104 protein-coding genes, 1 tRNA gene, 1 other RNA gene and 1 riboswitch (2 of these 107 running past the window's edge) are annotated in these 111151 nt (G+C 65.9%); of the genes, 61 read left to right on the plus strand and 45 right to left on the minus strand.

What is annotated here, in order from left to right; translation table 11 throughout:
- Together ileS and AC1DQ3_RS06280 are read right to left on the minus strand one after the other, a co-directional pair.
- Nucleotides 1–1290 carry the start of an isoleucine--tRNA ligase gene (ileS, locus tag AC1DQ3_RS06275; protein ID WP_477119317.1) on the minus strand. 1590 nt of this gene lie to the left of the window's left edge, so only the first 1290 of its 2880 coding nucleotides appear in the window; its start codon is at nucleotides 1288–1290; the stop codon falls past the left edge of the window.
- A gap of 137 nt (nucleotides 1291–1427) precedes the next feature.
- On the minus strand, nucleotides 1428–2426 hold the full coding sequence (locus tag AC1DQ3_RS06280) for a bifunctional riboflavin kinase/FAD synthetase (RefSeq protein ID WP_477119318.1): 999 nt from the start codon (nucleotides 2424–2426) through the stop codon (nucleotides 1428–1430).
- A gap of 148 nt (nucleotides 2427–2574) precedes the next feature.
- Between AC1DQ3_RS06280 and AC1DQ3_RS06285 the strand changes: the two genes are divergently transcribed.
- Nucleotides 2575–4404 carry a hybrid sensor histidine kinase/response regulator gene (locus AC1DQ3_RS06285; protein ID WP_477119319.1) on the plus strand — a complete coding sequence of 610 codons (1830 nt, stop codon included), beginning with the start codon at nucleotides 2575–2577 and terminating at the stop codon, nucleotides 4402–4404.
- A gap of 58 nt (nucleotides 4405–4462) precedes the next feature.
- Here the strand turns inward: AC1DQ3_RS06285 and AC1DQ3_RS06290 are convergent, their stop codons facing one another.
- The gene (locus AC1DQ3_RS06290) at nucleotides 4463–5122 is read right to left on the minus strand and encodes a response regulator (RefSeq protein WP_477119320.1); all 660 of its coding nucleotides are present in this window, start codon (nucleotides 5120–5122) and stop codon (nucleotides 4463–4465) included.
- Between the two features lie 251 nt (nucleotides 5123–5373).
- On the opposite strand from AC1DQ3_RS06290, the gene purN reads away from it, so the two are divergent.
- From purN to nadC, 6 genes are all read left to right on the plus strand, one after another.
- Nucleotides 5374–6030 carry a phosphoribosylglycinamide formyltransferase gene (gene purN, locus AC1DQ3_RS06295; RefSeq protein ID WP_477119321.1) on the plus strand — a complete coding sequence of 219 codons (657 nt, stop codon included), beginning with the start codon at nucleotides 5374–5376 and terminating at the stop codon, nucleotides 6028–6030.
- On the plus strand, nucleotides 6027–7427 hold the full coding sequence (locus AC1DQ3_RS06300; protein ID WP_477119322.1) for an RsmB/NOP family class I SAM-dependent RNA methyltransferase: 1401 nt from the start codon (nucleotides 6027–6029) through the stop codon (nucleotides 7425–7427). The genes purN and AC1DQ3_RS06300 overlap by 4 nt, the downstream gene beginning before the upstream one ends.
- Before the next feature lie 213 nt (nucleotides 7428–7640).
- Nucleotides 7641–9044 carry a mechanosensitive ion channel family protein gene (locus AC1DQ3_RS06305; protein ID WP_477119323.1) on the plus strand — a complete coding sequence of 468 codons (1404 nt, stop codon included), beginning with the start codon at nucleotides 7641–7643 and terminating at the stop codon, nucleotides 9042–9044.
- A gap of 393 nt (nucleotides 9045–9437) precedes the next feature.
- Nucleotides 9438–10628, plus strand: coding sequence for a DesA family fatty acid desaturase (locus tag AC1DQ3_RS06310; RefSeq protein WP_477119324.1), 1191 nt, complete (start codon nucleotides 9438–9440; stop codon nucleotides 10626–10628).
- Nucleotides 10629–10777: 149 nt separating this feature from the next.
- Nucleotides 10778–11929, plus strand: a complete 1152-nt coding sequence (gene nadA, locus AC1DQ3_RS06315; RefSeq protein ID WP_477119325.1) for a quinolinate synthase NadA — start codon at nucleotides 10778–10780, stop codon at nucleotides 11927–11929.
- Nucleotides 11926–12813, plus strand: coding sequence for a carboxylating nicotinate-nucleotide diphosphorylase (gene nadC, locus AC1DQ3_RS06320; protein ID WP_477119326.1), 888 nt, complete (start codon nucleotides 11926–11928; stop codon nucleotides 12811–12813). Before nadA ends, nadC begins: the two co-directional genes overlap by 4 nt.
- A gap of 103 nt (nucleotides 12814–12916) precedes the next feature.
- Here the strand turns inward: nadC and nadB are convergent, their stop codons facing one another.
- The 4 genes from nadB to radC form a co-directional block, all read right to left on the minus strand.
- Entirely contained in the window at nucleotides 12917–14515 is a 1599-nt protein-coding gene (gene nadB, locus AC1DQ3_RS06325; protein WP_477119327.1) for an L-aspartate oxidase, read from the minus strand.
- A 208-nt stretch (nucleotides 14516–14723) separates the two neighbouring features.
- Nucleotides 14724–14894: a 50S ribosomal protein L33 gene (gene rpmG / locus AC1DQ3_RS06330; protein WP_017227115.1), complete on the minus strand. Its 171-nt coding sequence runs from the start codon at nucleotides 14892–14894 to the stop codon at nucleotides 14724–14726.
- A 13-nt stretch (nucleotides 14895–14907) separates the two neighbouring features.
- Nucleotides 14908–15141, minus strand: coding sequence for a 50S ribosomal protein L28 (gene rpmB / locus AC1DQ3_RS06335; RefSeq protein WP_006157507.1), 234 nt, complete (start codon nucleotides 15139–15141; stop codon nucleotides 14908–14910).
- A 188-nt stretch (nucleotides 15142–15329) separates the two neighbouring features.
- A complete protein-coding gene (gene radC, locus AC1DQ3_RS06340) occupies nucleotides 15330–16004 on the minus strand; it encodes a RadC family protein (RefSeq protein WP_477119328.1) in 675 nt (224 codons plus the stop codon).
- A gap of 90 nt (nucleotides 16005–16094) precedes the next feature.
- Between radC and AC1DQ3_RS06345 the strand changes: the two genes are divergently transcribed.
- From AC1DQ3_RS06345 to AC1DQ3_RS06375, 7 genes are all read left to right on the plus strand, one after another.
- A complete protein-coding gene (locus AC1DQ3_RS06345) occupies nucleotides 16095–16586 on the plus strand; it encodes an FKBP-type peptidyl-prolyl cis-trans isomerase (protein ID WP_477119329.1) in 492 nt (163 codons plus the stop codon).
- Nucleotides 16587–16632: 46 nt separating this feature from the next.
- A complete protein-coding gene (ispH, locus tag AC1DQ3_RS06350; protein WP_477119330.1) occupies nucleotides 16633–17595 on the plus strand; it encodes a 4-hydroxy-3-methylbut-2-enyl diphosphate reductase in 963 nt (320 codons plus the stop codon).
- A gap of 781 nt (nucleotides 17596–18376) precedes the next feature.
- Nucleotides 18377–19579 carry a branched-chain amino acid ABC transporter substrate-binding protein gene (locus tag AC1DQ3_RS06355; RefSeq protein WP_477119331.1) on the plus strand — a complete coding sequence of 401 codons (1203 nt, stop codon included), beginning with the start codon at nucleotides 18377–18379 and terminating at the stop codon, nucleotides 19577–19579.
- Nucleotides 19580–19787: 208 nt separating this feature from the next.
- Entirely contained in the window at nucleotides 19788–20723 is a 936-nt protein-coding gene (locus AC1DQ3_RS06360) for a branched-chain amino acid ABC transporter permease (RefSeq protein ID WP_477119332.1), read from the plus strand.
- Between the two features lie 13 nt (nucleotides 20724–20736).
- Entirely contained in the window at nucleotides 20737–21897 is a 1161-nt protein-coding gene (locus AC1DQ3_RS06365; RefSeq protein ID WP_477119333.1) for an ABC transporter permease subunit, read from the plus strand.
- Nucleotides 21898–21910: 13 nt separating this feature from the next.
- Complete coding sequence (locus AC1DQ3_RS06370) at nucleotides 21911–22687, plus strand: ABC transporter ATP-binding protein (RefSeq protein ID WP_477119334.1); 777 nt, start codon at nucleotides 21911–21913, stop codon at nucleotides 22685–22687.
- A 15-nt stretch (nucleotides 22688–22702) separates the two neighbouring features.
- Nucleotides 22703–23419: an ABC transporter ATP-binding protein gene (locus AC1DQ3_RS06375; protein ID WP_477119335.1), complete on the plus strand. Its 717-nt coding sequence runs from the start codon at nucleotides 22703–22705 to the stop codon at nucleotides 23417–23419.
- Between the two features lie 122 nt (nucleotides 23420–23541).
- On the opposite strand, the gene AC1DQ3_RS06380 is transcribed toward AC1DQ3_RS06375, so the two are convergent.
- Together AC1DQ3_RS06380 and AC1DQ3_RS06385 are read right to left on the minus strand one after the other, a co-directional pair.
- Nucleotides 23542–24729 (minus strand): acetylornithine transaminase, encoded by a 1188-nt coding sequence (locus tag AC1DQ3_RS06380; RefSeq protein ID WP_477119336.1) that lies wholly within the window; start codon nucleotides 24727–24729, stop codon nucleotides 23542–23544.
- Between the two features lie 263 nt (nucleotides 24730–24992).
- Nucleotides 24993–26054: a CDP-6-deoxy-delta-3,4-glucoseen reductase gene (locus AC1DQ3_RS06385; RefSeq protein WP_477119337.1), complete on the minus strand. Its 1062-nt coding sequence runs from the start codon at nucleotides 26052–26054 to the stop codon at nucleotides 24993–24995.
- 9 nt (nucleotides 26055–26063) lie between these two features.
- On the opposite strand from AC1DQ3_RS06385, the gene AC1DQ3_RS06390 reads away from it, so the two are divergent.
- The 11 genes from AC1DQ3_RS06390 (at nucleotide 26064) to hutG (ending at nucleotide 38423) form a co-directional block, all read left to right on the plus strand.
- Complete coding sequence (locus AC1DQ3_RS06390) at nucleotides 26064–27044, plus strand: NAD-dependent epimerase/dehydratase family protein (protein WP_477119338.1); 981 nt, start codon at nucleotides 26064–26066, stop codon at nucleotides 27042–27044.
- 315 nt (nucleotides 27045–27359) lie between these two features.
- On the plus strand, nucleotides 27360–28331 hold the full coding sequence (locus AC1DQ3_RS06395; RefSeq protein ID WP_477119339.1) for an ABC transporter substrate-binding protein: 972 nt from the start codon (nucleotides 27360–27362) through the stop codon (nucleotides 28329–28331).
- A 40-nt stretch (nucleotides 28332–28371) separates the two neighbouring features.
- Nucleotides 28372–29244 carry an ABC transporter permease gene (locus AC1DQ3_RS06400; protein ID WP_477119340.1) on the plus strand — a complete coding sequence of 291 codons (873 nt, stop codon included), beginning with the start codon at nucleotides 28372–28374 and terminating at the stop codon, nucleotides 29242–29244.
- Nucleotides 29241–30020, plus strand: a complete 780-nt coding sequence (locus AC1DQ3_RS06405) for an ABC transporter ATP-binding protein (protein ID WP_477119341.1) — start codon at nucleotides 29241–29243, stop codon at nucleotides 30018–30020. Before AC1DQ3_RS06400 ends, AC1DQ3_RS06405 begins: the two co-directional genes overlap by 4 nt.
- Before the next feature lie 3 nt (nucleotides 30021–30023).
- A complete protein-coding gene (gene hutC, locus AC1DQ3_RS06410) occupies nucleotides 30024–30788 on the plus strand; it encodes a histidine utilization repressor (protein WP_477119342.1) in 765 nt (254 codons plus the stop codon).
- Nucleotides 30789–30864: 76 nt separating this feature from the next.
- Complete coding sequence (gene hutH / locus AC1DQ3_RS06415; RefSeq protein ID WP_477119343.1) at nucleotides 30865–32445, plus strand: histidine ammonia-lyase; 1581 nt, start codon at nucleotides 30865–30867, stop codon at nucleotides 32443–32445.
- Nucleotides 32446–32526: 81 nt separating this feature from the next.
- Nucleotides 32527–34248 (plus strand): urocanate hydratase, encoded by a 1722-nt coding sequence (gene hutU, locus AC1DQ3_RS06420; protein ID WP_477119344.1) that lies wholly within the window; start codon nucleotides 32527–32529, stop codon nucleotides 34246–34248.
- A complete protein-coding gene (locus tag AC1DQ3_RS06425) occupies nucleotides 34245–34850 on the plus strand; it encodes a HutD/Ves family protein (protein WP_477119345.1) in 606 nt (201 codons plus the stop codon). The genes hutU and AC1DQ3_RS06425 overlap by 4 nt, the downstream gene beginning before the upstream one ends.
- Nucleotides 34847–36118: an imidazolonepropionase gene (gene hutI / locus AC1DQ3_RS06430; protein ID WP_477119346.1), complete on the plus strand. Its 1272-nt coding sequence runs from the start codon at nucleotides 34847–34849 to the stop codon at nucleotides 36116–36118. Before AC1DQ3_RS06425 ends, hutI begins: the two co-directional genes overlap by 4 nt.
- Nucleotides 36115–37515 carry a formimidoylglutamate deiminase gene (locus tag AC1DQ3_RS06435; RefSeq protein ID WP_477119347.1) on the plus strand — a complete coding sequence of 467 codons (1401 nt, stop codon included), beginning with the start codon at nucleotides 36115–36117 and terminating at the stop codon, nucleotides 37513–37515. Before hutI ends, AC1DQ3_RS06435 begins: the two co-directional genes overlap by 4 nt.
- A 92-nt stretch (nucleotides 37516–37607) precedes the next feature.
- Nucleotides 37608–38423 (plus strand): N-formylglutamate deformylase, encoded by an 816-nt coding sequence (gene hutG / locus AC1DQ3_RS06440; protein WP_477119348.1) that lies wholly within the window; start codon nucleotides 37608–37610, stop codon nucleotides 38421–38423.
- Nucleotides 38424–38624: 201 nt separating this feature from the next.
- Here hutG and AC1DQ3_RS06445 read toward each other — a convergent pair whose 3' ends face one another.
- Nucleotides 38625–39140 (minus strand): hypothetical protein, encoded by a 516-nt coding sequence (locus AC1DQ3_RS06445; RefSeq protein ID WP_477119349.1) that lies wholly within the window; start codon nucleotides 39138–39140, stop codon nucleotides 38625–38627.
- Between the two features lie 279 nt (nucleotides 39141–39419).
- Here AC1DQ3_RS06445 and AC1DQ3_RS06450 point away from each other — a divergent pair, with 279 nt between their 5' ends.
- Nucleotides 39420–39761: a cupin domain-containing protein gene (locus tag AC1DQ3_RS06450; RefSeq protein WP_477119350.1), complete on the plus strand. Its 342-nt coding sequence runs from the start codon at nucleotides 39420–39422 to the stop codon at nucleotides 39759–39761.
- A 51-nt stretch (nucleotides 39762–39812) separates the two neighbouring features.
- Here AC1DQ3_RS06450 and AC1DQ3_RS06455 read toward each other — a convergent pair.
- Nucleotides 39813–39897 (minus strand) — tRNA-Leu (locus tag AC1DQ3_RS06455).
- Between the two features lie 267 nt (nucleotides 39898–40164).
- Between AC1DQ3_RS06455 and AC1DQ3_RS06460 the strand changes: the two genes are divergently transcribed.
- Nucleotides 40165–41097: an alpha/beta hydrolase gene (locus AC1DQ3_RS06460; RefSeq protein WP_477119351.1), complete on the plus strand. Its 933-nt coding sequence runs from the start codon at nucleotides 40165–40167 to the stop codon at nucleotides 41095–41097.
- A gap of 13 nt (nucleotides 41098–41110) precedes the next feature.
- Here the strand turns inward: AC1DQ3_RS06460 and AC1DQ3_RS06465 are convergent, their stop codons facing one another.
- The 13 genes from AC1DQ3_RS06465 to AC1DQ3_RS06525 form a co-directional block, all read right to left on the minus strand.
- A complete protein-coding gene (locus tag AC1DQ3_RS06465; protein WP_477119352.1) occupies nucleotides 41111–42010 on the minus strand; it encodes an NAD(P)-dependent oxidoreductase in 900 nt (299 codons plus the stop codon).
- Nucleotides 42011–42022: 12 nt separating this feature from the next.
- The gene (locus tag AC1DQ3_RS06470) at nucleotides 42023–43189 is read right to left on the minus strand and encodes an ABC transporter substrate-binding protein (protein ID WP_477119353.1); all 1167 of its coding nucleotides are present in this window, start codon (nucleotides 43187–43189) and stop codon (nucleotides 42023–42025) included.
- Between the two features lie 252 nt (nucleotides 43190–43441).
- Entirely contained in the window at nucleotides 43442–44434 is a 993-nt protein-coding gene (locus tag AC1DQ3_RS06475) for a lysylphosphatidylglycerol synthase domain-containing protein (RefSeq protein WP_477119537.1), read from the minus strand.
- Between the two features lie 36 nt (nucleotides 44435–44470).
- Nucleotides 44471–45295, minus strand: coding sequence for a hopanoid biosynthesis-associated protein HpnK (gene hpnK, locus AC1DQ3_RS06480; protein ID WP_477119538.1), 825 nt, complete (start codon nucleotides 45293–45295; stop codon nucleotides 44471–44473).
- A gap of 35 nt (nucleotides 45296–45330) precedes the next feature.
- Entirely contained in the window at nucleotides 45331–46752 is a 1422-nt protein-coding gene (gene hpnJ, locus AC1DQ3_RS06485; protein ID WP_477119354.1) for a hopanoid biosynthesis associated radical SAM protein HpnJ, read from the minus strand.
- A 16-nt stretch (nucleotides 46753–46768) separates the two neighbouring features.
- Complete coding sequence (gene hpnI / locus AC1DQ3_RS06490; protein WP_477119355.1) at nucleotides 46769–48043, minus strand: bacteriohopanetetrol glucosamine biosynthesis glycosyltransferase HpnI; 1275 nt, start codon at nucleotides 48041–48043, stop codon at nucleotides 46769–46771.
- 531 nt (nucleotides 48044–48574) lie between these two features.
- Nucleotides 48575–49717: a zinc-binding dehydrogenase gene (locus AC1DQ3_RS06495; RefSeq protein WP_477119356.1), complete on the minus strand. Its 1143-nt coding sequence runs from the start codon at nucleotides 49715–49717 to the stop codon at nucleotides 48575–48577.
- A gap of 106 nt (nucleotides 49718–49823) precedes the next feature.
- Nucleotides 49824–50639, minus strand: coding sequence for a LytR/AlgR family response regulator transcription factor (locus tag AC1DQ3_RS06500; RefSeq protein ID WP_477119357.1), 816 nt, complete (start codon nucleotides 50637–50639; stop codon nucleotides 49824–49826).
- 12 nt (nucleotides 50640–50651) lie between these two features.
- Entirely contained in the window at nucleotides 50652–51728 is a 1077-nt protein-coding gene (locus AC1DQ3_RS06505; RefSeq protein ID WP_477119358.1) for a sensor histidine kinase, read from the minus strand.
- Nucleotides 51729–51747: 19 nt separating this feature from the next.
- Entirely contained in the window at nucleotides 51748–52656 is a 909-nt protein-coding gene (locus AC1DQ3_RS06510; RefSeq protein WP_477119359.1) for a sterol desaturase family protein, read from the minus strand.
- A 37-nt stretch (nucleotides 52657–52693) separates the two neighbouring features.
- A complete protein-coding gene (locus AC1DQ3_RS06515; protein ID WP_477119360.1) occupies nucleotides 52694–52921 on the minus strand; it encodes a DUF6622 family protein in 228 nt (75 codons plus the stop codon).
- A gap of 237 nt (nucleotides 52922–53158) precedes the next feature.
- A complete protein-coding gene (locus AC1DQ3_RS06520) occupies nucleotides 53159–53509 on the minus strand; it encodes a DUF1428 domain-containing protein (protein ID WP_477119361.1) in 351 nt (116 codons plus the stop codon).
- 327 nt (nucleotides 53510–53836) lie between these two features.
- Nucleotides 53837–54811: a crotonase/enoyl-CoA hydratase family protein gene (locus AC1DQ3_RS06525; protein WP_477119362.1), complete on the minus strand. Its 975-nt coding sequence runs from the start codon at nucleotides 54809–54811 to the stop codon at nucleotides 53837–53839.
- Nucleotides 54812–54968: 157 nt separating this feature from the next.
- Between AC1DQ3_RS06525 and AC1DQ3_RS06530 the strand changes: the two genes are divergently transcribed.
- Entirely contained in the window at nucleotides 54969–55406 is a 438-nt protein-coding gene (locus tag AC1DQ3_RS06530) for a YciI family protein (protein WP_477119363.1), read from the plus strand.
- A gap of 102 nt (nucleotides 55407–55508) precedes the next feature.
- Here the strand turns inward: AC1DQ3_RS06530 and AC1DQ3_RS06535 are convergent, their stop codons facing one another.
- The 5 genes from AC1DQ3_RS06535 to AC1DQ3_RS06555 form a co-directional block, all read right to left on the minus strand.
- A complete protein-coding gene (locus AC1DQ3_RS06535) occupies nucleotides 55509–56198 on the minus strand; it encodes a DUF2076 domain-containing protein (protein ID WP_477119364.1) in 690 nt (229 codons plus the stop codon).
- A gap of 146 nt (nucleotides 56199–56344) precedes the next feature.
- Nucleotides 56345–57421 carry a mechanosensitive ion channel family protein gene (locus AC1DQ3_RS06540; protein ID WP_477119365.1) on the minus strand — a complete coding sequence of 359 codons (1077 nt, stop codon included), beginning with the start codon at nucleotides 57419–57421 and terminating at the stop codon, nucleotides 56345–56347.
- 161 nt (nucleotides 57422–57582) lie between these two features.
- Nucleotides 57583–57978 (minus strand): SgcJ/EcaC family oxidoreductase, encoded by a 396-nt coding sequence (locus tag AC1DQ3_RS06545; protein WP_477119366.1) that lies wholly within the window; start codon nucleotides 57976–57978, stop codon nucleotides 57583–57585.
- Nucleotides 57979–58275: 297 nt separating this feature from the next.
- The gene (locus AC1DQ3_RS06550; protein ID WP_477119367.1) at nucleotides 58276–59427 is read right to left on the minus strand and encodes a 50S ribosomal protein L11 methyltransferase; all 1152 of its coding nucleotides are present in this window, start codon (nucleotides 59425–59427) and stop codon (nucleotides 58276–58278) included.
- 206 nt (nucleotides 59428–59633) lie between these two features.
- Nucleotides 59634–60575, minus strand: a complete 942-nt coding sequence (locus AC1DQ3_RS06555) for a CysB family HTH-type transcriptional regulator (protein ID WP_477119368.1) — start codon at nucleotides 60573–60575, stop codon at nucleotides 59634–59636.
- A 155-nt stretch (nucleotides 60576–60730) separates the two neighbouring features.
- Between AC1DQ3_RS06555 and AC1DQ3_RS06560 the strand changes: the two genes are divergently transcribed.
- From AC1DQ3_RS06560 to cobA, 7 genes are all read left to right on the plus strand, one after another.
- On the plus strand, nucleotides 60731–61504 hold the full coding sequence (locus tag AC1DQ3_RS06560) for a sulfite exporter TauE/SafE family protein (protein WP_477119369.1): 774 nt from the start codon (nucleotides 60731–60733) through the stop codon (nucleotides 61502–61504).
- A 29-nt stretch (nucleotides 61505–61533) separates the two neighbouring features.
- On the plus strand, nucleotides 61534–63225 hold the full coding sequence (locus AC1DQ3_RS06565) for a nitrite/sulfite reductase (protein WP_477119370.1): 1692 nt from the start codon (nucleotides 61534–61536) through the stop codon (nucleotides 63223–63225).
- 17 nt (nucleotides 63226–63242) lie between these two features.
- On the plus strand, nucleotides 63243–63824 hold the full coding sequence (locus AC1DQ3_RS06570) for a DUF934 domain-containing protein (protein WP_477119371.1): 582 nt from the start codon (nucleotides 63243–63245) through the stop codon (nucleotides 63822–63824).
- Nucleotides 63821–64609 carry a phosphoadenylyl-sulfate reductase gene (locus tag AC1DQ3_RS06575; protein WP_477119372.1) on the plus strand — a complete coding sequence of 263 codons (789 nt, stop codon included), beginning with the start codon at nucleotides 63821–63823 and terminating at the stop codon, nucleotides 64607–64609. Before AC1DQ3_RS06570 ends, AC1DQ3_RS06575 begins: the two co-directional genes overlap by 4 nt.
- An 11-nt stretch (nucleotides 64610–64620) precedes the next feature.
- On the plus strand, nucleotides 64621–65583 hold the full coding sequence (gene cysD, locus AC1DQ3_RS06580; RefSeq protein ID WP_477119373.1) for a sulfate adenylyltransferase subunit CysD: 963 nt from the start codon (nucleotides 64621–64623) through the stop codon (nucleotides 65581–65583).
- A 139-nt stretch (nucleotides 65584–65722) separates the two neighbouring features.
- The gene (locus AC1DQ3_RS06585; RefSeq protein WP_477119374.1) at nucleotides 65723–67027 is read left to right on the plus strand and encodes a sulfate adenylyltransferase subunit 1; all 1305 of its coding nucleotides are present in this window, start codon (nucleotides 65723–65725) and stop codon (nucleotides 67025–67027) included.
- Nucleotides 67028–67066: 39 nt separating this feature from the next.
- Nucleotides 67067–67837, plus strand: coding sequence for a uroporphyrinogen-III C-methyltransferase (cobA, locus tag AC1DQ3_RS06590; RefSeq protein WP_477119375.1), 771 nt, complete (start codon nucleotides 67067–67069; stop codon nucleotides 67835–67837).
- 103 nt (nucleotides 67838–67940) lie between these two features.
- Here cobA and AC1DQ3_RS06595 read toward each other — a convergent pair whose 3' ends face one another.
- The 3 genes from AC1DQ3_RS06595 to lptF are packed head-to-tail and all read right to left on the minus strand — an operon-like array spanning nucleotide 67941 to nucleotide 70631.
- Nucleotides 67941–68345: a sirohydrochlorin chelatase gene (locus AC1DQ3_RS06595; RefSeq protein ID WP_477119376.1), complete on the minus strand. Its 405-nt coding sequence runs from the start codon at nucleotides 68343–68345 to the stop codon at nucleotides 67941–67943.
- A 10-nt stretch (nucleotides 68346–68355) separates the two neighbouring features.
- Complete coding sequence (gene lptG / locus AC1DQ3_RS06600) at nucleotides 68356–69510, minus strand: LPS export ABC transporter permease LptG (protein ID WP_477119377.1); 1155 nt, start codon at nucleotides 69508–69510, stop codon at nucleotides 68356–68358.
- Nucleotides 69507–70631, minus strand: a complete 1125-nt coding sequence (gene lptF / locus AC1DQ3_RS06605) for an LPS export ABC transporter permease LptF (protein WP_477119378.1) — start codon at nucleotides 70629–70631, stop codon at nucleotides 69507–69509. Before lptF ends, lptG begins: the two co-directional genes overlap by 4 nt.
- A gap of 140 nt (nucleotides 70632–70771) precedes the next feature.
- On the opposite strand from lptF, the gene AC1DQ3_RS06610 reads away from it, so the two are divergent.
- The 3 genes from AC1DQ3_RS06610 to AC1DQ3_RS06620 all read left to right on the plus strand — a co-directional run bounded on the left by AC1DQ3_RS06610 (nucleotide 70772) and on the right by AC1DQ3_RS06620 (nucleotide 73407).
- Nucleotides 70772–72328: a leucyl aminopeptidase gene (locus tag AC1DQ3_RS06610; protein WP_477119379.1), complete on the plus strand. Its 1557-nt coding sequence runs from the start codon at nucleotides 70772–70774 to the stop codon at nucleotides 72326–72328.
- 69 nt (nucleotides 72329–72397) lie between these two features.
- Nucleotides 72398–72841: a DNA polymerase III subunit chi gene (locus AC1DQ3_RS06615; RefSeq protein WP_477119380.1), complete on the plus strand. Its 444-nt coding sequence runs from the start codon at nucleotides 72398–72400 to the stop codon at nucleotides 72839–72841.
- A complete protein-coding gene (locus tag AC1DQ3_RS06620) occupies nucleotides 72838–73407 on the plus strand; it encodes a hypothetical protein (RefSeq protein ID WP_477119381.1) in 570 nt (189 codons plus the stop codon). The genes AC1DQ3_RS06615 and AC1DQ3_RS06620 overlap by 4 nt, the downstream gene beginning before the upstream one ends.
- Nucleotides 73408–73556: 149 nt before the next feature.
- On the opposite strand, the gene ilvD is transcribed toward AC1DQ3_RS06620, so the two are convergent.
- A complete protein-coding gene (gene ilvD / locus AC1DQ3_RS06625) occupies nucleotides 73557–75230 on the minus strand; it encodes a dihydroxy-acid dehydratase (RefSeq protein ID WP_477119382.1) in 1674 nt (557 codons plus the stop codon).
- A 163-nt stretch (nucleotides 75231–75393) separates the two neighbouring features.
- On the opposite strand from ilvD, the gene AC1DQ3_RS06630 reads away from it, so the two are divergent.
- From AC1DQ3_RS06630 to AC1DQ3_RS06640, 3 genes are all read left to right on the plus strand, one after another.
- Nucleotides 75394–76386: a LysR family transcriptional regulator gene (locus AC1DQ3_RS06630; protein ID WP_477119383.1), complete on the plus strand. Its 993-nt coding sequence runs from the start codon at nucleotides 75394–75396 to the stop codon at nucleotides 76384–76386.
- A 57-nt stretch (nucleotides 76387–76443) separates the two neighbouring features.
- Nucleotides 76444–77256, plus strand: coding sequence for a prolipoprotein diacylglyceryl transferase (gene lgt / locus AC1DQ3_RS06635; RefSeq protein WP_477119384.1), 813 nt, complete (start codon nucleotides 76444–76446; stop codon nucleotides 77254–77256).
- A 378-nt stretch (nucleotides 77257–77634) separates the two neighbouring features.
- Nucleotides 77635–79008, plus strand: a complete 1374-nt coding sequence (locus AC1DQ3_RS06640; RefSeq protein WP_477119385.1) for a Fic family protein — start codon at nucleotides 77635–77637, stop codon at nucleotides 79006–79008.
- A 222-nt stretch (nucleotides 79009–79230) separates the two neighbouring features.
- Here AC1DQ3_RS06640 and AC1DQ3_RS06645 read toward each other — a convergent pair whose 3' ends face one another.
- Nucleotides 79231–79821, minus strand: coding sequence for a lipid-binding SYLF domain-containing protein (locus tag AC1DQ3_RS06645; RefSeq protein WP_477119386.1), 591 nt, complete (start codon nucleotides 79819–79821; stop codon nucleotides 79231–79233).
- A 540-nt stretch (nucleotides 79822–80361) separates the two neighbouring features.
- On the opposite strand from AC1DQ3_RS06645, the gene AC1DQ3_RS06650 reads away from it, so the two are divergent.
- The 10 genes from AC1DQ3_RS06650 to AC1DQ3_RS06695 all read left to right on the plus strand — a co-directional run bounded on the left by AC1DQ3_RS06650 (nucleotide 80362) and on the right by AC1DQ3_RS06695 (nucleotide 93016).
- On the plus strand, nucleotides 80362–81045 hold the full coding sequence (locus tag AC1DQ3_RS06650) for a response regulator (protein WP_477119539.1): 684 nt from the start codon (nucleotides 80362–80364) through the stop codon (nucleotides 81043–81045).
- Complete coding sequence (locus AC1DQ3_RS06655) at nucleotides 81045–83393, plus strand: ATP-binding protein (RefSeq protein WP_477119387.1); 2349 nt, start codon at nucleotides 81045–81047, stop codon at nucleotides 83391–83393. The genes AC1DQ3_RS06650 and AC1DQ3_RS06655 overlap by 1 nt, the downstream gene beginning before the upstream one ends.
- A 289-nt stretch (nucleotides 83394–83682) precedes the next feature.
- Complete coding sequence (locus tag AC1DQ3_RS06660) at nucleotides 83683–85479, plus strand: cytochrome P450 (protein ID WP_477119388.1); 1797 nt, start codon at nucleotides 83683–83685, stop codon at nucleotides 85477–85479.
- A gap of 832 nt (nucleotides 85480–86311) precedes the next feature.
- Nucleotides 86312–86533 carry a DUF2188 domain-containing protein gene (locus AC1DQ3_RS06665; RefSeq protein ID WP_477119389.1) on the plus strand — a complete coding sequence of 74 codons (222 nt, stop codon included), beginning with the start codon at nucleotides 86312–86314 and terminating at the stop codon, nucleotides 86531–86533.
- Between the two features lie 202 nt (nucleotides 86534–86735).
- Complete coding sequence (locus tag AC1DQ3_RS06670; RefSeq protein ID WP_477119390.1) at nucleotides 86736–87089, plus strand: hypothetical protein; 354 nt, start codon at nucleotides 86736–86738, stop codon at nucleotides 87087–87089.
- Between the two features lie 203 nt (nucleotides 87090–87292).
- Nucleotides 87293–87997: a GntR family transcriptional regulator gene (locus AC1DQ3_RS06675; protein WP_477119391.1), complete on the plus strand. Its 705-nt coding sequence runs from the start codon at nucleotides 87293–87295 to the stop codon at nucleotides 87995–87997.
- Between the two features lie 10 nt (nucleotides 87998–88007).
- The gene (locus tag AC1DQ3_RS06680; RefSeq protein WP_477119392.1) at nucleotides 88008–89465 is read left to right on the plus strand and encodes a malonyl-CoA decarboxylase domain-containing protein; all 1458 of its coding nucleotides are present in this window, start codon (nucleotides 88008–88010) and stop codon (nucleotides 89463–89465) included.
- 92 nt (nucleotides 89466–89557) lie between these two features.
- Nucleotides 89558–90541 (plus strand): Bug family tripartite tricarboxylate transporter substrate binding protein, encoded by a 984-nt coding sequence (locus tag AC1DQ3_RS06685; RefSeq protein ID WP_477119393.1) that lies wholly within the window; start codon nucleotides 89558–89560, stop codon nucleotides 90539–90541.
- Nucleotides 90542–90584: 43 nt separating this feature from the next.
- Nucleotides 90585–91367 carry an enoyl-CoA hydratase/isomerase family protein gene (locus tag AC1DQ3_RS06690; protein ID WP_477119394.1) on the plus strand — a complete coding sequence of 261 codons (783 nt, stop codon included), beginning with the start codon at nucleotides 90585–90587 and terminating at the stop codon, nucleotides 91365–91367.
- Nucleotides 91368–91444: 77 nt separating this feature from the next.
- Nucleotides 91445–93016 carry a malonate--CoA ligase gene (locus AC1DQ3_RS06695; protein ID WP_477119395.1) on the plus strand — a complete coding sequence of 524 codons (1572 nt, stop codon included), beginning with the start codon at nucleotides 91445–91447 and terminating at the stop codon, nucleotides 93014–93016.
- A gap of 19 nt (nucleotides 93017–93035) precedes the next feature.
- On the opposite strand, the gene AC1DQ3_RS06700 is transcribed toward AC1DQ3_RS06695, so the two are convergent.
- From AC1DQ3_RS06700 to AC1DQ3_RS06730, 7 genes are all read right to left on the minus strand, one after another.
- On the minus strand, nucleotides 93036–93737 hold the full coding sequence (locus AC1DQ3_RS06700; protein ID WP_477119396.1) for an SIMPL domain-containing protein: 702 nt from the start codon (nucleotides 93735–93737) through the stop codon (nucleotides 93036–93038).
- A gap of 112 nt (nucleotides 93738–93849) precedes the next feature.
- Nucleotides 93850–94662 (minus strand): sulfite exporter TauE/SafE family protein, encoded by an 813-nt coding sequence (locus AC1DQ3_RS06705; protein WP_477119397.1) that lies wholly within the window; start codon nucleotides 94660–94662, stop codon nucleotides 93850–93852.
- A gap of 126 nt (nucleotides 94663–94788) precedes the next feature.
- Nucleotides 94789–95283: an EVE domain-containing protein gene (locus AC1DQ3_RS06710; protein ID WP_477119398.1), complete on the minus strand. Its 495-nt coding sequence runs from the start codon at nucleotides 95281–95283 to the stop codon at nucleotides 94789–94791.
- Complete coding sequence (locus AC1DQ3_RS06715) at nucleotides 95258–95527, minus strand: hypothetical protein (protein ID WP_477119399.1); 270 nt, start codon at nucleotides 95525–95527, stop codon at nucleotides 95258–95260. Before AC1DQ3_RS06715 ends, AC1DQ3_RS06710 begins: the two co-directional genes overlap by 26 nt.
- A 1-nt stretch (nucleotide 95528) precedes the next feature.
- A non-coding RNA gene (gene ssrS, locus AC1DQ3_RS06720) (6S RNA) lies at nucleotides 95529–95739 on the minus strand.
- 290 nt (nucleotides 95740–96029) lie between these two features.
- Complete coding sequence (locus AC1DQ3_RS06725; RefSeq protein ID WP_477119400.1) at nucleotides 96030–96371, minus strand: cell division protein ZapA; 342 nt, start codon at nucleotides 96369–96371, stop codon at nucleotides 96030–96032.
- Entirely contained in the window at nucleotides 96368–96685 is a 318-nt protein-coding gene (locus AC1DQ3_RS06730; RefSeq protein WP_477119401.1) for a hypothetical protein, read from the minus strand. Before AC1DQ3_RS06730 ends, AC1DQ3_RS06725 begins: the two co-directional genes overlap by 4 nt.
- Nucleotides 96686–96893: 208 nt before the next feature.
- Nucleotides 96894–97138: riboswitch (cobalamin riboswitch) on the plus strand.
- Nucleotides 97139–97233: 95 nt separating this feature from the next.
- Here AC1DQ3_RS06730 and AC1DQ3_RS06735 point away from each other — a divergent pair.
- From AC1DQ3_RS06735 to cobC, 7 genes are read left to right on the plus strand one after another with little or no spacing between them, the layout of a single operon-like run.
- Nucleotides 97234–99183, plus strand: coding sequence for a TonB-dependent receptor plug domain-containing protein (locus tag AC1DQ3_RS06735; RefSeq protein WP_477119402.1), 1950 nt, complete (start codon nucleotides 97234–97236; stop codon nucleotides 99181–99183).
- A gap of 13 nt (nucleotides 99184–99196) precedes the next feature.
- Nucleotides 99197–100204 carry a FecCD family ABC transporter permease gene (locus tag AC1DQ3_RS06740; protein ID WP_477119403.1) on the plus strand — a complete coding sequence of 336 codons (1008 nt, stop codon included), beginning with the start codon at nucleotides 99197–99199 and terminating at the stop codon, nucleotides 100202–100204.
- Between the two features lie 5 nt (nucleotides 100205–100209).
- Complete coding sequence (locus AC1DQ3_RS06745; RefSeq protein ID WP_477119404.1) at nucleotides 100210–101046, plus strand: ABC transporter ATP-binding protein; 837 nt, start codon at nucleotides 100210–100212, stop codon at nucleotides 101044–101046.
- The gene (cobO, locus tag AC1DQ3_RS06750) at nucleotides 101039–101680 is read left to right on the plus strand and encodes a cob(I)yrinic acid a,c-diamide adenosyltransferase (RefSeq protein WP_477119405.1); all 642 of its coding nucleotides are present in this window, start codon (nucleotides 101039–101041) and stop codon (nucleotides 101678–101680) included. Before AC1DQ3_RS06745 ends, cobO begins: the two co-directional genes overlap by 8 nt.
- Before the next feature lie 44 nt (nucleotides 101681–101724).
- Nucleotides 101725–102765, plus strand: a complete 1041-nt coding sequence (gene cobT, locus AC1DQ3_RS06755) for a nicotinate-nucleotide--dimethylbenzimidazole phosphoribosyltransferase (RefSeq protein WP_477119406.1) — start codon at nucleotides 101725–101727, stop codon at nucleotides 102763–102765.
- Nucleotides 102766–102793: 28 nt separating this feature from the next.
- Nucleotides 102794–103558, plus strand: coding sequence for an adenosylcobinamide-GDP ribazoletransferase (locus tag AC1DQ3_RS06760; protein ID WP_477119407.1), 765 nt, complete (start codon nucleotides 102794–102796; stop codon nucleotides 103556–103558).
- Nucleotides 103543–104118, plus strand: a complete 576-nt coding sequence (gene cobC / locus AC1DQ3_RS06765; protein WP_477119408.1) for an alpha-ribazole phosphatase — start codon at nucleotides 103543–103545, stop codon at nucleotides 104116–104118. Before AC1DQ3_RS06760 ends, cobC begins: the two co-directional genes overlap by 16 nt.
- Before the next feature lie 11 nt (nucleotides 104119–104129).
- On the opposite strand, the gene AC1DQ3_RS06770 is transcribed toward cobC, so the two are convergent.
- The 4 genes from AC1DQ3_RS06770 to cobU are packed head-to-tail and all read right to left on the minus strand — an operon-like array spanning nucleotide 104130 to nucleotide 107816.
- The gene (locus AC1DQ3_RS06770; protein ID WP_477119540.1) at nucleotides 104130–105038 is read right to left on the minus strand and encodes a cobalamin-binding protein; all 909 of its coding nucleotides are present in this window, start codon (nucleotides 105036–105038) and stop codon (nucleotides 104130–104132) included.
- Between the two features lie 11 nt (nucleotides 105039–105049).
- On the minus strand, nucleotides 105050–106117 hold the full coding sequence (gene cobD / locus AC1DQ3_RS06775) for a threonine-phosphate decarboxylase CobD (RefSeq protein ID WP_477119409.1): 1068 nt from the start codon (nucleotides 106115–106117) through the stop codon (nucleotides 105050–105052).
- Entirely contained in the window at nucleotides 106114–107103 is a 990-nt protein-coding gene (gene cbiB, locus AC1DQ3_RS06780; RefSeq protein ID WP_477119410.1) for an adenosylcobinamide-phosphate synthase CbiB, read from the minus strand. The genes cobD and cbiB overlap by 4 nt, the downstream gene beginning before the upstream one ends.
- Complete coding sequence (cobU, locus tag AC1DQ3_RS06785) at nucleotides 107103–107816, minus strand: bifunctional adenosylcobinamide kinase/adenosylcobinamide-phosphate guanylyltransferase (protein WP_477119411.1); 714 nt, start codon at nucleotides 107814–107816, stop codon at nucleotides 107103–107105. Before cobU ends, cbiB begins: the two co-directional genes overlap by 1 nt.
- Before the next feature lie 91 nt (nucleotides 107817–107907).
- Here cobU and AC1DQ3_RS06790 point away from each other — a divergent pair, with 91 nt between their 5' ends.
- The 3 genes from AC1DQ3_RS06790 to AC1DQ3_RS06800 form a co-directional block, all read left to right on the plus strand.
- Nucleotides 107908–109419, plus strand: a complete 1512-nt coding sequence (locus AC1DQ3_RS06790; RefSeq protein ID WP_477119412.1) for a cobyric acid synthase — start codon at nucleotides 107908–107910, stop codon at nucleotides 109417–109419.
- A 145-nt stretch (nucleotides 109420–109564) separates the two neighbouring features.
- On the plus strand, nucleotides 109565–110215 hold the full coding sequence (locus AC1DQ3_RS06795; protein ID WP_477119413.1) for a nucleotide-binding protein: 651 nt from the start codon (nucleotides 109565–109567) through the stop codon (nucleotides 110213–110215).
- A 274-nt stretch (nucleotides 110216–110489) separates the two neighbouring features.
- On the plus strand, nucleotides 110490–111151 hold the 5' portion of the coding sequence (locus tag AC1DQ3_RS06800) for a PepSY-associated TM helix domain-containing protein (protein ID WP_477119414.1). It continues 571 nt past the right edge of the window; the window shows 662 of its 1233 coding nt (coding positions 1–662); it begins with the start codon at nucleotides 110490–110492; its stop codon lies off the right edge, out of view.

Genomic DNA, 111151 nt, shown 5'->3' on the forward strand with positions numbered 1-111151 from the left:
GTAGATGATCGGCGTCTTGTGACGCCAGCAGTGCATATAGCTGTGGGTGTACTTGTGCGAATTGAACAGGTTGCCCGAAGCCTTCAGCACCTCGACGATCCTGGGGTTGGCGTCCCAGATCTTCTGGCCGCCGAACAGCGGCAGCGTGCTGGCATAGACGCCGTCGCCCATCACCGGGCTGATGATGTCGTGGTCGCGCATGCCGTGCGCCTTGCACGACTGGAAATCCTCCACGCCGTAGGCCGGCGCCGAGTGCACGATGCCGGTGCCGGTATCGGTGGTGACGTATTCGCCCAGGTAGACCGGCGACAGGCGGTCGTAGCCCGCGTCCATCTTGGACAGCGGGTGGTGGAAGCGGATTTCCGACAGCGCCGCGCCGGTGGCGGTGGCCAGCACCGTGCCTTCGAGTTCGTAGACCTTGAGCTGTTCCTCCACGCGCCCGGTGGCCAGCAGCAGGAAGCCGCGCGGGGTATCGACCAGCGCGTACTCGACCTCGGGATGCACGTTGAGCGCCTGGTTGGACGGGATGGTCCACGGCGTGGTGGTCCAGATCACGATCCAGCCGGGTTTGGCGGCGAGTTGCTCCAGCGGCACCTTGAAGGCGTGAGCCAGCTTGTCGGTATCGGCGAAGGGAAAGCCCACGTCGATGGACAGGTCGGTCTTGTCCTTGTACTCGACCTCGGCCTCAGCCAGTGCCGAGCCGCAGTCGAAGCACCAGTTCACCGGCTTCAGGCCACGGAACACATAGCCCTTTTCCATGATCTTGCCCAGCGCGCGCAGCTCATCGGCTTCGTTGCTGTAGTTCATGGTCAGGTAGGGATGTTCCCAGTCGCCCAGCACGCCCAGTCGCTCGAAGTCCAGCTTCTGCCGGGCGATCTGCTCGGTGGCGTAGGCGCGGGCGCGCGATTGCACTTCCTGCACCGGCAGGCCTTTGCCGAACTGCTTCTCGATCTGGATCTCGATCGGCATGCCGTGACAGTCCCAGCCAGGTACGTAGACGGCGTCGAGGCCGGTCAGGCCGCGGGCCTTGACGATCATGTCCTTGAGGACCTTGTTGACCGCGTGGCCGATGTGGATGTCGCCATTGGCGTACGGGGGGCCGTCATGCAGGACGAACTTCCTGGCGCCCTTGCGCGCTGCCCGGATCTTCTTGTAGAGCTGCTTGTCCTGCCATTGCTTGACCCACAGCGGTTCGCGCTTGGGCAGGTCGCCGCGCATCGGGAAGGGGGTCTCCAGCAGGTTGACCGGATATTTGCTTTTTTCGGGCTTGGCGCGTTTGTCGTTGGACATGTCGATTCTCGGGGCGATTCGGTTGGCGCGCGGCACTAGCTCGGCTGGATGCGGGCGCGCGGTATGGCGTGGACTGGCAGCGGGGAGCCGCGGGTTTTGGGGTTGCGACCCGGGTCCCGCCGCGCGGGAACGGGGCGCTAGCTAATTCGGTCGGTGGCGGAGGTGGCAAAGTCGCGGCTGCCCGCGGCCGGGGGCGTGCCCCCCGGCTCGGTCAGGCCGAAGAAGGCACGGGCCTCCGCACTGTCCTTGGCAATGGCCGCGGTCAGTTCTTCCAGGCTGTCGAAGCGGGCCTCGTCGCGCAGCTTCTTCATGAATTCGACCCGCACCACCTTGCCGTAGATGCTCTGATCGAAGTCGAACAGGTGGACTTCCAGCAGCACCCGGCCGGCATCCTCGATGGTCGGGCGCACGCCGATGCTGGCCACGCCCGGCAGCGCGTGTTCGGCGAGCCCGTGCACCTGCACCACGAAGATGCCGTTGACGGCCGGCCGCTTGTGCGAGATGCGCAGGTTGATGGTGGGAAAGCCCAGGTCGCGCCCGAGCTTGCGGCCATGGACCACATGGCCGCTGATGGCATAGCCATGGCCAAGCAGGCGGCGCGCATGTTCGAGGTCGCCCTCGGTCAGTGCCTGCCGCACGGCGGAACTGGAAATGCGCACGCCGCCTTCGGACACCGAGCCCATCTGCTCCACGGCGAAGCCGAACTGGTGGCCGGCCTGCTGCAGATAGGCAAAATCGCCGGCGCGCCTGGCGCCGAAACGAAAGTCGTCGCCAACCAGCAGCCAGCGCGTATGCAGGCCGTGCCACAGCACGTTTTCGACGAAGGCCTGGGGAGACTGCGCGGCGAAGTGCGCGTTGAAATGCTCGACGACCACGCGGTCGACGCCGTTGCGGCGCAGGCTCTCCAGCTTGTCGCGCAGCAGCGCGATACGCGTGGGAGCCTTGTCGGGCGTGAAGAATTCGCGCGGATGCGGCTCGAACGTCATCACGCACAGCGGCAGGCCGCGTGCGTCCGCCGCCGCGCGGGCACGCGCGAGCAGCGACTGGTGGCCGCGGTGCACACCGTCGAAATTGCCGATGGTGAGGGCGCAGGGCGCCCGGCTTTCGGCATTGGGCAGGCCACGGAAGACTTTCACGAGGACGGCAACAAGCGTTTGGGTAAAGCGGGCATTATAAGGCGAATGGGGGGCAAATTTGGCCCGGCGGCACGATGACGGACGCCGGGGTTGGCTTTTTTGTGCACGGATCGACTCTTTGCCGTGGCGCCGCGCGGCAAAAGGCGGCATGATATGGCGGATCGCTCTCGTTGCCCCCAGCCCACCCTTGAACGCGCTGCTAAACCGAATCCTGCCGCCGCCGGGGCCTGCGCTTGACACTGAAACGCGGGCCAAGCTGCTGGCGACCATCCATCGCGTCTCCCCGACCGCCATCGTCGCCTCCCTGGTGCTCCCGGCGCTGACTGCGATCGCCTTCTGGTCAGCCGCCGACCACGGTGCGCTGATCGGCTGGTGCGGTGTCATGCTGGTGTTGACCGCCGCCAGCTGCTGGTTCTATTTCGGCTACCTGCGCGATGGCACCACCATGAGCCGCTCGGCCCACACGCGCAAATGGTGGGCCAATATGCGCGCAATGGCTTTCCTGACCGGGCTGACCTGGGGCAGCTCCGCRCTGCTGCACCTGTATACCGGCTCCACCGTGTTCTCCAGCGTGCTGTACCTGCTGGCGCTCGGAGTGCTGGCGGGCGGCGTCACCGCGCAGTCGCCGGTGCCGTCCAACCTGGTCTACGCCGGCATACCGATCCTGGTACCCAATATCCTGCTGGCCGAGTACGCGTTCCCGGGTCATGGCACCTATGTGCAACTGCTGCTGGTGGTCTACGCCATCATGCTCACGCGCCACGCGCTGAACCTGCAGCGCACGCTGGTGCGGGCCATCCAGCTCGAAAGCGACAGCCGGCGGCTGGCCAAACGGTTCCAGGAAGAGAAGGAGAGGGCGCTGCACGCCAGCGAGGAAAAATCGCGCTTCCTGGCCGCCGCCAGCCACGACCTGCGCCAGCCGGTCCACGCACTGGTGATGCTGGTGGAGGCACTGCGCGCCCGCAACAAGTCGTCCTCGCTCCATCCGCTGGTGGAGCAGGTGGCCGCCGGCACCCAGACCATCGACCTGCTGTTCCGCTCGCTGCTGGACCTGTCCAAGCTCGAGGGACGCAAGGTGCTGCCGACACTGGAGCCATGCGAGCTCAGCCACCTGATCGGCGAAGTCATGAGCCAGTTCGCCGCCGATGCGCGCGAAAGCGGCCTGACCCTGACCCCGCGCGTGCCCGAGGAACTGTACGCGATGGCCGAGCCGGTGCTGTTGCGCCGCGCCCTGTTCAACCTGGTGCAGAACGCCCTGCGCTATACCCGGCGCGGGGGCGTGCTGGTAACGGCGCGGGAGCGCCGCAAGCATATTCGCGTGGAAGTGTGGGACACCGGGGCCGGGATCACGCCCGAGCACCTGCCGGACATCTTCTCGCCCTATTACCAGGTGCATAACCCGCAGCGGGACCCGTCCCAGGGCTTGGGGCTCGGGCTGGCTATCTTCAAGGAGTGCGTGCGCCTGATGCGCGGCACCTACGGCGTGCGCTCCGTGCCCGGACGGGGTTCGGTATTCTGGTTCTCGCTGGCGCCGGTGGCGGACGAGACCGTGGCCACCATCCGCGCCGTGCGGGCTACCGCGCTGGCCGAGGACGCCAGGCCGGACCGCCTGCGCGGCACCGTGCTGGTGGTCGACGACGATACCCAGATCCGCAAGGCCTGGATTGCACTGATGGAAGCCTGGGGCATCCAGGTTGCCTGCGCGGCGCATGGCGCGGATGCCGACCGGCTGTTCAGCCAGGGACTCAAGCCGGACATCATCTTCTGCGACTTGCGCCTGCCCGGCAGCGAGAATGGCCTGGACCTGCTGGAGCGCTGGCAGAACACGCAACCGCAGGCACGTAGCGCGCTATTGTCGGGCGATCTGAAATCCGCCGCGCTGGCGGCGGCCGAGGAGGCGGGCTACGTCGTGTTGCCCAAGCCGGTCGATCCGGCCGCGCTGCGGCTGCTGCTCAGGCGCTGGCTGCACCCCGCCTGAATGACAACGCGCCGGCCCGTTGTGGGATCGGCAATGGGCGAGGTGCCCGCGGCGCGGCTCATTGCCGCAGGCGGAAGCGCTCCATGCGCGACATGACTTGCATGCGGGTGCGCACGCCGAGGCGTTGCAGGATCGCCGAGACGTGTTCCTTGACGGTGTTTTCCGTCAGGCCGAGACGCCGCGCGATCACCTTGTTGGGCAAGCCTTCCAGCACCAGCGCCAGCACCGAGCCCTGGCGCGGGGTCAGGCCCAGTTCGGCCGGGGTGACCGGAATGCCGTGCGCCGGCCCGAAGGACTGGGCACGGCCGTTGAGCGCTTCGTCGGAAGGAAAGGATGTGTCGCCTGCCAGCACCTTGCGCACGGCGGCCGTGAACGCGTTGGCGTCCAGATGCTTGCCGACGAAACCGCAGGCCGCCAGTGCGCGCGCGCGGCCCACGATCTCCGGCGTGGCCTCGGCCGACATGAAAATAAAGCGGGCGGAAGGTACGAGGGTCTGGAGCGCCTGCATGGCGTCGAAGCCTGTGCCGTCGGTCAGCCAGATATCCAGCAGCACGATGTCAGGCCTGAGCCCTTGCTGCAAGGCACCGAGCGCCTCCTTGGCGCTACCGGCGGCATGGACGGCGACATCCGGCATCACCTCCGCCAGGAAGGCGGTGGTGCCGGACAATGCCATGGGGTGATCATCGACCACCAGCAAGGTCGGTGCAGCGTTCGACATGCGATTTCCCGTCTAATTTCCCAGTTCGTCCTTATTGTCACTAGAAGCCGCGTGAGCGGTCTGCGCGTGGACGATGGCAGCCACTCTAGCAGAGCGGGCGAGGGGTCACAATCCATCGGAGGAGTCTTACGTAGGGCTTACGCAGCGCATGGTTCATGCTAAATGGCTCCGGGACGGGGAATTCACGTGTTTTAAGCGCCTAATACGCTCGCTTTGACCGTGTACGGCCTCTGGCTTGGTAGAATTGCGCGATGAAAAATATCGTTATCCTGATTTCCGGGCGAGGCTCCAATATGGAAGCCATCGTCAGCGCCTGCACAGCCGAAGGCTGGCCGGCGCGCGTAGCGGCGGTGCTGTCGAACCGGCCGGACGCCGAAGGCCTGAAATTTGCCGCGGAACATGGTGTGACCACTGGCGTGGTGGATCACACGAAATATGCCGATCGCACTACTTTTGACGCGGCGCTGGCCGAAGCCATCGACGCATTCACGCCGGACCTGGTGGTGCTGGCCGGCTTCATGCGCATCCTGACACCGGGCTTTGTCGACAAGTACGCGGGGCGCATGCTGAATATCCATCCGTCGCTGCTGCCCTGCTTTCCGGGGCTGCATACGCACCGGCAGGCCATCGAGGCGGGCGTCAAGGTCCACGGCGCCAGCGTGCACTTCGTCACGCCCGAGCTCGATCACGGCCCCGTCATCGTCCAGGCCGCGCTCGACGTGCTGCCCGAGGACACGCCCGAGAGCCTGGCCACGCGCCTGCTGCCAAGCGAACATGTGATCTACCCGCGCGCGGTGCGCTGGTTCGTCGAAGACCGGCTGCGCGTGCAGGCCGGCACAGTCCGGGTCGAACCGCCCGAATCCCAATTGTTTACGGCCTTTGCTGCCGCTACCGAGATGCAGTCATGAGCCGGAATACCGCAGGGGCGCGCCAGCCCGTTCGCAACAAGCACAAGGGCACCCCGATCCGCCAGGCCGCCCGGCCGCGCGACGCCAGTGACAGCCAGGCACCGCAGCAAGGGCGCGGGCCGCATGGTGGCCTGCACGCCGTGCATATCCAGCACATCGACCGCCTGCTGGGCAAGGTGCTGATGTTCACGCGCCCCTCCGACGTGGTGGTGAGCTACTACTTCCGCGAAAACCCCAAGCTGGGCCACCGCGAGCGCGGCATCATCGCCGAAGCCGTGTTTGCCGTGCTGCGCCGGCGCGTCGAGTTCTCCCAGTTCGCCGCCAGCGGCACGGGCGCCTCGCAGCGCCGCCTGGCCCTGCTGGGCCTGGCCGCCACGCTGGGCCGCGACGTGCTGACGCCTTTCCTGTTGCCGGAAGAAGGCGAATGGCTCGATCGCCTGACCACGATCGAACGCTCCAGCCTGGCGCCGCGCGTGCGCGCCAACCTGCCCGAGTGGCTGTTCGACCAGCTGGCTGCCCGCCACGACGAAGCCTTTGTCGAAGCGCTGGGCGACGCGTGGCTGCGTCCGGCGCCGCTGGATCTGCGCGCCAACCTGGTCAAGACTTCCCAGGAAGCCGCGCTGGCCGAGCTGACCGCCGCCGGCCTGAAGGCCGAGCCCACGCCGATGGCGCCCGCCGGCATCCGCCTGGCCGGCAAGCCGGCGCTCAACCAGCTGCCGCTGTTCGTCAACGGCCTGGTCGAAGTGCAGGACGAAGGCAGCCAGTTGCTGTGCAACCTGGTCGCGCCCAAGCGCGGCGAAATGGTGGTGGATTTCTGCGCGGGTGCCGGCGGCAAGACACTCGCGCTGGGCGCGCTGATGCGCTCCACCGGCCGCCTCTACGCGTTCGACGTGTCGGAGAAACGCCTGGCCAATCTCAAGCCGCGCCTGGCGCGCAGCGGGCTATCGAACGTGCATCCGGTGCAGATCGATTCCGAGCACGATGCCAAGATCAAGCGCCTGGCCGGCAAGATCGACCGCGTGCTGGTGGATGCGCCATGCAGCGGGCTGGGTACGCTGCGGCGCAACCCGGACCTGAAATGGCGCCAGTCGCCGCAGTCGGTGCTGGAGCTGACCGCCAAGCAGGCGTCGATCCTCGACTCCGCGGCGCGTCTGGTCAAGGTGGGAGGCCGCGTGATCTATGCCACTTGCAGCGTGCTGGAAGCCGAGAACGAAGGCATCGTGCGGGGCTTCCTTGCGGCGCACCCGGCCTTCCGCCTGGTGCCTGCCGCGCAGGCGCTGGCCGAGCAGAAGATCACGGTGCCCGGCTTGGCGGAGGATGCCGAGATGCTGGCGCTTTACCCGCATCTGCACCAGACCGATGGTTTCTTCGCCGCCGTGCTGGAGCGCGTCAGCTGAAGTTCTAGTCGCCAGTCGCCAGCATCGGCACTGGCGCTTCCTGCGCCGCGGGCCGCCCGGTCCCGGCTGCATTTCCGGCGCGGGTCCGGTATCTGAGGGACCGGCTCGCCGCTGACTGCGCGTTGCCTTGTCCGTTGTGCTCCCACAACCCGTTTCGGGCAATCGCCCGGCGCCTCGATTGCCCCGCGGCGGCGCGCCCAGTTATTCCAGAGCATGAATTCCAATCCCCTGACCGAACTTCACGCAGCGCATCCTGCCTTTGGCAAGATGTTCGATGACCTGATCCGCGACGCGGGCGGCCCCGGCTTTATCTGGCAACTGGTGGTACTTGCCGCTTGCCTCGCAGTGGCCTGGCCATTGGCAAGGCTGGTCGTCAGGCGGCTCGAAGCCGGCTATGCCGGATCCAGCTTCGCGCTGCGCTTTGCCGTTGCCAGCCTGGAACGCGCCATGTTCCCGCTGTTTGGCTGGCTACTGGTGATGGCCGCGCGCTACGGACTGGAGCTGGTCATGTCGGCCAGCGTGCTGCGCCTGGCGCTGGTGCCTTTGTTCGGCATCACTTTTCTTTATTTCGCCTTCTATATCCTGCGCCGCGTGCTATCCGGCAGTGGCCAGTTGCACGGCATGCTGCTGCTGGTGGAGAAGGTGCTGACCACGCTGGTCTGGGCGGCCATGGCACTTTACGTGCTGGGGTTGCTGTGGGATGTGATGAACTGGATGGAGTCCATCGGCTTTTCGCTCGGCGGCAAGCAGAAGATCAGCCTGGCCGACACCCTGGTGGCAGCCGTCTGGATACTGCTTACCGTGTTGGTGGCCATGTGGTTCGGTTCGTGGCTGGAAGAGCGCCTGATGCGGTCGACTGGCCTGGACAGCAACCTGAAGGTGGTGCTGACCAGACTTTCCAAGGCTTTGCTGCTGCTGGTCTCGCTCTTGCTGAGCTTGTCGCTGGTGGGCATCGATCTCACGGTACTGTCCGTCTTCGGCGGTGCGCTGGGCGTCGGCCTGGGCCTGGGCTTGCAAAAGATTGCCAGCAACTATATTTCTGGCTTCATCATCCTGCTCGACCGCTCGGTCAAGCTGGGCGACCAGATCACCGTGGACAAGTACACCGGGATCGTTTCACAGATCCGCACGCGTTATACCGTGGTCCGCAATGGCGACGGTGAAACCCTTGTGCCGAATGAGCAACTGGTGGCGCAGGCGGTGCAGAACCACTCGTTCTCCAATACCAATGTGCGCGTTGCCACGCGTGTCCAGGCCGATTACGCGGCCGATCCGGAAATGGTGCTGGCCTTGCTGGTCGAGGCTGCCAAAGACATTCCGCGCCTGTTGGCGGAACCCGCGCCATCGTCTTTTCTGGTGCTGTTCGGCGACAATGGCATCGAATATGAGCTTGCCGGCTATATCGCCGATCCGCAGAATGGGAAGCTTGGCGTGCAATCGGCGCTGAACCGGGCGATCTGGCGGAAGTTCAGGGAGCATGGCATCTCGATCCCGTATCCCCAGCGAGAGGTGCGGGTACTGGGCCGGGTGAAGCTGGAGGAGCAGGATGGGGCCAAAAAAGAGACTCATGAGGCGCTTACTGTGCCGCCGGCCAATATCGCTGGCATCGGTTCCTGATATTTCGTGCGGCGACTGGTGCACCTTGCGGAACGATCCATGTAGCTTAACGTCGAAATCGGGGTAAAAGCGGATGCCCGCTTGGTCTGGGTACGGTAGAATCCAAGGTAGTTGCGGGTTCGTCCGGAAGCGGATTCTGTCCGGGTGATTTTTTCGGCTCCCGCCCCCACCATACAGCCGCCAGATTGCAGCGGCTCGTGTCCAGTCCCGCCGGCAGGCAGCAGTTGCCCAAGGCGCCAGACGGTCATGCCTGGGGGCTCCGGCGAGTGCCGGGGTTTCAGGCAGGCGCCATATGACGCAATCATTGAATTTGCAGTCCTTTTTCTGCACATTGTTTGTGGCCCGCCATGTCGTGCCGCACTGAATACCCCTGTTTAATCGACGGAGAACAGTTTGTTCGACTCTATTCTTGACTGGGCCGCCAACGGCCTTGCCAACTGGTCCTGGTGGGAAATCGTGATCTACACGCTGGTGGTGACGCACATCACCATCGCGGGCGTCACCATTTACCTGCACCGCTGCATGGCGCACCGGTCGCTGGACCTGCACCCTGTCGCTGCACATTTCTTCCGTGGCTGGCTATGGCTGACCACCGGCATGGTCACCAAGGAGTGGACCGCCATCCACCGCAAGCACCACGCCAAGTGCGAGACCGAGGACGATCCCCACAGCCCGCAGACCCGCGGCATCCGCAAGGTGCTGCTGGAAGGCGCGGAACTGTATCGCGCCGAGTCCAGGAACAAGGAAACCATGGCCAAGTTTGGCCACGGCACGCCTAACGACTGGGTCGAGCGCAATGTCTATTCGCGCTTCGGCTGGCAGGGCGTCGGCGTGATGCTGATCCTCGACGTTGCCTTGTTCGGCGTGATCGGCCTGACCGTGTGGGCCGTGCAGATGCTGTGGATCCCGATCCACGCCGCCGGCATCATCAATGGCCTGGGCCACTGGTGGGGTTATCGCAACTACGATTGCGAGGACGCTTCGACCAATGTCTCGCCGTGGGGCATCATCATCGGCGGCGAAGAGCTCCATAACAACCACCACACCTACCCGACGTCGGCCAAGTTCTCGATCAAGTGGTACGAGTTCGACATCGGCTGGGGCTATATCCGGGCCATGCAGGCCGTCGGCCTGGCCAAGGTCAAGAAGATCCCGCCGAAGGCTCGCCTGGTGGAGGCCCGTCCGGTCGACCACAACACGCTGGAAGCCATCATCGCCAACCGCTACGACGTGATGGCGCGCTATGCCAAGGCGGTCAAGAGCGCCTACAAGCAGGAACTGGAAAAGCTGAAGGAAGCCCGCATGGCCGAGTACAGCAGCTTCAAGCCCGCCCGCAAGTGGTTCCACCGCGAGGAAACCAAGCTGGCCGATCCGCAGCGCCAGCAACTGGCCACGATCGTGGAGCAGAACAAGTCGCTGCATACCTTCGTGGAAATGCGCCGCGAGCTGGCCGCGATCTGGGGCCGTTCCAACCTGACGAGCGAACAACTGCTGCTGCAGCTGCAGGCCTGGTGCCATCGCGCCGAGGCCAGCGGCATCGAGGCGCTGCACGATTTCTCGCTGCGCCTGCGCCGTTATGCCTGACGCGGCCTGATACCTGACCCGGCGTGGCCTGATACAATTTAGCTCGCCCGWAAGCCCCGCCCCTGGCGGGGTTTTTGTTTTCGCTAAACTCCCCCAATGTCAGGGCTGGTCGCGAAATTCAGGCGCGCAGTCCAAGAGGAGTATCGGAGATGACCCCCCAAACCATAAAGACCGTCGAGTTCGAGAAACCGAACCTCTCGGCGGAGTCCCCCGAGGGCGGCAGCTGTGTCGCCCATGCCTGGGCCAAGGTGCCCCCGGTGCTGTCAGCACAGGAGCGCATGGCGCTCAAGGCGCGCATCAAGGCCTTGCTCAAGCAGCGCAATGCGGTGCTGGTAGCGCACTATTACGTCGATTCGGACCTGCAAGACCTGGCGGAGGAAACCGGCGGCTGCGTGTCGGATTCGCTCGAAATGGCGCGCTTCGGCCGCGATCACCCGGCCAACACGCTGGTGGTGGCTGGCGTGCGCTTCATGGGCGAGACCGCCAAGATCCTCAGCCCGGAAAAGACCGTGCTGATGCCCGACCTCGACGCCACCTGCTCGCTCGACCTGGGCTGCCCGGCCGACGAGTTCGCCGCGTTCTGCGATGCGCATCCTGACCGCACCGTGGTGGTCTATGCCAATACCAGCGCCGCCGTGAAGGCCCGTGCGGACTGGATGGTCACCTCCAGCATCGGCCTGAAGATCGTCGAGCACCTGCATGCGCGTGGCGAGAAGATCCTGTGGGCACCGGACAAGCACCTGGGCGGCTATATCCAGAAGCAGACCGGCGCCGACATGCTGCTGTGGCAGGGTTCCTGCCTGGTGCACGACGAGTTCAAGGGCATCGAGCTGGACCTGCTGCGCCGCGAGTTCCCCAGGGCCAAGATCCTGGTGCATCCGGAATCGCCGGCCAATGTGGTGGAGCAGGCCGATGTGGTTGGCTCGACCTCGCAACTGATCGCCGCGGTCCGGGAGCTGGACGCCAAAGAGTTCATTGTGGCGACCGACAACGGCATCCTGCACAAGATGCGCCTGGCTGCACCCGACAAGCGTTTCATCGAAGCCCCCACCGCCGGCAACAGCGCGACCTGCAAGAGCTGCGCGCATTGCCCGTGGATGGCGATGAATGCACTGAGCAACCTCGCCGACGTGCTTGAGCACGGTCATAACGAAATTCATGTCGATGCCACTATCGGCCGCCAGGCCGTGACCTGCATTGACCGCATGCTCGATTTCGCCGCGCTGCAAAAGGCCAATGTGCGGCCCAAGGCCGATCTGGCCAGCGAGCAGGCACTGTTCAAGGGGATCGGTCCGGCATGAGTGGTAATGCAAACGTGAATTCGAATAGCAATCCTGTTTTCGACAGCTACGGCCCGGCCCTGGCCCAGGCGCTGGAAGCCAATGTGCGCGCGGCCATTGCCGAGGATGTCGGCAGCGGCGACCTGACCGGCTTGCTGGTGCCCGCAGGCAAGCCGGCACGGGCGCGCGTGATTGTGCGCGAGCCAGCCGTGCTGTGCGGCCAGCCGTGGTTCGAGGCCTGCATGCGCGCGGTCGATCCCGCGCTGCAGGTGCGCTGGCAGCAAGCCGAAGGGGCCCGCATGGTGCCGGACTCGGTGGTGTGCGAGATCACGGGCCCGGCCCGCTCGCTGCTGACCGCGGAACGGCCGTCGCTGAATTTCCTGCAGTTGCTGTCCGGCGTGGCTACGGCTACGCGCCGCTATGCCGACCTGGTGGAAGGTACGCGCGCGCGCGTGCTGGACACCCGCAAAACCCTGCCGGGCTTGCGCCTGGCACAGAAGTACGCGGTCAGGATCGGTGGCGGCGACAACCAGCGCCTGGCCCTGTACGACGGTATTCTGGTCAAGGAGAACCACATCGCGGCGGCAGGCAGTATTACCGCTGCCATGCAGGCCGCGGCCGCGCTCGATGCCGGCGTGTCGGTGCAGGTGGAAGTGGAGAACCTGGCCGAACTGGACGAGGCGTTGGCAGCTGGCGCGAAATCGATCCTGATCGATAATTTTACGGAGGCAATGATGCGCGATGCGGTGCGTATCAACGCCGGGCGTGCCTTGCTGGAAGTCTCCGGCGGGGTCAACGCCGACACCATTCGCGCTTTTGCGGAGACCGGCGTTGACCGGATCTCGGTGGGTGCGCTGACCAAGGACGTGCGCGCAACGGACTATTCGCTGCGGATCATCGAGTGAGTTAGTGCGGCGATCGCGTAGGCAGGCTACGCGAAGCGGGCTGGAAACGAAAAAGCGCGCCGTGAAGCGCGCTTTTTTGCTATGTGCGTGCCTTGCACCAGGGCTACTTCGCCCGCTCGCGCTCGAACACGGGCTGCATCACAGTCGGCAGCGCCTTCGGCAGTGTCTCGGGATAGTCGCGGCTGAAGTGCAAACCGCGGCTTTCGTGGCGCGAATACGCGCTATCGACGATCAACGAGGCGACTTCCACCAGGTTGCGCAACTCCAGCAAGTCGCGCGTCACGCGGAAGTGGGCATAGTACTCGGCGATCTCTTCCCGCAGCAGGCTGATGCGGTGCTGCGCGCGCTCGAGTCGCTTGCTGGTGCGCACGATGCCAACATAGTTCCACATCATCCGGCGCAGTTCGTCCCAGTTGTGCGCGACGACCACTTCTTCGTCGGCATCCGACACCCGGCTTTCATCCCAACCCGGCAGGGCGATATCCGGCTGTCCGGCCTTGTCCTGCCCGGCAATGTCGAGGGCCGCCGCGCGCCCGATCACCATGCATTCGAGCAACGAATTCGAGGCCAGGCGGTTGGCACCGTGCAATCCGGTGCAGCCGGTCTCGCCCACGGCGTACAGATTGGCCAGATCGGTGCGTCCCGCCGTGTCGGTCACCACGCCGCCGCAAGTGTAATGTGCCGCTGGCACCACCGGGATTGGCTCGCGGGCGATGTCGATGCCTAGCTCCAGGCAGCGTGCATGGATGGTCGGGAAGTGCTCGCGCAGGAAGGATTCAGGCTGGTGGCTGATGTCGAGATGCACGTGATCCAGGCCGCGCTTCTTCATTTCGAAGTCGATCGCGCGTGCCACCACGTCGCGCGGAGCCAGTTCGGCGCGCTCATCATGTTCGGGCATGAAGCGCGTGCCGTCGGGCAGCTTCAGCAGGCCGCCTTCGCCGCGCACCGCTTCGGAGATCAGGAAGGACTTGGCGTAGGGGTGGTACAGGCAGGTCGGGTGGAACTGGATGAATTCCATGTTCGATACCCGGCAACCCGCGCGCCAGGCCATGGCAATGCCGTCGCCGGTGGCCGTGTCGGGGTTGGTCGTGTAGAGGTAGACCTTGCCCGCGCCACCCGTAGCCAGCACGGTATGCGTGGCGGTAATGGTCTGCACTTCGCCGCTGGCATCGTCGAGCACATAGAGGCCGTAGCAGCGATTGCCCGGCAGGCCGAGCTTGCGCGAGGTAATCAGGTCCACCGCGAAGTGGTCCTCGATGATCACGATGTTGGGATGCTGGCGCGCCTGCTCGGTGAGCGTGGACACGACAGCATGGCCGGTGGCGTCGGCGGCGTGGATGATGCGCCGGCGGCTGTGGCCGCCTTCCCGCGTCAGGTGGTATCCCAGTTCGGCCTGGTCGTCGCGCGTGAACGGCACGCCGCGGTCGATCAGCCACTGGATGGCTTCGCGCCCATGCTCGACGATATAGCGCGTGGCGCTCTCGTCGCACAGGCCCGCGCCCGCCACCAAGGTATCCTGGTGGTGCTCGTCATGGCTGTCGCCCGAGTCCAGCACCGCCGCGATGCCGCCCTGTGCCCAATCGCTGGCACCTGTCGTCATGGCGCGTTTGCAGATGATGACAACCCGATGGGTGTCGGCCAGTTGCAGCGCGACCGTCAGACCGGCCAGTCCGCTGCCGACAATGGCGACATCGAAGTTCATGATGCGAGAGACGCGCGCGTGACGCGGTCGGGAGGCAGGAAAGCTGGAAAGTGTAACACCGGGAGGGCGCTTGCGTGTGGACAGCGCTGCGGCGTTGCGCCAGTCATGCGCCGTTTGCACCGCACAAGCCGCGCAAAAGCAAAAACCCCGCCTAGGCGGGGTTTCTACCGGCATGCCGCGCGATCGGCATGCGGAAAATCAGGATCAATTACTTGATCTTGGTTTCCTTGTACGACACGTGCTTGCGGACGACGGGATCGAACTTCATGATCTCCATCTTTTCCGGCATCGTGCGCTTGTTTTTGGTGGTCGTGTAGAAGTGACCCGTACCTGCAGTCGACTCCAACTTGATTTTATCGCGTCCGCCTTTGCTGGCCATGATGTGCTCCTAATTAGACTTCGCCACGTGCGCGCAGATCCACGAGCACGGTGTCGATGCCTTTCTTGTCGATCAGGCGCAGGCCGGCGTTCGAGACGCGCAGGCTCACCCAGCGGTTTTCCGATTCAACAAAGAAACGACGATTCTGCAGGTTCGGCAGAAAACGACGCTTGGTCTTGTTGTTTGCGTGGGAAACGTTGTTGCCGACCATCGGCGCTTTCCCGGTCACTTGACAGACGCGTGCCATGAAGCACTCCTAACTCTTCTACGTGGACAATGTTCGCAACAGATCAACAAAAGGCGCGCTGGCCCGGACTGCAGCGGTTGAGACTTCAGCAAACGAACATTATAGACTGGAAAGCACTGGTGAATCAATGCTTTCTGCGGTTTGCCGTTCAGGGGTGTGCATCCGTGCCGTGGACATCACGAGGTGCGTCATAGCTGGCCATGTTCGGAGAACGAGTGGATGCTGCTGCCCGCCACGACGAAATGGTCAAGTACCTGGACGTCGATCAAGGCCAGGGAGCGTGACAGCGCGCGGGTCATGATGAGATCGGCGGAGCTGGGCATGGCGTTGCCAGAGGGGTGGTTATGGGCGACGATGACGGCCGCGGCATTGTGCGCCAGCGCCTTTCGCGCAACTTCGCGGGGATAGACGCTGGTTTGGGTCAAGGTGCCGCGGAACAGTTCCTCGCTGGCCAGGAGCCCGTTGCGGGCATCGAGGAACAGGCAAAGAAAGACCTCATGCGTGAGTCCCGCCAGCGTCAGGCGCAGGTAATCGCGCACAGCCGTGGGCGAATTCAGGACGCCGGACAACGCCAGCTGCTCGGCCAGCGCGCGCCGGGTGAGCTCCTGTGCCGCCTGCAGCTGCACGTACTTGGCACTGCCGACGCCCTTGACGCCGGCCAGTTGTCCGACGTCGGCGGAAAACAGGCTGCTCAGCGTGCCAAAACGATTCAGCAGCTCGCGAGCGAGGTCCACCGCACTTTTTCCGGCCACACCCACGCGCAGGAACACGGCGAGCAGTTCGGCGTCCGATAGCGCCGCGGCGCCGTTACAGAGAAGCTTCTCGCGTGGCCGCTCGCTGCTGGGCCAATCGGTAATGCGCATGACACGATCCCCCCGGAACAATGGCACCGCGGACAAGGCGGCGCTCGGTCGAGTCGCTTACAATACGAGTTGTTGATAGGTTGAGCACTCATGAATTTGCAAACTTTTGCTTCCGGCCAGACGGACGGCACTGCGGACGGTCGCAAGACCGTGCAGGCGGACTCCTTCCTGACCCTTCACTACAGCATCTCCCTCGAGAATGGCACTGAGATCATCAGTACCTTCGAGGAGAAGCCTGCCACGTTGCTGCTGGGCCAAGGCCAGTTCGCGCCCACCCTGGAGCAGGCCCTGCTGGGCATGCCGGAGGGCGAGCGCATGACTTACCGGCTGGCGGCGGAGCACGCGTTCGGTCCGCGCAACCCTGAGCTGCTGCAACGGGTTTCGTTGGCGACGCTGCACGAGAACAGTTCGTTCGAAGAGGATTACGCCCCGGGCGACCTGGTGGAGTTCAATGCGCCCGGAGGCGGGAAATACGCTGGTGTGCTCAAGGAAATCGGCGCGACGTCGGCGCTGTTCGATTTCAACCACCCGCTGGCCGGACAGACCATCCTGTTCGATGTCCAGCTGATCGGCATTCTCTAAGCACCACCGGCCGGCAACCACCGGCACCCTTGAATCGAATCCTTGCATGTCTGAGCTCACCACAGCCCCCGATGCCGAGATCCTGATGGCGCAGCCGCGCGGCTTCTGCGCCGGCGTGGATCGCGCCATCGAGATCGTCGAGCGCGCCCTCGAACGCTACGGCGCGCCTATCTATGTGCGCCACGAAATCGTGCACAACGCCTATGTGGTGGAAGACCTGCGCCGCAAGGGCGCCATCTTCGTGCAGGAGCTGGAGGAGGTTCCCCCGGGCTCCACGGTGATCTTCAGTGCGCATGGCGTTTCCAGGGAAGTGCGCGCCGACGCCACGGTACGCGGACTCAATGTCTTCGATGCCACCTGTCCGCTGGTGACCAAGGTGCACGTGGAAGTCGGCAAGATGCGCGCCGAGGGCTGCGAGATCATCATGATCGGCCACAAGGGCCATCCCGAGGTCGAGGGCACCATGGGGCAGGCCGAAGGCGGCATGCTGCTGGTCGAGTCTGCCGAAGACGTGGCCAGGCTGCAGGTGTCCGATCCCGAACGGCTTGCCTTCGTGACCCAGACCACGCTCTCGGTCGACGAGACGCTGGAGATCGTCGCCGCGCTCAAGGCGCGCTTCCCGCTGATCCGCGAGCCCAAGAAGCAGGACATCTGCTACGCCACCCAGAACCGCCAGGATGCCGTCAAGTTCATGGCGCCGCAGGTGGAGGTGGTGATCGTGGTGGGCAGTCCCAACAGTTCGAACTCCAACCGCTTGCGCGAGCTCGCGGAACGCCTTGGTGTGCCGGCCTACATGATCGATTCGCCGGATCAGCTGCGTCCGGAGTGGGTGGCGGGCAAGCGCCGCATCGGGCTGACGGCCGGCGCATCGGCTCCCGAGGCGCTGGCACAGTCCATCGTCGAGCGCCTGCATTTACTGGGAGTGCGCAACGTGCGTGCGCTGCAAGGCATCGAGGAGAAGATGTCGTTCCCCTTGCCGCGCGGCCTGCAGCAAGTCGCTCCCGCCTGACTGCCAGGCAACGGCCAGGGCGCCGGCAGCCGTCGCAGGACGGCCCCGGGTCCGGCCGATACCATCCCGCCTCTCCAAACTGGTGCGCCTCCTCGTGCCCCATCTGGCCGGCGCGGCAGTGTGCCCGACAGGGCTCGCTCGCCTCGTTTCCCTCTTTCCCGTCCCCGCCCATCCATGCGCGCCGTTCACCGCGATGCCCGCCTGCGTGTGCGCAGGCCGGAGCAACTGGTTGCTACCGCCTTCACGCACCATTTCATTGCGACGGTTGCACCAATATATGGCATCGGTATATCGTCCGGTAATCCTTGATTAATACACGTGCCGGCTACGGTGGACCCCTACACCTGTCTGTCCTAAAAGGCAAATAAGGGAAATCCCTGTAATTGGGGATTTCCCTATTATGGTGCCGCCGTGCTCGCGCGCTGTATTCGAATGCGGCGACCCATATAAAATGAAGCGCCTATTTAATACGTCCCCTGCGGGAGCGGCGCAAACGCAGCAAATACCACAAAAGTGGCGCATGGCCTGCGACGGGCACGAATCTTGTTAGTATCAACGGTTAGCCTTCGTGTGGGCGGGAATTGCCCCAATGTGTGCATTGGGGAAATTCCCTAGCTCATTTGGTGGGTTAATCCTTCAGGTTGTTGCGTCGCATATTGCATCCGGATAGAAAGGGAATACAATTCGCGCGTTTCAAATTGAAATTAAACTATGGCGGTACAGGGGAAACGTCCGGGGGGCGTTGGTTTACCCTGATCATGTGAATCCTAGGAGATCACTCATGCAAATCACGTTTGCCAAGATTTTGCCGATCGCAGCCGCAGTGGCGCTGGTTACTGCTTGCGGCAAGAAAGAAGAAAAGCCGGCTGATACGGCGGCATCGGCGCCTGCGGCGGCGATGGCCCCTGCAGCCGGTGGCGAAACTGTAGTCAAGATCGGCCATGCGGCACCGCTCACCGGCGGTATCGCCCACCTTGGCAAGGACAACGAAAACGGCGCTCGCCTGGCCGTGGAAGAAGTCAACAAAGCCGGCCTGGAGATCAACGGCAAGAAGATCAAGCTCGAACTGGTCGGCGAGGACGACGCGGGCGACCCGAAGACCGGCACCGCTGTCGCGCAGAAGCTGGTGGACGAGAAGGTCGTGGCGGTGGTCGGTCACCTGAACTCGGGCGTTTCGATTCCGGCCTCCAAGATCTATAGCGATGCTGGCATCGTGCAGATCTCGCCGTCGTCGACCAACCCCGACTACACCAAGCAGGGCTTCAAGACCACCTTCCGCGTGGTCGCCACCGACGCCCAGCAGGGCCCGGCACTGGCCAACTATGCCACCAAGAGCCTGCACGCCAAGACCGTGGCCATCGTCGACGATGCCACCGCCTACGGCAAGGGCCTGGCCGACGAGTTCGAGAAGACCGCCAAGGCTTCCGGCGTGAACGTGGTCGCGCGTGAAGCCACCAACGACAAGGCCACCGACTTCAAGGCCATCCTGACCAAGATCAAGGGCAAGAAGCCCGACGTGATCATGTACGGCGGCATGGACGCCACCGGCGGCCCGTTCGCCAAGCAGGCCATGGAACTGGGCATCAGCTCCAAGATCGTTGGCGGCGACGGCGTATGTACCGACAAGGTGGCCGAGCTGGCCGGCGATGCCGTGCAGAACATCATCTGCTCGGAAGCCGGTCTGGCGCTGTCCAAGATGGATCAGGGCGCGGATTTCGACAAGCGCTACCAGGCTCGCTTCCATGCGCCGGTGCAGATCTATGCACCGTTCACCTATGACGCCGTGATGGTCATCGTTGACGCCATGAAGCGCGCCAATTCGACCGAACCGGCGGCCATCCTGGCCGAAATGCCCAAGACCAACTACAAGGGCCTGATCGGCAACATCGCCTTCGATGAAAAGGGCGACATGAAGGAAGGCACCATCACGCTGTACGAGTACAAGGACAAGAAGAAGACCGTCCTTGACGTCGTGAAGATGTAATCCGGGCTTACCGGCCCATCCGAACGGCACCGCGGGTATGTTGCGGTGCCGTTTTTTTAGCCTTGCCTTACATGCAGCATCCTTACCATGGGTGGAGTAGGCAGGCCGCTCACCAGCAAACAACCGCACTACCAAACCACCCACATATCAACGTCCCCCCGGCATCCACACCATGTCGAGGGAATTTGGACGGAAGCAAGGAGTTTTCATGGATATCCTTATCCAGCAGATCGTGAACGGTCTGGTGCTCGGCAGCATCTACGCGCTGATTGCACTTGGCTATACCATGGTCTACGGCATTCTCGGGATCATCAACTTCGCCCACGGCGACGTGCTGATGATCGGCGCGCTGACCGCCCTGTCAGCCATACTTGGCTTGCAGAAATTCGCCCCCGGGCTGCCCGAATGGCTCACGCTGGTGATCGCCACGCTGATCGCCATGCCGGTCTGCGCCGTGCTGGCCTACACCATCGAGCGGGTGGCCTACCGGCCGTTGCGCAACGCGCCGCGGCTGGCCCCGCTGATCACCGCCATCGGCGTGTCCATCATCCTCCAGACGATGGGCATGCTGATCTGGTCGCGCAACCCGCTGACCTTCCCGCAGTTGCTGCCCTCGTCGCCGATCGATATCGGCTCGACCGGCGCCACCATCACGGGCAAGGAAATCGTCATCATCGGCATGGCGCTGATGGTGATGGCGGGCCTGCTGACCCTGGTCAACCGCACCAAGCTCGGCCGCGCGATGCGCGCCACCGCCGAAAACCAGAAGGTGGCGGGGCTGATGGGCGTGAACCCGAACTTCGTGATCTCGGCCACCTTCATGATCGGCGCCGCGCTGGCAGCGCTGGCCGGCGTGATGATGGCCACCAACTACGGCAATGCCCACTTCTACATGGGCTTCATCCCGGGCCTGAAGGCGTTTACCGCCGCGGTGCTGGGCGGCATCGGCAACCTGGCGGGCGCCATGGTCGGCGGCATGCTGCTGGGCCTGATCGAAGCGCTGGGTGCCGGCTATATCGGCGATCTCACCGGCGGCGTATTCGGCTCCAACTACCAGGACGTGTTCGCCTTTATCGTGCTGATCACCGTCCTTGTCTTCCGTCCGTCCGGCATCATGGGCGAGCGGGTGTCCGAACGCGCTTAAGGAGAGAGAATCCATGAATACCCCGATTCCATCCCCGGCGGCGCAGGCAGCGCCGCTGACCAAGACGCCGGCCAAGACCATGGCGGCGTTGCTTGGCTTCCTGGTGATCGCCCTGTGCGCGCCGTTCATCGTGCAGACGCTGGGCGGCAACTACTGGGTGCGCGTGCTCGACTTCGCGCTGATCTACATCATGCTTGCGCTCGGCCTGAACATCGTGGTGGGCTTCGCCGGCCTGCTCGACCTTGGCTACATCGCTTTCTATGCCGTAGGGGCGTACATGATGGCCTTGCTGGGCTCGCCCCACCTGGCCAACCAGTTCGAGTGGATCCACCAGCTTTTCCCGCATGGCCTTCACCTCTCCATGTGGTTCGTGCTACCGCTGGCCGTGATGGTGGCGGCAACCTTCGGTGTGCTGCTCGGCGCGCCAACGCTCAAGCTGCGCGGCGATTACCTCGCCATCGTGACCCTGGGCTTCGGCGAGATCATCCGCATCTTCCTGAACAACCTCGACCGCCCGCTGAACATCACCAACGGGCCCAAGGGGATCACCGCGGTGGACCCGGTCCACATCTTCGGCTTCGACTTCTCCAAGTCGCACGAGATCTTCGGCCTGAAGTTTTCGCCGGTGTTCATGTACTACTACCTGCTGGTCGTGCTGGTGATAGCCATCGTGTTCATCTGCCTGCGGCTGCAGAACTCGCGGATCGGCCGCGCCTTCGTGGCCATCCGCGAAGACGAGATCGCCGCCAAGGCGATGGGCATCAATACCCGCAACATCAAGCTGCTGGCCTTCGCCATGGGCGCCTCGTTCGGTGGCGCGTCGGGCGCGGTATTCGGCGCCTTCCAGGGTTTTGTGTCGCCTGAGTCGTTCGTGCTGTGGGAGTCGATCTACATCCTGGCCATCGTGGTGCTGGGCGGCATGGGCCATATCCCCGGCGTGATCCTTGGCGGCATCCTGCTGGTGGGTTTCCAGGAACTGCTGCGCGCCGTGGCCGAGCCGATGCAGAACATGCTTTTCGGCCATACCATCGTCGACGCCGAAGTGCTGCGCCAGCTGCTGTTCGGCCTGGCGCTGGTGGGCGTGATGCTGTATCGCCCGGCCGGCCTGTGGCCGTCGCCGCGCAGGGAAGACCGGCCGGTGATCCGCCGCCCGGGCAGCGTTGGCCGTTTCTGATCGGGAGGACACCATGAGCAACGAAAATCTCCTCCTGTCAGTACAGGGGGTCAACAAGCGATTCGGCGGCCTGCAGGCATTGTCCGATGTGGGCCTGCAGATCAAGCCCGGCGAGATCTACGGCCTGATCGGTCCCAACGGGGCCGGCAAGACTACCTTCTTCAACGTGATTACCGGGCTGTACACGCCGGATTCCGGGGAGTTTGTGCTTGGCGGCACGCCCTACCGGCCGACCGCCGTGCATGAGGTGGCAAAGGCCGGTATTGCCCGCACCTTCCAGAACATCCGACTGTTCGGTGACATGACCGCGCTCGAGAACGTGATGGTGGGACGCCATGTGCGGACCAAGGCGGGCCTGCTCGGCGCGGTATTCCGTCCGCCCTCGGTGCGGCGCGAAGAAGAGTCGGTGGAAGACTGGGCGCACGACCTGCTTGAGTACGTAGGCATCGGCAAGTACGCGCACTTCACCTCGCGCAATCTTTCCTACGGCCACCAGCGCCGCCTGGAGATCGCGCGGGCGCTGGCCACCGAGCCCAAGCTGCTGGCGCTGGACGAACCCGCTGCCGGTATGAATGCCACCGAGAAAGTGGAGCTGCGCGGCCTCCTCGACAAGATCCGCAGCGATGGCAAGACCATCCTGCTGATCGAGCACGACGTGAAGCTGGTGATGGGCCTGTGCAACCGCATGACCGTGCTCGACTATGGCAAGGTCATCGCGCAGGGCCTGCCGCACGAAGTCCAGAGCAATCCAGCGGTGATCGAGGCTTACCTCGGTACCCCCGCACACTGACGGGGGAAAGACATAATGAAAGACACACTACTGAAGATATCCGGCCTGAAGGTCGCCTACGGCGGCATCCAGGCGGTCAAGGGCATCGACCTCGAGATCAGGGAAGGCGAGCTGGTGACACTGATCGGCGCCAACGGCGCCGGCAAGACCACCACCATGAAGGCCATCACTGGCCTGCAGGGCTGGGCTGGCGGCGACGTGGAGTATATGGGCAAGTCCATCAAGGGCGTGCCCAGCTACGCGCTGCTCAAGCAGGGCCTGGCGATGGTGCCGGAAGGGCGGGGCGTGTTCGCGCGCATGACCATCACCGAAAACCTGCAGATGGGCGCGTACACGCGCGTCGACGAGGCCGGCATCAAGTCCGACATCGACCGCATGTTCGGCATCTTCCCGCGCCTGAAGGAGCGCGCCAACCAGCTGGCGGGCACCATGTCGGGCGGCGAACAGCAGATGCTGGCGATGGCGCGCGCGCTGATGAGCCAGCCCAAGCTGCTGCTGCTCGACGAGCCGTCGATGGGTCTGTCGCCGATCATGGTCGCGAAGATCTTCGAAGTGGTGCGCGACGTCTCCGCGCTGGGCGTGACCGTGCTGCTGGTGGAGCAGAACGCGCGGCTGGCGCTGCAGGCCGCGCACCGCGGCTATGTGATGGAGTCGGGCCTGGTCACCATGAGCGGCGACGCCAAGGAGATGCTGGACGATCCGAAGGTGAGGGCGGCGTATCTGGGCGAGTGAGATTGCCTGGCTGACGTCGCGGGGGAGCAAGCCCGCGGCGGGGTCGCTCACACCGAAGTTTCGACGCGGAAAAAAGCCCGGTGCGTTTGCACCGGGCTTTTTTCATGACAATCGCTCACCTGTCAGGCCAGCTTCTTCAGCAGCGTGCGCAGCATGCCGATCATCAGGTCGATCTCTTCCGTGGTTACGTTCAGCGCGGGCATGAAGCGCAGCAGGTTCGGCCGCGGCGAGTTCAGCAGCAGGCCTTCGGGCTGCATGTCGCGCGCTTCTTCCACCAGTTGCGGGCCGATGTCCTTGTTGAGCACCAGCGCGCGCAGCAGGCCTTCGCCGCGTTCGCCGCCCAGGCCGAACTCGGACGACAGCGCCAGCAACTGCTCGCGCAGGTAGGCCGCTTTTTCCACCACGCTTTGCAGGAAGCCGGGCGCCGTCAGTTGCGCGATCACGGCGCTGCCGACTGCCGTCATCACCGGGTTGCCGTTGTAGGTGCCGCCCTGGTCGCCGGCTTCGAAGCTGGCCACCTCGGCCTTGCACATCAGGGCCGCCAGCGGCACGCCGCCGCCGATGCCCTTGCCGAGCGTCATGATGTCCGGCTCCACGCCCGACAGTTCGTACGCGAACATCGTGCCGCAGCGCCCGCACCCGGTCTGCACTTCATCGACGATGAAGAGCAGCCTGTGCTGGTCGGCCAGCTTGCGCAGGCCTTGCATGAATTCGCGCGAGGCGGGGATCACGCCGCCTTCGCCTTGCACCGGCTCCAGCATGATCGCCACGGTCTTGTCATTGATCAGCTTTTCCACCGAGGCCAGGTCGTTCATGTCCGCCTTGGGGAAGCCCGGCACCTGCGGCGCGAAGATGGTGTCCCAGCCGGCCTTGCCCGATGCGCTCATGGTGGCGAGCGTGCGGCCATGGAAGCTGTGGTCCATGGTGATGATCTCGTACGCGCCGCTCTTGTGCTTGCGGCCCCATTTGCGCGCCAGCTTGATCGCGCCTTCGTTGGCCTCGGCGCCACTGTTGGCGAAGAAGACCTTGTCGAAACAGCTGGCGTCGGTGAGCTGCCTGGCCAGCTTGAGCATGGGCTCGTTGTAGAACGCCGGGCTGGGGTTGAACAGCTTTTGCGACTGCGCCACCAGCGCGTCGATCATGCCCTGGTTGGAATGCCCCAGGCAGTTGACCGCCCAGCCTTGCACGAAGTCCAGGTATCGCTTGCCGTTGTGATCCGTGAGCCACGAGCCCTTGCCTTCGGTAAAGACGAGCTCGGGCCGGTTGGTGATGTACATCAGGGATTGGACGGGATACTCAGCAAATGCCATGGCGGACTCCAGGGGTCGGCGTGAAACAGGGGAGAGGAGAGCGGAAAAACAAAAAGCCACGGGGGATGCCCGTGGCTTGTCGACCTGAACAGATGCTATGGACGGTCAGCCGCGAGGCACCCCGGTGGGGAGCAACGTACGGAAGCTGCGTCGGTTCATAGCGTAGTTCATGGCGGCCAATATAAGGCGCATGCGCCCGGCTGTCAAAACGAATTTTGGCGGAGCCGGGCATTGTTGTAGCGTAGGGACGGACCCGGTGGCCCTCAGGCCGCCGGCGCCGGGGCCGGGTGCATATCGGCCTCGGAGGTGAACGAGTCGGCGAAGAACGCGTCCTCGTGCAGGTCGCAGCGCAGTGAAAAGTCCTTGCGCGCGGCGTTGATCATCACCGGCGCGCCGCAGGCATAGACCTCGAAGCCGGCCAGGTCGGGATGGTCTTCCATCACAGCCTCGTGGACGAAGCCCGTGCGGCCGTCCCAGTCGTCGCTGGCCTGTGCGTCGGAGATTACCGGCACGTAGCGGAAGTTGGGCAGCTCGCGCGCCCATTGTTCGCACAGTTCGTGCATATAGAGGTCGCGCGGGCGGCGGCCGCCCCAGTACAGCGTCATCGGGCGGGTGATGCCGGTGTAGACCGCATGCTCCACGATGGCCTTGATCGGCGCGAAGCCGGTGCCGGAGGCCAGCAGGATGATGGGCTTGTCGGAATCCTCGCGCAGGAAGAAGCTGCCCAGCGGGCCTTCGAAGCGCAGGATGTCGCGCTCCTTCATGGCCGGCTGGCCTTCCTTGGCACCGAACACGTAGTCGGTGAAGGTGCCGCCCGGCATATGGCGGATATGCAGCTCGATCGGGCCTTCCTGGTGCGGCGGCGTGGCGATCGAGTAGCTGCGGCGCTTGCCGTCGCGCAGCAGGAATTCCACGTACTGGCCGGCCAGGTACTGCATGCGCTCGGTGGCGGGCAGTTGCAGGCGCGTTACGACCACGTCGTCGGCCACGCGTTCCAGCGTGGCGACGCGGCACGGGATCTTCTTGATGGGAATATCGCCGGCACCCTGCACCTCGCGGCACTCGATGGTGATGTCCGAGGCAGCCGTGGCGCAGCAGAACAGCGCGCGGCCCTCGGTTTTCTCCTGCGCGGAAAGCGCGGATGCGGCATGATCGCCCTGGACGATGTCGCCGGCGACGACGCGGCCCTTGCAGGACCCGCACGCGCCGTTCTTGCAGCCATAGGGCAGGCCGACGCTGTGGCGCAGGGCCGCGCCGAGGATGGTTTCGTCCGCGGCCGCTTCGAACGTGCGGCCGCTGGGCATGACGGTAACTTGATAAGCCATGATCACTCTATGAGCAACAATCTGTCGCGACGCCGCCTGGGTCGCCCGCGCCTTCTGATCGTTGGCTGTGGGGACGTGGGCACACGTTGCCTGCGTATTCTGTCGACGCGCTGGCGCGTCTTTGCCGTCACTTCGCAGCCGTCCCGCCGCACTGTGCTGCGGGACAACGGCGCGGTGCCGCTGGTAGCCGACCTGGACCGGCCCGCCACGCTGCCGCGCCTTGCCGGCCTGGCCGACAAGGTGCTTCACCTGGCGCCGCCACCCGCGCGCGGCGAGGGCGATCCCCGCACGCTTGCGCTGTTGCGCGTATTGCGGCGGGGTGCCTGGCGGCGGTCTCCCGCACGGGCTGGCGGATGGTCTGCCAAACCCGTCATTCTACCCGAGCGGGGTGACCGGGGGGGTGGCGCCAGCCCCGCGCGGCGCGCATTCGTCTATGCCAGCACCTCCGGCGTGTACGGCGATCGCGGCGGGGCCCGGCTGGCGGAATCGCACCCGGTGCGCCCGCAGACCGCGCGTGCCCGGCGCCGCGTGGCGGCCGAGCGCGCGGTGCGGGACTTCGGCCGCGATGCCGGCTGGCGTGCCTCGATCGTGCGCATCCCCGGCATCTATGCCGAGGACAGGCTGCCGCTGGCCCGCCTGACCAAAGGCACGCCGGCGCTGGCGCCGCAGGAGGACGTCTATACCAACCACATCCACGCCTTCGACCTGGCCCGCACCATGGTGGCGGCACTGTTTCGCGGGCGGGCCCAGCGGGTGGTGCATGCCAGCGACGATTCCGAGATGCGCATGGCCGATTATTTCGATCTGGTGGCCGACCGCCGCGGCCTGCCGCGCCCGCCGCGGCTGACGCGGGCGCAGTTGCGCGAAGCCGTGGAGCCCACCTTGCTCAGCTTCATGAGCGAATCCCGGCGGCTGGAAAACGCCCGTCTCAAGCGCGAGCTGCGCCTGCGCTTGCGCTATCCCACCGTGGCGTCTTTCTTCGACGCTTGATTCGAGCGGGGGGTGGCACGTCGTTTGCATGGATGTCACCACCCGATCCTGTATAGACAGCAAGTGACATCCCGGTGACTTCCCGGTGGCAGCCGGGCACCGCTTCGGTGCACCCAGCTTGCCGGGCACAAGCATGGCTGCCCCCAAAGTGCCTGCCGCCTCCGGTTAACTACTGCATTGACTTGTATATACAGGGTTGCTAAATTGCCTGGCAAATGACCGGTGCCGCAAGTACGGCGCTGCCCGAGCCGGGCGATCCGGCCGCCGCCAATGTCGCTGCGGCCCCGTTCGCATCACACCAAAGGAGCCAGGAAGATGGGATTTCGTATCCGTAGCGGTAAGTCGCCAGCTGTCGCCATTGCCGTAGCCGTCGCCACGCTGGGTGCTGCCGGCGCCGCTCACGCGCAAGCCACGCAAGTCACGCTGGGCATGAGCGGGTGGACCGGTTTCGCGCCGCTGACGCTGGCCGACAAGGCGGGCATCTTCAAGAAGCACGGTGTCGACGTCGACATCAAGATGATTCCGCAGAAGGACCGCCACCTGGCGCTCGCTGCCGGTGCGATCCAGTGCGCGGCCACCACGGTCGAGACCCACGTGGCATGGAACGCCAACGGCGTGCCCATCACCCAGATCGTGCAGCTCGACAAGTCCTACGGCGCCGACGGCCTGGCCGTGCGTGGCGACGTCAAGGGCTTCGCCGACCTCAAGGGCAAGTCCGTCGGCGTGGATGCGCCGGGCACCGCGCCGTATTTCGGCCTGGCCTGGATGCTCAAGAAGAACGGCATGACCCTGAAGGACGTCAAGACCACCACGCTGTCGCCGCAGGCGGCGGCGCAGGCCTTCATCTCCGGCCAGAACGATGCCGCCATGACGTACGAGCCGTACCTGTCGTCCGTGCGCCAGAACCCGGACAAGGGCAAGATTCTCGCCACCACGCTCGACTACCCGATGGTGATGGACACGCTGGGCTGCGCACCCAAATGGCTCAAGGACAACCCCAAGGCCGCGCAAGCGCTGGTGGACAGCTATTTCGAGGCGCTTGACATGATCAGGCAGGACCCGGCCAAGGCCAACGACATCATGGGCGCGGCGGTCAAGCAAAGCGGCGAGCAGTTCGCCAAGTCGTCCGCCTACCTGCGCTGGCAGGACCGCGACGCCAACCGCAAGTTCTTCGGCGGCGAGTTGGCCAGCTTCAGCAAGGAAGCGGCGCAGGTGCTGCTGGAAATCGGCGTGATCCGCCAGGTGCCGGATGTCACGGCCCTGTATGACGCGCGCTTCATCAAGTAACTCAAGTAACTCAAGTAACTCAAGTAACGAGGTTGGTGCCATGACGCAGGTTCACATTGGTTCGCCCTCCGCGAATCCGGTGGCAAAGCCCGCCGCCGCCCCGGCCAGGCCCACAGCGGCCCGCCGCCATCCCTGGCTGGCGCCGCTGACGCCGGTCTCGCGGCAAGCGCGCTGGGTGCTGGGTTTGTCGTTCTTCGTGCTGTTCTTCGGCGTGTGGGCGGCGGTGACCCTGGGTGGCATGGTGCCGCGCACCTTCCTGGCTGACCCGATGACCATGGCGCGCGAAGGCGTGCTGCTGTTCACCGAGTACAACTTCATCGGCGACATCGGCATGACCGTTTGGCGCGTGCTGGGCGGCTTCGTGCTGGCCGCCGCGCTTGCCGTGCCGCTGGGCATCTTCATGGGCGCGTACAAGGCGGCCGAAGCGTTCTTCGAGCCCTTCGTCTCGTTCTGCCGCTACCTGCCGGCCTCGGCCTTCATCCCGCTGCTGATCCTGTGGGCCGGCATCGGCGAGGCGCAGAAGGTGCTGGTGATCTTCATCGGCTCGTTCTTCCAGATCGTGCTGATGGTCGCGGTGACGGTGGGCGGCGCGCGGCGCGACCTGGTGGAGGCGGCCTATACGCTGGGCGCCAACAGCCGCGGCATCGTGCGGCGCGTGCTGATTCCCGGCGCCGCCCCCGAGATCGCCGAGATCCTGCGCCTGGTGCTGGGCTGGGCCTGGACCTACGTCATCGTGGCTGAGCTGATCGGCTCGTCCTCCGGCATCGGCCACATGATCACCGACAGCCAGGCGTTGCTCAACACCGGGCAGATCATCTTCGGCATCATCGTGATCGGCTGTATCGGCCTGGTGTCCGACCTGGCGTTCAAGCTGGCCAACCAGCGCCTGTTCCCGTGGAGTTCGATCAAATGAGCGCGCTGTCCATCCAGCAGGTCTCCCGTACCTTCGTCAATCCGCGCGGCGGCCAGACCCTGGCCTTGCAGCCCACCGATTTCGAAGTGGCGGATAACGACTTCGTCACCATCCTCGGCCCCTCGGGCTGCGGCAAGTCCACGCTGCTGCGCATCGTCGCCGGGCTGGATACGCCCACCACCGGGCGCGTGCTGCTCGACGGCCAGGAAGTCACCGGCCCGGGCGCCGAGCGCGGCATGGTGTTCCAGTCGTACACGCTGTTCCCGTGGCTGACCATCGAGCAGAACGTGCGTTTCGGCCTGCGCGAGCGCGGCATGAGCGAGGCCGACCAGCGCGAGCGCAGCGACTTCTTCATCCAGCGCGTGGGCCTGCGTGGTTTCGAGCATCATTTCCCCAAGCAGCTCTCGGGCGGCATGCAGCAGCGCACGGCGATTGCCCGGGCGCTGGCCAACGATCCCAAGATCCTGCTGCTGGACGAGCCCTTCGGCGCGCTGGACAACCAGACCCGCGTGCTGATGCAGGAGCTGCTGCTCGGCATCTGGGAAGCCTCGCGCAAGACGGTGCTGTTCGTCACGCACGATATCGACGAGGCCATCTTCATGGCCAACCGCGTCGCCGTGTTCTCGGCGCGGCCGGGCCGCATCAAGCGTACTATCGATGTTGGCTTCCCGCACCCGCGCCACTACACCATCAAGACCTCGCCTGAGTTCTCCGGGCTGAAGGCGCTGCTGACCGAGGAAATCCGCGCCGAGGCCATGGCCAGCGCCGAGTACTAAGCCATGAAAGCTGCCACCGCCAACCGCCGGGGTGTTCCCGATGCCGCTCCCGCCGCGCTTTACCGGCAGGTGAAGGAGTACATCGCGCGCAATATCCAGAGCCGCGCGTGGCAGCCGGGCGACCGCGTGCCGTCCGAGCAAGAGCTGGTCACCCGTTTTGGCGTGTCGCGCATGACGGTGAACCGCGCGCTGCGCGAATTGGCCGAGCAGGGCAGGGTGGTGCGCGTGGCCGGTGTGGGCACGTTTGTTGCCGAGCACAAGCCGCAATCGACGCTGCTCAGCGTGGTCAACCTGCAGGACGAGATCCGCATGCGTGGCCACGACTATGCTTGCGACGTGATGGTGGTGGAGCGCGTGGCGGCATCGATCGAAGTGGCCGCCGCGCTCGACCTGCGCACCGGCGAATCGGTGTTCCACTCGGTGTGCGTGCACCGCGAGGACGGCGTGCCGGTGCAACTCGAAGACCGCTATGTGAATCCGCGCGTGGCGCCAGACTTTATCAACCAGGATTTCGTCGCAGTGAAGCCCGGCGAATACCTGCTGCGCAACGTGCCCTACGACCAGATCGAGCACGTGGTCGATGCCATCTCCGCCACGCCGGAGCAGGCCGTGCAACTGGAAATGCCCGGCAGCCAGCCGTGCCTGCTGCTGACCCGCCGCACCTGGACCGGCGGCACCCCCGTTACTTTTGTACGTTGCCTGCACCCAGGCAACCGATACCGCCTCGGCAGCCGCTTCCGCGCCGATGGCAACCCGGCCTTCGGCTGAACCCAGCCGTGCGCCGTCAATTTTTCAGATCCACCAGCCAACTCACGAAACCGGCTGTATAGACAGGGACATACAAATGAGCGCCACCCAAGCCACCCAAGCCACCCGCCCGCTGCTGACCTTGCAGCCCGGCTCCGTCACCCTGGCCGAACTGCGCCGCATCCATCGCGGCGAAGTGCGCCTGGCGATGGCTGAATCCGCCTGGGCCGGCGTGCGCGCGTCCCAGGCCACCGTGCAGGACATCATCGACGCCGATGCCGTGGTCTACGGCATCAACACCGGCTTCGGCAAGCTGGCCCAGACGCGCATTCCGCACGACAAGCTGGCCGAGTTGCAGCGCAACCTGGTGCTGTCGCACAGCGTGGGCACCGGCGCCGACCTGGCCGCCGACACCGTGCGGCTGATCCTGGCGATCAAGGCCGTGAGCCTGGCGCGCGGCCACTCGGGCATCCGCCCGGAGATCATCGAGGCGCTGCTGGCGCTGGCCAACCATGGCGTCACGCCGTGCATTCCGGCCAAGGGCTCGGTGGGCGCATCGGGCGACCTGGCGCCGCTGGCGCATATGTCGTGCACGCTGATCGGCGTGGGCGAGGTGATGATCGACGGCGTGCGCCGTCCGGCCGCCGAGGGCCTGGCTCACGCGGGTCTCGAGCCGTTCACGCTGGGCCCCAAGGAAGGGTTGGCGCTGCTCAACGGCACGCAGGTTTCCACTGCATTGGCGCTGGCCGGCCTGTTCGCGACCGAGGACGTGTTCGCCGCCGGGCTGGTGGCGGGCGCGCTGTCGCTGGAGGCCATCAAGGGTTCGGTCAAGCCGTTCGACGCCCGCATCCACGCCGCGCGCGGCCAGGCCGGGCAGATCGCCGTAGCCGGCGCGGTGCGCGCGCTGCTGGACGGCAGCGCCATCGTCGACTCGCACAAGACCTGCGGCCATGTGCAGGACCCGTACTCCATCCGCTGCCAGCCGCAGGTGATGGGCGCTTGCCTGGACAACCTGCAACACGCCGCGCGCGTGCTGCAGATCGAAGCCAATGCGGCCTCGGACAATCCGCTGGTGTTCCCCGAGCAAGGCGATGTGATCTCGGGCGGCAACTTCCACGCCGAGCCGGTGGCCTTCGCCGCCGACATCATCGCGCTGGCCATTGCCGAGATCGGCGCCATTTCCGAGCGCCGCCTGGCGCTGATGCTCGATACCGGGCTGTCCGGCCTGCCGCCGTTCCTGGTGCGCGATGGCGGCCTGCACTCGGGCTTCATGATCGCGCAGGTCACCGCCGCCGCGCTGGCCTCCGAAAACAAATCGCTGGCGCACCCCGCCAGCGTGGACAGCTTGCCTACCTCGGCCAACCAGGAGGACCATGTGTCGATGGCCACCTTCGGTGCGCGCCGCCTGGGCGATATGGCGGAGAACACCGCGGTGGTGGTCGGCATCGAAGCCATGGCCGCCGCGCAGGGCATCGAGTTCCATCGTCCGTTGCAGTCCTCGCCGCTGATCGAAAGCGAGATCGCGCGCATCCGCGAGCGCGTGGCCTTCGTGGAAGGCGACCGCTACTTCGCGCCGGATATCGAGGCGATGAAGCAGTGGGTGCAACAGGGCGATGCCGGCGCGGGCTGGCCGGAGGCGGTGCGGCAGGTGCTGCCGTCGCAGGCGGGCGTGGTTTAAGCCAGTCGTCGTCATCGCAAACGGTGTTGCACGACAAACCACCGCAGCGCAGGCTGAACCCAACACGCAGGAGAACCAGACATGAACGCCAACGAACACCAATTCACCAAAGCCGCAGCCCTGCGCGGGCCGCGCGAAATCCGCGCCCCGCATGGCACCGAGCTGCACTGCAAGAACTGGCTGATCGAAGCCGCCTACCGCATGATCCAGAACAACCTCGATCCCGACGTGGCCGAGCGCCCGCAGGATCTGGTGGTGTACGGCGGCATCGGCAAGGCGGCGCGCAACTGGGAGTGCTTCGATGCCATCCTCGACAGCCTGCGCAACCTGGGGGAAGAAGAATCGCTGCTGGTGCAGTCGGGCAAGCCGGTGGGCGTGTTCCGCACCCACGCCGACGCGCCGCGCGTGCTGATTGCCAATTCCAACCTGGTGCCGCACTGGGCCACCTGGGACAAGTTCAACGAACTGGACCGCGCCGGCCTGATGATGTACGGCCAGATGACGGCCGGCTCGTGGATCTACATCGGTACGCAGGGCATCGTGCAGGGCACCTTTGAAACCTTCGTCGAGGCCGGCCGCCAGCACTACAACGGCGACCTGTCGGGCAAGTGGATCCTCACCGCAGGCCTCGGCGGCATGGGCGGCGCGCAGACGCTCGCCGGCGTGCTGGCGGGCGCTTGCGTGCTGGCGATCGAGTGCCAGGAATCGCGTATCGACTTCCGCCTGCGCACGCGCTACGTCGACAAGAAGGCCACCACCATCGATGAAGCGCTTGCCATGATCGAGGAAGCCACGCGGAACAAGCAGGCCATCTCGGTCGGCCTGCTCGGCAATGCCGCGCAGATCATGCCGGAACTGGTCAGGCGCGCGCAGGCCGGCGGCATGCGCCCGGACATCGTTACCGACCAGACCTCGGCGCACGACCTGGTCAACGGCTACCTGCCGGCGGGCTGGACCGTGGCGCAGTGGGAAGCCGCGCGCACGGCCGATCCGAAGTCGGTCGAGGCAGCCGCCAGGACCTCCATCGTCAAGCACGTGCAGGCGATGCTGGCCTTCCAGCAGATGGGCGTGCCCACGCTGGACTACGGCAACAATATCCGCCAGGTCGCCTTTGACGAAGGCGTGGCCAATGCCTTCGATTTCCCGGGGTTTGTGCCCGCGTATATCCGACCGCTGTTCTGCCGCGGCAAGGGGCCGTTCCGCTGGGTCGCGCTATCGGGCGACCCCGAGGACATCTACAAGACCGATGCCAAGATGAAGGAGCTGTTCCCCGAGGACGCGCACCTGCATCGCTGGCTCGACATGGCGCGCGACCGCATCGCCTTCCAGGGCCTGCCCGCGCGCATCTGCTGGGTGGGACTGGACGAGCGCCACCGCGCCGGCCTGGCCTTCAACGAGATGGTGAAGAACGGCGAGCTGAAGGCGCCGATCGTCATCGGCCGCGACCATCTTGATTGCGGCTCCGTCGCCAGCCCCAATCGCGAGACCGAAGCCATGCGCGACGGCTCCGATGCCGTATCCGACTGGCCGCTGCTCAACGCGCTGCTCAATACCGCGGGCGGCGCCACGTGGGTCAGCCTGCATCACGGCGGCGGCGTGGGCATGGGCTTCTCGCAGCATTCCGGTGTGGTGATTGTCTGCGACGGCACCGATGCCGCGGCCAAGCGCATCGAGCGCGTGCTGTGGAACGACCCCGCCACCGGCGTGATGCGCCATGCAGATGCCGGCTATGAAAGCGCCATCGAGTGCGCGCACGAGAAGGGCCTGAACCTGCCGATGGTACCGAAGGGGGCTGGCGCATGAACGGCGTGCAACGCTTCTCGCTCGGCGCGCTGGCGGCGCAGCCCTGGAAGAACGGCGGCGGCGTCACGCGCGAGATCGCGGCCTGGCCGCCGGGCGCCGGCATGGACGCGTTCCAGTGGCGCGTGAGCATAGCCGACATCGCCGCCGATGGCCCGTTCTCCGCCTTCCCCGGCATCGATCGCCAGATCGTGCTGCTGGAAGGCGCGGGCGTGCGCTTGCTGGCGGACGATGGCAGCTTCGATCATCGCCTCGATACCGTTGGCGAACCGTTCGCCTTTGCCGGCGAGCGCGGCGTTCAGGCGACGCTGCTGGACGGCGCCACGCGCGACTTCAACGTGATGACGCGCCGTGGCGCCTGCCGCGCGCGCATCGTTGCGGCGCGCAGCGAATTCATGATTCCCCCCAGTGCGCATGTCGTGCTGCTGTTTGTCATCGAGGGTGCATGGCGCCACGGCACCGCCGGCCAAGGCGGGCAGGCCGTGCTGGCCAGCGACGACGGCTTGTTGTTCGCCGAAGGCGTAGCAGCGCCGTATCGCGTGCAGGCGATGTCCGAGCCCGCGCTTTGCCTGTGCGTCACCCTGGAACTGGAGAACGCGCAATGAACCAGAATCCGGCGCAGGCCGCCGTTACCCCTTCGTCCGCCGACGGCGTCTGGCACCACTGCCACCTGCTGCCCGACGCGGATCCCGCCAAGGCAATCCGCGACGCGGCGCTGGTGGTGCAGCAAGGCCGCATCGCCTGGCTTGGCCCGCTGGCCGAACTGCCGCGGGACTACGCCGCGCTGCCGCGCCACGACGCCGGCAACGCGTGGATCACGCCGGGCCTGGTCGATTGCCACACCCACCTGGTTTATGGCGGCCAGCGCGCGGATGAGTTCGCCATGCGCCTGGCCGGCGCCGGCTACGAGGAAATCGCGCGCGCCGGCGGCGGCATCGTGTCGACCGTGCGCGCTACCCGCGCCGCCGACGAAGACACGCTGTTCGCGCTGGCCGCCGCACGCCTCGCGCCGCTGCTGGCCGAGGGCGTGACCACGCTGGAGATCAAGTCCGGCTACGGTCTGGACATCGCCAGCGAACGCAAGCAACTACGTGTGGCGCGCCGCCTGGGCGAAGCCTTCGGCGTGACGGTGCACACCACTTTCCTCGGCGCGCACGCGCTGCCGCCGGAATTCGCGGGCCGCGCCGACGACTACATCACGCTGGTGTGCGACACCATGATGCCCGCGCTGGCCGAAGAAGGCCTGGTCGATGCCGTGGATGCCTTCTGCGAATCCGTCGGCTTCAGCCTGGCGCAGACCGAGCGCGTGTTCCAGGCCGCCCAACGCCATGGCCTGCGCGTCAAGCTGCACGCCGAGCAGCTCAGCAACCTGGGCGGCAGTGCCTTGGCAGCGCGCTACCACGCGCTTTCGGCCGATCACCTGGAGCATCTCGACGAAGCCGGCGTCATGGCGATGGCCGAATCCGGCACGGTGGCGGTCCTGTTGCCGGGCGCCTTTTATTTCCTGCGCGACACCAACCTGCCGCCGATCGAACTGCTGCGCAGGCATGGCGTGCCGATGGCGATCTCCACCGACCACAATCCCGGCACCTCGCCCGCCACGTCGCTGCTGCTGATGATGAATATGGCGTGCACCCTGTTCAGGCTGACCGTGCCCGAAGTCCTGGCGGGCGTGACCACGCACGCTGCGCGCGCGCTGGGCGCGGCGGACCGCCATGGCTTGCTGGCTGCCGGACGTGCCGCCGATTTCGTCCTGTGGCAGGTCGACTCGCCGGCGGAACTGGCCTACTGGTTCGGCCGCAACCCGGCTGCCGCCGTGGTGCGGCAGGGCAAGCGCTATCCCGCCACGCAACTGCAAGGAGTGCGTCCATGAGCGCCGGAATCCTGTTCGCCACGCAAGCCTTGCTGCCCACGGGCTGGGCCAGCGACGTCCTGCTGGCCTGGGACGATGCCGGTGACTTCACCACGGTGCAGGCCGGCGCGGTGCCGGCAGCGGATGTGCCTCGCGCCGCCGGGCCGCTGCTGCCGGGCATGCCCAACCTGCACTCCCACGCCTTCCAGCGCGGCTTCGCTGGGCTGACCGAATACCGCAGCGAAACGCTGGCCGACGGCCAGGAGAGCGACTCCTTCTGGAGCTGGCGCAAGCTGATGTACCGCTTCGCGCTGCGGCTCTCGCCCGATACGCTTGAAGCCATCGCCACCCAGCTCTATATCGAGATGCTGCGCGCCGGCTATACCAGCGTGTGCGAGTTCCATTACGTGCATCACGACCCGGACGGCAAGCCCTACGCCGATCCCGCCGAGATGTCGCTGCGCCTGCTGCGCGCCGCGCAGCAGACCGGAATCGGCATCACGCTGCTGCCGGTGCTGTACCAGACCGCCGGCTTCGGCGGCCAGCCCGCGCTGGCCGAGCAGCGCCGCTTCCTGCATGGCACCGATGCCATGCTCGCCTTGCTCGGCCGCCTGGCCCCGCAATGCCACGGCCAGGCACGCCTGGGGCTGGCGCCGCACTCCTTGCGCGCGGTGCCGCCGCAGAGCCTCACCGATGCGGTGGCGGGCCTGCACGCGTTGGACCCGCGGGCGCCGGTGCATATCCATATCGCCGAGCAGCAGCGCGAAGTGGACGAGTGCATCACGCTCACGGGCACGCGCCCGGTGGCGTGGCTGCTCGACCATGCCGGGGTGGACGCGCGCTGGTGCCTGGTGCACGCCACCCACCTGGACTGGGACGAGCGGCGGCGCCTGGCGCATAGCGGCGCGGTGGCCGGCATTTGCCCCACCACCGAGGCCAACCTGGGCGACGGCGTGTTCGATGCCGCGCCCTATCTGGGGCAGGGCGGCGTCTGGGGCATCGGCTCGGACAGCCATGCCAGCGTCAGCGTGGCGGAGGAGCTGCGGCTGTTCGAGTACGGCCAGCGCCTCGCGCTGCAAAAGCGCAATGTGCTGGCGTCCGACGCGCACAAGCAGGTGGCCGATCGCCTTTACCTCGATGCCGCTTTTGGCGGCGCGCGCGCCTCGGGCCGGTCCATCGGCGCGCTGGCGGTCGGGCAGCAGGCGGATTTCCTGGTACTCGACGGCGCGCACCCGGCGCTCGCGGGCTTGTCCGGCGGCCAGGCGCTGGCGGTCCATGTATTCGCCAATCACGGGCATGAGACACTAGCGGAAGTCCGCACGGCGGGCCGCACGCGCGTGCAGCATGGTGCGCACGCCTTGCAGGCCGACGCGGGCAAGCGCTTCGCCGCCGCGCGCGCAAGCCTGCTGACTGACTGAAATCCTGCGCTGCTTGCGGCCGGATGCCTGATGCCTGATACAACAGGCGTCTGGCGCGCAAGCTTCAGCACCTTACGTTGCAAACCGAAAACATGTCCTTCTCGACCGATATCCCCGCTTTCACCCTGCATCGCGGCACGCGCCCGATGCTGGTGTCGATGCCGCATGTGGGCACCCACCTGCCGGCCTCCGTGTCCGAGCGGCTGACCGCCGAGGCGCGCACCGTGCCCGACACCGACTGGCACCTGGAACGCCTCTACGATTTCGCGCGCGAACTCGGCGCCTCCATCCTGGTAGCCACGCATTCGCGCTATGTGGTGGACCTGAACCGTCCGCCGGACAACGCCAACCTGTATCCCGGCCAGGACACCACCGGCCTGTGCCCGGTCGATACCTTCGACAAGACGCCGATCTACGCCGATGGCAGCAGCCTGCCCGGCGACGACGAGATCGCCGCGCGCCGCGAAGCGATCTGGCGTCCGTACCACACCGCACTTGCCGATGAACTGGCCCGCCTGCGCGCCGCGCACGGCACCGTGGCGCTGTGGGACGCGCATTCGATCCGCTCGGTGCTGCCGCGTTTCTTCGAAGGCAAGCTGACCGATTTCAACCTCGGCACCGCCAACGGCGCGAGCTGCGACGCCGTGCTGGCCAAGCAGCTGCTGGATATCGCCGGCGCCTTGCCGGGCTATACCAGCGTGCTCAACGGGCGCTTCAAGGGCGGCTATATCACGCGCCAGTACGGCGCGCCGGCACAGGGCGTGCAGGCCGTGCAGCTCGAGCTGACGCAGTCGGCCTACATGAGCGAGAGCTTTCCCTTTGCCTACGATGAAGCCCGGGCCACGCGCATCCAGCCCACGCTGAAGACGATGCTGGAAACGGTGCTGGGCTACGTGGAAGCACGTTAAGAGTTAAGCCGGCAGCGGGAAGCGCTTGGGGCGGAAAAGCCCGATGAACCAACCCGGGTGGTCCGTGCGCGGATCAGGGAACTGGTGGCGGAGCCGTAAGCCGATGCCGCGGATTGCGGCAAGCGCGATCCGGACCCGGGCTGCCTTGCCGCGAGGGCTTGCGCGCCGCCTCGCTTCCGGATTGGCGCCGGTCGCGCCCGCTCACCTGCCCCTGCCATGGCTGCCGCCGCCCAGCGGATCGACGATGATCATCGTCTGTTGCAGCACGCCGTTGTCGTCGAAGTAGCAGCTGAAGTGGGCCGGCAGGTTGCCGTCCTTGTAGAGGCGATAGGACCAGGCCTCCCGCTTCATCAGCGGGTAGTACTGAATCGGGTCCCGGGTCTTGCCGAAACGCTCTTCGATGTCGTGTTTGGTCCAGACGCCGACCTGTGCCGTGTAAATCTCTTTTTCCGTCAGCATCTGGCGGAAGCTCCTGAGCGTTCCAGCGGCATCGAAATCTGCGGCGTAGACAAAGAAGCCGAGGGGCTGCTTGGAATAGATCCAGCGCGTGGTGCCGTCAGTCAGGCGGTAGACCTCGTCCGGCTTGCCAAAGGTATCGCGCACGGCGCTTTCCGGGCCACCGATCATCTTCTGGGCAGTCGCCTCCGGCTCCAGGGTCGCACACGCGCAGACCGCGAAGAGGGCGGCGCACACCAAACCGGCTAACCGATATTGCATGACGATTCTCCCGCATCAACGCACCGGTGGCCCCAGCCATTTGGGTTGATCGCGGGGAGCGTTGGGAGCACAGTGCTCAAAACCAGAATAGGCGAGGGACTTGCCCACCGGGATGGCGGCGGCCGTTTTCCCGCGAATTTCGACATGCCGCGCCAGCGTTCACGCGCATCGTGATTGGGACAATGCCGGCGCGCGTACTACCATCAGTGCTGAGCGCCACGCGAACGGATGGATCGAAGCGCCGTCACGCCGCGCACCGCACACAACGAGGAGCCACCGATGTCCCTACCACATCTATCCTCCGGCCAGGTCGCCAGCGTACTGCCGCTCGGCCCACGCCTCGAGCAGACGCCCACCGCGGCACTCTTCAAGGAAAGCCGCCTCGAAGTCATGCGCCTGGTGCTGGCCACCGGCAAGCGCTTTCCGGCGCATGCGGTAGCCGGGCCGATCACCTTGCAATGCCTGGAAGGCGAGGTAGAAGTCGGCATGGACGGTAGTCGCCGGCTGCTGCGCCAGGGCGATCTCGTCTACCTGGCTTCCGGCGTGACGCATGACGTGACGGCGATCAGTAATGCCTCTTTGCTGGTGACCATCGTACTGGTGGATCGCGCCGGGGCGTGAGGCTACCCGCTTCGTTTGTTGGTTGGACAGTCAAAGGTTTCTGCTGGGATTTGGTGCCCGGGGTCGGACTCGAACCGACACGCCTTGCGGCGGGGGATTTTGAGTCCCCTGCGTCTACCTGTTTCACCACCCGGGCGGAATGGATGCTGGCCGATTTGCCGGGAACCGGCGTGCCAGCATGGTGCTGAGCCGGCAATTATGCCGCAAATCCCGCTGGCTCACAACTAGCCCCGACCTGTGGCCCACTACCGTTCTCGCCGGTCTTGCGTGGCGCGGTGATAGGTATTGGCCAGGATAGGGGCGATATCCGGGATCTTGTCGATATCTGGCTGCGTGCAAACTCGGATAGCATTATTGCCGCCGCGGCGATCGCACCCTCAGGCCGCCAATTCGCCGGAGCACCATGCCAGCCCTGCCGTCCCTCGCCAGCCTTGCACAACTGCCGTCGCAGGACCCTGCCTACTTCGACGTCCAGTACAACAACCGGGCCCGGGTGCCCGACAACGCCATCCATATGGCGCGCTGGGCGGCATTGTCGCGCCAGGTGCGCGAGCGGGACGGCTGGCAGGAAGACCTGAGCTATGCCGATGCCGAATCCGGCCCGCACGCCGGGGACGAGCGGCTCGATTACTTCCCCGCCGAACCCGGCGCCGTTGCCGGTCAGACGCCGCCGCTGCTGGTGTTCCTGCACGGCGGCTACTGGCGTGCGCTGGACAAGCGCGACCACAGCCTGGTGGCCAACGCGCTGCCGCAGTGCGGCGTCTCGGTGGCAGTGGTCAATTACTCGCTGTGCCCGGCGGTGACGGTGGCAACCATCCTGCTGCAGGCGGTGCGCAGCGTGGCGTGGCTGTACCGCGAGGCGGACCGGCTTGGCCATGACAGGTCGCGCATCTTCGTGGCCGGGCATTCCGTCGGCGGCAACATGGCGGCGATGATGCTCACCACGCTTTGGCCGCGCGTGGGCAGCGATCTGCCGGCGGACCTGGTCAAGGGCGTGGTATCGGTCAGCGGCCTGCACGATCTGGAGCCGCTGCGCCGCGCCCCCTTCCTGCAGGTCGACCTGAAACTCTCGGAAGGGGACGTGGCCCGGCTGTCGCCGGCCTTCCTGCCGCCCGCCACGGATGCGCCGCTGGTGACCGCGGTGGGCGGCCTGGAACCCGACGAATACCAGCGGCAGACGGATCTGCTGCGCGCCGGCTGGCGCGCCAACGCGGCGGCACCAGGCGCGGCGCATGTGCCGATGCCCGACCGGCACCACTTCAACGTGATGGACGATTTCGCCGACAGGGACAGCCCGTTGCTGCGTGCTGTCCTCAGGTTGATGGGCGGGGTTTAGCGCCGGGAGGCGTTCAACCCTCGAGCACCCGCAGCAGGGACGACGTATCGTCCTTCCCCCAGCCCTTGTCCATCAGGGTCCCAAGTTGGCGCTGGGTGGCCTGCATGGCCGGGAGCGCCAGCCCGAGCTGCCGCGCGATCTCTGCCGCCAGCCCGAAATCCTTGTCGTGCAGCCGCGCCTCGATGCCGGCGGCAAAATCATGCGCCACCATCTTCGGGCCCATCAGGTCCAGCATGCGGCTGCCCGCCATGCCGGTGGCCATGGCCTGCAGCACGCGCCCGCTGTCCACCTGCTGCGCCTGCGCAAACCGCATCGCTTCCGCAATCCCTTCGATATTGACCACCTGCGCGATCTGGTTGCACAGCTTGGCAACCTGGCCGGCACCGTGGTCGCCGATATGCGTGATGGTCTTGCCCAGCAGGGCGAGCAGGGGCCGCACGCGCTCCAGCATCTCGGCCTTGCCGCCCACCATGATGGTCAGGCTGGCCGCCTCGGCGCCCATGGTGCCGCCCGACACCGGGCAGTCCAGCGCCTCGATGCCGCGCGCGGCCAGCCCCGCGGCAATCTCGCGCGTGACGATGGGCGAGATGGTGCTATGGTCGATACAGATGGTGCCCGCCGCCGCGCCCCCGATCACGCCGTGCTCGCCCAGCAGCACTGCGCGCACGTCCTCCGACGAGGTGACATTGGTGAACACCACCGCCGCGCCGCGCGCCGCTTCGGCGGGCGTGGCGCAGGGCACCGCGCCAAGCGCGCGGGCCGCGTCGGCCGCCTCGGGCCGGCGCACGCAGGCGCGCACGCCGTGCCCGGCTGCCAGCAGGTGGCGCACCATCGGCGTGCCCATGGCGCCCAGTCCGATAAAGCCGATCGTCAAGGATTGGGAGGTCGTCGTCGTCGTCGTCGTATTGCTCATGTCAGGACATCCTTATTTGTCGGCCGCGTAGGCAAACCTGCCGTCGCGGATCACACCCATCACGCGTGAGCGCTGGTCGAAGCCCTGGTGGTCTTTCGTACTCAGGTTCATCACGCCGTTGGGAATGGTCAGGTTGGTGGTGGCCTCCAGCGCGTCGCGCATGGCATGGCGGAATTCCCGGGTGCCCGGCTGCGCGCCGCCCTTGGCGGCACGGCGGGCGGCATCGTCCAGCAGCATCCAGGCACCCCAGGCATCGCCTGCGAACTGCGTAATGCTGTCGGCGCCATACTTCGTTTCATAGCGCGTCACAAATTCCAGTGCCACCTTCTTCACCGGATGGCTGTCCGGCAACTGCCGCGCCACCACCACCGGCCCGGTGGGAAACAGCGTGCCCTCCACATCCTTGCCGCCCACCCGCAGGAAGTCCCAGGTGGCGATGCCATGCGTCTGGTACACCTTGCCTTTATACCCTCGCTCGGCCAGCGTCTTCTGCGGCAGTACCGAAGGCGTGCCCGCGCCGGCAACCAGGATCGCGTCCGGGTTGGCCGCCATCAGCTTGAGCACCTGCCCGGTCACCGACGTATCGTTGCGCGAGAAGCGCTCGTTGGCCACCACCTTGAGTTTGCGCAACGCCGCCAGCTTCGAGAACTCCCGCCACCAGCTCTCGCCGTAGGCATCGTTGAAGCCGATGAAGCCGACAGTCTTGATACCGTGGTTGCTCATGTACTCGGTCAGCACCGTCGCCATAAGCGAGTCGTTCTGCGGCATCTTGAACGCCCAGCGGCGCTTCGGGTCCGCCTGCGGCTCGATGATGGCGGCCGACGCCGCCAGCGCCACCATCGGCGTCTCGCCCTCCGCCACCGCGTCGAGCGCGGCGATGGCCGTGGGCGTGATATTGGGGCCCACCACCACGTCCACCTTCTCCTCGGAGATCAGCTTGCGCACATTGCGCACCGCGGCGGCGGGGTCGGAGCCATCGTCCAGGATCACGTACTGCGCGCGTTGCCCGCCCAGGGTGGGCGGCCACATCAGGATGGTGTTCTTGGAAGGGATGCCGATGGAGGCGGCGGGGCCGGTGGTGGAGACGTCGATGCCAACGCGGATGTCGGCGCGGGCGGGCAGGGCGCTGAGCAGCACGGCGGAGGCCAGCAGGGTGACGCGGATGAGCGGGTGGGGCATAAGTGGTCTCCTCGTTGATTCCATTCCACCGCCAAGGCCGGCATCGTCGGCATGATGCAGATGCCTGGTGGCCCGGCTGGCCAGCGCGGCCCGCGGGTCGCTCGCCGCGATCGAGACCTTGCGCAGTGGTCTGCCGGAACGCGGCCTGCACGCGCATGGCGAGCTGGAACAGGCGATGCCTGTGCCCGGGCAGGGAGTGCTGATGCGCACGAAGGTCGTATGTGCTCTTCCTGAGAAGCGGCCGCCGCGCCTTTACCTCAGCGCCGCCTTGCGCCGCCAGCGGCGCAGTTCCAACCACTGCCATGACAGCAGCGCGGGCACGCCGAACAGCACCTCGCGTGCGCGCTTGACCAGCGCCAGCGATAGCGACACCTGCGGGTCCACCCCGAGCAGATGGCCCAGCAGCATCACCACGGCCTCCTGCACCCCCAGTCCGGCCGGCACGAAGAACGCGACATGGCGCACCGCCTGGGTCAGCGATTCGATCGCGATGGCTTGCCAGAACGGCACCGGATGGCCAAGCAGCATCAGCGCGAACCAGATCTCCAGCGTGCCCAGGAGGAAGCCGGCGAACTGCCAGGCCAGCGCCGCCGCGAGTTCACCGTGGCGCGCATTGAGGGCGCGGATGGCGGCGTCGAGGCGGACGCCGTCGATCAGCGCCACCAGGCGGTGGTCGGCGCCAAACAGGCGCTTCGCGGCACCCTCCAGGCGCTCGAAGATCGCGCTGTGCCGCAGCGAGAGCGCGAACAGCACCGGCACGGGTAGCGACAGCGCCAGTCCGAGCAGGATCACCCAAGCCTGGCCGCCGCCGTGCATCGCGATCAGCAGCAGCATCACGCCCAGCGCCGAGAACAGGTATTGCGCGAACAGCGTCACCATGACTTCCACCACGATGCTGGCGGTGACGGCCGTGGTGTCGTGGATGCGAAGGCGGGTCAGGTGGATGCCGACCAGCTCGCCGCCCACGCTGACGGTGGGCAAAAGCCGGTTGACGGCTTCGCGCACGGTGGCTACCCACCACAGGAAGCCCAGGCCGGCGCGTTCCTCGGGATCGGCCGAGGTCAGCAGCACGCGCCAGCCCTGCGCGTCAAGCAGCAGCGGCAGCCCGTGGAAGGGCACCAGCAGCAGCAGCAGCCAGCCGCCCTCGGCGACGATGCGCGCCACGTCGCTCGCGCCCTCGTGACTGACCAGCAAGGTCAGGCTGAGCAGGCCAAGCAGGCCGAACAGGTAAATCAGGCGTTTCATCATTCGCTTCGCTTGCCGCCAGTGTTGTCATGCCCCTCATGCGGGGGCCAAGGCGCGGGGCGCGGCCAGCACGTCGGCGAAGCCGCCGCGGCGCGGCCCGGCCTGGTCCAGCGCGGCGCGCACGCGCGGCGACAGCAGCGCGGCCAGTTCGTCGGCATGGCGATAGCCGCGCATGGTGGCGGTGACCTCGGCGCCAGACACCACGCCGGGATGGAAGTAGATCTCTCCCACGCCTGCCGGCAGCCGCGCCAGCGCGGCCAGCAGCGTGGCTTCGTCCATGGCGCCGCTGTTGGCGATGCCCACGACGTAGTCGTTGCAGGCCACGCCGGCGGCATCCAGGCGGCGCCGCAGCAGCGCCAGCCAGGGCCGCAGCAGCAGCGGCGCGCCGTGCTCGCGCGGCAGGCGCACAGCGCGCAGGCCGAACTCGCGGCCGATCGTCAGCATCAGCGACAGCACCGTGGGGTGCAGGTGGAAATGCTTGTGCGCATTGACGTGGTCCAGTGCCAGCCCGGTGGCGGCAAAGGCTTCGAACTGCGCGCGGATCTCGGCGCCGAGCTGCCGCCGCACTTCGGGCAGGAAGAAGAAGCGGCAGCCGTCGCGCGCCATGGCGGAGCCGAAGCGGCCGTGCGCATCGACCAGCGCCGGGATCCGGGCGGGCGGCAGCACCGCCGGCCCGTCGGCCAGCACCAGGTGCAGTCCCACGCGCAGGCCGGGCAGGCGGCGCGCGCGCGCCACCGCGTCGGCGGCGGCAGGCGCGCCCACCATCAGGCTGGCAGCGTTGAGCACGCCGTCGCGGTGGGCCAGTTCAACAGCCTCGTTGACGCCGGGATGCAACCCGAAATCGTCGGCGGTGAGGATCAGCGCGCGCTGCACCGCCGGCAGGTCTTGCTCAGGGGTCACGCTTCGTGCGATCGCAGGAAACGGAAGAACTCCACGCCTTCGCGCAGGCGCCGCTTCATCATCTCCCAGCTGCTCAGCATCTCGCGCACGATCTCCCAGATCTTGCCGGGGCGGAAGTAGAAGCGCTTGTAGAAGGTCTCCACGCCGTGATAGATCTCTTCCCGGGACAGGTGCGGGTAGCTGATCGCGGCAAGCTGCACGCCCTTGTCGTTGACCAGGTTGATGACCTTGTTCTCTTCCAGCCAGCCGTTGTCCACCGCCTGGCGATACAGCGTGGTGCCTGGATAGGGCGCCGCCAGCGATACCTGGATGGTGTGCGGGTTGATGTCCTTGGCGTACGCGATGGTCTTCTCGATGGTCTCGCGGGTCTCGCCCGGCAGCCCCAGGATGAAGGTGCCGTGGATGATGATGCCCAGCTTGCGGCAGTCTTCGGTGAAGCGGCGCGCGATGTCGGTGCGCAGGCCTTTCTTGATATTCAGCAGGATCTGGTCGTCGCCGGATTCGTAGCCCACCAGCAGCAGGCGCAGCCCGTTCTCCTTCATGATCTTGAGCGTGCTGTATGGCACGTTGGCCTTGGCGTTGCACGACCAAGTCACGCCCAGCTTGCCCAGGCCGCGGGCAATCTCTTCCACGCGCGGCTTGAAATCGGTGAAGGTGTCGTCGTCGAACATGATCTCCTTCACCTCGGGCATGTTCTCCTTGATCCATTTCACCTCGTCGATCACGCTCTGCGGCGAGCGGGTGCGGTAGCGGTGCCCGCCCACGGTCTGCGGCCACAGGCAGAAGGTGCACTTCGAGCGGCAGCCCCGGCCGGTGTAGATCGACACATAAGGATGCTTCAGGTAGCCGATGAAGTAGTTCTCGATCTTCAGGTCGCGCTTGTACACGGGCGCCACGAAGGGCAGTTCGTCCATGTTCTCGATCATCGGGCGCGGACCGTTGTGTTCCAGCGAGCCGTCCGGCTGGCGGTAGCTCAAGCCCGGAATGTCCTTGAGCGGCTTGCCCGCGGCCACGTCCTGGCAGGTGTAGTCGAACTCCTCGCGGCACACGAAATCGATGGCGGCGCTGGCGCCCAGCGTGCCGCCCGGGTCCACGGCCGGCTTGGCGCCGACCATGCCGATCATCACGTGTGGCTTGCGCTTCTTCAACTCCTCGGCGAACTTGGCGTCGGTGGGGAAGGACGGCGTGCTGGTGTGGATGATGACGAGGTCGAAGCCGACGGCGATATCCAGCGTGGCCTGCACGTCCAGGCCGTCTGCCGGCGCATCCAGCACGCGGCTGTCAGGCACCAGCGCGGCGGGCTGGGCCAGCCAGGTGGGATACCAGAAAGATTTGATCTCGCGCTTGGCCTGGTAGCGCGAACCCGCGCCGCCGTCGAAGCCATCGAAGGAAGGAGCCTGCAGGAAGAGCGTTCTCATAGCGGTTTCTGTGGAGTCATGTGCCGTTTGCTGAAAGGGCGGGAGCGCGGTCGCGTTCGTCATTGTCCGCGTCCCCGACCGGCAAGGAAAGGGGTTGCGCCTTCAAGGCAGTGGCAACGCCTGTGGTGGTTTGCGCGCGGGTGCCTTGCCGCGGTCCGGCGCCTGGCTGCGCGGACGCGGGCGCCTGGGCGGGTAGCGGACGATCGCGTACCGACATTACCTGCTCGCGCCAGCGTACCTCCTCGCCGACCAGCGCGGCCGCCCATTCGGCAAGCAGCAGCGCATCGCGCAGCGGTGCCCGCAGCGCGGCTGCCGCGCTACCCGCCAGCACGCTGCGCGCCAGGACGCCGGCCAGCGCCACGGCCAGCACCGCCGGCCGAGGCGACATCCAGGCGGCCAGCGCCAGCATGGGCCAGGTAAAGGTGATGAAGGTAAAGGCAAAACCGAGCGGGTTGATGGATCGGATGGTGCGCAGCCAGCGCAGTTCGTGAGCCCATAGCGCGGAAAGATGTGTTTCTGTCACATCCGTACTCACGACGACGTCCGACAGCACGGTACGCAGTCCGTTGCCGCGGGTCAGCTCGCCAAGCCAGAAATCGTCGGCGAGCCGGTTGGACAGGGTGGCGAATCCACCGATTGAGTCGAGTACGTCACGCCGCAACGCGATGGTCGCACCGAAAGAAAAGCGGCGTGAGCCGCACCCGTGGGCAACGCGCACGGAAGGCGCGAACCAGTCGTCGATGAATTGCGTGCCGATCCGCGACCACAGGCCGCCGGCGGGCCGGCCTCGGTACAGGCAGGTCACCACGCCGACCCCGGTGTCGGCCAGCGGCGCGCTGACACGGGCCAGGTAATCCGACGGCGCTGCGATATCGCTGTCGGCAATCAGCAGCCAGCGATGGCGCGCCCGCGGCAGCATGTTGATCAGATTGCTGACCTTGAGGTTGCTGCCGTGCACGCGGGAGTCGATCACCAGGGCAATGTCGCACGCCGGGAATTCCGCGCGCAGCCGTTCCACGACCGCGATGGCGGGATCGTCCGCTGCATGGACGCCGAACACCAGCTGGAACGCCGGATGCCGTTGACGACACAGGCCGGCGAGATTTTCGTAGAGCTGGGGAGCGAGGCCGCACAGCGGCTTTAGCACGCTCACTGGCCGCAGGCCGGCGTATTCCGGGCCGACGGGGGTGGCGGCCAGCGCCGGTGCGCGCCAGCTGGCCCATACGGCAGCGATCGCGTAGCCTGCGGCCACGCACGACAGTGCGATAGCAGCTAGCGTGCCCCAGTTCATCTTGGGCAACCGTCGCTAGAGACATAGGCAAGCCGCATCGGGCCGGCCGCACCTTCGGTTAGCGGCCTGCCGAGGCCGGCGCGAATGGCCTTGCTCACCCTGGCACCGACGCAATGTGCTTCCATCCGAAGCGCAGCGGGAAGGTCGATGCAAAAATTTGCAGGCAGTTCGAACCGAATACAACAGCAGTGGGAAAACATCACCTGCATGGAAGGCTCCCGGTCCAATCACCGTATTCATCACACGTGGTTTTTCTGCCGCTTAATCATACGGCAGCCGATCTGAGAAATTCCAGGAATTTCTAATAAATTGAAACACTGTTGAAAGAAAACTGTAAGGTTATGCCGCCTGATTTCCTGGATGGTTATCGGTAATCTTGTTGGTAATCCTGTTTCAAATAATCCGCTGGCAGTAAGCGCTAGCAGTAATTAGTTATCATTTCATGACGGYGCAGTGCAATGCTTGCGCCTTTCATCCATGCCGAGGGCGGCACGCCTGGATTGCCGCCGATCGGCTCGGACAAGTCGACGTCTAGTGCTGGTTCGGATTGATCAGATACTTATCCCCGGTCGCGCGCTTGTTGTAGACCGCGATCACATCCAGGTCCAGCACTTGCGCCAGCGATATCTCTTTCGAATAGCGGCTGGCAAAGGTCGTCTTCAACTCCGCCACGACGCGCTCTTTGAGTGCGCTTACCGCATCGGGCCCGATCTTTTGCAGGAAGGAGAACAGCAACCAGCCCCCCATGCCCCAGGCCATGCCGAAGTGGCGGGTGAGCTCGGTCGGGGACGTATCCAGGCCGCCGTAGATATAGACCTGCTTGTGCGTCGTCGAGCCATAGCGGCTGTACTCGCTGGCTTTCCGGCTCAAGGCCGCCTCCATGCAGTTCAGGATCTGTCCGGCAAGCTTGCCGCCGCCGGTGGCGTCGAAGGCAAGCGTTGCGCCGGTGGCGGCGATCGCCTCGGTGAGGTCTTGCAGGAAGGTGGGCGAAGCCGCATTGCAGACGTGAACCGCGCCCTGTGCCTTGAGCAGGTCCGCTTGTTCCTGTTTGCGGACAATGTTCACCAGGCCGATGCCATCCTTGAGGCAGATCTGGTTGAGCATCTGCCCCAGGTTGGAGGCGGCAGCGGTGTGCACCAGTGCGGTATGCCCCTCGCGCCGCATGGTGTCGACCATGCCCAGCGCCGTAAGCGGGTTGATGAAGGACGAGGCGCCCTCGGCCGGCGTCGCTCCGTCCGGCAGGAGCAGGCACTGGTCCGCCGGGATACACCGGTACTGCGAGTACATCGCGCCGCCAATCGCCGCCACCGTCTTGCCCAGCAGCGCCTGCGCCGCGGCGGACGAGCCCGCCTCGACGACCACGCCCGCGCCTTCGTTGCCAACAGGCATGGACACGTCCAGCCGGCCCGCCATGCTTTTCATCGCGCCTTGCGGAACGCGGGCGGTGACGACTGGCCGCTCGGCCGTGCCGCTGGCCTTAGCCGTGCTCATGTCGGCGGCGCCGAACAGCAGGCCGAGGTCTGACGGGTTGAGGGGCGACGCTTCGATACGGACCACCACTTCGTCGGGGCCGGGCAGGGGAGTGTCCACGCTGGCAAGCGACAACTCCAGTTCACCACTGGACTTGATCAGCGAGCGAAGCTGAAGGGCGGCGCGTGTGTTCTCGATGGACAATTGGTGTCTCCTTGGGGCGGTCGGTTTGATGCTGGCCGGGGCGGCAAGGAGCAATGTACCAAGTTTTGGCCAAAGCGGCTGGCGGCGCCGAGCCCGGCCTGTCGGCCTACATCCCCTTGAAGATATCCGCGTAGAGCCGGCTCACGCTCAACCTCTCCGCGCGGCCGTGCAACGCCAGCGTCAGCTTGCCGTTCTCGTCGCGCAGCGCGCTGGCGATGGCAGTGCTGCGCACGATCGTACCGCGGTGCACCTGCCAGAAGCTCTGGGGATCGAGCCGCGACTGCAGCTCGCGCAGGGACATCCGGATCAGGTGTTCGCGTTCGGCGGTGACTACCCGCACGTACTTGTCGGCCGCCTCGAAGTACAGCACTTGGGCGATCGGCACCATCGTAATGGTATTGCCGGCGCTAGCCTGGATCATCTGCATGGGGCCCGCGGCCGGCGGCGCGGGCGGTGAGGAGATCCCGCTGCCGATAAGCGCACGCAACTGATCCAGCGCGGCATCCCACGGCGGTGGCGTGGCTTGGGCGCTGCGTTGCTGCAACGTGGTCTGCAGGCGTACGCAGGTCTTGGCGAGACGCTCAGGCTGCACGGGCTTCAGGACATAGTCGACGGCGGCATGTTCAAAAGCGTGCAAGGCGTACTTGTCGTAGGCGGTCACGAAGACGATCAGCGGGAACGGCTTGCCCGGCTCGGGCCAGTCCTCGGCCAGTGTCTGCGCGGCCTCCAGCCCGCTCATGCCCGGCATGCGGATGTCCAGGAACAGCAGGTCCGGCTTCAGCGCCAGCGTTTGCTCGACGGCCGCCCCGCCGTCGCCCACGCTCGCGACAATCTTGAGGCCTGGCCACAGGCGCCCCAGCTCGGCCTGGAGGTCTTCGGCCAGCAGGGCTTCGTCTTCTGCGATCAGGGCGGTGGCTTGCATGTGGGCAATCGGTCAGGATAAGGGAAGGCGCACGATGGCGAGGGTGCCGCCGTCGGCATCGCCGGCGGCCGCCAGTTCGAAGCCGGCCGCATCGCCATGGAGCTGGGCGAGCCGTTCACGGACTTGCGATGTGCCGAAGCAATCCGCGCCGGGCGGGAGCGCGCTCAGGCCCACGCCGGTATCGCGCACGCTGAGCACCAGGATATTGCCTTCGCGTCGCGCGGTGACCTTGATCCAGCCGCCGCTCACGATGGGTTCCAGCCCATGCTTGATGGCGTTCTCCACCAGTGGCTGCAACAGCAGCGGCGGCACCGGCAATCCGGCCAGGCTGGCCGGCAGGTCCAGCGCGATCTGCAGGCGTGGGCCCATGCGGATCTTCATCAGCTCCAGGTAGTCTCCGATGCGGGCGAACTCGCACGACAAGGCGTGCGAGCCGGAGCGCGAAGCGTCCAGCGTGGCGCGCAGGAACGAGATCACCTGGTTCAGCATGACCTGCGCGCGCTGCGGGTCCTGCCCGATCAGCACGCGCAGGTTGCCCAGCGTATTGAACAGCATGTGCGGCTCCAGCTGCGACTCCAGCAAGCGGAGCTGGTTCTCCGCGGCGCTGCGCATGGCGGCCTGCGCGTTCGCTTCCGTCGCCGCCAGACGCCCGCGCGTGTAGTTGAAGTAGGCGATGCCGACCGAGAGCGCCAAGGCCACGGTCATGCTCAGCAGCAGGGCACGCGGGTTCTGCATCATCTGGGCTGACGCGTCCTGGTCGCCGGTAAGCAGATCGGCAAGCGCATGTCCGGCAAAGTAGCCCACTACGCCGGACATGATCGTCCAGGGAAACATCACCTTCCAGTCCGGCCAGCGGCGCTGCGGGACGGGCATGCCGGGCGGGGGTGGGGGCTGCCGGCGCAGCATGCCGTAGCGCCCGGCCTCGATCATGACCTGGATCAGCGCCGTGATGCAAACGGAATAGACCAGGTTGCGGCCGAACGGCTCGCGAAACATCACGGAGAAAAACAAGGCCGCGCCCAATGCCACGGGCACGCCGACGCGCAGCTCGCGCCAGAGCCAGGCCAGCTTGTTAGTGGGGTAGCGCATGCTGTGCCGCCGCTGGATTTCAGCCGCCGGCCGCGCCACGTGCCATCCCGGACGCGGGCTGCCTCGCGCGCAGCTCGGCGGTGGTATTGCCCTCGCCATCCGGCGTCCAGCCCGGCGGCATGAACAGGTAGCCGAAGACGGCGCGCGCGCTGCCTGCCCCGGCGAGGTCGCGCCACAGGTGGATCCACTGCGTGAACTCAATCCGCAGCGGGTTGGCGCTGTGGATCGGATGCACGAGTCCGTAGCGGCAAGGCAGGTCGTCGCGCTCCTTCACGTAGGTGCCGAACAAGCGATCGAAGACCAGCAGTACGCCGCCGTAGTTCGCATCCAGATATTCCAGGTTCGACGCGTGGTGCACCCGGTGCGCCGACGGCGTATTGAGAATCCCCTCCAGCCAGCCCAGCCGCGGAATCCACGTTGCATGAATCCAGAACTGATAGAGCAGGTTGAGCGACAGCACCGCGAACACCACGCCGGGATCAAAGCCAATCCATGCCAGCGGCACGAAGAACAGCGCCGTGCCGCTCAGCTTGCCGAGCACCCCGATGCGGAACGCCGCCGACAGGTTGAGCTGGTTGGGCGAGTGATGCACCGCATGGTTGCTCCAGAACCAGCGCACCCGGTGCGCGGCGCGGTGGTACCAGTAGTAGCAGAACTCCTGCCCGATAAAGAGCAGCGGCAACGCGATCCAGCCCACGGGGTGGATCGTCATCAGCCGGTGCTCGAACGCCAGCCGCACCAGCGGCGCGGCAATCGACAGCGGCATGCCGATACCCACCGCGACGCGCGCGAACAGATCCAGCGCCGATATGCCAAAAGCCCGCCAGTCATAGCGCTGGCGGCGCGACAGGACGATCGCCTCGATCAGCGCGAGCGACAGGACAGCGGGGATGGCGACGAACAGCTGAAACCTTTCTAGTGAGCCCATGACTGCCGGTGTGGGTTGTTCGGGGTGCTGCAAGTGATTAGCCCGGCATGCCATAGGGCCGCGCCTGTCGCGCAAGCCGCCACGTGACGAGGCTGCGTGCGAGGAAGATACCGCTAAAGGTGCCATAGATAAAGCCGGCTGCCAGCGCGGTGCTGCTGCGTTGCAATAGATCAGGGTTTATCGCTAGTGCGACGTTGACGATAAACCGGGTTAAAAAGAGGCAGAGGATCAGCGCCAGCGGCATCCAGCTGCCGATGGTGCTCATATTCGGTGGACACAGGCGCCTTGGGCAGCGGGCTGCGATGAAATGCCGGATGGTGTCGTGAAATGACGGGGGTGGCGGGTGAAGCGTCCGGGGAGCTTATCGGTCGGGCCCGAAGCGGTCGGGTCAGTGTGCCTCACAGGCCGGACGAAACCACGGCGGCATCGTCCCCGCGCAGCGCACATGCATTCTCGCGGGGCAGAGGCCGACGCTACCGGGCCGCGGTTGCCTAGCGGTTGCCTAGGCGTTCACGATCATCTCGAAGCCGCCAAAGATCATCCGCTTGCCATCGAAGGGCATCGGCTCATCCATCTTCAGGCGCGGATCTTCCATGGAGGCCTTCATCCCCTCGTCGCGGACCTTGCGCGATGGCCACAGGATCCAGGAGAAGACCACGGTCTCGTCCTTTTCCAGCTTCACGGCCATCGGGAACGAGGTGAGCTTGCCTTCGGGCACGTCGTCGCCCCAGCACTCCACCAGGCCCAGCGCGCCATGTTCCTTGAACACCACGGCCGCAGCCTCGGCATGCTTGCGGTAGGTCTCCCGCTTGGCGGTGGGCACGGCGAGAACAAATCCATCGATGTAATTCATGTCCGATCTCCTTTGGGATTGTCTGCAGGATGGCGAGCCAAGAGGCCGCCATGGAGACGACGATTCAGGGGCGCCAGCATCGACACGCGGCGGGAGAGAACTCTCAATATAGGTAAGGCGACCGCTGCTGGCGCCCCGTCTTGCCGTCTGTCGGCGCTTGATGTGATTGATGGGCGGCTAGAAGGAGGGGTGCGACCGCACAGAGCCAGATAATGAGAGGGATTTGCATTTGCATTTGCAATTGGTGCATTCGCGCAGCAGCGGCAACAATGGATCCACAGTTGCCGTACACGCCGCCCCAATGAATCCGCCCCGTGACTGTGACTATTAGCCCCGTTTCGCTTCTAGTTCGCGAATCAGCGCGCGGGCCTCATCTCCCTCTGGTATCGGTTTCCCGCTGTCACGCCATTGCACCGCCGCCTTGAATCCCTCGGCTTGCGCGTACCGCCGAAACCAGAGGCCTTCCGGGTTGTGCCGTGTAATGCCGTCCAGCATGGTCGCCATCATCTGCGATTGCTCCAGCCCCATGGTCAGCATGACCTGATTGACCACCATCTTGTGCATCGCAAGGTGGCTGCGCGGCACGCCGGCAATCCGGTTGGCAAGCTTGAGCGTCGCAGCCTCCAGTTCGCCGACAGAAACGACCTCATTGGCCAGGCCCCAGGCAGCGGCGGTATGCCCGTCAATCGTGTCGCCGGTGAACATCAACTGCTTGGCCCGCGTGGGACCTAGACGATAGGTCCACATGGCGGTGGTCGGACAGCCCCAGACCCGCGTCGGCATATAGCCGATTCGCGCATCCTCGGCCATGACCAGCAGGTCGCAACTCAGGGCGATATCGCTGCCGCCGGCTGCCGCATAGCCATGGACCTTGGCAATGGTGGGCTTGCTGCAGCGCCACAGGCTCATGAAGTCTTCCGTGTTGCGCTTCATGTAGGCGTAGTCGACCATGGGATCCCAGGGGTACGACTCCTGCTGACAGGGGTGCTCGATGGTCTGTTCCGCCGTGTCGGCCAGGTCGTAGCCGCCGCAGAACCCTTTACCGGCACCTTCCACCACGATCACGTGGACGTCGTCGTTGGCTTGCGCCCATTCGACGGCGGCGCGAATCTCCCGTGGCGTCTCGCCGTTGATCGCATTCAGCCGCTCCGGCCGATTGAGGAGAAGGCGCGCGACTCGTGGCGATTGCGGATCCTGGTCGATCGATAATGTGGAGAAATCTGGCATCCTGGACCTCCGTTGGTGAGTCGTTGAAGTGAAAAGGGCGAAACCAAGTCCAGTCAGGCCGAGCGCGAACTTCACGGCGCGCCGGCGGAGTTGCATGCGCATGTGCCAAAACAACCTGAGGCGGGTGTCGATTTCTGGTACTACGATTCGTCGTGATATCAGAGCCGGCTGTCATACCTGAGTCGATTTCGGGGTCCTGCGGCTCCCACTACTCATTCAAGGAGAAAATGCGATGCGTGTCATGGTGATGGTGAAAGCTACCAGTGAGTCGGAAGCCGGCAAGATGCCCGGCACGGAGCTGCTCACGGCAATGGGCAACTTCAACGAAGAACTCGTCAAGGCAGGTGTCATGCAGGCGGGCGAGGGCTTGCACCCGAGCTCCCGGGGCAAGCGGGTGCGCTTCTCGGGCAGCCAGCGGACCGTGATCGACGGACCGTTCGCGGAGACCAAGGAACTTGTCGCCGGGTTCTGGCTGTGGCAAGTCAAGTCGATGGAGGAGGCCGTCGAATGGGTCAGGCGCTGCCCCAATCCCATGGAAGGGGAGTCCGAGATCGAGATTCGGCCGCTGTTCGAGTCTGAGGATTTCGGGGCTGAATTCACCCCGGAACTGCGGGAGCAGGAAGAGCGCCTGCGTGCCGAGGCCGGGAGCGCGGCGAACAAGCCGCGTTGAGGCGAGTGGGCTGACGATTGTCGAAGCCCACTCGGGAGGAGGCTGTGCGGTCACCGCTGCCAGCAGGCGTTGGAGGTGCCACGGGCCGAGCCCCTGAACGCGCTAGGCGTTGAAGGAGTCGTCGTTCAGGAAGTCGTCGTTGCCCAAACCGTCATCCAGGAGACCGTTGTCCAATGCCGCATCCGGTGAGCCCAACGGCGAGCGGTCGTCATTGCCGTAGAAGTTGTTGACGACAGTTTCGGTCGGCTGTGCTCCCGCGGCTGGCTGTCCCAGGAAGCCGCTTGCGCCTCCGCTTCCGCTATTGTGATGGAACAGGTTCTCGATACCCTGGAACAGGAACGCGCCGCCGGCTACGCCGGCTGCCGTGGTGGCAATGCCGCCCAGCGTGCTGCCCAGGCCACCGCTCAAGAAGCCGGTCCGGGGCTGCGGCGCGGGCGCAGCCTGGGGGGGAGGCGGTACGGCGGCAGGCGCGGCCATCGCCGGCGGCATGACGGGGTTTGGTGCGGCGCGGCCGGCGCTATTTCCCCAGGCATTGTCTGCGTCGAGAAAGCGACTGGTGCCGTTGGCCTGCGCCATCTGCAACTGGCTCTGCAGGGTGGCGATCTGCGTCCTGGCTGACGCCAGCGCGTGGTCAAGCATCATCGCGCGCTGGACCAGCAGGTAGGCGGCATCGGGTTGCCGGGCGACGGCTTCGGCGATCAGGGCGTCCGCCTGGGGGTCCTTTGCGCCGGCCCGGGCCTGGGTCAGCTGCGTCAGGAAGCCTTCCAGTGCTTGCATCTCTTGGGGGGTCATGGCACCTCCTATGCAGGTTGTCTTGTGTGCTTGCAGTCTACGGGCTGAGACTTAAGCCAGACTTAAAGACACTCGGCCTGAGTGTACCTGCCGGGCCTCGCCGCCATGAACCACTTTTCCGGGTTGCACTGGGAGTCTCAGGCGGCTCAAGCGTGCGACGGTGTATTCCGCGGCGGCGAGTCACCGTCGCCCTCGATGCGCAGCCGTGGCAGGAACTGCGGGAATTCGCGCTGCATGAAGTCGATCAGCCCTTCGCGCACGATGCAGCGCAGATCCCACACCTGGCCAGATGAGGCCGCGGTGCACAGTACGCGTATTTGCATCGTCCGCTCCGTGGCTTCGGTAACCACCAGGTTGAAGAAGCGCTGGTCCCACTGGGGCGCCGCGCGCACGATGCGCTCCAGCTCCTCGCGCAGCGCGGCCAGCGGCATACCGTAGTCGACGTGGAAGAATACGGACCCCGTGAGCTGGGCATTGTTGCGGGTCCAGTTCTGGAAGGGCTTCTCGATGAAATACTGCAGCGGGATGATGAGGCGACGCTCGTCCCATATCCGGAGCACGACGTAAGTGCCGGCAATCTCCTCCACGCGGCCCCACTCACCTTCGACGATGAGTACGTCATCGAGCCGGATAGGCTGCGTCAGCGCGAGCTGCAACCCGGCGAACAGGTTGCTGAACACCGGCTTGGCTGCCAAGCCAGCAATCAGGCCAATCACGCCTGCCGAGGCCAACAGGCTGGCGCCGACTTGTCGAGCCCCCGGAAAGGTCATGAGCAGCATGGCCGCACCCATCACCACGACCAGCGTCATCGCAGTGCGTGAGAGAACCCGTGTTTGCGTGTGAACGCGCCGTGCACTCACGTTGTCCTCTACGTCCACGGGGTGTCGATCCAGTATGCCCTGCGCAAATCCGGCAATGATGCGCACCACAAGCCAGGTGGTCGCGGCAATGAGCAACAGGCCGTTGAGATGGCGCACGCTGTCGATCCAGGGTAGATCGTCCGGCGCGGTCAGCCAGACCGCCTGCAGCGCCAGCAAGGGCAGGACCACCTCGGCTGGGGCGCGCGCTTTCTTCACGATCGCATGCAGCACTGGGGCGGGCCGGGTAATGCGCAACAGCAGCAGGCCACCGAGGCGATGCGCCAGCAGCGCGACGACGACGGCGATCAGGGCCGCTGCCCATGTGCCGAACCAGGGGTGGGCGAGGAGGATTGCAAGGTTCATCGGTCGATCGTCCTATGTCATCGCGGGTTGCCGTCGACACGTGGGCAGCCATCGGCCCGCAGCAAAGCCGCGAACTCCGTCCGGACGATTGCTTACGCCCGACATTGGCCGTGGGGTCGGCCTTCCATCAATGTGGGCCGGCGCAGCACCGGCCGGTGCCGTCATGACGACGCGGCCTCGGCCTCCGCCACCAGCAGATTCGCATCCCGCGCAAGCCGCCAACGCCCGTCGGCATCCTTGCGCAGGATGGTCAGCGTATAACCGGAGCGGCGCACGGCGGGGTTGCCGCCAGGCGGCGTTACGGTAAGCCGGATATGGTTGCGCAGATAAGCCCAGTCGCCGAGGACCTGGACTTCCTGGATGTCGCAGGCGCCTTCGATCTGGACGTTGCCTTGAGAGGCCGCCGCGAACGCCTTCTTGCCGAAAGGTGGCTGGCCGGGGACCATGAAGATCACGTCGTCCGTCATCAGGTCCAGGACGGTGGGGATGTCGCCGGCCTTGCTGGCGGCGAACCAGGTGTCGACTAAGTCGCGGATGGCGCGTTCGTCTTGGGTCATGTCGGGTTGCTCCGGTGGGGATAGGCCAGGGCATTGGGCGTTCGCCGCGCCCATCCGGGACGCCGCGAGCGATCTTGCACATTCTAGCCGGCAGAGCACGGAACCTGAGTGCGCGATTCGCCACCAGCTAGTCGAGGCTGCTACCGATTCCACGGTAGTTTGGCTCGCGTGGAATCGCCGGTGCGGGCGTGAGTGCCGGGCGCGCAAGCGCCCCAGGGGGTTTGGGATTTCACTCAACCAAGGCGGCGAGTGCCGCCCGGTTTTGCTACCAACCTATAGCCAGCGATCGACGCCGGCTTACTTGATACCCAACCGCCACAGCGAAGTCACCTCAGCCGCGCGTGCAGCGTGCAGCGGGTCGGTCGTATCCGTAGCCTTCGGATGGTTCGGTTTCACTTCCAGCCGTCCCAGCACCTTCAGCCCGGCTTCATCAATCCAGCCCAGCAACTGTTCCCGCGTACGCAGGCCCAGGTGTTCAGCCAGATCGGACAGCAGCAGCCAGCCTTCGCCCTTGGGTTCCAGGTGATCCGCCAGCCCGGCGATAAAGCCCTTGAGCATCTGGCTGTCCGGGTCGTACACCGCGCGTTCGATCGGCGAGTTCGGGCGGGCCGGCACCCACGGCGGGTTGCACACCACCAGCGGGGCGCGGCCTTCGGGGAAGAGGTCGGCTTCTACCACTTCTACCTGGGCGGCGGCTTTCAGGCGGTGGATGTTGTCGCTGGCGCAGGCGAGTGCGCGCGGGTCCATGTCGGTGGCGATGACGCGCTTGACGCCGCGCTGGGCGAGCAGGGCGGCCAGTACGCCGGTGCCGGTGCCGATGTCGAAGGCCAGGTTGAGGGCGCCGGCGGGTAGCTGGGCCTTGGCGACCAGGTCGATGTATTCGCCGCGTACGGGGGAGAACACGCCGTAGTAGGGGTGGATGCGTTCAGCCAGCGCGGGGATTTCCACGCCTTTTTTACGCCACTCGTGGGCGCCGATCAGGCCGAGCAGTTCGCGCATGGAGGCCACGTAGGGGGCGTCGACCTCGCCGTAGGCTTCGAGGCAGGCTTCGCGCACGTCGGGCGAGCGGCGCAGGGGCACGAGGTGGTCGGCGTCGAAGGGCAGCAGCAGCATGGAGAGCGTGCGGGCGCGCTGGGACTGGGCTTGGCGGTGCAGGTGGAAGGCTTCCGTGGGGGTGGGCCCGGCCTTGGGTACCTTGGAGGCTTTGGCGGCCTTCTTGGGCTTGTCGGCGCGGCGGGCCAGGGCCTGGAGCAGTTGGCGGGCGTTCTGGAAGTCGCCGCGCCAGAGCATGGCGGTGCCTTCGCAGGCGAGGCGGTAGGCGGTGTCGCCGGTGGTGGTGTCGTCAGCGATGACGACGCGCTTGGGCGGGGGCGTGCCGGCTTCGGAGCGCCAGTTCGCGCTGTGCTCTTCGCCGTTTTCGGTCCAGTGGATGGTGGCTTGCTCTGTCATATGGTCTTTCTGGCTGCCTGGGGCGGCCGTGGGTTGTGCTGCGTTGTGCTGATAAGTCTGGCCAACCGGGGTTGGCCATTCAAGGCGATCCGGCCCTGCGGTGCGCCGGTGGCATATCCGGGGCACCCTCGCGGGGCTGGCTTGGCGCGGCTGATGGCTGTCTCTGCTGTCTCTCTATATTCAGCCGCGCAGGATGGGGTGGTGCGTCAGAGTTCGTAGGCTTCGTGATCACCCGACATGGCTTGTTCTACCAGCTTGCGGTTCAGCGTCGGGGAGAACAGCTCAATAAAGGTATACACGAAGCTGCGCAGGTAGGCGCCTTGCTTGACGGCCAGGTGCGTCACATTGGTGCCGAACAGGTGGCCGGCGGGGATGCCGCGCAGGCTGCGGTCGCGCTCGGCGTCAAAGGCTACGCCGGCGACGATGCCGACGCCAAGGCCGATCTCCACATAGGTCTTGATGACGTCGGCGTCGATGGCTTCCAGGATGATGTCGGGCTTGAGGTGGCGCAGATCGAAGGCTTTGTCGATCTTGGGGCGGCCGGCGAAGTTGGGATCATATGTGATGAGTGGGTAACCCATCAGGTCTTCCAGCGCCAGGTGCTTCTTTTCCAGCAGGGGATGGTCGGGGGGCATGATGATCACATGCTGCCATTGGTAGCCGGGCAGTGAGATCAGGTTTTTGTCGGCCGTGATGCCCTCCGTGGCGATCCCGATGTCGGCGTGGTCGTGCAGCACCATGTCGGCGATCTGGGCGGGATTGCCCTGTTGTATGGACAGGCGCACCTTGGGGTAGCGCTTGGTAAATTCCGCGATCACCCGGGGCAGGGCGTAGCGCGCCTGCGTGTGGGTGGTGGCGATGGTGAAGTTGCCCTGGTCCTGGGCGGCGTAGTCCTTGCCCACGCGTTTCAGGCTTTCCACCTCTTGCAGGATCTTTTCCACCGACTCCAGGATGCGGCGGCCGGGCTCCGTCAGGCTGCGGATGCGCTTGCCGTGGCGGGTAAATATATCCACGCCAAGCTCTTCCTCCAGCTCGATGATGGCCTTGGAGACGCCTGGTTGTGATGTATAAAGCGCTTTAGCGGCTTCGGTCAGATTGTAGTTCTGACGTACGGCTTCGCGCACAAAGCGGAACTGATGCAGGTTCATATAACTATGTTCGTATAAACAAACAACTTCTTATTAGTTTGAGATATGAGGCCAGTTTATTACGATTCTCGAACTTTGTTAATGAACCGTCGGAACCTCAGCCTGCCTGCCTCATTTTTAGGCGGCAATAGGGGCTACCGGCCAGGTGAACCCCAATGTCCCTTGCCTATACCGTTTCCGGTCTGCTAGTAGGCGTCCTCGTCGGCCTGACCGGGGTGGGCGGGGGTTCGCTCATGACGCCGCTGTTGACCCTGCTGTTCGGCTTTTCACCGGCCACCGCGGTTGGCACCGACCTGGCGTTCGCCGCGATCACCAAAGGTTTTGGCACGCTGGCGCACCGCGCCCACGGCCATGTGCGGTGGCAGGTGGTGCGCCGCCTGTCCATCGGCAGCCTGCCGGCCGCGGTGGCGGCCATCCTGGTGCTCAAGAGCGCCGGCGAGCTTGACGCGCAGTGGCTGCACGCGATCCGCCTGACCATCGGCGTGTCGGTGATCCTGACGGTATTGTCGCTGCTGTTCCGCAAGCAGATGCTGGCGTGGCTGGCGCGCAATCCGCGCTTCCAGCTCGAAGGCCGCGCACAGGCCATCACCACCGTGGTGGTTGGCGCCGTGCTTGGCGTGCTGGTGACGGTGTCCTCGATCGGCGCCGGCGCCGTGGGCGCCACCCTGATTCTCCTGCTGTATCCCCGCATGAAGCCTGCCGAAGTGGCGGGCACTGATATCGCCTACGCCGTCCCGCTGACGGCGCTTGCCGGCCTGGGCCACGTGTGGCTCGGTACGGTGAACTGGACCCTTTTGCTGGCCTTGCTGGTGGGTTCGATCCCCGGCATCTGGCTGGGCGCGCAACTGTCGCGGGCGCTGCCCGAGCGGCTGGTGCGCGCCGCGTTGGCGACCACGCTGACGCTGGTTGCCATCAAGCTCGTCTCCTGAATTCAACGCATACTGAACGGACCCACACCATGTATCAGTACGACCAATACGACCAACGCATCGTCAACGAACGCGTGGCCCAGTTCCGTGACCAGGTGCGCCGCCGCCTCTCCAACGAGCTGACCGAGGAAGAATTCCTGCCGCTGCGCCTGCAGAACGGCCTGTACCTGCAGCGCCATGCCTACATGCTGCGCGTGGCGATTCCGTACGGCCTGCTGTCGTCCAGGCAGATGCGCATGCTGGCCCATATCGCGCGCGAGTACGACCGCGGCTATGGCCACTTTTCCACCCGCCAGAACATCCAGTACAACTGGATGGATCTGGAGCGCGTGCCCGACGCGCTGGCCGATCTCGCCAGCGTCCAGATGCACGCCATCCAGACATCCGGCAACTGCGTGCGCAATATCACCACCGATCACTTCGCCGGCGTCGCGCCCGATGAATCCGTGGACCCGCGCGTGCTGGCAGAACTGCTGCGCCAGTGGAGCACCTTCCAGCCGGAATTCGCTTTTCTGCCGCGCAAGTTCAAGATCGCCATCTCCGCTTCGGCCGACGACCGTGCCGTGGTGCAGATGCACGATATCGGCGTCTACGCGTACCGCAACGCCGAGGGCGAAACGCGCCTGCGCATCCTGGCCGGCGGCGGCCTGGGCCGCACCCCGATCCTGGGTTCGGTGATCAAGGAAGACCTGCCGTGGCAGCACCTCCTGTCGTACGTGGAATCGGCCATTCGCGTGTACAACCGCTATGGCCGTCGCGACAACAAGTACAAGGCCCGCATCAAGATCCTGGTGAAGGCCATCGGCGCGGAGAAGTTCGCGCAGGAAGTCGAGGAAGAATGGCAGCACAGCAAGGATGGTCCCGCCACCGTCACGCAGGCTGAGTTCGACCGCGTGGCGCAGTACTTCGCGCCGCCCGCCTACGACAAGCTGTCGGATACCGATGCCTCGTATGAGAAGCACCTGCTGGAAGACAAGGCCTTCGCCCGCTGGGTGAGCCGCAGCGTGCATGCGCACAAGGTGCCGGGCTATGCCGCGGTCACGCTGTCGACCAAGCCTGGCATTGTCTCGCCCCCGGGCGACGCTACCGATGCGCAGATCGACCTGGTGGCCGACCTGGCGGACCGCTACGGCTACGGCGAGCTGCGTGTGGCGCACGAACAGAACCTGGTGCTGCCGAACGTGCGCAAGCGCGATCTGTACGACCTGTGGCAAGAAGCCAGGAAGGGCGGCCTGGCTACCGCCAACATCGGCCTGCTGACCGACATCATCGCCTGCCCGGGCGGCGATTTTTGCTCGCTGGCCAATGCCAAGTCGATCCCCATCGCGCAGGCCATCCAGGAGCGCTTCGACGACCTGGACTACGTGCACGATCTGGGCGAGATCTCGCTCAATATCTCGGGCTGCATCAACGCTTGCGGCCACCACCACGTAGGCAATATCGGCGTGCTGGGCGTGGACAAGGACGGCGAGGAGTGGTACCAGGTCACGCTGGGCGGGGCGCAGGGCAACAAGAGCGCCATCGGCAAGGTGATCGGCCCGTCGTTCAAGGCGGAAGAAATGCCGGACGTGGTGTCGCACATCATCGATACCTTTGTGGCCAACCGCCATGACGACGAGCGCTTTATCGACGTGCTGGGCCGTATCGGCATCGCCCCGTTCAAGGATCGCGTCTATGCCCAGGGTAGGACCAGCGGGCAGCGCGAACGCGCTGAAGCCTGAGCACCGGAGATAACGACATGGCAAAGATTATTCAACTGCAACGCGGCGAAGGCGCCACCCCGGTCCCGGTGATCGTTGACGACGCATGGACGGTGCTGCGCGGTGCCGAGGGCCAGGCCCTGACCGACGAGCAGATCGTCGCCGCCGCGCAAGGCAAGGATGCGGTGCTGTTCCCGCTGCGCGCCTGGCTGGCGCACAAGGACGGCGCACTGGCCGGCCGTGCGGCCGGCATCACCGGCATCTGGCTGGCGCCGGAAGACGAACCGGCCGATGCCCAGGCCGCGTTCGCCAGCGTGTCCGTGGTCGCGGTGGATTTCCCCGTGTTCCGCGATGGCCGTGGCTTCTCCACCGCCTACCTGCTGCGTACCCGCTACAACTGGACTGGCGAGCTGCGCGCCATCGGCGACGTGCTGCGCGATCAGCTGAACTTCATGAAGCGCTGCGGCTTCGACACCTTCGCCGTGCGCCCGGACAAGAACATCGAGGACGCCATCAAGGGCTTCACCGAGTTCACCGTGGCCTACCAGGCGTCGGTGGATGAGCCGCTGCCGCTGTTCCGCCGCAACCGCGCCGAAGCGCAGGGCAAGGAAACGGCATGAGCGAGATTGCTATCGTCGAGGAATCGGTCTCTTCGCTGCGTCCCCCGGCGCTGTGGACCGCACCGGAATACACCGGCAGCGTGGCGGATCTCGAGGCCAAGGAGCTTGAGCTGGGCCATCGCCTGGCGGGCATCGCCGGCCGCTTTTTCCGTGCGCGTTTTGCTTCGAGCCTGGCGGCCGAAGACATGGTGGTGACCGATGCGATCCTGCGCAGCTCCGAGCAGGTGCGCGCCGGCATCCGCGTGTTCACGCTGCAGACGGGGCGCCTGCACGCCGAGACGCTGGCGGTGCTGGACGAGGTCAAGGCGCACTACGGCTACGACATCGAGCGCTTCACGCCGGACCCCGAAGCGGTCGCGAACTACCTGAAGAAGCACGGGCTGAACGCGTTCTACGACAGCGTGGACCTGCGCAAGAGCTGCTGCGGCATCCGCAAGGTGGAGCCGCTGAACCGCGCGCTGTCGCACGCCGATGCCTGGCTGACCGGCCAGCGTCGGGAACAGGCGGTGACGCGCTCGGAGCTGCCGTTCGAGGAAATGGATGAAGCGCGCGGCATTCCGAAGTTCAACCCGCTCGCCGACTGGAGCGAGGCCGAGGTGTGGGCTTACCTGAGGCGCCATGACGTGCCGGTCAACGCGCTGCATGCCAAGGGCTACCCCAGCATCGGCTGCGAGCCTTGTACGCGCGCGGTGCGCGCCGGCGAGGATGTGCGCGCCGGACGGTGGTGGTGGGAAAGCAAGGACTCGAAAGAGTGCGGGCTACACGAACAGAACATCAAGCATTGAGGCCAGACGAAATGGGCATCATGAACGAATTGACGGGCGCGCCGGAAGTGGCGCACCTGCTGCAAGTGCAAAACGATCACCTCGACAAGCTCGAGGCGGAATCCATCTACATCATCCGCGAGGTGGTGGCGGAGTGCCGCAACCCGGCCCTGCTGTTCTCGGGCGGCAAGGACTCCATTGTCATGCTGCACCTGGCGCTCAAGGCCTTCCGCCTGGGTGACCGCAAGACCGAACTGCCGTTCCCGCTGGTGCATATCGACACCGGCCACAACTATCCGGAAGTGATCGCCTTCCGCGACCAGCGCGTGGCCGAACTCGGCGCGCGCCTGGTGGTGGGCCATGTGGAAGAATCCATCAAGCGCGGCACCGTGCGCCTGCGCAAGGAAACCGACTCGCGCAATGCCGCGCAGGCCGTGACCCTGCTGGAAACCATCGAGGCGCACAAGTACGACGCGCTGATGGGCGGCGCGCGCCGCGACGAAGAAAAGGCGCGTGCCAAGGAACGCATCTTCTCCTTCCGCGACGAGTTCGGCCAATGGGATCCGAAGGCCCAGCGCCCGGAGCTGTGGAGCCTGTACAACGCCCGCATGGCGGCCGGCGAACAGATGCGCGTGTTCCCGATCTCCAACTGGACCGAGCTGGACGTGTGGCAGTACATCGCCCGTGAAGAACTCGAACTGCCCCCGATCTACTACGCGCACGAGCGCGAAGTGGTGAAGAGGAACGGCCTGCTGGTGCCGGTGACGCCGATCACGCCCAAGCAGGACGGCGACGTGAGCGAAGTGCTCTCCGTGCGTTTCCGTACCGTTGGCGACATCAGCTGCACCTGCCCGGTGGCCAGCACTGCGGCCTCGCCGATCGAGATCATCGCCGAGACGGCCGTGACCGAGATCACCGAGCGCGGCGCCACGCGGATGGACGACCAGACCAGCGAAGCGTCCATGGAACGTCGCAAGAAAGAAGGCTACTTCTAAGCGGACGCACAGGCGGGCACATCGCGTTGTTGCGGGCGTGCTCGTGTACCAATGTACACGTCGCCCTCACGCGCCTGGCGCTGCCTCCCGACCATGCGTCGGAGCGAGCGCCGCGAGAGGGAAGAAGAAAGGATTTGATATGAGCACCCAAGCAACACACCAAGGCCTGCTGCGTTTTATTACCGCAGGTTCGGTCGACGATGGCAAGAGCACGCTGATTGGCCGCCTGCTGTATGACAGCAAGGCTGTGCTGTCCGATCAGCTGACCGCGCTGACCAACGCCAAGAACAAGCGTACCGCCGGCGAGCAGATCGATTTCTCGCTGCTGACCGATGGCCTGGAAGCCGAGCGCGAGCAGGGCATCACCATCGACGTGGCTTACCGCTACTTCTCCACCGCGCGCCGCAAGTTCATCATCGCGGACACGCCGGGACATGAGCAGTACACCCGCAACATGGTGACGGGCGCGTCCACCGCGCACGCCGCCATCGTGCTGGTCGATGCCACCCGCGTGACCGTGACCGACGGCCGTGCCGAGCTGCTGGCGCAGACCAGGCGCCATTCCGCGATCCTCAAGCTGCTGGAGCTGCAACACGTGATCGTGGCCATCAACAAGATGGACCTGGTCGAGTTCAGCGAAGAGCGCTTCAACCAGATCCGCGCGGCCTACACCGAGCTGGCCAGCCAGCTTGGCCTGAAGGACGTGCGCTACGTGCCGGTGTCGGCGCTGCGTGGCGACAACATCGTCAACGCCAGCCAGGCCATGCCGTGGTACCAGGGCGAGCCGCTGCTGCCGCTGCTCGAAGCCCTTCCAGTGGAAGAAGCCGCCTCCGAGGGCGACGATGCGCTGCGTTTCCCGGTGCAACTGGTGATTCGCCAGGACGGCGCCCAAGCCGACGATTTCCGCGGCTACGCCGGCCGGGTCGAGGCAGGCACCGTGCGCGTGGGCCAGAAGCTGCGTGTGCTGCCGGCCAACCGCGATGCCGTGGTGGCCGAGGTGCTGACGCCCAACGGCGTGGCCGATTCCGCCAGCGTTGGCGATACCGTCACGGTGCGCCTGTCCGAAGACGTGGATGTGTCGCGCGGTGATATGTTCGTCGCCGCCGGCGCGGACAGCGTTTCGGCCAAGAAGCTGACCGCCGACCTGTGCTGGTTCGATAACGAATCGCTCAACCCGTCGCGCAAGTACGTGCTCAAGCACACCACGGCCAGCGTGTTCGCCCGCGTCTCGTCGGTGGACCGCGTGCTGGATGTGCATACGCTGTTGCACGAGACCGGCCGCCACGAAATCGGCCTGAACGATATCGGCTCGGTGCAGATCTCGCTGCAAAAGCCCATCGTCTGCGATGCCTACAGCGACAACCCCGCGACCGGCGCTTTCGTGCTGATCGACGAGGCGACCAACCACACTGTGGCAGCAGGTATGATTCGTGCGTTCGCCTAAGGCGAACGAACTGATCAAGCGAACGCGAAGGAGCATGGCATGGGCAAGGTCTACCTGATCGGGGCAGGTCCCGGTGCCGCGGACCTCATTACGGTGCGCGGTGCACGGCTGTTGGGCGAAGCCCAGGTGGTGCTGCACGATGCACTGGTGTCGCCGGAGATGCTCGCATGGTGTCCGCAGGCGCAGCTGATCGAGGTCGGCAAGCGCTGCGGCCAGCGCTCCACCGCGCAGTTGTTCATCAACCGCCAGATCGTCGACCAGGCACGCAAGCATGATCGCGTGGTACGGCTCAAGGGCGGCGACCCCATGCTGTTCGGCCGCGCCGACGAGGAGCTGCAGGCGCTGGAAGAAGCCGGCATCGGGTACGAGATCGTGCCGGGAATCACTGCCGCGCTGGCGGCGGCGTGCGCCATCCGCAAGCCGCTCACCAAGCGCGGCGTATCGCGCAGCGTGGCCTTTGCCACCCAGTCCAAGGCAGCGGACACGATCGACGTGCAGGCCGATGTGAAGGCCGATACGCTGGTGTACTACATGGGCCGCGACCAGGCGGCGTCCATTGCGACGCAGTTGATTGCCCATGGCAAGCCGGCTTGCACGCCTGCCTGGGTGGTCGAGGCCGCGACCTCGGCGCATCAGCGCAGCCGGCAGTTCACGCTGCGGCAGATGGCTGCGGGCGAGGCGGCGGCGTGGATCGATCCGACCCATCCCAGCTTGCTGATGATAGGGGAGGCGCTGGCGTCGCGGGCTAGCGAGACGGTGCCGCAGGATGCCGATGGCGGTGCTTCGTACGACGAAACGCGCGCGGCCTGAGGCTCGGGTGGTCCAAAGAAAAAGCCGGACAACATAGTGTTGTCCGGCTTTTTCTTTTTTCCCCTCCCGCAAGCGGGAGCGGGAGAGGGGACTCGCTCTCGCGTCAGTTTTTGCCGTTGGCGAGCGTTCCCGCGCAATAGGCCGCGATCGCATCCAGCACGCTGTCATCCTCGCCCACAGCCGTGGCGCAACGGATTGCCACTCCCGGATGCTTGCCCCGGCAGTCGTCCAGCAAAGCGGGCAGATCCCGCCGCAAGTGGCCGCCCTGGCCGAAGAACACAGGCACCACATTGATCTCGGCAACCCCGGCAGCCGCCAGCTCTGCCAGTGTATCCGGCAGCGAAGGCGTCATCAGTTCCAGAAAGGCCAGCCGCACCGCGCAATCCGGCAGCACAGCCGTCAGCCTGGCATGCAGGCGGTCAAACGGCTCCCGCCAGCGCGCATCGCGCGCACCATGGCCGAACAGCACAAGCGCCTGGCGGGGTTTGGTGTTGGCGGGCGTGCTCATGTCCGCATCCTCAATGCCGGTCCACCCAGCGCAACGCGCCAAGCGCCACCAGCAGGTACAGCGTGCCGGGAATCAGCGCCGAGACAATCGGCGGCCAGGTATGCAGCAAGCCCACATGCGAGAACAGCGTGTTGGACAGGTGGAACGACAGCCCCAGCATGATGCCGCCGAACACCTTGACGCCCACCGCGCCGGCCCGCGCGTGCAGGTAGGCAAAGGGCAGGGCCAGCGCCACCATGACGAACAGGGTTAGCGGGTAGATCACTTTCTTCCAGAAGGCGATCTCGTAGCGCTGGGTGTCCTGCTTGTTGTCGCGCAGGTGGCGGATATAGCGGAACAGGTCCAGCGTGGACATCCGCTCCGGCTCCACCAGCAGCACGGACAGGATCTGCGGCGTCAGTTCGGAGCGCATGGTCATGTTCGACACGCTTTGCTGCTCGCCACGGAATGCCGGCGCCAGGGCGTCGGCCTTGCCCGGCTCGCCCCTGGGCAATTCCAGGAAACGGGTTTCAGTGACGCCGGTGAGCTGCCAGGACTGGTTGCCCTGGAAGCGGCCTTCGTTGGCCACGCGGATCACGCTGAGCCGGTACTGGTCATCGAACTCGTAGATGGTGACGCCGGTGATGCTCTGGTCGGGGCGCAGGCCGGCCACATTGACGAAGCGCGTGACCTCGTGGCCCTTGGCGGCGTCGCGGTCGCGATCCTTGACCCACACGCCGGAGCGGAAGCCGGCCGATACGGTGGCGCCCAGTGCTTCAAGCTTGACCTTCTGCGCGTATTGTTCGGCCCCGGGGCCGATGAACTCGCCGAAGATAAACGTGACAAGGGCTAGCGGCACCGCCAGTTTGAACAGCGAGAACAGTGCCTGCCGCGTATTCAGGCCGGCCACCCGGAAGATCGTGTACTCGGACTGGCTGGCCAGCTGGGAGAACACATAGATGGCGCTGATCAGCACGGCGATCGGCAGCATCTCATAGATGCGGGTGGGCGCCTGCAGGATGACGTGGAAGAACGCCACCAGCGAGGTGTAGCGCCCGGCCACGCTCTCCAGCTCGCTGAGCATGTCGAAGAACACGAACAGTGCCAGCACCGCAAACAGGATAAAGGCGAAGACGCCGTAGATCAGCCGCCCGAAATAGCGCTCGTAGACCCGCAATACCGTCATGCCTGGCTCCCCGGGTTGCCGCCCTTGCTGGGCAGGCCGAAGACGGCGCGCCAGCCTCCCAGGCTGCGGTTCTGGCGGTAGCGGAACAGCAGCGCCGCCCCCAGCAGGGCAATCAGGTGGAACGGCCACCAGGCCAGGGCGAACGGAATCGAGCCGGAGCGCACCCAGGCCTGCGAAAGGTTGATCACGTTACTGTAGGTCAGGTAGATCAGCACCGCGAAGACCAGCGGCGTGTAACGGCCCAGGCGCGGGTTGACATAGGCTAGCGGGATGGCGATCAGCACGAAGTTGAAGGCCAGCAGCGGCAGCGACAGGCGCCACAGCAACTCACCCAGGTTTTCGTTGGTGCGGTTGCGCAGCAGGTCGATGGTGTCGCGGCTCTTGGTCGGGAGGTCGGCTTCCGACTCGGGGGGCCTGCTGTCCACCTTGACCGCGTACTGGTCGAACTCGATGATGCGGTAGTCGAGCTTGCCGGGCGTGCCGGCATAGCGGCGGCCGTTTTCCATCACCACCATGCGGTCGCCGTTCGGCAGGGTCTGGAACTGGCCCTGGTGGGCCAGCGCCACACCGATCTTGCCGGCTTCCGCGTTGGCGACAAAGACATTGCGCGCGTACTTCATGTCGGCGTCGATGCCTTCGATAAAGAGGACGTAGTTGCCCTTGGCCGGTTCGATAAAGCGGCCGGCGGCGATCATCGACAGCACGCCGCGCTGCTCGAAGCGATCGCGGAACAACGCGGTCTGCTGGTTGGCCCACGGCCAGGCGAACATGCCCAGCAGCAGCGACATGATGATGAAGGGCGCGGCAAACTGCAGCACCGGCTTGACCAGGTCGCGCAGCGAGATGCCGGCCGAGAACCACACCACCATCTCCGAGTCCTTGTACCAGCGCGTGAGCACGATCAGGGTGGAAATAAACAGCGTGGCGGACAGCAGGATCGACAAATAGCCGATGGTGGCCAGGCCAATCAGCATCAGCACGTCGTTGGGGCTGGCCTGGCCGTTGGCGGCCAGGCCGAGGATACGGATGACGAGCGAGGTCAGCATGAAGGTCAGCATGACCAGGAACACCGCGCCGGCGGTGTAGGCAAGCTCGCGACGCAAGGTTTGTTGAAAGATCATGCGGAGTCGGTTCCGGGCTGCCGGCCGGCGCGGGCGATAAAGTGCGCCGGGGGGCTTGCTAGTCAGCATAGCGGACCGGCGGCAGCAAATCGCGGATAATAGGAGCTTTTGTGGTTGACGAGCCCCTGGAAGGAAGCGCGATGGAATTTAGCACAAAAGCCTTGGATTGGAGCAAAGCGGGCCAAAATGGTTTCCTGGCAACCAAGACCGATTGCCTGGTGGTGGGCCTGTTCGAAGGGCAGAGCCTGGCCGGCGTGGCCAAGGCATTGGACGTGGCGACCAAGGGCTTGGTGTCCCGGCTCGTCAAGCTGGGCGATTTCGAAGGCAAGCGCGGCACGCAGCTGATGCTGCACGAAGTGGCGGGCGTGGGTGCTGCCCGCGTGCTGCTGGTGGGATTCGGCAAGGAGTCCGAGTTTGGCGACAAGGCCTTCGCCGAAGCCGTGCGCACGGCCCTGCGTGCCTTGTCCGGCACGCGTGCCGCCAATGTGCTGTGGTGCCTGGCGCAGCAGCAGGCGCCCCAGCAGGCCGGCAACGCCCGCGACCTGGCCTGGCGCCTGATCACCACCGTCACGCTGATCCGCGAAGCCGGCTACCGCCTGCTGGAGCGCCATCCCGGCCTCAAGCGCGCCAATGCCAAGGGCAACGGCAACAGCAACGACAAGCCCGGCGGCCTGCGCAAGGTGGTGCTGACGGTCGACGCGGCCGACGCCAAGGCGGCGGCCCAGGCCGTAGTCCGTGGCGCGGCCATTGCCAACGGCATGGAGCTCACCAAGGATCTCGGCAACCTGCCGTCCAATATCTGCACGCCCACCTATCTGGCCAGTACCGCGCGCGGCATCGCCAAGCGCCACAAGCTCAAGGTGGAAGTGCTCGGGCGCAAGCAGCTCGAAGCGCTCAAGATGGGCGCCTTCCTGGCGGTCGCCAAGGGGGCGGTCGAGCCGCCCCAGTTCATCGTGCTGCGCTATGACGGCGCCTCGGCCAAGCAGGCGCCGGTGGTGCTCGTGGGCAAGGGCATCACCTTCGATACCGGCGGTATCTCGCTCAAGCCCGGCGAGGGCATGGACGAGATGAAATACGATATGTGCGGCGCCGCTTCGGTGCTGGGCACGCTGCAGGCGGTGGCCGAAATGGGCCTCAAGCTGAATGTGATCGCGGTGGTCCCCACCTGCGAGAACATGCCCGCCGGCAACGCCACCAAGCCCGGCGACGTGGTCACCAGCATGTCCGGCCAGACCGTCGAGATCCTCAATACCGACGCCGAAGGCCGCCTGGTCCTGTGCGACGCGCTCACCTACGTGGAGCGCTTCAAGCCGGCCGCGGTAGTGGATGTGGCAACCCTGACCGGCGCCTGCATCATCGCGCTGGGCCACGTCAACAGCGGCCTTTACGCCCGCAACGACGGCCTGGCCGATCAACTGCTGCAAGCCGGCCGCAAGGCCATGGACACCGCCTGGCGCATGCCGCTGGACGATGAGTACCAGGACCAGCTCAAGTCCAACTTCGCCGACATGGCCAATATCGGTGGCCGTCCGGCCGGCAGCGTGACCGCGGCCTGCTTCCTGGCGCGCTATGCGGAGAAGTACGACTGGGCCCACCTGGACATCGCCGGCACCGCCTGGAAGAGCGGTGCCGCGAAGGGCGCCACCGGCCGTCCGGTGCCGCTGCTGGCGCAGTTCCTGATGGACCGCGCCGCCTGATGGCAGGACGGCTCCGGCGCTCCCGGCGCCGGCCCGTCCTGCATTTTCTTCACAGGATTGGTTTTACCCATGACGCGTATCGATTTCCACAGCAACGTGCCTGACAAGCTCGGCTACGCTTGCCGGCTGATCCGCAAGGCCTACGGCGCCGGCCAGAAGCTGGTGGTGCATGGCGCGCCGGAGCAGCTGGCGCAGCTCGATGCGCGCCTGTGGACGTTTTCCGCGCTGGATTTCCTGCCGCATTGCGGCGTCGACAGCCCGCATGCCGGCGTGACGCCCATCGTGCTGGCGGCAAGGCTGGACCAGGCCCCGCATCACCAGTTGCTGATCAACCTCAGTGCTGAGCCGCCAGCGCAATTCGCCAGCTTCGAGCGCATGATCGAGGTGGTCGGCAGCGACGACGAAGACCGCGCCGCCGGGCGCGAGCGCTTCCGCCTCTACCGCGAGCGTGGCTATGCGCTGGCGCACCACGATATCGCCCAGGCCAGCCAGGGCAAGGGGGACGCGGCATGACCGAACGCACCACCTCGCGCGTGATCCCGCGCATCGGGCCCAATGACAGCATTCCGTTGCTCACGGAAGTCATCGAGCTGCCGGCCGACGCCTCCAGGCCGCGTGCGGCAGATGCGCCGGGCGCATCTGCCGCTGTACCGCAGGCCGGTGATACAAGTCAGTCCCCGCTTCACGACACGCCATGGCCCGGTGCCGTGACGCATGTCGTCTTGCCGGCCGAGCCCGGTTCCACCCCCGTGCCCGATGTGCCCGTGCTGTCCCAGCCGAGCCCGTCCACCCACGATGGCGCCTATTCCGTATCCCACGCCACGCCCCACGCGAGCGCGCCGCCCAGCGCGGAAGAGCTGCGCGCGGTGCGCAGCGAATTGCTGACGCGGGTGATGATGCGGTTTCGCACCGAGTGGCCGCAGGTGGTGGAGGCCCATACCGAGGACACGCTGCGATCGCGGCTGGCGCCGCTGACTGCGCAACTGGCGTCGGAACTGACGCAGGCGCTGGAGGCCCGGTTGGTGGAGTGGCTGGATGCGACGCTGGAGGAGATCGAGCGGGACCCGGGCGGGATGTAAAGTCCCGCGGGGCCGAAACCGCCTGCGATGACGACGGCTGTCCCTCTCCACGCAGTGGGAGCGGGGAGCAAACCGGTGGAAGTCAGGACGGGTCAAGGCGCAAAAAAGCCCGCGATCGCTCGCGGGCTTTTTCATGGAATGCGCCGGACTCAGTCCGTCACGGCACCCTTGCTCGCCGTCGAAGCCAGCTTGGAGAACTTCGCCAGCACGCCACGCGTATAGCGCGGTGCCGGTTGCTTCCATGCCGCGCGGCGCTTGGCCAGCTCTTCGTCGCTTACATTCAGTTGCAGCAGCAGCTTGTGTGCGTCGATGGTGACCGGGTCGCCTTCCTGCACCAGCGCGATGGTGCCGCCCACGTAGGCTTCCGGTGCCACGTGGCCGACCACCATGCCCCAGGTACCGCCCGAGAAGCGGCCGTCGGTGACGAAGCCGACCGATTCGCCCAGGCCCTTGCCGATGATGGCCGAGGTGGGTGCCAGCATTTCAGGCATGCCGGGGCCGCCCTTGGGGCCGAGGTAGCGCAGCACCAGGATGTCGCCGGCGTTGATCTTGTCGGCCAGGATGGCGTCCATGGCGCTTTGCTCGTCCTCGAACACGCGGGCCGGCCCGGTGATGACCGGGTTCTTCAGGCCGGTGATCTTGGCGACCGCGCCTTCTTCGGCCAGATTGCCCTTCAGGATCGCCAGGTGGCCTTCCTTGTACAGTGCCTTCTCGATCGGCAGGATCACGTTCTGGTCGGCACGCGGGGTGTCCGGCACGTTTTCCAGTTCCTCGGCCAGGGTGCGGCCGGTGATCGTCAGGCAGTCGCCATGCAGCAGGCCGGCCTTGAGCAGGATCTTCATGACCTGCGGGATGCCGCCGGCGCGGTGCAGGTCGGTCGCCACGTACTGGCCCGAGGGCTTCAGGTTGCAGATCACCGGCACCTTGCGGCGGATGCGCTCGAAGTCGTCGATGGTCCATTCCACTTCGGCCGAGTGGGCGATCGCCAGGTAGTGCAGCACGGCATTGGTGGAGCCACCGGTGGCCATGATCAGCGAGACCGCGTTCTCGATGGACTTGCGCGTGATGATGTCGCGCGGCTTGATGTCCTTCTTGATGGCTTCGACCAGCACCCGTGCCGATTCGGCGGCGCTGTCGACCTTTTCCTGGTCGGGGTTGGCCATGGTCGACGAGTACAGCAGCGACATGCCCAGCGCCTCGAACGAGGAGCTCATGGTGTTGGCGGTGTACATGCCGCCGCACGAGCCCGATGACGGGCAGGCGTTCTTCTCGACGCCCTCGAAGTCTTCCTGGCTCATGCGGCCGGCGGTGAATTCGCCCACGGCCTCGAACGACGACACGATGGTCAGGTCCTTGCCCTTCCAGTTGCCCGGCTTGATGGTGCCGCCGTACACGTAGATGCCCGGCACGTTGGTGCGCGCCAGCGCGATCATGCCGCCCGGCATGTTCTTGTCGCAGCCGCCGATCACGACCACGCCATCCATCCACTGGCCCTGGGTCGCGGTCTCGATACAGTCGGCGATGACCTCGCGCGAGATCAGCGAGTACTTCATGCCCTCGGTGCCCATCGACATGCCGTCCGAGATGGTCGGGGTGCCGAAGATCTGCGGGTTGGCGTCGGAAGCCTTGATGGCATCCACGGCAGCGTCGGCCAGGCGTTGCAGGCCGGAGTTGCACGGCGTGATGGTCGAGTGGCCGTTGGCGATGCCTACCATCGGCTTGTCGAAGTCTTCCTTCTTGTAGCCCAGCGCGTAGTACATCGAGCGATTGGGGGAGCGCGCCACGCCTTGCGTGATGTGCTGCGAGCGTTTGTTGTATGCCATGGGAATCTCCGGGGGAATGTGCCGGCCTGCGCGGGGCGCCCCGGCTTTCCGGGGACCGGGCAGGCTCTTGCCATGTTGTGGACGAGAGCATGCCGCTTGCGTTTTATGCTGTCAAATATATTATTCAACCTTTATTGAGTCGAAAAACATATCAGGAGTCCATGTGGACCTGCGCCAGCTGCGCTATTTCGTTACGGTGGCGGAGGAGTTGCATTTCGGCCGTGCCGCGCGGCGCCTGACCATGACCCAGCCGCCGCTGTCCCAGCAGATCCAGGCGCTGGAGGAGGAAATCGGCGTGCAGCTGTTTGCCCGCACCCGCCGTTCGGTGGCGCTGACCCCGGCCGGCCAGCAATGGCTGCCCGAGGTGCGCCGCGTGCTGGCGGACGCCGCCGCGCTGCCCGGACTGGCCCAGCGGCTGGCACGGGGGGAGGCCGGCACGCTGTCGCTGGCCTTTGTCAGTACCGCCGACTACGGCATCCTGCCAGACCTGCTGCGGCGTTTCCGCGCGCGGCATCCCAAGGTGCAGTTGCAGTTGCGCGAGGCCACCAGCGATATCCAGCTGGAAGCACTGATGGAAGGCAGCATCGACGCCGGGCTGGTGATCCGCCCGCAACTGCCGGCGATGCCGCATGGCGTTTCCTACCTGCCGCTGGTGCGCGAGCCGCTGGTGCTGGCGGTGCCCGAGGGCTGGCGTGCGCAGGCCCGGCAGGGCGAGGAAACCGTCGGGGTTTCGCTCAGGGATGCGGCGCACGAGCCGCTTATCATCTTCCCGCGCAGAAGCGCGCCGGCGTTTTATGACATCATTACGGGCTGTTATGCGCGCGAAGGCCTGACGCCGGTCATTGCCCAGGAGGCCATCCAGATGCAGACCATCGTCAGCCTGGTCTCGGCGGGCATGGGCGTGGCGCTGGTGCCGGCGTCGCTTTGCAACCTTCGCCGCACCGGTGTGTCCTACCTGCCGTTGCGCGATGCCGGGCCCGATATCGAGACCGGCCTGGTCTGGCGCGAGGCTGGTGCCGGCAGCGTCAGCCCCGTGCTGCGGTCGTTTATCGAGATTGCCGGCGCGCTGGCGCCTGCCATGACGGTGACGCAAAAGGCTGGCATAAAGCCGGGCACGGGGCCCGACGGCAAGCGCGTGGCGCAGCGGCAAGGCTGACGCCTGGCCCAAGCCTGGGCTGGCGCCGCTCATTCTTCAATCCAACTCACGGCACACATGCTGATTCATCCCCAATTCGATCCGGTCGCCATCCACCTCGGCCCGCTTGCCATCCGCTGGTACGGCTTGATGTACCTGGCCGGTTTCATCATGTTCCTGTGGTTTGGCCGCCTGCGTATCCGCCAGCCGCATATCGCGGCCCAGGGCTGGACGGTCAAGGACCTGGACGACATGCTGTTCTACGGCGTGCTGGGCGTGATCCTGGGCGGGCGCCTGGGCTATGTGCTGTTCTACAAGGCGGACTACTACCTGAGCCATCCGCTGGAGATCTTCAAGGTGTGGGAGGGCGGCATGGCCTTCCACGGCGGCTTCCTGGGCGTGGTGGTGGCGATGTGGCTGTTCGGCAAGTTGCGCGGGCGGCACTGGATGGAGGTCACGGACTTCATCGCGCCAATGATTCCCTGCGGGTTGGCGGCCGGGCGCATCGGCAACTTCATCAACGGCGAACTGTGGGGCCGCGCCACCGACCTGCCCTGGGGCATGATCTTCCCGCAGGCCGGCGACAACATCCCGCGCCATCCTTCCCAGCTCTACCAGTTCGCAGGCGAAGGCGTGGCGCTGTTCATCATCCTGTGGCTGTTCGCCAGGAAGCCGCGGCCCATGGGCGCGGTCTCGGGTGTGTTCCTGATTGGTTACGGGACGTTCCGCTTCCTTGCCGAGTTCGCGCGCGAGCCGGACAATTTCCTTGGCCTGCTGGCGCTGAACTTCTCCATGGGCCAGTGGCTCAGCCTGCCGATGATCGTGGCCGGCGTGGCCATGGCGGTGTGGGCCTATCGCCGTGGGCATGCGGCGCACGCTTCCGTGCGCTAAAGCCTTGGGCGACGGATGAAAGAAAACGGGCCGGGGCCTGGCCGTTAACAAAATATGTTGAAAAATCGGGGGCAGTCTAAGTGACTGCCCCCGATTTTTTTCGACCGCGCGAGACAGCACCTTGGATTTGCGGCCCACGCCCATAGCATTTCACCCGGTCGAGATCAAATGCCCAGGCGTCGCCGCGACCCGGCCCCCGCACCCTCGTCGGTAACCGGCGGTAGTAAGACTTGGGCGCGAAATCCGCTAGTTAACCCCCATGCTCAAGTCAGATTTGATTCAAGATCGCTTTGAGAGTGATTTGAGCCGCTTTCTCTGATCATTTGTGATGTAAAATTTGATTTGAGATTAACTTCGAATCACTCCCGAATCACTGAAATGGCAAGAGTCGAACTGTTCGAGGGCATCCTAAAGCTCTTCAGGGACCGCGCCGCCGCGGGCCAGGTCGAATTGCGTCGCCGAGAGGTGGAAGGTGCTGTGGATGCGCCTCCGGCCACCGTTCTCCGTTATCTGGAACGGCTTGAGGCAGACGGGAGGATCGAGCGGCTGGGGAGGTCTTCCAGCACGCGATACCGGCTCGTGGGATTGGCGCAGCCGGTCGTCCCGGGATCGAGCACGCCGCCTGCGCCGGCGGGAACTGCTGCGCTGACCTGGTCCGCTGCGGCTAGGAATCTGATGGTCACACTCGATGCTCCATTGGGTGTGCGCACTCCCGTCAGCTATCAACGGAAGTTTGTCGACGACTACCAGCCAAACCAGACCTTCCTGCTTTCCGCGTCCCTCGCCAACGAGTTGTACAGCGAAGGGCGGATGCAAGGCCAGCAGCCGGCAGGTACATACGCGCGCAATGTCATCGCTCCGCTGCTGATTGATCTGTCGTTCTCATCCTCTCGGCTTGAGGGGAACCGGTACTCCAGGCTTGATACAGAGGTCTTGTTCGAAGCAGGGCGATCAGATCCCGGCGACCTGGATGCGACGATGCTCCTGAACCACAAGCAGGCTATCGAATTCCTGATCGATGAAGTACCGCTATACGGATTGAGCGCGCCAATCATTCGCAATCTTCATACGCTGTTGATGCAAGGGCTGCTCAAGAATGAGGATGCACTTGGGACCATCCGCAATAAGGTGGTGAGCATCAGCAATACCGTGTATGTCCCCTCGCACGCCCCGCAATTGCTAGACGAGATGCTGACGCAGATCGTCGAGAAGGCAAAAGTGATCAAGAATCCGGTGGAAGCAGCGTTCTTCCTTTGGGTGAATATCGCATACCTTCAGCCTTTCGAGGATGGGAATAAGCGCACCAGTCGTCTCAGCGCAAACATCCCGCTCCTGCTCTACAACTGCGCCCCGCTCAGTTTCCTCGATGTCAGCGACGACGACTACGGTAAAGCCAGGATCGGCGTCTACGAACTGCTTGATACCAGCATCGCAGCCGACCTGTTTGCTCGGACTTATCGCCGATCGATCGTGAAGTATGCCGCTCAGATCGGGGCTGCCGGGCAACCCGATCCGTTCCGGGCAAAGTATCGAGAGGCGATCTACGAAATCGTTGCGCAGGTTGTGCGGGACCGAGAGCCCCTGACCAAAGCGATCTCGGATCGCGGCCTGGAGCCTGGCGTTGCCGCACAGCTCCAGGAGATGGTCAAAGGTGATATCTCCAGGCTTGGAGAGCACAACTTCTCTCGTTACCGCCTACGAATGAGAGAGGTCGAGCAGTGGCTCGCCGACGGCCGCCCAGTAGGCGACTGATGTGGCAGGCTGGCCTTTGCAGGCCGCTTTTGGTGGCAGTGGCGGCGCAATGTTTAGCGGCCAAAGGGCAGCTGCGGTTTCCCGCCAACGAGGATTTTGAAGTGGAAGTGATCCGCGCGGACGGTTCGGTGCTTCTCGGTCGCGGGCGTATCCACTTTGCCGATTCGTCCGACTCCCGGTGCCGTTGTCAGGCAGATCGTCCCCCAATGCATCATGGCACGCTCAATCGAGCCTGGTGATCTTCTGGCCCTGCAGGCCGGCGCCGGCCATCAACCCGCGTTGATCGGAGATAAACGCATAGACGTCGGATTGCAATGTGGTGCTCGTGAGCGATGCGCCGAAACCCTTATCCACGACGACAACGGTCGGGCCTACGCCGATCGACCATCCGGCGCTCTTGTCCAGGTAGGCCAGTGCGTCGTCGGTCATGAAGAACATTACCTCCGAGAACGACTGCGCCCCGGCTTGCATGCCAAAGGAAAGCGCAGTGGAGTTGTAGTAGCCCAGGGTCTTGCCCTCGCGGCTGAGCAGTACGCCGTTGCCGCCTTGCGCACCGAACATCAGGCCGGCCTTGATCAGGCTTGGAAAGACCAGGATGGCGGTCGCCTTCTCCTGCAGTTCGCGTGCCTTCCCGGAACTGTTCAGCAGCGTTTTCAGCGCTGCGCGCGCATCCTCATCCATCTGCGTGTTCGCGCTCGATGGCGCAACGCTCGCAGCCGGCGCGGAGCCGGAGGGGATGTCCCGTGTGGTCGAGCACGCGGCGACGGCAAGAAGAAAGGGAATAAACGCAATCCTGCGACCGTACCTGATCATGAGATTCCTTTTTGTTTGCGTGACACTGAGTCTGCCGGCGCGCAACGAACGTATAAGTCGAACGTATAAGCCGGTGGGCGGATAGGCCCGAATCATCAGGCAAACTGCGGATGGAATAAATAGGAATCGTCTGAATTGCGAACCTGCATCTCGCCGCGGTCGAGCCGATCAGTCAGCGACCGAAGCTGCGCAGCATCCTGATGTGGTGCAGGCGGATCAGCAGGGACAGGGAGTGTATTCAGGCAGGGCGGAGCGGTAAGCTGTGCAGTGGGCAGCGGTGTCGTTGCCGGGATCATGGGGAAAAGTGGCGCGCTCGTGCCTGAGTCTTGCTGCGTTCACATGGAACGTGGACGCTTCGCGATGGTAGTCGGGTGCGATTCACATGCATATCAGAATCGTCCTAAAAATTCCTCCCCATGATTTCCTTTGGGCGGCAAGTGTTTTAAGCTTCGCCGACTTCTGATCCGCGTCGGCATTGCCGCCTGGCAGCTGCAACGCGATCTTGATGCCTTGGAGGTGCAGAGAATGGACGACTGTGCGATGCAGCCGCTTCGGCAGCGGCCAATACGCATCGTGCTACTTGACGATCACGAGGTGGTGCTCCATGGCTTGACGCTACGGCTGGCCCGCGAGCCGGACTTTGCCGTGGTCGGCGCATATGGCGGCAGCCGCCAATTGATCACCGCGCTGCAGGGGCTCGCGGCCGACTTGCTGGTGATCGACTATGTGCTTGGCAAGGATCAGATAGACGGGCTGAACCTGATTCGGCTTCTGCGCGTCCGCTTTCCCGAAAGCCGGATTGTCGTCTCCTCGGCCCATGACAATACCGCAACAGTGCTATTGGCGATGCGGGCCGGGGCACGTGGCTATGTCGGAAAAGGCCAGGAGTTGTCGGAACTGGTGAGCGCAATCCGCACGGTTGCCGCGGGCGGCATATACGTCAGTCCCATGATGGAAGCTGAAGTGTCATCCAGGATTGGCCTGCTCACTCAAGCCGACAATCTGCACGGCACGGCTACCCTGACAAGCCGCCCGGATTTGTCGCCGCGCGAACAGGAAGTCCTGCGATGCCTGCTGGACGGCATGTCGGTCACCGAGGTGGCGGGCAAGTTTGCGCGCAGCGTGAAGACCATCAGCACGCAAAAACGCGCAGCGTATCGGAAGCTGGGCATCCACAGCGATAACGAACTCTTCAGGACTCGCCTGGATGCGGGCGATCTGTGATGTTGCGTTGCTTCGTCTTTGTCCTGCTTTTCCTTGTTCTCGGCATCGGTCGCGCATCGTCCATTCACCCCCCCGGCCTGTTCAGCGCCGGCGAAATCGCGTGGATGTCGGCGCATCCCGTTGTCAGGATTGCCGCAGCCGATAGCTGGAAGCCGATCGAGTATGTCGAAGGCGGCACGCCCAAGGGACTTTCGGCGGCGTATCTCGACGTCATTGCCCGCACCAGCGGACTAACCTTCGAATTGGTGGGCGGAGCAGACAGCAGCCGGTTGTTTCTGGACGGCAAGGCGGATCTGCTGCCCGCGGTCATGCAGTCATCAGCCGATGAGCGCCTGCGCGACAGGATGACTTTCAGCACGCCTTATTTCGTCGGGACTACGCTCGTGATCACGCGGGAGTCCGAGCGGATCATCTTCGATGTGAGCCATTTGGCTGGAAAGCGTGTCGCGCTGTTAGCGGCAGGCCCCTACGAAACGCTGTTTCGCACACGATATCCGGCGGTGCAGTTGCTACCTGTGCCGAGCATGGAAGCCGCCCTGGAGGCGGTCGCTGCTGGCGAAGCTTATGCGGCCATCGGGATGGACGTGACGACCCTCCCTGTGATCCGCCGAAAGTACTATGGACGGCTCAATACTTCAGGCGCGCTTGGTGAAATTCCGGCCGCGCTGAGTTTCGGCACGCGCAGCGATCTGCCTGAACTTGCGTCGATCATCGAGAAATCGCTGGGGAGACTTACCGCAAAACAGACCGACCTGATGAACGAGCAATGGCTGGCGAGCGCCGATTACGGTTCGCCTTCCTGGACTGCCATCTTGCGTTATCACACGGGCGAGATCGCGCTACTTTGCCTTGCATTGGCCTTGCTGCTCCTTTTTGTTCGCCAGGCACGCAGCAACCGCCGGCATGCGGTTGAGAGTGAGCGGGCGAAATCCAGGTTCCTTGCGGTCATGAGTCACGAAATCCGCACGCCGATGAATGCGGTCCACTCGTCGATCGAATTGCTGCTGCGCTCGGCCATGACGCCCCATCAGCGCACGCTGGTAAAGATGGCATGCAATGCCTCCGAGGACCTGCTTTCCGTGCTTGACGATGTGCTCGATCTATCGAAGCTGGAAGCCAGGGAGCTTCAGATCGAGCAGATCCCGACGGATGTGGCCGCATTGGTGGAAGGTGCGGTGGAAGTCGCCAGAATCCGTGCCTATGAGAAGGATCTGGAGATTCGCGCGACGGTCGACATTCCCCGGGATCTCCGGCTGGTGCTGGATCCGACACGGGTAAAGCAAGTGCTGAACAACGCGCTGAGTAACGCCGTCAAGTTCACGGAACAGGGTTCGGTCAGCGTCCATCTGAGTCTCGCGAGTGTGGAAGCACCTCTCGGGACGCTCCTGATGGTGATCGAGGACACCGGTATCGGCATCTCCGACGAACAGCAGCGCCGGCTATTCCGCGCTTTTGCGCAGGCCGATACGGCGACAACCAGGCGCTTCGGGGGTTCGGGCCTGGGATTGACGATCTGCCGGGAGTTGCTCGCGCTCATGCACGGCACTATCGAGCTTCGCAGCGCCCCCGGCCTGGGCACGACGGTCACGTGCCGGATCCCGGTGACCATCGCAAGCCAGCTCGCGCTTGAAAGCCCGGCAACGGCAATGCACGCGCGCCCCCACGCGGCGGCAGAGCCACGGCAAACCATCCTGATCGTCGAAGACAACGCAGTCAACCGCTTCATGCTTGAGCACCAGTTGCGTGAACTGGGCTTTTCCACCGCCACGGTAGCCGACGGTCGAGCGGCGCTGGAAATCACGGCGAGCAGACGGTTCGCGCTTGTGCTGCTCGATTGCGACCTGCCGGACATGGATGGCTTCACGGTTGCCCGCATGATCCGCGCCCGCGAGGCCGCTGCCAGGCAGTACCAGCCCATCATCGCGATCTCGGCCGCTGGTGGCGAAGAGCACCTGGCGGCCTGCCTGAGCAGCGGCATGGACGGCACGCTGCGCAAGCCACTGCGAATCGACTCGCTGCAGCGGCTGGTCGAAGCCTGGTGCGATACCACTACGCAAACGGCTTCCCCCAGCCCGGTATCGCATGCCGATTTCATGGCGCTCTTCGAAAGAACGGCAAAGGCTGACCTCGCCGCGCTTCTTGCCGCGCTGGAGGCGCGGCGATTCAGCGATGCCATCCATTTCGCGCATCGTATCGATGGCGCGGCACGTTATGCGGACGCCCACGCCATTGCCAATACCGCAATGGCGCTAACGACCCTGCTCCGCGCGGGGCATAGAGGCGAGCAATTGGAACGACGCACCGCTGAACTCAGCCAGATGATCGCGGCGATCGACCTTGCCGGTTAGCGACCGCCTCTCCGGCCGCGTGCCGGGGCCGCACTGAAAGGCACGTGTCGGGCATCACTTTTTGCGGCGAGAGATAAAGCGAGTCAACACGGCGCCACCCGCTGTCACGGGAGGGCTGCCACTCCGGCGCGGGAGGCGGGATGTGCTGGCTGCGCGGTACACGCACAGCCATCCTGGCAAGCCCGTCGCCGACGCTTGGGTACAACCGTTAGCGCTGTGTATTCTTGGTTAGGCGCTACCCGCGCCGATGTGCGCCGTGTGGCCTGATGCGCGGCCGGGAGCGGAAGACATGGCAATGACGCGAGTGGTGGCGGCACCGGAGGCCTCGAAGCGCGTGCGCATCGCTGCCACTGCCGATGTTCGGGACGATGCCGCGCTGCCCGCCAGGGTGGACGGCGTGGATCTGGTCGTGATCGGACACGGCGGCGCCGCCGCGGTCTACCAGGGGCACTGCCCGCACCAGGGCACGCTGCTGGCCGAGGGCGCCATCGAGAACGGCGTGCTGACCTGCCGCGGGCACGGCTGGCGCTTCGACTGCGGCTCTGGCGCCGCGGTGGACCGTCCCGAGGCCTGCCTGAAGCGGTTTGCCGCCGTGGTCGAAGACGGCGCGGTCATGGTGGAGCGCGACGAGATTCTCGCGTGGCAGCGGCTGCAGGCGGAGTCCAAGGTGGTGCCGCCAGCCCCGGGCCCGGGCCTGCGGGCGCTCTCGGCGCTGCCCGGTCCAAAAGGACTGTCCTCGCTGGGCAGCGCGCTGCAGCTGCAATGGGAGCCGCGCCGCATGCATCTGGTCTTCGAGCGATGGTGCGAGGAATTCGGCCCCCTGTTCAGCGTCCGCCTGATGAACCGGCCAGCCCTGGTGGTCGCCGAAGGCGAGTTGATCGACAGGATCCTCCACGACCGGCCCGCGACCTACCGCCGCGTCCGCACGCTCGAGGCGGTGGCGCTGGAGATAGGTGCGCTCGGTGTGTTTGCCGCCGAGGGCGAGATGTGGCGCAGGCAACGCCGCCCGGTGGCGCAGGCGCTCGACGCGCACCGGCTGCGTGCCTTCTTCCCGATGCTGGCCAACGTCACGCGCAGGCTGCGGCGGCGCTGGCAGAAGGTGGCCGCGCAAAGACGGCAGGTTGACGTGCAGCATGACCTGATGCGGTACACGGTGGACGTGACGACCGCCCTGGCCTTCGGCTACGACATCAATACGCTGGAGCACGAAGGCGAGGTCATCCAGCGGCATCTCGAGCAGATCCTGCCGATGGTGAACCGGCGTATCAATGCGCCTTTTCCGTACTGGCACTATCTCAGGCTCCCGGCGGACCGCTCGTTCGACCGGGCCGTGGTGGCGATCCACCAGACCATCGGCGAGTTCATCGCCGCCGCCCGCCAGCGGCTGGCGCAGGCGCCGGAGCTCGCGGCGCATCCCGCCAACTTCCTGGAAGCGATGYTGGTTGCCCAGGCCACGGGCCCGGCACCGCTTGACGACGACGAACTGTTCGCGAATATCTTCACGATCCTGTTGGCGGGCGAGGATACGACCGCCAACACCGTCGCCTGGATGATGCATTTCATGTGCAGCCATCCGGAGGTGCAGCGCAGGATGCAGGAAGAGGTGGGCGTGGTGCTGGGGCAGGCGGACGTCTTGCAGGACATCCGGGATGCCGCCAGGCTCGTGTATGTGGAGGCGGTCGTGCATGAATCGTTGCGGCTCAAGCCGGTCGCACCGCTGTTCTTTCTCGAACCCAATGACGATGTGGAGATCGATGGCGTGCGGGTGCCGCGGGGGACCCTGATCGTGCTGTTGAACCGGCCCAATGGAATGCAGGAGCGCAATTTTCCTGCCGCCCGCGAGTTTCGGCCGGAGCGCTGGCTGCAAGGCGCGGCGGCGCAGCATCGCAGCGGCTTCGTGCCGTTCGGCTCGGGGCCGCGCTTGTGTCCGGGGCGCAGCCTGGCGTTGCTGGAGGCCAAGGCGGCGATTTCGATGGTTTGCCAGAACTTCGACATCCGTCATGCGCCAGGGTCGGGCCCGGTGGGGGAGGCCTTTGTCTTTACGATGATGCCGACGGATTTGCAGGTGGTTTTTTCAGCGCGGTAGATGTCGGGCAGTGCCGTTGCCACGGCGGGGCCAGGAAAATCGGGGCATCCCCGAGCGCCTCCGGCAGTTGGTCTTTCTTCGTGCCCTCCAGGTAGAGGCGAGTGCCCGCGGCGCACCGGACACCGTTCCCGGCCTGAAGGCAAGAGTCGATCGGTCACTGGAGTTTTACAGCCAGGAGACTTGTCGAGTACACGAACTCGCACCGCCGTGCCCAAGGTCTCTTGACAGCTTTTTGATGCAAGGTGCTGGCATTGTTGCATCAACTTGAGACCGCGCTCCCTACCATTTATCCATCCACGGACATACTGGCCCTCCCGGGCCAAAACACCATGCAACAGTCGGGCCTGGCAGTCGCCTTTGCCTCCGTTCCGAGGCGGCATATTGGCCATCAGAGCGGTGGCTCAGCAGTACCCCACGGGGACGCTCCCGACAATGCTCACCGTTGGATCCGCTTGCGCCTCGCTCTGGCATCGAGCCAGGTGTTCGCACTGCGTCAGTGGTTGCATCAGGTCGTCGGCCGCCTGGCTCGCGCTTATGTCGTCGAGGTCGACTGCCGCCTCAGCCAGACCACCGTGCATATAGAGCTTGAGCACGGGGCGCATGACGCGGCCATGCAAGCCATCGTGACAGCGCTTCCGGCGATCGGGTTCGGCCACGCCGAGGAGATGGCGGATGAGCGTGCCCGACGCTGGAGAGGACTGACTCCGCATGGGAAGCTACACCATGCCTGCCGGCGCCGCCACCCTGGAACGCAACTCTCAGCGGAATGAGGGCTGCCCAGCCAGCGCGCACCAGCCACGGGAATTCCACCTTCCAGACGTTTGAGACTGCCATGGACAGCAATATCCACATCAAGCCGTACAGAGACGGTTGGGACGTCATTCGTGAAGGCGCAAGGTACGCTGAGTCGCATCATGGGACGCAGGAGATGGCGATTGCCGCCGGGGCGGTGCAAGCTCTGCGCGAAAGGGTCGAACTTGTCATCCACGGCCGCGAAGGCCAGATATGTACGCGCCGTAGCTTCAGCCACGATTCGGCTTCCATCCCGGGATAGTCGCCTCAAGGGGTGCGCTGCCGAAGTCAAGTGTTGGAACGCTACCGGCTGTCCTGCCGGCTGTTGGCTCCGCCCCATCGTTTGCTCCCTGGATTGTGTTTCCCGTCCACACCGAGTGTTGCCATGCCTCTGGCATGGCGCGTGCTTGTGAAGGTAGAACGTCGTGCCTGCCGTTCATCCCCTCACTCAACGGAGCTTCATCATGTTTCTGGTCTCCGGTCTGATTCTCCTTCTGATGGCCTGCAGAGCGCTCTATCTGCATCGACACGTTGCGGCCATGGAATCGGTTCGACGCGACTCGTCTGGCTGGTTGAGCCACGAGGTGAGAAGGCGCGTTTCGTTGGTAGCGCTCCCCAAGCACATCGCCCCGTACCCGGTTCCCAGGGAGGTGCGCGTCCGAGTGGTTCGCTTTGCCGGTGTGGTTCTATGGCACAAGGAACTCAGCATCGCGCTCCCGGACGAGGCGTGCTCGCATCTGGATGAAATTGCCCCGGAGGATTTCGATCCCCGCTTTCCAAACTGGCTGCAATTGGGTTCTCGGGAACAGCGGGCTTAACACTGGAGTCGATCGCTCCAACACCGCTTCCAGCGAAACAACCCGACGACAAATTAGCGGCGCACGCTGTCTATTGCGGCCGTGCAACATCGAATTATCTTGTCTTCGCTTCGCCGTTATTCATAATTATGAATTATTGGGCCTAGCAAGACACTTTTGAAGCCACCCCCCCATACCATTGCGTTCTTCCATCCGGAGGCACCATGCGCATCATCCAGCAGGCGCTTTATCTCGAGGTGGCGGAGCGCCTGCGCACCATGATCGACGAGCACGCGCTGATGCCCGGCGCCTGGATCGACGAAGCCAGCGTGGCCGAATCCATGGGGATCTCGCGCACGCCGATGCGCGAGGCGCTCAAAGTGCTGGCCGCCGAAGGCCTGGTGCGGCTGGAGCCGCGCCGGGGCTGCTTTGTCAACGCGCTGACCGAACAGGACCTCGACGAGATCTTCCCGCTGATGGCGCTGCTGGAAGGGCGCTGCGCCCATGAGGCCGCGCGCAATGCCACGGCGGCGGACCTGGATGCGCTGGAGAGCCTGCACGCCGAGCTGGCGCAGTATGCGCACGCTGGCAATATCGACGCCTACTACGAAACCAATTACCAGATCCACGAAGCGATCCAGCGGCTCGCCGGCAACCGCTGGCTGTCCGGCCTGATCAGCGATCTGCGCAAGGTGCTGCGGCTGTCGCGCCACAAGAGCCTGAAGCTGCCGGGCCGCATCCGAGAATCCTGCGCCGAGCACCTGTCGGTGTTCTCCGCGCTCAAGGCGCATGATCCGGAGCGCGCTGAAACCCTGATGAAGACGCATTTGCTGCGCCAGCGCGCCGCGCTCAGGGCGCTGGACGCGGCCGAGCCGGCGCCGGCCGCGGACGCCGCCAGCGCAGTCGAAACCTTATCCATCGAACGATAGCAGGTACCCCATGGATTCCCTCGGCAACAGCGAACAGAAAGCCGGTGCTCCGGTCAGTGCGCCCCTCGGCGGCCACGAGCCCTCGGGCGAAACCCTGCTGTCGCGCTTTGGCCGCTGGTGGGGTCGCATGGGCGAGCGCGATGGCAGCGCCAGGCTGGATGCCGGCACCGATGCCAAGGCCGGCGCCAGGCCCGCGACGCTGCCGGCCCGCGTGCTGCGCCGGCAGCGCGAGCAACTGCGCCCGTGCTTCGATGCGCGCCTGACGGATGGCGCGGCCAATACCGCCGCGCAGGCCTGGCGCACCGAGTACGAGGCGGCCGGCGACGATGCGCGCCAGGCCATGCTCGCCGTGCTGGCGGAAGTCGCCGCCGCAGGCAGCGCGGAGCCGGGCGAGGATGGCAAGGTCGGCAAGTCCGCCGCGGGCCTGTCGCAAGCCATGTCGAACGCGCGCATCCGCTTCTTCAAGCGGCTGGCCGCCTTGCACGGTCAGCAGGGTGCCAGCGTATGCGGCCTGCATTTCCTGGTCGGCTTGCGCGCCGACATGCTGCGCTGGCGCAAGCGCGTGCCGGGCCTGCGCGCGCTCGATGACGATCTCGAAGCGCTGTTCTCCAACTGGTTCGACGTCGGCTTGCTGGAGTTGCAGCCCATCACCTGGGATTCGCCGGCCTCGCTGCTGGAGAAACTGATCCGCTATGAGGCCGTGCACGAGATCGCCTCGTGGGCGGACTTGCGCAACCGGCTGGATTCGGACCGCCGATGCTACGCGTTCTTCCACCCGCGCATGCCGCGCGAGCCGCTGATTTTTGTCGAAGTGGCCTTCGTGCCCGAGATGGCGCAGAAGGTCCACGTGCTGCTGGACGAGGCCGCCCCGCTGGAAGACCTGCGCCGCGTGAAGTGGGCCATCTTCTATTCCATTTCCAATACGCAGGCGGGCTTGCGCGGCGTGAGCTTCGGCAACTTCCTGCTCAAGCGGGTGATCGAGGAATTGCAGCGCGAGTTTCCCAAGCTCAAGCAGTTTGCCACGCTGTCTCCCATTCCGGGGTTTGTCGACTGGCTGCGCAAGCGCGACGGCGAATCGGTGGCCAAGGCGCTGGGCGACAAGCGCCTGGCGCGCTGGCGCGAACGGCACGGTACGCCGCCCGCCGACGGTGCTGGCTGGCTGGCGGCGCTGCCGGCGGATTCCGAAGACGCGCTGGTGCGCGACACGGCGCTGGCGCTGGCCGCGCACTACCTGGTGCGCGAGCGCCAGCAAGCGTTGCCGGCCGATCCGGTGGCGCGCTTCCACCTGGGCAATGGCGCCTGCGTGGAGCGCCTGAACTGGGCCGCCGACCTGTCGCGCAAGGGGCGCGCGCAGTCCTGCGGCATGATGGTGAATTACCTTTACGTGACCGAGGCACTGGACGACAATCTGGTTCGCCTTGGCAATGGCAACCCCCGCATCAGTCGCGCCGTGGGCAAGCTGTTGTGACCCTGGTCAGGTCGTGGGCGAGGCCATTTCCGGGGGGCATTGCGCAGTTCTTCGTTTGACTTTCCACAGCAGAAGAGAGAGGAGACAGAGTCATGGATCGTCGTCAGTTCCAACTGGCTGGGCTGGCTTGCGCGCTCGGCGCGGGCCTTGGCGCGGTTGCGCCCGTGGCGCAGGCTGATACCTGGCCGTCCAAGCCGATCACCGTGATCGTGCCGTTTCCGGCCGGCGGCGGCACCGATGCCTTCGCCCGCCCACTGATGGCCCAGCTCTCCAAGCAGCTCGGCAAGCAGTTCGTGATCGACAACCGCGGCGGCGCCGGCGGTACGGTTGGCGCCAGCATTGCATCGAAGGCTGCGCCGGATGGCTACACCGTGTTTATCGGCGGCGCCCATCACGCGATCGCGCCGTCGTTCTACAAGAAGCTGGACTACGACATCGAGAAGGATTTCATCCCGGTCACGGTGATCGCGCAGCCGCCGCAGGTGGTGGTGGTGAACCCCAAGGTGCCCGCCAGCACGCTGGGCGAGCTGATCGGCTACGCGAGGAAGAATCCCGGCAAGCTCAACTACGGCTCGGCGGGCAACGGCTCTTCCCACCATCTGGCGGGGGAGTTGTTCAAGCTGCAGACCAGGACCTTCATCACGCATATCCCGTACAAGGGTGCGGGCCCGGCACTGTCGGACCTGATGGCCGGCCAGGTGGACGTGGTGTTCGACGGACTCGGTTCTTCGGCCCAGCATATCCGCAGCGGCCGCATCAAGGCGCTGGCGGTGGCATCGAACAAGCGCTCGGCAGCCTTCCCCAATGTGCCGGCCGCGGCCGAGGCGGGGCTGCCCGACTACGATGTCGCGACCTGGTACGCGATGTGGGTGCCCAAGGGCACCCCCAAGGAAATCGTCGACAAGCTGTATGTCGAAGTCGAGAAAGCACTGAACACGCCCGAGATGAAGCAGATCTGGCTCACCAACGGTTCGGAAATCCCGGCCTACACGCAAGAGCAGTTCGCCCAGTTCCAGCATGCGGAGATCAAGCGCTGGGCGCAGGTGGTGCAGCAATCCGGCGCCAGGATCGACTGATGAGGAATCGACCAATGCATCCTGGTACGCACGGAGCGCGGGCATGAGCGGCACGGTTTCTTTCGCGCGCGAGGGTGAAGTGGCCACCGTCACGCTGTCGCACGCGGGCAAGCTCAATGCGATTTCGGTGGCGATGTGGCGCGCGCTGGCCGAAGGCTTTGCCCGGCTGTCGGCCGATCCCGCGCTGCGCTGCGTGGTGGTGCGCGGCGCCGATGGCAACTTTGCCGCCGGCGCCGACATCGCGGAGTTTCCCGAGGAGCGGGGCGACGCCGCCACGCTGCGCCGTTATCACGTGGAGGTGATCGCGCCGGCGCTGGCCGCCATTGCCAGCTGCCTCCATCCCACGGTGGCGCTGATCGAAGGGGTTTGCGTGGGCGGCGGGCTGGAGATCGCCTGCCATTGCGACCTGCGGATCGCCGCCGACGACAGCCGCTTCGGCGTGCCGATCAACCGGCTCGGCTTTCCCATGGCCCCCGGCGAACTCGGCGGGCTGCTGGCCCTGGCCGGCCGCGCGGTCACGCTGGAGATCCTGCTGGAGGGCCGCGTGTTCGATGCCGCCGAGGCGCGCGACAAGGGGCTGCTGACGCGGGTGGTGCCGGCTGCGGCACTGGGCGAGGAAGTGGCCGCCACGGTCAGGCGTATCGCCGCCGGTGCGCCGCTTGCAGCACGCATCAACAAGGAGAGCATCCGCCGTCTCGCGCCGGCGCCCGAGCCGCTGAGCGCGGCGGAGCTGGAAGCGCATTTCCGCTATGGCGGCAGCCGCGACCATGCCGAGGGCGTGGCAGCTTTCCTGGCCCGCCGGCCGCCGCGCTTTACCGGGCAATAGCAACGGCTCTATCATTGCCGGCTATCGATCGGATTGCCCATGCTCTTGCCGGTTCCATTTCCTGTGTCTTACGCAACATGAACGCCAACCTGTTTGCCCTGTTCGAATCCCGCTTTCCGGCGGACCGCAGCGCCTGCTGCATCGAGACCCACGACGGTCTCTGCTACAGCTGGGACGACCTCGACCGCGCCACTGCCATGATGGCGAACCTGCTGACCGCGCTCAAGCTGCCCGCGGGCGCGCGCGTGGCGGCGCAGGTGGAGAAGTCGCCCGAGGCGCTGTTCCTGTACCTGGCCACGCTGCGCGCCGGCTACGTCTACCTGCCGCTCAATACCGCCTACCAGGAAGCCGAGATCGATTATTTCGTCGGCAACGCGGAGCCGGCGGTGGTGGTGTGCAGCAGCGCCAACTTCGGCTGGGTGTCCAAGGTGGGCTTCCGCCACGGCACGCAGCATGTGTTCACGCTGGACGACGACCGCTCGGGTTCGCTGCTGTCCCGCGCCGCCGCGCAGCCGGACCGCTTCGACACGGTGGCGCGCAGCGCCAGCGACATGGCCGCCATCCTCTACACCTCGGGCACCACCGGACGCAGCAAGGGCGCCATGCTGAGCCACGGCAACCTGACCGCCAACGCCAGGACACTGCATGAATACTGGGGCTGGCGCAGCGACGACGTGCTGCTGCACATGCTGCCGATCTTCCACGTGCATGGCCTGTTCGTGGCTTCGCACGGCGCGCTGCTGGCCGGCGCCAAGATGATCTGGGCGCCCAGGCTGGACATGGCCCAGATCCTGAAATTCCTGCCGCGCTCCACCGTGATGATGGGTGTGCCCACGTACTACGTGCGCATGCTGCAGGAGCCGCGCTTCGACGACGACACCTGCCGCCGCATGCGGCTGTTCGTGTCCGGCTCGGCGCCGCTGCTGATGGAAACCTTCGATGCTTTCCGCGAGCGCACCGGGCACACCATCCTGGAGCGCTACGGCATGAGCGAGACCGTGATGCTGGTCTCCAACCCGTACGAGGCGCAGACTGGCGAGCGTATCGGCGGCACCGTGGGCAAGGCGCTGCCGGGCGTGTCGGTGCGCGTGGTGGACGGCGACGGCAAGCCTTGCGCCGCGGGCGAGATCGGCAACGTGGAAGTCCATGGCCCCAATGTGTTCCACGGCTACTGGCGCATGCCGGAGAAGACGCAGGAAGAGTTCACCGAAGACGGCTGGTTCAAGACCGGCGATGTGGGCCGCTTCGGCGGCGCCATCGTCAGCCAGGCCGGCGAGCGCAAGGTGCCGGACGACTACCTGACCATCGTCGGCCGCAGCAAGGACCTGATCATCTCCGGCGGCTACAACGTCTACCCGAAGGAGATCGAGAGCTTTATCGACGAAATGCCGGGCGTGGCGGAAAGCGCCGTAATCGGCGTGCCGCATGCCGACTTTGGCGAAGCGGTGGTGGCGGTGGTAGTCGGCAAGCCTGGCGCCGCGCTGGAGGAATCCATCCTGATCGGCTCGCTCAAGGGCCGCATCGCGAACTTCAAGGTGCCCAAGCGTGTGCACCTGGTCGATGAACTGCCGCGCAACACCATGGGCAAGGTGCAGAAGAACGTGCTGCGCCAGCAGTTCGCGGCGCTGTCAGCCCCTGAGCGGGGGTAGTGGCTGACGCCGCGGGACCTTACTTCAGCATCTGCACCGAACCGTTCACCGTCACCGTGACCTGGGCCTTGCCGCCCTCGACCGGCACCGGCGCGGAATCGGCCATCATGGCCTTGGCCGCGTAGATGCGCGGCATCGGCTGCACGGCGCCGACTTCGGCCACCTGCACTTCGCGGATGGTGTAGCTGCCGTAGCCGAACAGCCTGGTGGTGGCTTGCGCCTTTTCGCGGAAGGAGGCCACTGCCTGCTCGGTCAGCCTGGCTTCTGCGGCCAGGCGGGCTTCGCGCGACAGCGAGAAGCTGATGTTCTGCACCTGCATCTGGCCGGCAAGCTGGCCCGCGAGCCTGGACACCGCGGCGAAATCGCGCGACTCCAGAAGCACCTCGGCACGGCCGCGCCAGGTGCTGATGCGCCCGTTCTTGTCGTTGGACGGATAGATGGTGAAGCCGCCCGATTGCGCCTGCACGCCGCTGGTACGCCTGGCTTGCGCGATCACTTCCTGCGTCCTGGCCGACAGCGACGAGGAGATCGCGCCGGGCTCGGCGCCTTCCTGCTCGGCTGCCAGCGTCATGTGGACCACGTCGGTCGGGACTTCGGTGGCGGCCTGGGTGGACAGCGACAGCACGCCCGCGGGCGCCGGATCGTGGGTCGGGCCGCCGCCCTGGGCCGAAGCGACCATGGCGGTGGTACCGAGCAGCGTGGCGGCAAGCAATTGTTTCATCGAGTTATCCTTTTCTGAACGATGCGTATCAGACGCGCGGCCTGGGTGATCGTTCCGTAACGCCGCGATCCACCTTGTATCTAGCTGTATCCGCCGCGCCCGACGCCGGCCCTCAGAACGCGTGCCAGGCCTTCCACAGCATGAAGGCCGCGAGACTGAACAACAGGCAGGCGAAGACCTTCTTCAACTGTGCGACATCCATCCGGTGCGCGGTGCGCGCGCCCAGCGGCGCGGTCAGCACGCTGGCCACGGCGATCACCACCAGCGCCGGCAGGTAGATGTAGCCAAGCGAGCCTGCCGGCAGCCCGCTCTGGCCCAGTCCGCTCCATACATAGCCGATCACGCTTGCCACCGCGATGGGAAACCCGAGCGCGGCCGATGTGGCCACCGCGTTGTGGATCGGCACGTTGCACCAGGTCATGAAGGGCACCGAGACAAAGCCGCCACCCGCGCCCACCAGGCTCGACAGGAAGCCGATCACGCCGCCGGCACCCAGCATGCCCGGCGTGCCCGGCAACTGCCGGTGCGGGGCCGGCTTGCGGTTGCGCAGCATCTGCCACGCCGAGAAGCCGACGAACACCGCGAACAGCAGCGACAGCCAGCTCGTCTTGAGCGCCGCGAAGACCTTGCCGCCGCCAAGCATGCCGCCGAGCAGGATGCCGGGCGCCAGCGCGAGCACCAGGCTCCAGCGCACCATGCCGCGCTTGTGGTGGGCACGTACCGAGGACAGCGAGGTGAACAGGATGGTCGCCATGGAGGTGGCGATGGCCATATGGACGATGTCCTCTTGCGGAAAGGCCAGGGCGGAGAACAGAAGCGTGAGGAAGGGCACCATCATCATGCCGCCGCCGACGCCGAGCAGGCCGGCGCAAAAGCCGGTGAAGGCGCCGAGCAGCAACAGCCCGGGAATCAGGGAAAAGCTCATGATGCGGAATCGGCCTTATTGGTGTTGTAGTTATGTCGTCGGCAGCCATTGTGGCATGCCGCCAGTGTGACCGTCAGTGCAGCTCGCCACGGCGGGCGGCTCGCCGCACCGCATTATCGACGCGTATCAGCGCATGAGCCTGGTGGTGATGAAGCGCCATTCGGCAGGTGTGACCGGCGTAATCGACAAGCGGTTGCCGCGGCGTAGCACGGCCATGTCCGCCAGTTCCTCGTGCGCGCGCAGGTCGGCCAGCGAGATCAGCGCGCCCTTGCCGACAAAGCGCACGTCGACCAGCATCCAGCGCGGTGCTTCGGGCTTGGCGGCCGCATCGTAGTAGTCGCTCTTCGGGTCGAACTGGGTGGGATCGGGGTACGGCTGCGAGCAGACCTCGGCCAGTCCGGCAATGCCGGGCTGCGGGCAGGAGGAGTGATAGAACAGCACGCCGTCGCCGATACGCATTGCGTCGCGCATGAAGTTGCGTGCCTGGTAGTTGCGCACGCCGGTCCATGGCAAGGTGCCGCGTTCGGCCAGGGTATCGATGCTGGCTTCGTCGGGCTCCGATTTCATCAGCCAGTACTGGCGGGCGCGCGTGGCGCTATCGGCTTGCGTGGATCGGCTCATGGGCAGGCAGGGCTGGCGTGGCGTTGGCGACAGCGCTATGGTGCAGCAAGCCCGGCCAAAAGAAAACCATTTGCCGGGCGCGGGCCGGCGCGGCACGCAGCAGCAGCAAAACGAAGGCAGGGCCGGAGAGGGGAACGTTGCGGCAAAGAAATGCGCGGCAAGCAAGGCGCGCAAACGGCGCGCAAAAAGCAGAGAGCAGAAAGCAAAAAGAAAAAGGCGGTGGATAAAAAACCACCGCCTTCATAGGGGTCCCCGCCTCGGCCGCTGGATCGGCATCCTGAACCCAAGTGAGGTTCAGAGTGGCTGCGGAAGCCGCATTTCGGGTACATCACAGATTCAGGGAGTCCAGACTGCAACTATGAATCAAGCGACGCGCTCGCCCACACGGCATAATCCCGCACCAACAAATGCTTATCGGTTCAAGGAATATGATCCTGACGAACCAGGCAGGGAAACTGTCAAACGTCTGACCCTTATTGCACTACCGAACGCATATTGCTTCGGGAGGGCTGTCAGACGTTTGCCGTTTCGAACTTGGATGGGATGAAAACGGCGGTCGGGCACGATAACCCGACCTGGGGTGCCGCAACTATGTGGCTTGGTGCGGCTTGGCTCCACTATACACCGCACCGCTTTCCATACCAAGCCCGTCATGCCATGTAGTTACATTTTGCCGTCGCGCGCGGCATGTGGGGCACATCGGCCCTCCCGTGCCATGCGCTACACCGCAGGCGGCACGTATGCGTTCAGTTGCGCGGCGCGGGCGTATTGGTGCCCACATGGGCGTACTGCCGCAGGGCTTCGTCCGCACGCTCGTTGAGCTCGCGAATGCGCGCGCGCACCGCGTCCACCGGAATCGCGCCGTCCTCCTGCTGCTTGCGCTTGAGCGCGAGCAGGTCGGAGGCGATGCTGATGGCGGCCATCACCGCAACGCGCTCCACGCCCTTGGCGGATACCCCGCCCTTGACGCGGGTCATCTGGTCGTCTACCAGTGCCACGGCTTCCAGCAGCGCGGCTTCATTGTCGGGCGAAATGGCGAACCGGTAGGACTGGCCGGCAATGTTCACTTCGACTTGCTTGTTGCTCATGTGTTTTCTCCGGGAGCCTTGTGGTCGGGGCGGCCGGCCGCCTCGCCTTCGCCCAGCAGGTCGAGCTGGCGGGCGTCGCTGGCGGTGGGCAGCTTGTCCAGGATCGACTGGATGCGCGACTGCGCTTCCTCGATCTTGATATTGAGCAGTTCGCGGTCGGCCGCCATGGCTTCGCGGTCGCCGCGCAGCTGGCTGGCCTCGGTCTGCAGGCGCTCGATCTCCTCGCGCAGCCGCTGGTTCTCGGCGGCCAGGGTATCGGCATGGTGCAGCACACGCCCGATCTTGGCGGCGAGTTGTTCGAGTTCAGTGAGCATGGAGCCTGTCATATCTAGGGTCTCGGGTGTTGGGATTTTAGCCCAAGCGCATTCGTAGGGACGGCGAACGCAGACGGGTGTGACCGGGCCTGCGCGTGGAAGTTGCATGCATCGTCGCTTAACGGCATCCGCGGCGCCGTCTTTATGCCTGTTTCCAGGCGCTTTGCCACGGGATTCCCGCGGCATTGACGCCCGACCCGAAACTGCCTACACTCGCGCACGTTCCAGGTGCTCGTAATCCTATTCACTACAGGGTTGCAGTTCAACGGGAAACAGGGAGCCAGCCGCCGCCGCCAGGGCGGGGCCGTGCCAACCTGTGCTGCCCCCGCAACGGTAAGCGACCGCGATCGCAAGATCGCAAGGCCGACCCACAAGCCACTGAACCGCAAGGTTCGGGAAGGCGGTCGGACTGGTGTCGTCAGCCCGGATACCGGCCTGAACGAGAGTGCGCCCCCCTTTCGCGGTTTTTTTGCAGGAGCCGGTGGCGCGCTTCGTCGCCAGACGGTCCGCGGGGGAACGGACCAGGCAGCTCTCTCCCACTCAGCATCATGCGCTTTTCGCCCTCCAGGTCGAGCCGTCCGGCATTGCCGGCGTGCCGCCACGCCACACCCGTTTTCGTCTCGCGGCAACTACCCGCCGCGCTTGCCGCCCTGTTCGCCATGAGCGTGCCCGGTACTGCCATGGCCCAGTCCGCCGCCCAGTCCGCGGCCGACGCGCAACTCGATCCGGTGGTGGTCACTGCCACCCGCATTGCCCAGCCGCTGACCGCGGCACTGCCGCACACCACCGTAGTGACCCAGCAGGATATCGTCAACTCGCAAGCCATCGACCTGCGCTCGTTGCTGCGCACGCAGGCCGGCGTGGAGTTTTCCAGCAACGGCGGCCTGGGTGCCAATACCAGCCTGTTCATACGCGGGGCCAACTCCAACCAGACGCTGATCCTGATCGACGGCGTGCGGATTTCGTCGGTCAGCAGCGGCACGGCCCAGCTTTCGAATATCCTGCCCGACCAGATCGACCATATCGAGATCGTGCGTGGCAATGTCTCGGCGCTCTATGGCTCGGATGCGATCGGCGGCGTGGTGCAGATCTTCACCAAGAGCGGTGCGGGCCAGGCTCCCGCAGCCAACGCCCAGATCGAATACGGCAGCAACAATACGCGCCAGGGCACGGTAGGCTACGGCGGCCAGGTGGGCGATACCTCGTTCAACATCACCGGGTCGGGCGTCACGACCAACGGCTTCTCGGCCATCAATGCGGCTCAATGGAACGGCGACAATCCGGCCAAGGCAGCGAAGGGCATCGGCCCGAATCCGAACAACAACGCCTATTACAACGAGAGCGTATCCGGCCAGGTGAAGCATCGTTTCACCAGCGACTGGGACGCCGGCGTCACCGCCTACTACTCGAAGAGCAAGCTCTCCTACGACAGCACGACGGGCAAGCCGACCGATGTCTGGTGGATGAACAGCGAGTTGTACACCGTATCCGCCTTTGTCAACGGCAAGATCACCCGGGACTGGACCACGCATTTCAAGGTCGCACAAAGCGGCGACAATAGCGAAAACACCTTGAACGGCGTGTTCAACAGCAACTTCGACACGCGCAACCGGCAGTACACCTGGCAGAACGAATATGCGCTGGCGCCCACTCACAAGCTGCTGTTCGGCACGGAGTATGCGCAGCAGGAATTCAGCTCGAACTCGTTTGGCGCGCCGGGCCGCAATATTGCGTCGGTGTTCGGCGGCTACGATGGCCGACTGGGCAAGCACCAGCTGCAGCTCAATGCGCGCAACGACCACTACTCGGATTTCGGCAGCCAGGCGAGCTATTTCGCCGGCTATGGCTATAACGTGACCGAGGCGTTCAAGCTGATCGCCAACGCCAGCAATGCCTTCCGCGCGCCCACCTTCAACGAGCTGTACTATCCCAACTACGGCCAGCCCGGCATCCAGCCCGAGCGCGCCAAGTCGGTCGAACTGGGCGCGCAGTACAGCACGGACAGCGCCGGCCTGTTACGCGTGACCGCGTTCGAGACCCGCTACGACAACCTGATCACCGCCGCGTTGCAGCCCAGCGGCCTGTTCCTGGCGCAAAATATCAACAAGGCCAAGGTGCAGGGCATCGAAGCCTCCTGGCGCGCCAGTCTGATGGGCACCGATGTCGGCGCCAGCGTGACCTTCCAGAACCCGCTGGACGAACAGAGCAATACGCAGTTGCTGCGCCGCGCGCGCCGCCATGCGGCCTTCGACGTGGGCCGCCAGTTTGGCGCCGTCCGCCTGGGCGGGGAATGGATCGTCTCGTCGGCGCGCCTCGACAGCGGTCCGCGTACGCTGGGCGGATACGGTATCGTCAACCTCAATGCCCGCTATAACCTCGACAAGCAATGGTTCTTGGCCGCCCGCGTGGAAAACCTCTTCGACAAGAACTACCAGCTCGCCTATCCCTACAATACGCAGGGACGTGCGGGCTTTATCACGCTGGGCTGGCGCCAGTGATGGCGAGCCTCGGATGCGCCGCGCGCTAGCCGTCTGGCTGATGCTCGCCGCTGCCGGCGTGGCGGTGTTCCTGCTGTCGCTGGCGGTGGGCAGCGTGCCGCTGTCGGGCACGCAGGTCTGGCACGCGCTATCCGGCGCCAACGGCGCCACCGGCGATACCGCCAGCGCCATCGTGCGCGAGTTGCGGCTGCCGCGCGCGGCAGCCGCCTTCGCCTGCGGCGGGCTGCTGGCCCTGACCGGCGCGCTGATGCAGGTGCTGCTGCGCAATCCGCTGGCCGAGCCCTATGTGCTGGGCGTCTCCGGCGGCGCCGCCACCGGCGCGCTGACCGCCATGCTGATGATGTGGCCGCTGTGGACGGTGCAGGCCGGCGCCGCCGGCGGCGCGCTGTTCTCGATGCTGCTGGTGGCCACGCTGGCCCGGCGCGACCTGCTGCACCCGCAAGTGCAGGGCGGCCACCATGAGGCCGGCTCGCGCCTGCTGCTCACCGGCGTGATGCTGGCCGCGGGCTGGGGCGCGCTGATTACGCTGATCCTGAGCGTGGCGCCCGAAGCAAGGCTGCGCGGCATGCTGTTCTGGCTGACCGGCGATCTTGCCGGCACGGCCAGCTACGGGCTCGCCCTCGGCGCGCTGGCGCTGGCCGTGCTGCTGGCCATGCCGCTGGCGCGCTCGCTCAATGCCATGCTGCTGGGCGAGACGGTAGCGCAGGCGCTCGGCGTGCGCGTCGGCGCCGTGCGGATGTCGGTGTTCGTGCTGGCGTCGCTGGCGATTGCGGTGGCCATCACGTCCGCCGGCTCGATCGGCTTTGTCGGGCTGGTGGTGCCGCACCTCGTGCGCCTGGCCTGGGGCAATGACCAGCGCCTGCTGTTGCCGGCTTCGGCCTTGCTGGGCGGCACGCTGCTGATGGCTGCCGATCTGGCCGCACGCACGGTGATCGCGCCCGCGCAGTTGCCGGTGGGCGTGATCACGGCGCTGCTGGGCGTGCCGACTTTTCTCTTCTTGCTGTTGCGCAGGCCGCGCTGATCCCCATGCCGAGCTGGAACGAACCCGTCTCGCCTTGTCCGCCGCTGGTGCTGCAGTCCTTGCAGCTGCGCGCCGGCAAGCGCGCCTTGCTCGATGGCCTGAGCCTGACCATGCAGGCCGGCGAGCTCTGGTGCATCGTCGGGCCCAACGGCGTGGGCAAGTCCACGCTGATGTCGGTGCTGGCCGGACTGCGCAAGCCGGACGGCGGCGCGGTGCTGCTGGACGGCCGCGCTCCGCTGGAGATCGCGCCGGCCGTGCTGGCGTTGCGCCGCGCCTATCTGCCGCAGGCGGTGCACGATACTTTTTCAATGTCGGTGCGCGACGCCGTGGCGGTGGGCCGCCACCCGCACCTGTCGGGCTGGGGCTGGTCCGGCCGCGAGGACGATGCGGTGGTCGCGGCGGTCATCCGCGAACTGGATCTCGATACGCTGGCGGGGCGCGACGTGCTGACCCTGTCCGGCGGCGAGCGCCAGCGCGTCTCGCTGGCCGCCACGCTCGCGCAACAGGCGCCGCTGCTGCTGCTCGACGAACCGGCCGCCCACCTCGACCTGCGCCACCAGATCATGGTGCTGGAGACCCTGGCCCGGCTCGCGCGCGCCGGCCGCCACGCCGTGGCGGTTATCCTGCACGACCTTAACCTGGCGCGCCGCTACGCGACCCATGCCTTGCTGCTGGCCGAGGACGGCCTCTGCCTGCATGGCCCCGCCGCGCAGGTACTGACCCCCGCGTATTGCTCGCACGCGCTGCGCACGCCGATTGTCAGCGTCAGCGAAGGCCACCATACCGCGCTGATTGCCGACGGCGCCTTTCATCCGGAACAAGAAGGAACGCAACATGACTGAACCCCAAGCCAACGACCCCTCCACCAGCGAAGACGCCGCCCGCGACGAACGCCACAAGGCGCGCATGGTGCGCAAGAAGGATGCCGTGGATGCCAAGATTGCCGCGGCCCAGGAAGAGCGCGGCGTGATCGTCATCACCACCGGCAACGGCAAGGGCAAATCCAGCTCCGGCTTCGGCATGGTGGTGCGCGCGCTCGGCCACGGCATGCAGGCCGGCGTGGTGCAATTCATCAAGGGCGCCTTTCCCAGCGGCGAGGAAATGTTCCTGCGGCGCTTCCCGGAACAATGCGCCTTCCACGTGATGGGCGAGGGCTACACCTGGGAAACCCAGGACCGCGCGCGCGACGTGGCCAAGGCCCAGGCAGCGTGGGAAGTGGCGCGCGGGCTGATGCGCGACCCGTCGATCGGCCTGGTGCTGCTGGACGAACTCAATATTGCGCTCAAGCTGCATTATCTCGATGTCGATACCGTGATCGCCGACCTGCGCGCCCGCCCGCCGATGCAGCATGTGGTGATCACCGGCCGCGGCGCGCCGCCCGAGCTGATCGAGGCGGCGGACACGGTGACCGACATGACGCCGGTCAAGCACGCCTTCGAGCAAGGCATCAAGGCGCAACGCGGCGTGGAGATGTAAGGCCACGGGCACCTGTCATTCAGCGAATCATTGCGACGAACACCATGCAGCTACCTCACATCGCCCCGCTCGACGCCGCCCTGCGGCCGGCCCTGCAAGCCGCCATCGACGCCAAGACCAAGCCGCTCGGCGCGCTCGGCCGGCTGGAAGACCTGGCCCTGCAGATCGGCCTGATCACCGGCAGCAGCGCGCCCGAACTCAAGCGGCCGGCCGTGATCGTGTTCGCCGGCGACCACGGCGTGGCCGATGCGGGCGTGAGCGCTTATCCCGCCGAGGTGACGGCGCAGATGGTGCTCAACTTCCTGGGCGGCGGCGCGGCCATCAATGTGTTCTCGCGCCTGCACGGGCTGGCGCTGGAGGTGGTGGACGCGGGCGTGCGCGCGCCGCTGCCCGCCGCGCCCGGCCTGGTCAACTGCCGCATCGCGGCGGGTACGCGAAATTTCGCGCAAGAGCGCGCGATGACCGCGGAGCAGGTACAGGCGGCACTCACCGCCGGCATGGCACGCGTGTTGCGCCATGCGCAGCTGGGCAGCAATGTGATGGGCTTCGGCGAGATGGGCATTGCCAATACCTCGTCGGCCGCCTGCCTGGCAAGCCGGCTCACCGATGCGCCCATCGACGATTGCATCGGCCGCGGCACCGGCCTGGACGATGCCGGCCTGGCACGCAAGCGCGCGGTGCTGGCGCAGGCGCTCGCCCTTCATGCGGATGCCGTGGAGCCGCTCGATGTACTGGCGGCCTTCGGCGGTTTCGAGATCGCCATGATGACCGGCGCTTTCCTGGCCGCTGCCGCAAGCCGGATGGTGATCCTGGTCGATGGCTTTATCGCTTCGGCAGCGCTGCTGGTGGCGCAGCGGCTCGCTCCCGAGGTGCTGGCGTACTGCGTGTTCTCGCATTGCTCGCACGAGCATGGGCATCGCCGCCTGCTTGAACACTTCGGCGCGCAGCCGCTGCTGGCGCTCGACCTGCGGCTGGGCGAGGGCACCGGCGCCGCGCTGGCCTATCCGCTGGTGGCTTCGGCCGCGGCTTTCCTGCGCGAGATGGCGACCTTCGGCGCCGCCGGCGTCAGCACGGCTTCCGCCTGACGCGGCGGCTATCCTGCCACAATGGCCCATGCTCGATGAACTCCGCTACTTCCTGACTGCCGTCGGCTACTTCACGCGGGTGCCGGTGCCGCGCTGGGTCGGCTTTGCGCCGCACTACCTGAACGCGGCGGCGCGCTATTTCCCGCTGGTGGGTTTGCTGGTGGGCACGCTCGGCGCGCTGGCGAGCTGGGGCGCGCTGCAGTGGTGGCCGCCTGGCGTGGCACTGCTGCTGGGCATAGCGGTGACGCTGCTGGTGACGGGCGCCTTCCACGAAGACGGCCTGGCGGACTGCATCGATGCCTTCGGTGGCGGCTACCGGCGCGAGGACGTGCTGCGCATCATGCACGACTCGCGTATCGGCGCGTTCGGCGCCATTGCGCTGGTGGTGGCGCTGCTGCTCAAGTGGCAGTTGCTGGTGGCGATTGCCGGGCGCAGCGGCATGGTGGCGCTGTTGCTGGTGCTGGTGGCCGCGCATGCGGCCAGCCGCGCGATGGCCGTGAGCTATCTTGCGACGCTCGATTATGTGCGGGCCGAGGGCAAGGCCAAGCCGGTGGCGCAGCGCCTGTCCGGCATCGGACTGGCTTTCACACTGCTGTGCGGCGCCTTGCCGCTGCTGCTGGTGTCGCCGCGGTTCGCAGCCGTGGTGCTGATGGCATTGCTGGTGTTGCGCTTCCTGCTGGGGCGATACTTTGTGCGCCGCATCGGCGGCTACACCGGCGACTGCCTCGGCATGGCGCAGCAACTGGCCGAGTTGTCGATTTATCTCGTGGCGGCGGCATGGACCTGGTCCTGATCCGGCACGCGCAGCCCGAGGTTGCGCAGGGCATCTGCTATGGGGCGCTCGATTTGCCGCTCGCGCAACCCGTGGTGCCCGAGCCCGCGCGCATGTTGTCGGCGCTCATCGGGCTGGTGCCGCAGCGCATTGTCAGCAGCACGATGATGCGTGCTCGCGCTACCGCCGCGCTGCTGGCGCAGGACCTGGAGTTGGTGCCCGAGACGGATGCCCGGCTGCGTGAACTCGATTTCGGTAGCTGGGAAGGCTGTGCATGGGATGCCGTGCCGCGCGCCGAACTGGATGCCTGGGCCGCCGATCTGCTTCATGCACGTCCCCACGGCGGCGAGAGCGTAGCCGAGGCGATGGCGCGGGTAGCGGCATGGGCCGATACCTTGCCGGCGCACGCGCCCGATCGCCTGTGGGTAGTGGCCCATGCCGGCCCGATGCGCATGCTGGCGGCGCACTGGCTTGGGGTGCCGCTGCCCACCACGCTGCGGTGGGACCTCGGCTTTGGAGCGAGTTGCCGGTTTACGCTCGGCGGCACGGCACCGCGGCTGCGCTGGTGGAACCGGGTCTGAAACGTAAGATCCTACTGCGCCGGCCGCTTGCGGCGTGCGTTCTCCAGGTCCTTGCAGACGATCTCCGCGCCCTGGGTGATACGCGGCCCGGCCCGATTGACCAGGTCGCCATCGATGGCATACAGGTTGCCGCGCGCCACCGCCGTCACCTGTTTCCAGCGCTCCCAGATGGCGAAGTCGGGCAGCGGCCGATCCGAGCGGGTCGCGCCCATGCTGGCCGTCATCATCACTTCCGGATTGCCGGCCACCACCGCTTCCACCGATACCGTGGGCACCAGCAGCGATTCGTTGGCAAACAGGTTGCGCCCGCCGCAGAGCGCCAACACGTCGCTGATCAGGTGCTGGCCGCTGAGTGTCATCAGCGGTTGCTGCCAAACCTGGTAGAAGACCGTCACCGGCGGGCGCGCAGCGTAGGTCTGGCGCAGTTTGTCGACCTGCTGGCGGAAGGTGGCGGCGGCACCGTTGGCGGTGGATTCGGTGCCGAGCAGCACGCCGAGCCGTTCGATATTGCTGGGAATGCCTTCCAGCTTGCGCGGTTCGCTGTAGAAGAGCGGCAGGCCGAGCGCGCGCAGGCGATCGGTCTGCTTTTGCGCATTGCCGTGGCGCCACACCACGATCAGGTCCGGCTTGAGTGCGGCGATGCGTTCGAGATCGAGCGCCTTGTTGTCGCCCAGGCGGGGGATGTCGCGGGCCTGCGGCGGGTAGTCGCTATAGCTCACGGTGCCGACGATGCGCGACCCGCCGCCGGCGGCGTACAGCATCTCGGTGACATGCGGCGCCAGCGAGATCACGCGGCGCGCGGGCTGGTCCAGCGTGACGGTCTGCCCGGCGTCGTCGACCACCGAGATGGCGGCGCCGGCGTTGCCGCAAACGCTGCTGCCCAGCAGCGTGGCGAGGATGAGCAGGGCGCGGAAAGTCATCGGGGTATCGATCATCGGGGTTCGGTAGGAAAGCGTGCGTCTTGTTGCGTGTCCTTGGCCATCGCGGCGCATGCGGATGCCAGCGCCGCGTCGAGCCGTTGCCATGCCGCGTCTTGCGCCGGGGGCAAACCCAGCCGCAGGCTTGGCAAGGCAGCCACGCCGGCCGGTGCGTCGAACAACCGCGTCCATACGCCATGCCGCGCAAGCGCGTCGTGCAGCAGGGCGGCATCGGCGCGCGGCACCCAGCTGAACAAGGGGTGGCTCACGGCTGCCAGGCCATGCGCGCGCAGCATCGCCGCGAGCCGCTTGCCCGCCTGCTGCAGATGCTCGCGCGTGGTGGCCTGCCAGTCATGGTCGGCCAGGGCCAGGCGCGCCACCGCGCGCGCCGGGCCGGCCACGGTCCAGTGCCCCAGTTGTCCGGCCAGCGCCGCCAGCAAGGCGGACTGCGCCAGCACGAAGCCGCAGCGCACACCGGCCAGGCCGTAGAACTTGCCGAGCGAGCGCAGCACCACCAGGCCCGGACGATCCGCCAGCGCCGCCAGCGACAGCGCGGGCGTGCAATCCATGAAGGCCTCGTCGAGCAGCAGCGTGCCGCCGCGCTCCGCCAGCTCGGCATGCCAGTGCAGCAGCGTGGACTGTGCGAGCGTGCGTCCGGTCGGATTGTTGGGATTGACCACCACCAGGTGGTCGAGCCGCGCGGCAAGGTCCCCACGTGCGAAATCGGCTTCGGCCAGTGGCACCACCTGATGCCCGGCGCGGGCGAAGGCGGGTGCGTATTCGCTGTAGCCCTGCGCGGCCACGCCGACGCGTCCCGCTTTGAGCAGTTGCGGCAAGGTGCGGATGGCGGCCTGCGAGCCGGCCACCGGCAGCGCCTGCGGTGCGCCGTAAGCCTGCGCCGCGAGTTCGGCCAGGCCGTCGCCGTCCTGCGGCAGCCGTTGCCATGCGTGCGCGGGCAGGGCCGGCACGGGATAGCCGTCGGGATTGATGCCGGTGGAAAGGTCGAGCCAGTCTGCGGCCGGCCGGCCATAGCTGCGCACCGCGGCAAGCAGATCGCCGCCGTGGCGGATCGGGGTACTCATGCGATGCCGTATTGGCGGAGGGCGGCGCTGGCGCCGGCGGCGGCCAGCCAGAGCCACAGCGTGCGTTGCACCAGGCGCAGGCAGGCGTGCACATCGGCGGCGGCGGGCGCGCGTCCTTCGCCTAGCGGCGGACGCTCTTCCGATTCGCCGTGGTAGCGGGCCGGGCCGCCCAGCGCCACGCCGACGGCGCCGGCACCCGCGGCCATGACGGGGCCTGCATTGGGGCTGGACCACGCCGGCGCCTGCGCGCGCCAGCAGCGCAATGCTTGCACGGTACGCCCGAGCAGTGCGTACGAGAGCGCGGTAAGGCGTGCGGGCGCGAGGTTGAGCACATCGTCCAGCCGCGCGGCGGCCCAGCCGAAATACAGCAGGCGGGGCGTGCGGTAGCCCCACATGGCGTCAAGCGTGTTGGCAAGGCGATAGGCGATCACTGCCGGCGCGCCGCCCACCAGGAACCAGAACAGGGCGCCGAAGATGGCGTCGTTGCCATTCTCCAGCGCCGATTCGCAGGCGGCGCGGGCCAGCGCCTCGGCGTCGGCATCGGCGGTGTCGCGCGAGACAATGCGTGCCGTGAGCTGGCGCGCCTTGGCGATATTGCCTTGCGCCAGCGCGGCGGCGATCGGCGCGATATGCTGGGCCAGGCTGCGCGCGCCCAGCGCGGCGTAGAGCGCCAGGGCCTGCAACAGCCAGCCCAGCACGGCGCTCAACTGCGCGGCGGCATGCACGAGTACGCCGCCCAGCGCGGCAGGGACCAGCACCATCAGCGCCCAGGCGGCCAGGCCGGTGAGCCGCTGGCGCAGCGGCGCGCCGCCACGGTTGAGGCGGCGTTCGAGCGCTGAGGCGAGGCGGCCGAAACCGACCAGCGGGTGCCAGCGGCGCGGCTCGCCGAGCCATTGGTCCAGCAGCACGCCAGCTACGGCGGCGCATACGCAGGCGGTCCAGGCAAGCAAGGGAAACGGCCACCACGACGGCAGCGAAGACAGCATCAGCACGCCGGGTCGGCGCCTTTCACGCTGATGGGGATGCCCGCTACCAGCAGCCGCACGCGATCCGCGGCGGCGGCCAGCTTCTGGTTCAGCCGGCCCAGTTCGTCGACATAGAAGCGGGTGATGGCGCCCATCGGCACCACGCCGAAGCCGATCTCGTTGGAGACCAGGATCACGTGGCCGGGCAGGGTGGGCAGCGCGGACAGCAGCGCGTCGATTTCCTCGGTGAAGGCAGCGGGCGGTGTCACCAGGCCGTGCTCGGGATAACTGCGGGCGTCGAGGAACAGCAGGTTATTGAGCCACAGCGTGACGCAGTCGACCAGGATGCAGCCATTGTGGGTCGCGTGGGCGTACAAGGCGTCGGCGAGATGCAGCGGCTCCTCGACCAGCCCCCACTCCGCCGGGCGCCGGGCACGGTGCAGCGCGATGCGCACTTCCATTTCTTCGTCGGCGCGGTCTTCGTCGTGGCGCGCGGTGGCGATATAGGTGACGGGACCCCCGGTGGCCGCGGCATGATCGGCAGCCATCTGCTCGGCGAAGTGGCTCTTGCCGGAACGTGCTCCGCCGAGCACCAGCGTGAGCTGGCGCGGGCGGATGGCGGCCGCTTCGGCGTGCGGCGCGGCCGCGGACTGGGGCGAACGTTCGCCGGCCGGCGCGTGGCTGGTGGCGCTGGCGGGCTCGGTGGCGGTGGCGGAGGCATGTGCCGGGATCATCCGGGTATTGTAGCGGGCGCATCCCTGGACCGCACGCCCGCAATGGCGGGCGCAGAGCGACCAGGCCGCGCCCCGATGCGATAATCCCACGATGCAAAAAAATCTCTCCGAAGCCGCCGCGCGGGCATTGCCGGGTGGCTTGCGCGGTACCTTGATGGTGCAGGGCACCACCTCCGACGCGGGCAAGAGCACCCTGGTGGCCGGCCTTTGCCGGGTGCTGGCGCGCGCCGGCGTGCGCGTGGTCCCGTTCAAGCCGCAGAACATGGCGCTCAACAGCGCGGTCACCGCGGACGGCGGCGAGATCGGGCGCGCCCAGGCCCTGCAGGCACTGGCCGCCGGGCTGGCGCCGCATACGGACATGAACCCGGTGCTGCTCAAGCCCAGCAGCGATACCGGCGCGCAGATCATCATCCATGGCCAGGCGCGGCTGGACCTGGATGCACGCGCCTATCACGCCTACAAGCCGGTGGCGATGCAGGCCGTGCTGGCCTCGCACAAGCGCCTCGCCGGCGCCTACGAGGTAGTGATGGTGGAGGGCGCCGGCAGCCCGGCGGAGATCAACCTGCGCGACCGCGATATCGCCAACATGGGTTTTGCCGAAGCGGTCGACTGCCCGGTGGTGCTGGTGGCCGACATCGACCGCGGCGGCGTGTTCGCCCACCTGGTCGGCACGCTGGACTGCCTGTCGGAATCCGAGCGCGCGCGCATCAAGGGCTTCATCATCAACCGCTTCCGCGGCGATATCGCGCTGCTGCAGCCCGGGCTGGACTGGCTCGAGGCGCGCACCGGCAAGCCCGTGCTGGGCGTGCTGCCCTACCTGCACGGCCTGCACCTGGATGCGGAGGACGCCATCATCGGCGCGCAGGCCGCCAAGCAGGGCGAACTGCTGCGCGTGATCGTGCCGGTGTTGCCGCGCATCTCCAATCACACCGATTTCGATGCATTGCGCGCGCACCCGCAGGTGGACCTGCGCTTTATCGGCCCCGGCATGCCGATCCCGCCGGCGGACCTGGTCGTGCTGCCGGGCAGCAAGAGCGTGCGCGCCGACCTGGCCTTCCTGCGCGCAAATGGCTGGGAGCCTGCCCTGCTGCGGCACCTGCGCTATGGCGGCAAGGTGATCGGCATTTGCGGCGGCATGCAGATGCTGGGCCGGCAGGTGGACGACCCGGCCGGCAACGAGGGCACGCCCGGCCGCAGCGAGGGTTTCGGCCTGCTGGACTACGCTACCGTGCTCGCGCCGCACAAGCAGTTGCGGGTGGTCAGTGGGCGGCTGGCCCTGGAAGGTGCCACGCAGGCCACCGTGCAAGGCTACGAAATCCATATGGGCGTGACCACCGGCGCCGCGCTGGCGCGCCCGGCGCTGTGGCTGGAGGGCGAGCGTCCGGACGGCGCGCAATCGGAGGACGGCCAGGTGCTGGCCTCTTATGTCCACGGCCTGTTCGACCAGCCCGGGGCCTGCGGTGCGCTGCTGCGCTGGGCCGGGCTGGCGCGCGCTGAAGGCGTGGACCTGGCCGCGCTGCGCGAGGCATCGCTGGAGCGCCTGGCCGACACGCTCGCCGCGCATCTCGACCTGGACGCCTTGCTGGCGCCCTTGACAACGTAGGCACCGGCCGAGTCGCCAAGGCACGGCAACTGCTAAACTCGCAGGCGGGCTCCGCCGGGGCCTGGTGACGGCAGGGCCACGGCGGAACCCGGAGCGGCGCGCCCGGATGGCAGCGCCGCCATGGACAGCCATTGGGGAGACAGCCATGCCCGTAGTCGTGATCGCCAATCCCAAAGGCGGCGTAGGCAAGACCACGCTTGCCACGAACCTGGCGGGCTACTTCGCCAACGCCGGCCATGCCGTGATGCTGGGCGATACGGACCGCCAGCAATCCTCGCGCGCCTGGCTGGGTTTGCGTCCGGCCTCGGCGGCGCCCATCCGCACCTGGGACATCAGCGCCGAGCAGATCGCGCGCCCGCCCAAGGGCACCACCCATGTCGTGCTCGACACCCCGGCCGGCCTGCGCGGCTGGCGCTTCAACGACGTGATGAAGCTGGCCCACCGCGTGGTGGTGCCGCTGCAGCCTTCCTTGTTCGATATCCTTGCCACCCAGGATTTCCTCGCCCGCCTGGCCGACGACAAACGCGTGCGCCACGGCGAGGTGGAGGTGGGCGTGATCGGCATGCGGGTCGACCTGCGCACCCGCTCCGCCGAGCAGTTGCAGCACTTCGTCGCGGGCCTTGGGCTGCCGGTGCTGGGCTTCCTGCGCGATACGCAGAACTACGTGCAACTCGCCGCGCACGGGCTGACCCTGTGGGACGTGGCGCCATCCCGCGTGGCGCGCGACTGGGAGCAGTGGCAGCCCATCATCGGCTGGCTGGAGCAACCCGCCCTGGCCAAGCGCCCAGCCGCCTGAGCAGGGCATCCACGGACGGCCAGCTCACGCTGCGCACGGCTGCGATCAGGTCGGCGCCGGGACACCGGTCGTCAAATGCTTCGCTTTCCACACCGTCCAGGCGCTGGTAGAACCCGCGTGCCCGGGCGTTGCTGTCCGGTACGTGCGCGAACCTGCAGCGCCTGATAGAATCGCGAATCCTTCGCATTCGCATTTTCGCTGGCGTGATGTATCCCCATTCCGCCGGCGTGTGATGCGCAATACCTGATCCCCCAACATCTGCTCTCCGCCTTCCATGGTCACCGGCCGCCTGCGCGTTGTCATCGTCAAGATTCATCTCTACATCGGCTTAACGCTGGGTTTGTTGTTCGTCATGCTGGGCCTGACCGGTACCGCCATTGCCTGGCGCGATGAACTCGACGCGCTGCTCAATCCCGCATTGCTGAGCGCCTCGGCCGACGTGYCGCTGCCGGTCCAGCCGGCGACGGTGCAGGCAGTGACCGACAAGCTGCAGGCCGATCCGCGCTACGGCCAGCCTGGCCTGCTGGTGCTGCCGTCCGCGCCGCACGAGGTATTTGTCGCCTGGTATCCGCTCAAAGGCACGCCGAATGCCGGCCGCTCGCGCCAGGTCATGGTCGATCCCGTCACGCTGGCGGTGAAGGGCGAGCGGGTCTCGGGCGAGCCAGGGCTGTCGCGCCCGCTGCTGATGTCCACCTTGTTCCAGTTGCACCACTACCTGCTGTCCGGCGAGACGGGCCGCACCCTGCTGGGCGTTACCGGCATGCTGCTACTGCTGATGGTGATCGGCGGGGTCGTGCTGTGGTGGCCAAAATTCAAGGCGCGCGCGATCGTGAATGCCTTCCGCATCACCCATGGCGGCTCGTGGTCGCGCTTCAATTATTCGCTGCACCGCACGGGTGGCATCTTCGCGGCGCCGGTGCTGGCCACCATGGCGTT

The sequence above is a fragment of the Cupriavidus sp. 01T418 genome (assembly GCF_056398885.1).

Bases quoted from the DNA above. Each gene is read 5' to 3' on its own strand.
- AC1DQ3_RS06475 (WP_477119537.1), bottom strand. From the start codon at position 44,434: ATGAAACGCCTGATTTACCTGTTCGGCCTGCTTGGCCTGCTCAGCCTG.
- AC1DQ3_RS06515 (WP_477119360.1), bottom strand. From the start codon at position 52,921: ATGAGCACCATCGGCAGCTGGATGCCGCTGGCGCTGATCCTCTGCCTC.
- hutC (WP_477119342.1), top strand. From the start codon at position 30,024: ATGAAAGCTGCCACCGCCAACCGCCGGGGTGTTCCCGATGCCGCTCCC.
- cobD (WP_477119409.1), bottom strand. From the start codon at position 106,117: ATGAGTACCCCGATCCGCCACGGCGGCGATCTGCTTGCCGCGGTGCGC.
- AC1DQ3_RS06725 (WP_477119400.1), bottom strand. From the start codon at position 96,371: ATGAGCAACAAGCAAGTCGAAGTGAACATTGCCGGCCAGTCCTACCGG.
- nadC (WP_477119326.1), top strand. From the start codon at position 11,926: ATGAGTGGTAATGCAAACGTGAATTCGAATAGCAATCCTGTTTTCGAC.
- AC1DQ3_RS06300 (WP_477119322.1), top strand. From the start codon at position 6,027: ATGAGCCGGAATACCGCAGGGGCGCGCCAGCCCGTTCGCAACAAGCAC.
- AC1DQ3_RS06345 (WP_477119329.1), top strand. From the start codon at position 16,095: ATGAATTTGCAAACTTTTGCTTCCGGCCAGACGGACGGCACTGCGGAC.
- AC1DQ3_RS06795 (WP_477119413.1), top strand. From the start codon at position 109,565: ATGCCCGTAGTCGTGATCGCCAATCCCAAAGGCGGCGTAGGCAAGACC.
- AC1DQ3_RS06540 (WP_477119365.1), bottom strand. From the start codon at position 57,421: ATGAACCTTGCAATCCTCCTCGCCCACCCCTGGTTCGGCACATGGGCA.
- AC1DQ3_RS06365 (WP_477119333.1), top strand. From the start codon at position 20,737: ATGAATACCCCGATTCCATCCCCGGCGGCGCAGGCAGCGCCGCTGACC.
- cobT (WP_477119406.1), top strand. From the start codon at position 101,725: ATGCAGCTACCTCACATCGCCCCGCTCGACGCCGCCCTGCGGCCGGCC.
- AC1DQ3_RS06375 (WP_477119335.1), top strand. From the start codon at position 22,703: ATGAAAGACACACTACTGAAGATATCCGGCCTGAAGGTCGCCTACGGC.
- lgt (WP_477119384.1), top strand. From the start codon at position 76,444: ATGCTGATTCATCCCCAATTCGATCCGGTCGCCATCCACCTCGGCCCG.
- AC1DQ3_RS06745 (WP_477119404.1), top strand. From the start codon at position 100,210: ATGCCGAGCTGGAACGAACCCGTCTCGCCTTGTCCGCCGCTGGTGCTG.
- AC1DQ3_RS06730 (WP_477119401.1), bottom strand. From the start codon at position 96,685: ATGCTCACTGAACTCGAACAACTCGCCGCCAAGATCGGGCGTGTGCTG.
- AC1DQ3_RS06470 (WP_477119353.1), bottom strand. From the start codon at position 43,189: ATGCCCCACCCGCTCATCCGCGTCACCCTGCTGGCCTCCGCCGTGCTG.
- rpmG (WP_017227115.1), bottom strand. From the start codon at position 14,894: ATGGCCAGCAAAGGCGGACGCGATAAAATCAAGTTGGAGTCGACTGCA.
- AC1DQ3_RS06505 (WP_477119358.1), bottom strand. From the start codon at position 51,728: ATGCGCTACCCCACTAACAAGCTGGCCTGGCTCTGGCGCGAGCTGCGC.
- cobO (WP_477119405.1), top strand. From the start codon at position 101,039: ATGACTGAACCCCAAGCCAACGACCCCTCCACCAGCGAAGACGCCGCC.
- AC1DQ3_RS06710 (WP_477119398.1), bottom strand. From the start codon at position 95,283: ATGAGCCGATCCACGCAAGCCGATAGCGCCACGCGCGCCCGCCAGTAC.
- AC1DQ3_RS06305 (WP_477119323.1), top strand. From the start codon at position 7,641: ATGAATTCCAATCCCCTGACCGAACTTCACGCAGCGCATCCTGCCTTT.
- AC1DQ3_RS06370 (WP_477119334.1), top strand. From the start codon at position 21,911: ATGAGCAACGAAAATCTCCTCCTGTCAGTACAGGGGGTCAACAAGCGA.
- AC1DQ3_RS06610 (WP_477119379.1), top strand. From the start codon at position 70,772: ATGGAATTTAGCACAAAAGCCTTGGATTGGAGCAAAGCGGGCCAAAAT.
- AC1DQ3_RS06400 (WP_477119340.1), top strand. From the start codon at position 28,372: ATGACGCAGGTTCACATTGGTTCGCCCTCCGCGAATCCGGTGGCAAAG.
- AC1DQ3_RS06450 (WP_477119350.1), top strand. From the start codon at position 39,420: ATGTCCCTACCACATCTATCCTCCGGCCAGGTCGCCAGCGTACTGCCG.
- AC1DQ3_RS06380 (WP_477119336.1), bottom strand. From the start codon at position 24,729: ATGGCATTTGCTGAGTATCCCGTCCAATCCCTGATGTACATCACCAAC.
- radC (WP_477119328.1), bottom strand. From the start codon at position 16,004: ATGCGCATTACCGATTGGCCCAGCAGCGAGCGGCCACGCGAGAAGCTT.
- AC1DQ3_RS06620 (WP_477119381.1), top strand. From the start codon at position 72,838: ATGACCGAACGCACCACCTCGCGCGTGATCCCGCGCATCGGGCCCAAT.
- AC1DQ3_RS06510 (WP_477119359.1), bottom strand. From the start codon at position 52,656: ATGGGCTCACTAGAAAGGTTTCAGCTGTTCGTCGCCATCCCCGCTGTC.
- AC1DQ3_RS06690 (WP_477119394.1), top strand. From the start codon at position 90,585: ATGAGCGGCACGGTTTCTTTCGCGCGCGAGGGTGAAGTGGCCACCGTC.
- AC1DQ3_RS06665 (WP_477119389.1), top strand. From the start codon at position 86,312: ATGGACAGCAATATCCACATCAAGCCGTACAGAGACGGTTGGGACGTC.
- ilvD (WP_477119382.1), bottom strand. From the start codon at position 75,230: ATGGCATACAACAAACGCTCGCAGCACATCACGCAAGGCGTGGCGCGC.
- AC1DQ3_RS06460 (WP_477119351.1), top strand. From the start codon at position 40,165: ATGCCAGCCCTGCCGTCCCTCGCCAGCCTTGCACAACTGCCGTCGCAG.
- AC1DQ3_RS06425 (WP_477119345.1), top strand. From the start codon at position 34,245: ATGAACGGCGTGCAACGCTTCTCGCTCGGCGCGCTGGCGGCGCAGCCC.
- AC1DQ3_RS06390 (WP_477119338.1), top strand. From the start codon at position 26,064: ATGAGCAACAATCTGTCGCGACGCCGCCTGGGTCGCCCGCGCCTTCTG.
- AC1DQ3_RS06560 (WP_477119369.1), top strand. From the start codon at position 60,731: ATGTCCCTTGCCTATACCGTTTCCGGTCTGCTAGTAGGCGTCCTCGTC.
- AC1DQ3_RS06680 (WP_477119392.1), top strand. From the start codon at position 88,008: ATGGATTCCCTCGGCAACAGCGAACAGAAAGCCGGTGCTCCGGTCAGT.
- hutG (WP_477119348.1), top strand. From the start codon at position 37,608: ATGTCCTTCTCGACCGATATCCCCGCTTTCACCCTGCATCGCGGCACG.
- AC1DQ3_RS06700 (WP_477119396.1), bottom strand. From the start codon at position 93,737: ATGAAACAATTGCTTGCCGCCACGCTGCTCGGTACCACCGCCATGGTC.
- ispH (WP_477119330.1), top strand. From the start codon at position 16,633: ATGTCTGAGCTCACCACAGCCCCCGATGCCGAGATCCTGATGGCGCAG.
- AC1DQ3_RS06760 (WP_477119407.1), top strand. From the start codon at position 102,794: ATGCTCGATGAACTCCGCTACTTCCTGACTGCCGTCGGCTACTTCACG.
- AC1DQ3_RS06555 (WP_477119368.1), bottom strand. From the start codon at position 60,575: ATGAACCTGCATCAGTTCCGCTTTGTGCGCGAAGCCGTACGTCAGAAC.
- AC1DQ3_RS06735 (WP_477119402.1), top strand. From the start codon at position 97,234: ATGCGCTTTTCGCCCTCCAGGTCGAGCCGTCCGGCATTGCCGGCGTGC.
- AC1DQ3_RS06535 (WP_477119364.1), bottom strand. From the start codon at position 56,198: ATGACCCCCCAAGAGATGCAAGCACTGGAAGGCTTCCTGACGCAGCTG.
- AC1DQ3_RS06405 (WP_477119341.1), top strand. From the start codon at position 29,241: ATGAGCGCGCTGTCCATCCAGCAGGTCTCCCGTACCTTCGTCAATCCG.
- AC1DQ3_RS06565 (WP_477119370.1), top strand. From the start codon at position 61,534: ATGTATCAGTACGACCAATACGACCAACGCATCGTCAACGAACGCGTG.
- purN (WP_477119321.1), top strand. From the start codon at position 5,374: ATGAAAAATATCGTTATCCTGATTTCCGGGCGAGGCTCCAATATGGAA.
- lptF (WP_477119378.1), bottom strand. From the start codon at position 70,631: ATGATCTTTCAACAAACCTTGCGTCGCGAGCTTGCCTACACCGCCGGC.
- AC1DQ3_RS06520 (WP_477119361.1), bottom strand. From the start codon at position 53,509: ATGAATTACATCGATGGATTTGTTCTCGCCGTGCCCACCGCCAAGCGG.
- AC1DQ3_RS06445 (WP_477119349.1), bottom strand. From the start codon at position 39,140: ATGCAATATCGGTTAGCCGGTTTGGTGTGCGCCGCCCTCTTCGCGGTC.
- AC1DQ3_RS06465 (WP_477119352.1), bottom strand. From the start codon at position 42,010: ATGAGCAATACGACGACGACGACGACGACCTCCCAATCCTTGACGATC.
- AC1DQ3_RS06770 (WP_477119540.1), bottom strand. From the start codon at position 105,038: ATGACTTTCCGCGCCCTGCTCATCCTCGCCACGCTGCTGGGCAGCAGC.
- AC1DQ3_RS06675 (WP_477119391.1), top strand. From the start codon at position 87,293: ATGCGCATCATCCAGCAGGCGCTTTATCTCGAGGTGGCGGAGCGCCTG.
- AC1DQ3_RS06595 (WP_477119376.1), bottom strand. From the start codon at position 68,345: ATGAGCACGCCCGCCAACACCAAACCCCGCCAGGCGCTTGTGCTGTTC.
- AC1DQ3_RS06575 (WP_477119372.1), top strand. From the start codon at position 63,821: ATGAGCGAGATTGCTATCGTCGAGGAATCGGTCTCTTCGCTGCGTCCC.
- cbiB (WP_477119410.1), bottom strand. From the start codon at position 107,103: ATGCTGTCTTCGCTGCCGTCGTGGTGGCCGTTTCCCTTGCTTGCCTGG.
- AC1DQ3_RS06715 (WP_477119399.1), bottom strand. From the start codon at position 95,527: ATGAAGGCGGTGGTTTTTTATCCACCGCCTTTTTCTTTTTGCTTTCTG.
- AC1DQ3_RS06360 (WP_477119332.1), top strand. From the start codon at position 19,788: ATGGATATCCTTATCCAGCAGATCGTGAACGGTCTGGTGCTCGGCAGC.
- nadB (WP_477119327.1), bottom strand. From the start codon at position 14,515: ATGAACTTCGATGTCGCCATTGTCGGCAGCGGACTGGCCGGTCTGACG.
- hutU (WP_477119344.1), top strand. From the start codon at position 32,527: ATGAACGCCAACGAACACCAATTCACCAAAGCCGCAGCCCTGCGCGGG.
- AC1DQ3_RS06650 (WP_477119539.1), top strand. From the start codon at position 80,362: ATGCAGCCGCTTCGGCAGCGGCCAATACGCATCGTGCTACTTGACGAT.
- hpnJ (WP_477119354.1), bottom strand. From the start codon at position 46,752: ATGAGAACGCTCTTCCTGCAGGCTCCTTCCTTCGATGGCTTCGACGGC.
- hutH (WP_477119343.1), top strand. From the start codon at position 30,865: ATGAGCGCCACCCAAGCCACCCAAGCCACCCGCCCGCTGCTGACCTTG.
- lptG (WP_477119377.1), bottom strand. From the start codon at position 69,510: ATGACGGTATTGCGGGTCTACGAGCGCTATTTCGGGCGGCTGATCTAC.
- AC1DQ3_RS06395 (WP_477119339.1), top strand. From the start codon at position 27,360: ATGGGATTTCGTATCCGTAGCGGTAAGTCGCCAGCTGTCGCCATTGCC.
- AC1DQ3_RS06385 (WP_477119337.1), bottom strand. From the start codon at position 26,054: ATGGCTTATCAAGTTACCGTCATGCCCAGCGGCCGCACGTTCGAAGCG.
- cobU (WP_477119411.1), bottom strand. From the start codon at position 107,816: ATGATCCCGGCACATGCCTCCGCCACCGCCACCGAGCCCGCCAGCGCC.
- hutI (WP_477119346.1), top strand. From the start codon at position 34,847: ATGAACCAGAATCCGGCGCAGGCCGCCGTTACCCCTTCGTCCGCCGAC.
- AC1DQ3_RS06705 (WP_477119397.1), bottom strand. From the start codon at position 94,662: ATGAGCTTTTCCCTGATTCCCGGGCTGTTGCTGCTCGGCGCCTTCACC.
- AC1DQ3_RS06530 (WP_477119363.1), top strand. From the start codon at position 54,969: ATGCGTGTCATGGTGATGGTGAAAGCTACCAGTGAGTCGGAAGCCGGC.
- AC1DQ3_RS06645 (WP_477119386.1), bottom strand. From the start codon at position 79,821: ATGATCAGGTACGGTCGCAGGATTGCGTTTATTCCCTTTCTTCTTGCC.
- AC1DQ3_RS06290 (WP_477119320.1), bottom strand. From the start codon at position 5,122: ATGTCGAACGCTGCACCGACCTTGCTGGTGGTCGATGATCACCCCATG.
- AC1DQ3_RS06500 (WP_477119357.1), bottom strand. From the start codon at position 50,639: ATGCAAGCCACCGCCCTGATCGCAGAAGACGAAGCCCTGCTGGCCGAA.
- nadA (WP_477119325.1), top strand. From the start codon at position 10,778: ATGACCCCCCAAACCATAAAGACCGTCGAGTTCGAGAAACCGAACCTC.
- AC1DQ3_RS06695 (WP_477119395.1), top strand. From the start codon at position 91,445: ATGAACGCCAACCTGTTTGCCCTGTTCGAATCCCGCTTTCCGGCGGAC.
- AC1DQ3_RS06685 (WP_477119393.1), top strand. From the start codon at position 89,558: ATGGATCGTCGTCAGTTCCAACTGGCTGGGCTGGCTTGCGCGCTCGGC.
- AC1DQ3_RS06790 (WP_477119412.1), top strand. From the start codon at position 107,908: ATGCAAAAAAATCTCTCCGAAGCCGCCGCGCGGGCATTGCCGGGTGGC.
- cobC (WP_477119408.1), top strand. From the start codon at position 103,543: ATGGACCTGGTCCTGATCCGGCACGCGCAGCCCGAGGTTGCGCAGGGC.
- AC1DQ3_RS06670 (WP_477119390.1), top strand. From the start codon at position 86,736: ATGTTTCTGGTCTCCGGTCTGATTCTCCTTCTGATGGCCTGCAGAGCG.
- AC1DQ3_RS06740 (WP_477119403.1), top strand. From the start codon at position 99,197: ATGCGCCGCGCGCTAGCCGTCTGGCTGATGCTCGCCGCTGCCGGCGTG.
- AC1DQ3_RS06545 (WP_477119366.1), bottom strand. From the start codon at position 57,978: ATGACCCAAGACGAACGCGCCATCCGCGACTTAGTCGACACCTGGTTC.
- AC1DQ3_RS06355 (WP_477119331.1), top strand. From the start codon at position 18,377: ATGCAAATCACGTTTGCCAAGATTTTGCCGATCGCAGCCGCAGTGGCG.
- AC1DQ3_RS06585 (WP_477119374.1), top strand. From the start codon at position 65,723: ATGAGCACCCAAGCAACACACCAAGGCCTGCTGCGTTTTATTACCGCA.
- cobA (WP_477119375.1), top strand. From the start codon at position 67,067: ATGGGCAAGGTCTACCTGATCGGGGCAGGTCCCGGTGCCGCGGACCTC.
- AC1DQ3_RS06570 (WP_477119371.1), top strand. From the start codon at position 63,243: ATGGCAAAGATTATTCAACTGCAACGCGGCGAAGGCGCCACCCCGGTC.
- AC1DQ3_RS06655 (WP_477119387.1), top strand. From the start codon at position 81,045: ATGTTGCGTTGCTTCGTCTTTGTCCTGCTTTTCCTTGTTCTCGGCATC.
- AC1DQ3_RS06550 (WP_477119367.1), bottom strand. From the start codon at position 59,427: ATGACAGAGCAAGCCACCATCCACTGGACCGAAAACGGCGAAGAGCAC.
- AC1DQ3_RS06435 (WP_477119347.1), top strand. From the start codon at position 36,115: ATGAGCGCCGGAATCCTGTTCGCCACGCAAGCCTTGCTGCCCACGGGC.
- cysD (WP_477119373.1), top strand. From the start codon at position 64,621: ATGGGCATCATGAACGAATTGACGGGCGCGCCGGAAGTGGCGCACCTG.
- AC1DQ3_RS06640 (WP_477119385.1), top strand. From the start codon at position 77,635: ATGGCAAGAGTCGAACTGTTCGAGGGCATCCTAAAGCTCTTCAGGGAC.
- rpmB (WP_006157507.1), bottom strand. From the start codon at position 15,141: ATGGCACGCGTCTGTCAAGTGACCGGGAAAGCGCCGATGGTCGGCAAC.
- hpnI (WP_477119355.1), bottom strand. From the start codon at position 48,043: ATGAACTGGGGCACGCTAGCTGCTATCGCACTGTCGTGCGTGGCCGCA.
- AC1DQ3_RS06615 (WP_477119380.1), top strand. From the start codon at position 72,398: ATGACGCGTATCGATTTCCACAGCAACGTGCCTGACAAGCTCGGCTAC.